Below are 91043 nucleotides of genomic sequence, written 5' to 3' on the forward strand. Positions count from 1 at the left end.
CTGTGAAGCCTAGCCCAGTCATGCAATGTCGCCAGAACTGCCCATGCCCTGTCACACAGCTGCAATAATTCCGTTATCTAATGCGGGCCAAGACACCGTTCCCGGGAGAGGTAATTGAGCATGGTTGGCAGAAACATTCTGATCGTCGACGACGAAGCGCCTATCCGCGAGATGATCGCCGTTGCATTGGAAATGGCTGGCTATGACTGCCTTGAAGCGGAGAACTCGCAACAGGCCCACGCCATCATCGTCGATCGCAAGCCGGACCTGATCCTGCTCGACTGGATGCTGCCGGGCACCTCGGGCATCGAGTTGGCGCGCCGCCTCAAGCGCGATGAGCTGACCGGCGATATCCCGATCATCATGCTCACCGCCAAGGGCGAAGAGGACAACAAGATCCAGGGCCTGGAAGTGGGCGCCGACGACTACATCACCAAGCCGTTCTCGCCCCGCGAGCTGGTGGCCCGCCTCAAAGCCGTGCTGCGCCGCACCGGCCCGAGCGACAGCGAAGCGCCCATCGAGGTGGGCGGCCTGCTGCTCGACCCGATCAGCCACCGCGTGACCATCGACGGCCGGCCGGCCGAGATGGGCCCCACCGAATACCGCCTGCTGCAGTTCTTCATGACCCACCAGGAGCGCGCCTACACCCGCGGCCAGCTGCTCGACCAGGTCTGGGGCGGCAACGTCTACGTCGAAGAGCGCACCGTCGACGTGCACATCCGTCGCCTGCGCAAGGCACTGGGTGAAGCCTACGAAAATCTGGTACAAACCGTCCGCGGCACTGGCTATCGGTTCTCGACCAAGAGCTAAGAACAGCAGCTGCGAGCTTTTAGCCTCACGCTGCAAGAAGAAGCAGGCAGCGGCAGGCAGGAAAATGGACTTAAGGCATTACCGATCCGCTTCTTCTTGCAGCTTGTAGCTTGCGACTTGCAGCTGGATCCGAAGGATCCGTCAATTGAACCAGAACTGGCACGCAACCCTGATACGCCACATGTTGCTGCTGATCACCGTCTGCCTGATCGGCGGGCTGGTCAGCGGTTTCTACGGCTGGAGCCTGGCCATCGGCCTGGCGTTCTACCTGGGCTGGACGCTCAAGCAGCTGCTGCGCCTGCACGACTGGCTGCGCCACCACCAGCCCGATGAAGCACCGCCCGACGGCTATGGCCTGTGGGGCGAGGTGTTCGACAGCATCTATCACCTGCAGCGTCGCGACCAGCGCGTGCGAGGCCGCCTGCAGGCGGTGATCGACCGGGTGCAGGAGTCCACCGCCGCACTGCGTGACGCGGTGATCATGCTCGACAGCGAAGGCAACCTGGAATGGTGGAACCGCGCCGCCGAAACCCTGCTGGGCTTCAAGACCCCGCAGGACGGCGGCCAACCGGTAACCAACCTGGTGCGCCACCCGCGCTTCAAGGAGTACTTCGAAGCGGAAAACTACGCCGAGCCGCTCGAGATCCCCTCACCGATCAACGACCGCCTGCGCGTGCAGCTGCAACTCACCCGCTACGGCAACAACGAGCACCTGATGCTGGTACGCGACGTGACTCGCATCCATCAGCTCGAACAGATGCGCAAGGACTTCGTCGCCAACGTCAGCCACGAACTGCGCACGCCGCTGACGGTGATCACCGGCTACCTGGAAACCCTGCTGGACAACGTCGAAGGCGTGAACCCGCGCTGGGGCCGAGCGTTGCAGCAGATGAGCGCACAAGGCTCACGCATGCAGACCCTGCTCAACGACCTGCTGCTGCTGGCCAAGCTCGAAGCCACCGATTACCCCTCGGACAACCAACCCGTGCTGGTCGATACCCTGCTCACTGCGATCAAGAACGATGCACAGGCGCTGTCCGGCCCGCGAAACCAGCGCATCACCCTGGAGGCCGCACCCGGCATACGCCTGAAGGGCAGCGAGTCTGAACTGCGCAGCGCGTTCTCCAACCTGGTGTTCAACGCGGTCAAGTACACCCAGGATGAGGGCAATATCCGCATTCGCTGGTGGGCCGACGACCAGGGCGCGCACCTGTCGGTGCAGGACTCGGGCGTGGGTATCGAGGCCAAGCACCTGCCACGCCTGACCGAACGCTTCTACCGCGTCGACTCCAGCCGTGCCTCCAACACCGGCGGGACCGGGCTGGGCCTGGCGATCGTCAAGCACGTGCTGATGCGCCATCGCGGGCGCCTGGACATCAGCAGCGTGCCGGGGCATGGCAGCACCTTCACCTGTCATTTTGCGCCGGCACAATTGGCCGTGAACAAGGGCTGAGATTGCCGGGGGCTGCGTTGCAGCCCATTCCGGCCGGTCCGGCGCCCCGGCAAGGCCGCTCCTACAGTGGATCGAGCGCTCCGGTAGGAGCGGCCTTGTGCCGCGAATGGGACGCATAGCGTCCCCACGGCACCCCCTCCCCTTTGCTTTTACGGCCTCAGCCGCTACATTGGATCCCCTGTGCCAGCAAACGCTGGCACTTTTTTTCTTACTTTTCAGCAGACGGACCCCGTAAAACTCCATCATGGACCCTTCCCCTGGTATCAGCCTCACCTCGTTGTTCGCCGATTTCGGCATGATTCTCTTTGCCTTGTTCCTGGTGCTGCTCAACGGCTTCTTCGTTGCCGCCGAGTTCGCCATGGTCAAGCTGCGCGCCACCCGCGTCGAGTCCATCGCCGAGCTGCATGGCTGGCGCGGCAGCATCCTGCGCAAGGTACATAACCAGCTCGATGCCTACCTCTCGGCCTGCCAGTTGGGTATCACGCTGGCCTCGCTGGGCCTGGGCTGGGTCGGCGAGCCGGCGTTCGCCCACCTGCTCGAACCTTTGCTGGCCTACTTCGGCGTCGACTCCCCCGAGCTGATCAAGGGCATCTCGTTCTTCGTCGCGTTCTTCGTCATCTCCTACCTGCACATCGTGGTCGGCGAGCTGGCGCCCAAGTCCTGGGCGATCCGCAAACCCGAGCTGCTGTCGCTGTGGACGGCAGTGCCGCTGTACCTGTTCTACTGGGCGATGTACCCGGCCATCTACCTGCTCAACGCCAGCGCCAACACCATCCTGCGCATCGCCGGGCAAGGTGAGCCCGGCCCGCACCACGAACACCACTACAGCCGCGAAGAGCTCAAGCTGATCCTGCACTCCAGCCGCGGCCAGGACCCGAGCGACCAGGGCATGCGCGTGCTGGCCTCGGCGGTGGAGATGGGCGAGCTGGAAGTGGTCGACTGGGCCAACTCGCGCGAGGACATGGTCAGTATCGACGCCCATGCCCCGCTCAAGGACATCCTCGCGCTGCTGCGCCGGCACAAGTTCAGCCGTTACCCGGTGTACGACGCCGAGCGTGAAGAGTTCACCGGCCTGTTGCACATCAAGGACCTGCTGCTGGAACTGGCCGAACTGGACCACCTGCCGCAGACCATCGACCTTGAAGACCTGGCCCGGCCGCTGGAGCGGGTGTCCCGGCACATGCCGCTGTCCCAGCTGCTGGAGCAGTTCCGCAAGGGCGGCGCGCATTTCGTGCTGGTCGAAGAAGCCGACGGCAAGGTGATCGGCTACCTGACCATGGAAGACGTGCTCGAAGTGCTGGTGGGCGACATCCAGGACGAGCACCGCAAGACCGAACGCGGCATCCTCGCCTACCAGCCCGGCAAGCTGCTGGTACGGGGCGATACGCCGCTGTTCAAGGTGGAGCGCCTGCTGGGTATCGACCTCGATCACATCGAGGCGGAAACCCTCGCCGGGCTGATCTACGAGACGCTCAAGCGCGTGCCCGAGGAAGAGGAAGTGCTGGAGGTCGAAGGCCTGCGCATCATCATCAAGAAGATGAAAGGGCCGAAGATCGTATTGGCCAAGGTGCTCAAGCTGGATTGAGCCCATGGGGCCGCTGCCTTGTTGTAGGAGCGGCCTTGTGCCGCGAAAGGGCCGCATAGCGGCCCCAGGATTTCGGTGTGAAAGCAGAAATCGCTAGGGCTGCCATGCAGCCCTTTCGCGGCACAAGGCCGCTCCTACAGAGAGTGTGCAAACCTCTAGGGTGTGGGCCGCAAAGCGGCCCCAGCAATGTCAGGGGTTCCCCGCCGTGAAGTCCGGCATCCCGCCAATCGGCCGGTCGAACTGATAGGGGATCGACTCCAGCGCCAGCCCCACGTTGCGCTGCACCACGAAGTGCAGGTGCGGCCCACTGCTGTTGCCCGTGCTGCCTGATTTGGCCAGCGCCTGCCCCACCACCACCTGCTGCCCCTCTGCCACCACCACCGAGCCGCGCATCAGGTGCAGGTAGACGCCCATGGTGCCGTCCGGGTGCAGGATGCGCACGAAATTGCCCGCCGGGTTGGTACCGCGCCCGGTCTGGCTGTTCTCGACCCTGACCACCACCCCGCCCCTGGCCGCGATGATCGGCGTGCCCTCGGGCATGGCGATGTCGATGGCGTAGCGCCCCTTCGGGCCAAAGTGGCTGAAACGGCCGTTGGGCCCCTGGCTGATGCGAAACGGCCCGCCCTTCCACGGGAAGGGGTAACGATAACCCTGGGAACGCTGGACCGGGTCGCCCATGGCGTATTCGAACTTGCTGACGTATTTCAGCGGCCCACTCGGCGCGGCCAGTATCACGCTCAGTACCTGGCTTGAACGCGCGGGCACCACACGCCTGACCAGGCGCGGCGCATTGCCGCCGAAGGCATTGACCAGGCCGTTCAGGCGTAGCTCGACTTCCATGGGCACATGCAGCTCGTTACGTGCAACGAAGCGCACACCACCACGGAATGCCTCGGTCTGCAGGCGCACCTGGCCGTCGAGGCGCTCGACCATCGGCTCGTGGACGATCAACGGTTTTGCCCCAGGGCTGGGGTAGTCGGAATAGGAAACCACACCATAATCGTCGGTGGTTTTATACACGGTCATGCCCAGGCTCGACGCCGAGGCCGTGAGCAAGGCACAGAACAGCAGCAGGCGGGCGGGCGGCATGATAGTGGCTTTTTGACAGTTGAGTTCTGTCGAAGCCTAGCAGCAGATACAAAGACAATCTGTTACAGCTGGTCGGATGTTATGGGATCACACCGTCCTGTAGGAGCGGCCTTGTGCCGCGAAAGGGCTGCGCAGCAGCCCCAGGATTTAAACGGCGACGCATGGATTGTTGGGCCGCTATGCGGCCCATTCGCGGCACAAGGCCGCTCCTACAAAGGCCAGGCCTAGGGCCTAGGCCTCAGGCGCCGGGCGTGAAGTGCTTCTGCGCGGTACCACGGGCAATCAGCCGCGACAGGTAGTCGAGCTTCTGCGCATCCTGGTCGACGAACTTGAAGGTCAGTTGCAACCAGTCGCTTTCAGGCTTGGGCTCCAGCGCCGCAACCGCGTGCAGGTAGCCGTTCAGGCGCGCCACTTCGGCGTTATCGCCTTGCTCAAGGTCGAGTACCGCGCCCTCTAGCACCTGCGGCAAGTTGGCGCTGCGGCGCACTACCAGCAATGCCTCCTTCAGGCTCAAGGCCTTGATCACGCAGGGCTGTGGGCCGCTGGCCAGGCGCAGCTGGCCCTGCCCACGGCCGGTCGGAGCAGCGCCGGCAGCCTTCGGCGCAGGAGCGTTGATCAGCGGCTTGGCAGCAGTGGCCGCTGGCGCGGCAGCGGCGGCAACCTTGGCAGCCTCCGGGCGGCCACCGGTCAGGGCGCTGAGCGAATCGTTGGCAAAGGCCGAGTTGACCCGCGCCGGGCCACCCGCCATCAGGCTGTCGAGCTTGCCGATCTTGGTCAGCGATTTCTTCACCTTGGTCAGCAGTTGTTCGTTGGTGAACGGCTTGCCGACAAAATCGGAGACGCCGGCCTGGATGGCCTGGATCACGTTCTCCTTGTCACCACGGCTGGTCACCATGATGAACTGCATGGCCTTCATTTCTTCCTGCTGGCGGCACCAGGTCAGCAGTTCGAGGCCGGACATCTCCGGCATCTCCCAGTCGCACAGGACCAGGTCGAAACGCTCCTTGCTCAGCATGGCCATGGCTTTGCGGCCGTTGACCGCATCTTCGATCACCATGCCCGGAAAGGCATTGCGCAGGCACTTCTTTACCAGGTCGCGGATGAACGGGGCATCGTCCACGACCAGCACATTGACTTTACTCATCGATACTCCTCTTGAATCCCGACTAGCATACTGCCGACTGATGGCCATTTGCCAAAATACGGGTCACGCCGGGACTTCTCTTCACGTTCGCGGCTGCCTGCAGGGTGCTCGACCGCAAACGAAAACGCCCGGCGGGTGCCGGGCGCTGTTGCTCGGGAGCAATTCTATTTATCGTCAGGTTCAGCCGGAACATTAGCGATTTCGCCCTCTTCGAAGGCCTCGCCCTGTACTTCGGCCTTCATGCGCTTGAGGCCCATGTGGCGCACGTCGGTACCGCGTACCAGGTAGATCACCAGCTCCGAGATGTTGCGCGCGTGGTCGCCGATCCGCTCCAGCGAGCGCAGGGCCCAGATCACGCTGAGCACGCGGGTGATCGAACGCGGATCTTCCATCATGTAAGTGACCAGTTCGCGCAACGCGGTCTTGTACTCGCGGTCGATGGTCTTGTCGTACTGGGCCACCGAAAGCGCCAGGTCAGCGTCGAAACGGGCGAAGGCATCCAGTGCGTCGCGCACCATGTTGCGCACCTGGTCGCCAATGTGGCGCACCTCGACATAACCCCGTGGCGACACCCCTTCCTCGCACAGCTGGATGGCGCGCCGGGCGATCTTGGTCGACTCGTCACCGATACGTTCCAGGTCGATCACCGACTTGGAGATGCTGATGATCAGGCGCAGGTCGGAGGCCGCCGGCTGGCGGCGGGCGAGGATGCGCACGCATTCCTCGTCGATGTTGCGCTCCATCTGGTTGATCTGTTCGTCGACTTCACGCACTTGCTGGGCCAGGCCCGAGTCGGCCTCGATCAGCGCGGTAACGGCGTCGTTGACCTGCTTCTCGACCAGCCCGCCCATGGCCAGGAGGTGGCTGCGCACCTCTTCGAGCTCGGCGTTGAACTGCTGGGAGATGTGGTGGGTAAGGCTTTCTTTGTTGATCATCGTTTCGCTCCGCGAAGCAGCTGCACGCTTCAAGTAGTTCGTATCGTTCCCTGGCTTACTGGCATTACCGGGCCTGTGGGAGCGGGCTTGCCCGCGAATCAGGCGCCGCAGTGGATGGCACCGGCTTCGCCGGTGTTCGCGGGCAAGCCCGCTCCCACAGGGGCACTTGCACCCACGCAGCCAGCTGCTAGCCGTAACGACCGGTGATGTAGTCTTCGGTCTGCTTTTTCGCCGGGTTGGTGAACAGGGTGTCGGTATCACCGAATTCGACCAGTTTGCCCATGTACATGAACGCGGTGTAGTCCGAAACACGGGCCGCCTGCTGCATGTTGTGGGTAACGATGACGATGGTGTACTTGGATTTCAGTTCGTAGATCAGCTCTTCGACCTTCAGCGTCGAGATCGGGTCCAGCGCCGAGCACGGCTCGTCGAGCAGCAACACTTCCGGCTCGACGGCGATGGTGCGAGCGATCACCAGACGCTGCTGCTGGCCACCGGACAGGCCCAGCGCCGATTCGTGCAGGCGGTCTTTCACCTCATCCCACAGGGCCGCGCCCTTCAGCGCCCATTCGACGGCTTCGTCGAGGGTGCGCTTCTTGTTGATGCCCTGGATGCGCAGGCCGTAGACCACGTTCTCGTAGATGGTCTTGGGGAACGGGTTGGGCTTCTGGAACACCATGCCCACGCGGCGACGCAGCTCGGCCACGTCCTCGCCCTTGCGGTAGATGTTGTTGCCATACAGGTTGATGGCGCCGTCAACGCGGCAGCCGTCAACCAGGTCGTTCATGCGGTTGAAGGTGCGCAGCAGGGTCGACTTGCCGCAGCCGGACGGGCCGATGAAGGCGGTCACGCGCTGCTTGGGGATATTCATGCTGACGTCGAACAGCGCCTGCTTGTCGCCGTAGAACAGGGACAGACCGGGTACTTCGATGGCCACGGTCTCTTCAGCCAGGCGCAGGCTCTGCTTGTCGCGGCCCAGGGCCGACATGTCGATGCCGTGGGTATGAGCTTCGTGTTGCATGTTCTTACTCCATTTGAAGCTGCAAGCTTCAAGCTGCTAGCTGCAAGTTTGGACAAAGCGGCAATCTGCTTGGAGCTTGCCGCTTGTGGCTTAAAGCTTGGAAATCAGCTGTCGAGGGCCTTGTACTTCTCGCGCAGGTGGTTACGCATCCACACCGCCGACAGGTTGAGGGTGGCGATCACCAGCACCAGCAGCAACGCGGTGGCATACACCAGCGGCCGCGCGGCCTCGACGTTGGGGCTCTGGAAGCCGACGTCGTAGATGTGGAAGCCCAGGTGCATGATCTTCTGGTCCAGGTGCAGGTACGGGTAGTTGCCGTCCACCGGCAGCGATGGCGCCAGCTTCACCACACCCACCAGCATCAGCGGGGCCACTTCGCCGGCGGCGCGGGCCACGGCGAGGATCATGCCGGTCATCATGGCCGGGCTGGCCATCGGCAGGACGATCTTCCACAGGGTCTCGGCCTTGGTCGCACCCAGGGCCAGCGAGCCTTCACGCACGGTGCGTGGAATGCGCGCCAGGCCTTCCTCGGTGGCCACGATCACCACGGGCACCGCCAGCAGCGCCAGGGTCAGCGAAGCCCACAGCAGGCCGGGCGTACCCAGGGTAGGCGCCGGCAGCGACTCGGGGAAGAACAGCCGGTCGATCGAGCCACCCAGCACATACACGAAGAAGCCCAGGCCGAACACGCCGTAGACGATCGCCGGTACACCCGCCAGGTTGTTCACGGCGATGCGGATCAGGCGGGTCACCGGGCCCTGCTTGGCGTATTCGCGCAGGTAGACGGCGGCCAGCACGCCGAACGGGGTGACGATCACGGCCATGATCAGCGTCATCATCACGGTGCCGAAGATGGCCGGGAAGATACCGCCCTCGGTGTTGGCTTCACGCGGGTCGTCGCTGAGGAACTCCCACACCTTGGCAAAGTAGGCGCCCATCTTGGTCAGGCCGGACATGGCGTTCGGCTGGATCGCGTGGACCACTTTGCTGAGGTTGATCTCAACTTCCCGGCCGTTGCCGTCGCGGGCCACCAGGCTGTCGCGGGCGAAGGCCTGGTGCAGGCCGCTCAGGCGCTCTTCGATGGCCTTGTAGCGGTTGTTCAGCTCGGCGCGCTCGGCGTCCATGTCGGCCTGGGCGGCAGCATCGAGCTTGCCGTCCAGTTCCAGCTTGCGGCCATGCAGGCGCAGGCGCTCGAGGCCATGGTTGATGGCGCCGATGTCTTTCTTCTCGAGCTTCACCAGCTGGTCGTTGAGGTCGCTGGCGCGCTTGAGGCGGGCCTGCAGCTCGTTCCAGGCGTCAGGGCCCTGGGCGACCACGCGGCCTTCTTCCTTGACGCTGACCAGGTAGCCGTAGAAGTTGCCCCACTCGCGGCGCTCCAGGGCGATCAGCTCGGCGGGCTTCTGCTGGTCCACCAGCCACTCGCCGACCACCCAGGTGAAGTCGCTGCCGTTGAGGTCGCGGTTACCGATCTTGACCAGCTCGCGGGTCATGAACTCCGGGCCCTGGTCGGGCACCGGCAGGCCGGCACCCTTGAGGCGTTCGCGCGGTACTTCTTCCTTCTGTACCACTTCACCGATGATCACGTGGGCGGCCTGGCCAGGCACCTTGTAGGTGGCCTGGACCAGGTCGGCGGGCCAGAAGTGGCCCAGGCCACGCACGGCGATCACGGCCAGCAGGCCGACGGTCATGATGACCGCCATGGCCACCGCGCCACCGCTGATCCAGACGCCGGGGGCGCCGCTCTTGAACCAGCCTTTGAGGGAATCCTTTTTCACGGATCTCTACCTTTCTATCAAAGCGACGAGTATTTCTTGCGCAGGCGCTGGCGAATCAGCTCGGCCAAGGTGTTCATGATGAACGTGAACAACAGCAGCACGAGGGCGGCGAGGAACAGCACACGGTAGTGGCTGCCACCGACTTCCGATTCCGGCATTTCCACGGCCACGTTGGCGGCCAGGGTGCGCATGCCCTCGAACAGGTTCATTTCCATCACCGGGGTGTTGCCGGTGGCCATGAGCACGATCATGGTCTCGCCCACCGCACGGCCCATGCCGATCATCAGCGCCGAGAAAATACCCGGGCTGGCAGTGAGGATGACCACGCGGGTCAGGGTCTGCCACGGCGTCGCACCCAGGGCCAGCGAGCCCAGGGTGAGGCTGCGCGGCACGCTGAACACGGCGTCTTCGGCGATGGAGTAGATGTTCGGGATGACCGCGAAGCCCATGGCGATACCCACTACCAGGGCGTTGCGCTGGTCGTAGGTGATGCCCAGGTCGTTGCTGATCCACAGGCGCATGTCGCCACCGAAGAACCAGCTTTCCATGAACGGGCTCATGTACAGCGCGAACCAGCCGATCGCCAGGATCACCGGGATCAGGATTGCCGCTTCCCAGCCATCCGGGATGCGCAGGCGGATCGACTCCGGCAGGCGGCTCCAGGCGAAACCTGCGACCAGGATGCCCACCGGCAGGATCAGCAGCAGACTGAACACGCCCGGCAGGTGGCCTTCAAGGTACGGCGCCAGGAACAGGCCGGCGAAGAAACCGAGGATCACCGTCGGCATCGCTTCCATCAGCTCGATCACCGGCTTGACCTTGCGGCGCATGCCCGGGGCCATGAAATAGGCGGTGTAGATGGCGGCGGCGATGGCCAGCGGGGCAGCCAGGATCATCGCGTAGAACGCGGCCTTGAGGGTACCGAAGGTCAGCGGCGACAGGCTCAGCTTGGGTTCGAAGTCGGTGTTCGAGGCGGTCGACTGCCAGACGTATTTAGGCTCGTCGTAGTTCTCGTACCAGACCTTGCCCCACAGCGCACTGAAGGAGATCTCCGGGTGCGGGTTGCGCAGGCTCAGTGGCAGCAGCTTGCCGCCTTCTTCGATGATGATGCGGTTGGCGCGTGGCGACAGGGCCAGGATGCCCGCGCCTTCGGCAACCGGCTCGACCAGCAGGGTACGGTGCGCGGTGCTGTGGAACACACCCAGCTTGCCGGCGCTGTCCAGGGCGATGAAGCCCTTGCGGCGTTCTTCGGCGTCGATCTGCACGATCGGCGCGTTGCCCAGCTGGAAGCTGCGGATCAGTTTCAGGCGCGACTCGCCATCCGGGTCGCGGGCCATGAACCACTGGCTCAGGCCACCCTTGGAATCACCGAAGATCAGCGAGATACCGCCGACCAGCTGGCCACTGGCGGTGATTTCGGCATTGCCGTCCTCGAGCAGCTTGTAGCGGCCGTTGAGGCTCTTCTCGCGCAGGCTGAAGACGTCGGCGGTGGCACGGCCGTTGACCACGTACAGCCACTGCTGGCGCGGGTCGATGAAGATGTTCTTCACCGTCTCGGTCATCTGCGGCAGCTCGATGCGGTTCTGCTCGACGGTGACCTCGTCGGTCATCATGTTCTCGGTGCGCGACAGCTCGATCACCTGCAGGTGGGCCCCGGTGGAGCCGGCCAGCAGCAGGGTATCGCCGTTGACGTTGACGCTTACGTGTTCCAGCGCGCGGCCCTGGTCATCCAGGGTGAACAGGTCTTGACCATAGGGGTAGTCGATGCCCGCCTCGATGGTCTTCTTGTTGTCCGGGTAGGTGATCTTGTAGGTGTGGTGGAACACCAGCGCCTGGCCGTTGGACAGGCCCAGTACCACCAGCGGGCTGCCCGGCTGGTCGGTGCTGATCGAGCTGACCTGGGTGCCGGCTGGCACTGGCAGGTCGACGCGCTTGAGTTCGTTACCGGTCTTGGTATCGAAGAACAGGGCCTGGCCCTTGTCGGAAACGCGCATACCCACGAGGTTCTGTTCCTCGAGGGCGATCATCAGCGGTTTGCCGGCATCCTGCTGCAGCCAGGTCGGCTCCAGCGCTTTCTTGCTGGTCAGCGTGGCGCCCTGGAACAGCGGCAGCACAACATAGGCCAGGTAGAAGAAGATCAACGTAATGGCGGCGAGCACGGCCAGCCCGCCCACCAGGACGTACCAGCGGGTCAGGCGGTCCTTGAGGGCGCGCATGCGGCGCTTGCGTTGCAGCTCGGGCGTATTGAAATCAATGCGCACCGGCGGGGAATTTTGGGTCATGGTGGAGTTGGCCAGATCATTCATGCGCACACCCTAGCGGTCCCGTATGACAAAAACATGACAGTGCAGTGACGCAACAAAGCCCGCCGCGCAGGAGTTCTGGCTTCGGACTGACGAATTCGTGGAGAGGGGCCGGCGCATCAGCTGCCGACCCCTTCCGATTACTGCCTAATTACTTCTTTGCGACGTTACCGGCGTGGGACAGACCCAGGTCAGCCAGGGTCTTGTCGACCACTTTGGCCGGCAGCGGGATGTAGCCATCCTTCACCACGACCTGCTGGCCAGCCTGCGACAGCACCAGCTTGACGAACTCGGCTTCCAGCGGGGCCAGAGGCTTGTTCGGGGCCTTGTTGACGTAGACGTAGAGGAAACGCGACAGCGGGTACGAACCGTTCAGGGCGTTGGCTTCGTTATCTTCGATGAACTCGCCGCCTTCTTTCTTGGCCAGGGCCACGGTCTTCACGCTGGCAGTCTTGTAGCCAATGCCCGAGTAGCCGATGCCGTTCAGCGAGGAGCTGATCGACTGCACGACCGAAGCCGAGCCAGGCTGTTCGTTGACGTTAGGCTTGAAGTCGCCTTTGCACAGGGCTTCTTCCTTGAAGTAGCCGTAGGTGCCCGATACCGAGTTGCGGCCGAACAGCTGGATTGGCTTGTTGGCCAGGTCGCCGGTCACACCGATGTCGCCCCAGGTCTTCACGTCAGCCTTGCCGCCGCACAGGCGGGTGGACGAGAAGATGGCGTCGACCTGAGCCATGGTCAGGCCCTTGATCGGGTTGTCCTTGTGCACGAATACGGCCAGGGCGTCGACGGCAACCGGGATGGCGGTTGGCTTGTAGCCGTACTTCTGCTCGAAGGCCTGCAGCTCGACGTCCTTCATCTTGCGGCTCATCGGGCCCAGGTTGGCGGTGCCTTCGGTCAGCGCGGGTGGCGCGGTCGAAGAACCAGCGGCCTGGATCTGGATGTTTACGTTCGGATATTCCTTCTTGTAGGCCTCGGCCCACAGAGTCATCAGGTTCGCGAGGGTGTCGGAACCAACGCTGGAGAGGTTGCCCGATACACCAGTGGTCTTGGTGTAGGTCGGGATTGCAGGGTCGACAGCGGCGACCGCATTGGCGGCAGCGACGCCAGCGGCGGCAAAGGTCAGGGCCGCCATCAAACGCTTCAGTTTCATGCCTTGCTCCTAGCAGGAATATCGTGGGTTGTGAGATGGAACGGGCCCAAGTATCCGCAGGCCGCATGAACACGATATGACTCGAATGTGACAATTGGATGAAAGGCCATCACCGGTAGCCGGGGATGGCCTTTACAGGATGTTTCAGCAAGGTTCTGTCAGCCCTGGAGCGCTCAGCGGGCGCTGAACATCAGGTAGACCGGGACCATGCCCGACGCGGGCGGGAACACCACGATGTAATCGTCAAAACGAGCCGGCTCGGCAAGCGGTTCCACCAGCGGCACCTTGGGCATGCGAAGGAAGCCGATACCTGGGGGGCGTGAATGATCTTCGACGGCATAGGCCGACCTTCCTTCATGCCACTCGACGGTCACTGCCGCGGGGCCTTCGCAGGTAAACACGAACGACTGGCGCGAAGCATCCCAGACTGCCGGGCGAACCCGCACGGCGCCTGGTACCGCTCTGCCCTGCGTTGAAGTCATGAGCACATGGGCGTAACGGGTAAAGGGTTTGACGCCCGAGGCGGTGCCAGCACCTGCGCCACGCATCGCGCAGTACAGCCGCACCGGCACGTCTACTTCGGCACGCTGCTGGGCCAATGCCGCCAGGTCCAGGTGATCGCTGTCGAACATCTCGGCCAGCGGTATCGTCATGGCATAGCGCGGATCATCGCTCGGCGTGCTCGGCACGAACTCGACGACATCTATGCAGGTGCCCGGGTGCTCGCTTGCCAGCGATGTGGCTTGCCACTGCAACTCCGCCACGGCAGAGCGAAAGGTCTTGATCAAATGATACTGCTGCCCGGCGACCTCACGGCTCAAACCGCGCGCAGTGAGCAACGCCGGGTGCAGGCCTGCCGAATTCGCCGCCGCCCGCAAGGTGAGCGGGCCGTAGCCCGGGCCGGTGGCTGTCACTTCGGCCAGCCGGGCGATACGCGCTTCCAGGCGCTCGATCATCTCCACCCCAAGGCCATATAAGGCAGGGTGACGCGCCTGCGTCGCAGCCAAGGCCGCGCCATGCAACTGGCTAGCGGCCGTGGCCTCCTGCAACACCATGGCCTGGATCGCAGTATCGAGAAACGGGCTGGAGGCATCACGCCTTGCCGCATCGAGGGCGAACTTAACGGCCATGCTCATCTGCTCAAGCTGTTTGACCGTGCGGCTGGCCTGGTGCTGGACGGACTCCAGCTCGCGCAACGCTTCAAGGCTCGCGGCAAGTTGCTCATCTGGGGTGTCGGCCTGCGGGTCCAGTGCCACGCGCTGCTCAAGGTCGGCGAGTTGCCGGGTGACCTGCTGCGCAAGTGCTTGAATGTCCGCCAGCCGATTGCGCACTTGCTGCAGGTTTCGGCTGGAGGACTGCGAGGCCCGCTGCTCACGCGTCAGCGGTTGGCGGACTAGAGGCGGCGTCGGTACCTGCCCCTTGAAGGCGGTCAGCCCGTTTTGCTGGTGCCAGGATTTCAGGGTGGCGACGACGTTCGCTGGCGAGTTGACGATGCCAACAGCCTCGCTGCCTGAGTAGAAAATCAGATCGCTGCCGGCGGGGTGGGTGACGATGCGGTCGAAGTGGGCGATGAGCCGGTCGTGGTCAGGCTGGCTGAGTTCGGCATTCCAGAGGGTCTCAACGAATGAGAAAAACTGGTGCTCTTCGTAGTCTCGCAAACGATTTGCCATTACTGTCATAGGGCCTCCAGGCTCGAAGCATCTTTCATGACTTCAACTTGAGTAAGGCTTTTCATATCTCACCACTCCCCTTTAGACGACTCTCAAGTATTTTGTCCATACCTGTCATCTTTACCGAGAAACTGATGGCTGAGACTCGAAGATTTTTATCGTAACTGAAGCAGACTCTTAGCCCCTCATATCCTAGGGCCGTCAGGTCGAAAATGTCCCACCCACCAATTTCCCCCATTGGCAATGGCATATTGAAAGGCGCCTTGGACTTTATTGGCGACCCGTGAGCCTGCAAGACTGCATCTCGATTCTTGCAATTGCCAAACGGCGCATCCAACTCCCCATGAAAGACCGTGGCTGAGGGCACCCTTTTGGCGAGCGTAAAATGCAGTTGTTCGAAAACCTTGTTCTCCGCCCAGAACTCAAGTTCCACGCCGGCCTCTGCCTCATATCCGACAGTGAACGAACCAGCGTAAATTTCTTCGAGATCCGCCTGAGGCAAGACGTTGCTTGCAACCAATTCATCATGGCTCTTGCCCAAACACCTTAAATAGGTTTCAAGGCTGATAGCATTCATTGGTACATACCTCTTTCCACATGAAATTCGTGCAATTGCTGCCTGGCATGTTCGATTTGGCTCTCGCTAAATCCATATTCAAGTAACCCTGGCTTGAGTGCATCCAGATTGCTGTCCACCGCTGAGCGAAGATCAGAAGCGTCCTGCAACTGCTTCGCCAGAGAGTTCCGCCCACCATAGGTTTCGCTGAATTTTCGATGTACCTCCGCGGGTATCACAATACTTGGGGCTTTTTCCAAAAGTTCTTTTTTCTCCCTAAGGCTCAGCCTCGGCTCACTTTCAGATAAAAATATTTGGTAAGCCCTTCTGGACACAATGTGATCCACATCCATGAGGTCGTTGATACTGCGCCGGCTTAAGTCCTTGTACTCCCCTACCTCCAAAGGCTTGGCGGGTTCGTAGTTGACCAACCCCGGCGACGGCAGATCTACATCCCCACCAGACCCAGGGATTGTGGCCCCAGTCTCGTCCGGGCTCTCCCCTGGATATATTTCAAGATCTGGCACCACCGGGTCTGTAGCCCCACCCGGATAAACACCCGGAAGCGTCGGCCCTTCGGGTAGTACAGTTGACCCGAGCAACTCAATGCCCGGTGGCACCAAGGGCGTCCAGGTACGCGGCGGCTGGCCTTCGACGATCGCGGCATCGAAGCCCAACTCGACACCGCTGGCAAACCAGGGCTTGAAAGGCTCAACAACCGTGAGCACACCCTGCCTGCTGGCCGGCGCATGGATGCGCAGCCGGCCCAGGTCATACAGCCCCGAGCCGACGCCAGCGTCCCCCACATGCCGAAGCTCGAAGGTGCGCCGCTCACCGACCCAGGTGGATCGGGCCGCCACCGGTGCAAAACCATTGAGCAGGCGACGCTGGTTCACTTCGTCGAGCTGCCCCAACAGCCCTTCGTCTGCCGCCATGGCCCGCCAAACGGCGGCCCCGAACACGGGTAACGAGGAAAAGGTGCGGCCACGCAACTGATCGCCGACCTGGGCAGGCACACAAAGCCCTGAATCAGCCGTGCGCGCAGACCACCAATCAGCACCTGCGGTCTGGCCTTTGCCGCCGACCACCCCTGTGCCGGCAGGCGCGACCGCGAACGAAAAGTACTGAGGGGGCTGGCCCGCAATGCAGACGATGCAATCGTCGAAACGAAGATCGGCGCCTGCCAGCACATCACTGACCTGCGGCGCCACCATCAGCAATCGACCATTGGCAGCCGGCTCACCCGCCACAGCGGCATTGCTCAGTACCACTGTCTTGCTGGTGATTGCGTCCGCGTCGACCCGATAGGCACCGGATAACGGGTCGAAAACCGCGTTTTTGACCCTGACCTGTGCGGCGACCCCTGCGCCAGTGGAGGCCACCGCAATCGCCGTTCCACCCGGCAGATGCTCGATCTTGATGCGATGCTCGATGCTCGCCGAACCGCCCGCGTCGGCAATCGCCTGAAGATCCTGCCCCGCAGTGATACCCAACAGGTCCGCCCGAACCCCTAGCCCCTCCAGATGCCGCTGGCGCTGCGCAGCTGTCAGCTCGCCATCCCCCAGGGGCGGCGAGTACAGCATCGCGGTAGCCGTGAGGCTGACCGCCTGCCCCGCCCGAATGGCCGCGATCCTTGCCACCTCTTTCAACGTACCGATGACCGCTTGCTCGATAGCAGTCGCAGCCCCCGCGGCGACTTGCGCACCCGACGAGGTCAGCAAGACGCCACCGGCATGCGCCGCCGCAACCGGCGCGGTGAGGGTGGCTGCCTGCTTCAGCCGCTGCAGGCGCCGGTCTTCATCAGCCTGTTGCTTGAAACGGATCCGTGCTTCGCGCTGCTCGGCATACTGCCGCTGGCGCTCCCACTCGGCCTCCCTGAGCCGCCACACTTCCCGTTGCTGGGCATGCTCCAGCGCCAAACTGGCCGAGCGCTGCGACAGCTGCTCGATGGCCTGCTGCAGCAACAGGGCTTCTTGAGCTGACGCGTAGGCGGCCTCCCAATCACGGTGCAACTGGTGCATTTGCGTATCTGTGGCCAGGCTTGCCAGCCGCGCGACATACGCATCGGCAACCATGGCGGGATCGCCGAAGCGCTGGGCCAACGCTTTACGCTGCGCCAGCTCCGCACGCTTGTTGTCGATCAGCCCGTTGGTTTCGTTGCGTGCCTTAGTGGTCTGGTAAAGCTGCCAACGCTCGCTGTTGTCGTATTCAGGACGCCTGCGCGCCGCCAGCACCTCGGCCTCCAGGGCCTGTGATAGCGCCTCGCCCTTGGCGGCGAAATGCTGATCCAGCTGGGTTCTGCGTACTTCACGTGCCTGTCCGTAGCTGTCGACACGCTGTCGGTGGGCCTTTGCTTGAGCTTGAGCCTCAGCCTGCGCTCTCGCAACCGCTGCACGGCGCGCCTGTTCCTCGGCCTGGGCCTTGGCCAGCGCCGCTGCCCTGGCTTGGGCACGCTTCTTGGCGCGACGTCTGCTGGATCCCCCGAAGCCGCCACCAAAGCCACCGCCGCCACCAATACTGAAGAAGCCCCCATCGCCCCCGCTGGAGCCGGAAGGGCCTGGTCGGATGACGACGTCACCTGACGAGCCATCGTTATATGTGTTTCCAGCCATACAGTTCTCCTTGTCTGCATGGCTCAGGGTCTCGATCAGTAGGTGGGCGGCTGCGTTAGTTATGTCTCGGTGCGGGGCAAGTGCTTACAAGGTGTTTCCGATGGCGGAACAAATAAAAAGGCCATCGCAGGGTTTCCCTGCAACGGCCTTGAGGTCTGGGTCTGGCACCGCCTTCGCCGGTGTTCGCGGCTAAAGCCGCTCCCACAGGGGCCGCGTCAACCTGTCGCCGACTTGCCGGCGACAGGTTGTTCGATCAGCGTTTTCTGGCAAGCAGATAGCAACCCACCAGCAACCCGACTGCACACAGGCACGCCACGTAATACGCCGGTGCCATGGGGCTGAACTTGAGCAGCGCGGTCACCACCATCGGCGTCAAACCGCCAAAAATGGCGTACGCCAGGTTGTAGGAGAAAGACAGCCCACTGAAGCGCACCACCGGCGGGAAGGCCTTGACCATCACGTAGGGCACGGCGCCGACGATACCCACGCACAGCCCGGTCAGGGCGTACAGCGGGAACAGCAGGTCCGGGCGGGTCGGCAGGCTGTGGTAGAAGGCCCAGGACGACGCCAGTAGCGCCAGGCTACCGATAATGAACACGCGCCCGGCGCCGAAGCGGTCGGCCAGGCGGCCGGCAGCGATGCAGCCCAGGCTGAGCAGCACGATGGCCAGGCTGTTGGCCTTGAGCGAATCGGTGGGGCTGACGTGGTAGAGGCTCTGCAACAGCGCCGGGGTCATCAGGATGATCACCACGATACCGGCCGACAGCAGCCAGGTGAGCAGCATCGACAGGATGATCGCGCCGCGGTGGTCGCGCAGCACCGCGCGCAGCGGCAGCTCCTCGGCCAGGGCCTTGCGCGCCTGCATCTCGGCGAACACCGGGGTTTCATGCAGCCAGCGGCGCAGGTAGACCGCGAAGAAGCCGAACACACCACCCAGCAGGAACGGGATGCGCCAGGCGTAGTCCGCCACTTCTTCCGGGGTGTAGAGCGTGTTGATCAGCGTCGCCACCAGCGAGCCAAGCAGGATGCCCGAGGTCAGGCCCGCCGTCAGGGTGCCGCAGGCATAGCCAGTGTTGCGCGCCGGCACGTGCTCGGAGACGAACACCCAGGCGCCCGGCACTTCACCGCCGATGGCCGCGCCCTGGATGACACGCATCAACAGCAGCAGGATCGGCGCCCACAGGCCGATCTGTGCATAAGTCGGCAGCAGGCCCATGATCAGGGTCGGCACCGCCATCATGAAGATGCTCAGGGTGAACATCTTCTTGCGCCCGAGCAGGTCACCGAAGTGGGCCATGACAATGCCGCCCAGCGGCCGTGCCAGGTAGCCGGCGGCGAAGATGCCGAAGGTTTGCATCAGGCGCAACCATTCGGGCATGTCGGCGGGGAAGAACAGCTTGCCCACCACCGTGGCGAAGAACACGAAGATGATGAAGTCGTAGAACTCCAGGGCACCCCCGAGGGCAGACAGAGAGAGGGTCTTGTAGTCGCTACGGGTCAGCGGCCGGGAAGGCTGCTCGATACTGCTCGGCACGGAGGTCATCGCTGCTCGTTCTCTTGTAGGTATGCAGGCCGCTTGGCATGCGGCTTCTGGATTGGGTAGCGGGTGAAGATATCAAATTGCCGAGCAGCGCTCATAGCGGTACAAAATCCGTACAGATATTCATGAATGTGACGTCGTCGCTGGCTGTGCGGGTCTATATACTGCCCGCTCGTAGGAAAAGGTTGATTCTGGTGCGGGACGTTGTGCGAAAACGTCGGTCTCTATTGTCAGACTGTTTCGCAGAGTCTCCCCTTTGGCCGCCCCGAAGCGAAATCAGCGTAGTATGCGACCAGCTGAATCGTTTTTACGGCGTCCTTCACTGCGCCACCCACGAAGCGTCACGGGTCAGAGGCCCCACGGCATGATTGAGCTCGAACAAGAAGATCCTATTCCGCAGGGCGACCTGGCCTTGCAGATCACCGCGCTGCCGCGCGAAACCAACGGTTTTGGCGACATCTTCGGCGGCTGGCTGGTCGCGCAGATGGACCTGGCCGGTACCGCCATGGCCAGCCGCGTTGCCGGTGGCCGCGTGGCCACGGTGGCCATCGACCGCATGGCCTTCCTGGTGCCGGTGGCCGTGGGTGCACAACTTTCCTTCTATACCCAGACCCTGGAAATCGGCCGCAGCTCGATCCAGATGATGGTCGAAGTGTGGAGCGACGATCCGCTGTCCAGTGAATGGCGCAAGGTCACCGAAGCGGTGTTCGTGTTCGTCGCCATCGACGGCAGCGGCCGCACTCGCTCGGTGCCTCGTCGCTAACCTGCGCGAGCGGTAAACTCATTGCAGGTCACCGGGTCCAACGGACCGACAGGCATTCAATGAGACGAGCGCAATGGCTACTTTCAAGGTCGACACCGAGCTACACGGCGAACTCAACTGCTGGCGCATTACCAGCGACCGCGCCGAACTTCTGATCGCCCAGCAGGGCGCGCAGGTCCTCAGCTACCAGCGCATCGGCGAGCCGCCCCTGCTGTGGCTGAGCGACCAGGCCATTTTCCGTCAAGGCAAGTCGGTGCGCGCCGGGGTTCCGGTGTGCTGGCCCTGGTTTGGCAATCTGCAGCGCAATCCGGCATCAGTGCAGGGCATGTTCCAGGGCGAACAGGCACCCGCCCATGGCCTGGCCCGTGGCCGCGACTGGCAGTTGCTCGGTATGGAAGAGTCTGGCGACAGCCTGCGTATCGAATTCACCCTGCCCGACGCCCAGGGCGAGCTGCCGGGCTGGCCCCATGAGGTCGAGCTCAAGCTGCTGGTGGAGCTGGGCGATCAATTGCAACTGACCCTCACCAGCTACAACCTCGGCAATACCAACGTCACCCTCAGCCAGGCCCTGCACAGTTACTTCGCCGTGAGCGATGTGCGCCAGGTACAGGTGGAAGGCGTCGATGGCCTGGGCTATATCGAAACCCTGGCGGACTGGGAGCAGCGCCAGCAGCGGGGCAACCTGGCTTTCACGGGCGAGACCGATCGTATCTACCTGAATGCGCCCCAACAGCTGGCCATCGTCGACCCGCACTGGAACCGGCGCATCACGCTGCAGGCCAGCGGCTCACGCAGCGCGGTGATCTGGAACCCCTGGACCGAACGCGCCCAGGAGCTGCCGGACATGGCCGACGATGGCTGGCAGCGCATGCTGTGCATCGAGACGGCGAATGTGTGGGATGACGTGGTCGAGCTCAAGCCAGGGGCGAGTCATGCGCTGGCGCTCACCATCGGCTGTGAAAAAATCTGAAACTTGCGTTACCTGCACCGGCCTCTTCGCGGGCAAGTCGCAGCGGCGAACCGCCGCTCCCACAGGACCTGCATAGCCCCTGAAAGCTGTTGAGTACCCGCGAAGGGGCCGGTGCAGGCGATCAAAGATCCGCGTCTTCGACCACCCTCACCTTCCCCGCCTCCAACGCATACGCCGCATCCGCCAGGTCATTGCTGACCTTCTCCACCTTCAAGGTGCCGGTCACCCACAGCGGCGTGTAGATATCGTCGATTTTCAACCCTTTCGGATACCGCACCAGCACCAGCTGGTTCGGCGGCGGTGGCGGCACGTGGATGCAGGCGCCGGGGTACGGCACCAGGAAGAACAAGGTGCTGTTGCCCTTGGCATCGCTCTCCAGCGGCACCGGGTAACCGCCCAGGCGGATCTGTTTGCCATTCATGGCGGCCACGGTCTTGGTCGAGTACATCACCGCCGGCAGGCCCTTGCTCTGCTTCAGGCCGCCCTTGGCAGTGAACACGCCCTGGGCTTCGGGGGAGTTGTGGTCGATCTCGGGCATCTGCTCGAGGGCCTTCTGGTCCGACTTGGGCATCAGCTCCAGCCAGTCGGTTTCGGGCAATTCGGCACGGGCCAGGGTGCTGACCAGCAGCAGGGGGATGAGGAATAACGCACGCATGGAAATGCTCGGCAACTCAGGTTTGAATTGCCGAGCATTCTAGCCTGTGTTCAGTTCTTCTTGATGAAGCCGTAGATCACCAGAAGGATGATCGCGCCGACCAGGGCCCCGAAGAAGCCTGCGGCCTGCCCGGCCTGGTAGATGCCCAGGGCTTGCCCGCCATAGGTGGCGGCCAGTGAGCCGGCGATACCGAGGAGGATGGTCATGATCCAGCCCATGCTGTCGTCCCCGGGTTTCAGGAAGCGCGCCAGCAGGCCGACGATCAGGCCGATGAAGATGGTTCCAATGATGCCCATGGCAATCCCTCTGTGGTGAAGTGGAACAAGCCAAAGCCTAGTCAGCGCTTTGGCTTGTCGCCATTTCAGAGGGTCGCTTAGCGCAAGAAGTTCGCTCAGCCGGCGATCAACGCCTCTACTTCGGCGATCTTGGCCTGGAGCGTGGCCATGTCGGCGCAACGCAGGGTGGCGTGGCCAACCTTGCGCCCGACCTTGAAGGCCTTGCCGTAGTGGTGCAGGTGGCAGTCGTCGATGGCGACAACCTTGTCCACCGCCGGCACTTCGCCGATGAAGTTGAGCATGGCGCTCTCACCGACCTTGGCGGTCGAGCCCAGCGGCAGGCCGGCGACGGCGCGCAGGTGGTTCTCGAACTGGCTGCACTCGGCGCCTTCGATGGTCCAGTGCCCGGAGTTGTGCACACGCGGGGCGATTTCGTTGGCCTTCAGGCCACCGTCGACTTCGAAGAACTCGAACGCCATCACGCCGACGTAGTCCAGCTTCTGCAGCACGCGGCCAACGTAGTCTTCGGCCAGGGCCTGCAGCGGGTGCGCAACGCTGGCCACGGACAGGCGCAGGATGCCGCTGTCGTGGGTGTTGTGCACCAGCGGGTAGAAGCGGGTTTCGCCATCACGGGCACGCACGGCCACCAGCGACACTTCGCCGGTGAACGGCACGAAGCCTTCCAGCAGGCACGGAACGCTGCCCAGCTCGGCGAAGGTGTCGATTACGTCTTCCGGTTTGCGCAGGACTTTCTGGCCCTTGCCGTCATAACCCAAGGTACGGGTCTTCAACACGGCCGGCAGGCCGATGCTGGCGACGGCGGCGTCGAGGTCGGCCTGCGAGAGGATGTCGGCGAAGGCTGGGGTCGGGATCCCCAGGTCGCGGAACATGCTCTTCTCGAACAGGCGGTCGCGGGCGATGCGCAGGGCTTCGGCGCTCGGGTACACCGGCACGAACTGCGACAGGAAGGCGACGGTTTCCGCCGGCACGCTTTCGAACTCGAAGGTCACCAGGTCGACTTCGTCGGCCAGCTGGCGCAGGTGGTCCTGGTCGCCGTAGTCGGCACGCAGGTGCTCGCCCAGGGGGGCGGCGCAGGCGTCCGGGGCCGGGTCGAGGAAGGCGAAGTTCATGCCCAGCGGGGTGCCCGCCAGGGCCAGCATGCGGCCCAGCTGGCCGCCACCGATTACACCGATCTTCATATCGTCAGCCTCAAGCCTGGCGCGGGTCTGGATTGTCCAGCACGGTGTCGGTCTGCTCGGTGCGGAACTGCTTGAGCGCCGCGTGGAACTGCGGGTACTTGGCACCGAGGATGCTCGCCGACAGCAGGGCGGCGTTGATTGCGCCGGCCTTGCCGATGGCCAGGGTGGCAACCGGCACGCCGGCCGGCATCTGTACGATCGACAGCAGCGAGTCGACGCCCGAGAGCATCGACGACTGCACCGGCACGCCCAGCACCGGCAGGTGCGTCTTGGCGGCGCACATGCCCGGCAGGTGGGCGGCGCCACCGGCACCGGCGATGATCACCTCGATGCCACGGCCTTCGGCCTCATCGGCATACTGGAACAGCAGATCCGGGGTGCGGTGGGCGGAAACCACCTTCACTTCGTAGGGAATGCCGAGTTTTTCCAGCATATCGGCGGTGTGGCTAAGGGTGGACCAATCGGACTTGGAGCCCATGATCACGCCAACCAGTGCACTCATCGTCGAGCCTCTTCGCTTGTGCGCCCGCAGGCGCGTCAAAAAACAACAAGCCACGCGGGACGACCGGCGTGGCTTGTTTGCTGATCTGGACCGGAGCTATCCGGTCGAAAGGCCGCGCAGTATACCGTAACGCACAGCCGTCACGGCACCCCCGGCGACCAACTGTCGCCCTTATTTTTCGGGGCTTTGGCTGACTTTTGGGTCAACTGAACCGCCTTCGAGCTTGCGCCACAGCAAGCGCACGTTGGCCTTGCGCACCAGGGCGCAGCGATACAGGCGGATTTCCAGCGGCACATGCCACTGGCTGGCGCCACAGACCACCAGCTCGCCGCGCTCAAGCTCGCCGCGCATCGACAGCTTGGGCACCCAGGCGATGCCCATGCCTTCCAATGCCATGCTTTTGAGGCTGTCGGCCATGGCCGTTTCATACACCGTGGTATAGCGCAGGTTGCGCTGGCGCAGCAGCAGGTTGACCGAACGGCCGAGGAAGGCACCGGCGCTGTAGGCCAGCAAGGGCACACTGCCCTCACCTTCCAGGTCGAACAACGGCTTGCCATCGGGCGCAACTGCGCATACCGGGAGCATTTCGGTGTTGCCCATGTGCAAGGAAGGGAAGATTTCGGCATCCATTTGCAGCGCGGCGTCCGGGTCGTAGAACGCCAGCATCAGGTCGCAGCCACCCTCGCGCAATGCATGCACCGCATCTCCCACGTTGGTGGCCACCAGGCGGGTGGCGATGTTCAAACCGTCGTTGCGCAACTGGGCCACCCAACGGGGGAAAAACCCCGAAGCCAGCGAGTGCGCCGCGGCCACCTGGATCACCTCACCCTGCCCGCCCTCAAGATGATGCAAATGGCGCAGAACTTCGCTCAACTGGTCGACAACAGTACGCGCCGTAACCAGAAACAGCTGCCCGGCCTCGGTCAGTTCGATGGGGGTGCGGGAACGGTTCACCAAGGTCAGCCCCAAGGCCGCTTCCAGGCTGCGGATGCGTCGGCTGAACGCCGGCTGGGTGACGAAACGGCGCTCGGCCGCTTGCGAGAAACTGCGGGTTGAGGCCAGGGCACTGAAGTCCTCCAGCCATTTGCTTTCGAGGTTCATCGACTACTCCGCAACGCGTGCACCAAAATGGAACACGCTCGATTGTCAATCGGCGTCACATCAAACCGTATGCCGTTTGTGCATAGGTTAGCGTGCAACAGCATTGGCCGCCAAATCTGCCCAGCCCTAGCATTGGCGGCATTCCGGCAGGTGCCGGGTCAAAATCGAGATGATATCCATCATGTCCTCCGCTGCATCGTTCCGCGTCGAAAAAGATCTGCTTGGTACCCTTGAAGTCCCTGCCGATGCCTACTACGGCATCCAGACTCTGCGCGCTGCCAACAACTTCCACCTCTCCGGTGTTCCGCTGTCGCACTACCCGAAACTGGTAGTCGGCCTGGCGATGGTCAAGCAGGCAGCTGCTGACGCCAACCGTGAGCTGGGGCACCTGAGCGATGCCAAACACGCCGCGATCAGCGCAGCCTGCGCACGACTGATCAAGGGCGACTACCACGAGCAGTTCGTGGTGGACATGATTCAAGGCGGTGCTGGTACTTCCACCAACATGAACGCCAACGAAGTCATCGCCAACATCGCGCTGGAGGCCATGGGCCACCAGAAGGGTGAGTACCAGTACCTGCACCCGAACAACGATGTGAACATGGCGCAGTCGACCAACGACGCCTACCCGACCGCGATCCGTCTGGGTCTGCTGCTGGGCCACGACGCCCTGCTGGCCAGCCTCGACAGCCTGATCCAGGCTTTCGCCGCCAAAGGTAAAGAGTTCGACCACGTTCTGAAGATGGGCCGTACCCAGCTGCAGGACGCCGTACCGATGACCCTGGGCCAGGAATTCCGCGCCTTCGCCACCACCATGACCGAAGACCTGCAGCGCCTGCGCTCGCTGGCTCCGGAACTGCTGACCGAAATCAACCTGGGCGGCACCGCCATCGGTACCGGCATCAACGCCGACCCGGGCTACCAGATGCTGGCCGTTCAGCGCCTGGCGATCATCAGCGGCCAGCCGCTGGTGCCAGCTGCCGACCTGATCGAAGCCACCTCCGACATGGGCGCCTTCGTGCTGTTCTCCGGCATGCTCAAGCGCACCGCGGTCAAGCTGTCGAAGATCTGCAACGACCTGCGCCTGCTGTCCAGCGGCCCACGCACCGGCATCAACGAGATCAACCTGCCGGCGCGCCAGCCAGGCAGCTCGATCATGCCAGGCAAGGTCAACCCGGTTATCCCGGAAGCCGTCAACCAAGTCGCCTTCGCCATCATGGGCAACGACCTGGCCCTGACCGTCGCCGCCGAAGGTGGCCAGCTGCAGCTGAACGTGATGGAGCCGCTGATCGCCTACAAGATCTTCGACTCGATCCGCCTGCTGCAACGCGCCATGGACATGCTGCGCGAGCACTGCATCGTCGGCATCACCGCCAACGAACAGCGCTGCCGTGAACTGGTCGAGCACTCGATCGGCCTGGTCACCGCCCTGAACCCGTACATCGGCTACGAAAACGCCACCCGTATCGCCCGCGTTGCCCTGGAAACCGGCCGCGGCGTACTGGAACTGGTGCGCGAAGAGAAGCTGCTGGACGAAGAGATGCTCAACGACATCCTGCGTCCGGAAAACATGATCGCCCCACGTCTGGTTCCGCTGAAGGCGTAACCCGACCGTAGCAAACAGTCTCACCAGGTCGAGGGACTAGACACCTCTCAACCTTTCAAGGGCCCGAGCGCACGCATCGGGCCCTTTTTTTATGCGCGCTTCCCACAGAGGCCAACACTCCCCGGCACACAACTTGCTCCATAATGCCCCTCAGCCCCACGGGACACCGAGCATGCTGCACAGCCACCTCACCACCCTCAATGCCGTTTCGCTGATCCTCCAGGTGTTCCAGGAACAGGACGTGGACGCGCAGCAACTGCTCGCCGGCAGCGGCATTGGCCTGGCAGACCTTGAGCACCCGGACGCGCGCATCACCACCCAGCAAGAACTGCAGGTGTGCGCCAACGCCCTGGCCCGCCGCGAGGACATCGGCCTGGAGCTGGGCCGGCGGATGCATGTGTCGTGCTACGGCATGCTCGGTTACGCGCTGCTCTCCAGTGCCACTTTGGGTGACGCCCTGCGCCTGGCGCTGACATTTCCGGCACTGCTGGGAACAGTCTTCCAGTTGCGCCTGGTGGACGATGGCCAGCGCGTGTGGCTGTGCGCCAGCGACCACTACGACGCGCCAGGGCTGGCCGCCTTCAATGCCGAATTCTGCCTGGTGTCGCTGAAAGTGATCTGCGACGACCTGCTGGGTCGCCCGTTGCCGCTGCTGGCGGCCCGCTTCGAACACCCCCGGCCCGGTTATCACGCGCTCTACGCCGGTGCATTCGCCTGCCCGCAGGGCTTCGATGCGGGCGACAACGCCTTCGCCTTCGAGCGGCGCTGGCTGGACATGCCGCTGCCGCTGGCCGACCCGGTCACCCACAAAGCAATGAGTGAGCGCTGCCGGCGCCTGAACCTGGAGTTCACCGGCCGCCAGGCCTGGCTGGGGCGGATTCGCCAACTGCTTATTCAGCAACTGGATGCGGCGCCCGGGCTGGAAGGCCTGGCGCGGCAGATGAACTGCTCGTCGCGCACCCTGCGCCGGCATTTGCAGGCGCTGGGCAGCAGTTATCAACAGCTGCTCGACGAGCTGCGCTTCGAGCGGGCCAAGCAGTTGCTGGCCGAGGACCAGATGCCGATCTATCGCATCGCCGAGAGCCTCGGCTTCAGCGAGACTGCGAGCTTCCGGCATGCCTTCCAGCGTTGGAGTGGCGTAGCGCCGAGCCATTTTCGCGGTTGATTGTGCCGGCCTCTTCGCGGGTAAACCCGCTCCCACAGGTATATGTATGACCCTGTGGGAGCGGGCTTGCCCGCGAAGAGGCCAGCACAGGATGACTTGGCCACATCGATCCCCTTTTGGCCATCCGCACCGTTCTCCCCTCACTGGCCCACCCAGCAGAATGACCCCACGCCAGTGATTACCCGGAGAACAACAAATGCTGACGATCTATTCCGATGACCACCGCCTGCATCACGGCCGCTGCGAGCTGATCGACGGCAAGCTGATGCCCTGCTTCGAGATGCCCTCGCGCGCCGATCATGTGCTGGAGCAGGTGAAAAAGCGCAACCTTGGCGACGTCCAGGGCCCGACCGACTTCGGCCGCGCCCCGCTGCAACGCATCCACAGCGCCGACTACCTGAACTTCTTCGAGGGCGCCTGGGCGCGCTGGGCCGCGCTCGGCCACGACGGCGACCTGCTGCCCTTCACCTGGCCGGCACGCACCCTGCGCCAGGTCAAACCCACCGGCCTGCATGGCGAGCTCGGTTACTACAGCTTCGACGCCGGCGCGCCGATCACCGCCGGTACCTGGCAGGCCGCCTACAGCGCCGCGCAAGTCGCGCTCACCGCCCAGGCCGCGATCCAGCAAGGCGCCCACTCGGCCTTCGCCCTGTGCCGCCCGCCAGGGCACCACGCCGCCGCCGAGGTAATGGGGGGTTATTGCTACCTGAACAATGCCGCCATCGCCGCCCAGGCCTTCCTTGACCAGGGCCGGCGCAAAGTGGCCATCCTCGATGTCGACTACCACCACGGCAACGGCACCCAGGACATCTTCTACCAGCGCAACGACGTGTTCTTCGCCTCGATCCACGGCGACCCGCAGGACGAATTCCCGTTCTTCCTCGGTTATGCCGACGAGACCGGCGAAGGCGCGGGCGTTGGCTGCAACATCAACTACCCACTGCCCGCCGGCAGCGACTGGGCAGCCTGGAACGCCGCATTGGAAGCGGCCTGCCAGCGCATCGCCGAGTACGACGCCGACGTGCTGGTGATCTCTCTGGGCGTGGACACCTTCAAGGACGACCCGATCTCGCAGTTCAAGCTGGACAGCCCCGACTACCTGGAAATGGGCAAACGCATCGGCCAACTCGGCAAGCCGACCCTGTTCGTGATGGAAGGTGGCTACGCTGTGGAAGAAATCGGCATCAACGCGGTCAATGTGCTGGAAGGCTTCCAGCACGCCCAGCCAGGAGCCTGAACATGGTCCGACTCAAGCGTCTGCTCGCCCCACTCATCGCCGCCAGCCTGTTCACCGGCGCCCTGCAGGCCCAAGCGGCACCGGGCACTCTGCGGGTATACAACTGGTTCGACTACATCACCCCGCAAACCCTCGTCGACTTCCAGAAGGACAGCGGGGTCAAGCTGATCTACGACATCTTCGACACCAACGAGGCGCTGGAAGCCAAGCTGCTCACCGGCAACTCCGGCTACGACGTGGTGGTGCCGTCCAACGTGTTCCTCGCCAAACAGATCGAGGCCGGGGTATTCCAGCCCCTGGACCGCAGCAAGCTGCCCAACTGGCAGCACCTGGACCCGGCGCTGATGAAGCTGATCGAAGCCAACGACCCGGGCAACAAGTTCGCCGTGCCCTACATGTACGGCACCGTGCTGATCGGCTTCAACCCGGCCAAGGTCAAGGCGGTGCTCGGTGACAACGCCCCGGTGGACAGCTGGGACCTGATCTTCAAGGAAGAGAACATCGCCAAGCTCAAGCAGTGCGGCGTGGCGCTGCTCGACTCACCGTCGGAGATTTTGCCGCTGGCGTTGTCGTACCTGGGCCTGGACCCGAACAGCGGCAAGCCGGCGGATTATCAGAAGGCTCAGGACCTGCTGATGAAGATCCGCCCGCACATCACCTATTTCCACTCGTCCAAGTACATGGCCGACATCGCCAATGGCGACATCTGCGTGGCGGTGGGTTATTCCGGCAGCTTCTCCCAGGCGGCCAACCGCGCGCGCGAAGCCAAGAACGGTGTGGTGGTGGACATGCGCCTGCCGAGGGAAGGCGCACCGATCTGGTTCGACATGCTGGCGATCCCGAAGAACGCGGCCAACCCGGAAGATGCGCATACCTTCATCAACTACCTGCTGCGGCCTGAGGTGATCGCGCCGATCAGTGATTTCGTCGGCTACCCGAACCCGAACAAGGATGCGACCGACAAGGTCAGCCCGGCGATCCGCAACAACCCCAACCTGTACCCCACGGCCGAGGCGATGGCCAAGCTGTATACCCTCAAGCCGCTGCCGCGGGATGCCGAGCGGGCACGGACGCGGGCCTGGACCAAGATCAAGTCGGGCACCTGATGCGCTCCGGCTGCTCGCTGTAGGAGCGGCCTTGCGTCGCGAAAGGGGCGCGAAGCGGCCCCCGCATTTCGGCGTCACCGCAAATATTGCCGGGGCTGCTCCGCAGCCCTTTCGCGGCACAAGGCCGCTCCTACAGAAGACAGTCGTTCCTACCTCCAGGCCTTGCGCAAGCGCATCAGCGCTTCGGCAATCTCCCCCTCCGGTACCGCCGCAAACCCCAGCACCAGCCCCGCCCGCTTATCCACAGGCACTTCGCTGTCTTCCAGCCAATAGCCGCTCAACGGATTGACCTCCACCCCTACCGCCTCGGCCCGGGCAACCAACTCTTGTTCCCGCGCAAAGTTATCCACAGCCACTTTCACATGCAGCCCCGCCGCCACTTCCGGCATTGCCCCAAGCCCTGGCACATCCACCGGCCAGCCCGCCTTCAACACATTCCTGCGCGCCAGCGCTGCCCGGCGCATGCGGCGGATATGGCGCTGGAAATGCCCCTGGGCCATGAACTGCGCCATGACGCACTGGCTGCCCACTTCCGAATGCCGCACCGCCAGCGCCTTGGCCTGGCTGAACGCCTGCACCAGCCGCTTGGGCAGCACCAGGTATCCCAGCCGCAGCGCCGGGAAGGCGATCTTGCCGAAGGTGCCGACGTACAGCACCCGTCCCTGCCGATCCAGTGCAGCCAATGGCGCCAGGGGCGCACCGCTGTAGCGGTACTCGCCGTCGTAGTCATCCTCGATGATCCAGCCATCCTGGCGCTCGGCCCAGGTCAGCAACGCCAGGCGCCGGGCCAGGCTCATGGTGACGCCGGTCGGGTACTGGTGGGCCGGCGTCACATAGGCCAGCCGGCAGTTTGGCAACAGGGCCAGGCGCACACAGTCCATGCCCTCTTCATCCACCGGCACGCCGCTGACCTTCGCCCCCGCCAGGGCGAGGGCGTGCCCGGCGGCGCGATAGCCCGGGTTTTCCACAGCCACGCCGTCACCGGGCTGTAACAGCAGCTGTGCACAAAGGCTGATCGCCTGCTGTGCGCCACTGGTGATCACTATTTGTTCAGCCGTGCAGGAAAGCCCCCGCGAGCGACGCAGATAGGTCGCGATCAACTCACGCAATGGCAACTCTCCCGCCGGGTCGCCATAACCGAGCAGCGCCGGATCGGAATTTCGCCAGAAACCCGCTTGCAGCTTGGCCCAGACCTCGAAAGGAAACAGGTCGAACGCCGGCAGGCCGACCCGGAAAGCCCTTGGCGAGCCGGTTCTGGGTGGCGGCAGATGGTGATTTTTCAGACGCTGCAATGGCTCGCTGCACGCAGTGAAACTGGATAAATCCTCAGTGTCAGATGCCTGAAATGTGGATAACCCTGTTGATAAACCCCGGGATAACCCTGTGGATAGTTGTGTGGATAGTTTTCCCAGCTGGCTCACATAGGTGCCATCGCCAACCCGGCTTTCGATGAAGCCCTCGGCATACAACTGGTCATAGGCGCGTACCACGCTGTTGCGCGACAGCGTCAGAACCGCGGCCAGGTCGCGGGTAGCCGGCAGCCGAGTGCCGCCTTCCAGGCGCCCATCCAGCACGCGGGCGCGCAGGGCCTGGTACAGCTGCTGGCTGAGCCCGCGGCGGCGACGGTCGAGGGCGATGCCGGCCGGGTCGAATGGCAGCGCGTGGGTACGTTCGCTCATGGCATTGGACCTATGAAAACAGTCATGAATGGCTCTTACACAGAGCCAATAGCCTGCCTAGGATGAAGCCACAGCACAAGGATCCCCGGCATGTACAACAGCAAACCGCACCAGGAACACGACCTCGGCCGCCTGCACCAGCACATGCTGCAAACCCGCCTGGCCATGCTGGTCAGCCATGGCGAACGGGGGCTGCTGGCCACCCACCTGCCGGTGCTTGTCGCTGCCGACGAGGGTGAGTTCGGTACGGTCTATGGCCATCTCGCCCGGGCCAACCCTCAGTGGCAGGACCTGGCGCAAGGCGCCGAAGCCTTGCTGGTATTCCCCGGCGCCGACGCCTATGTGAGCCCCGGGTTTTACCCGAGCAAGGCCGAAAACCCCAAGGTGGTGCCCACCTGGAACTACACGGCGGTGCATGCCTGGGGCCCGGTGGCGGTGATTCATGAGCCCGCATCGTTGCTCGATATCGTCAGCCGCCTGACCGACCGCCATGAACAAAGCCGCACAGCGCCCTGGCGCGTGGCCGATGCCCCAGCGGACTACCTCGACGGCATGCTCCGTGCCATCGTTGGCATCCGCCTGCCCATTACCCGCCTGCAGGGCGCGCGCAAACTCAGCCAGAACCGTTCGGCACAAGACATCGCCGGGGTACGCGAAGGCCTGGCCGCCAGCGCCGACCCTGTGGATAACCAACTCGCCGCGCACATGCGCGACCTCTGAAGGAAAAGCCCCATGACCGAGATCACCCTGCGCCCGGTAGGCGCCGCCGACCACGCCGCCTGGCTGCCCCTGTGGCAGGCTTACCTGCGCTTCTATGAAACCGAACTGCCCGAGGCGGTCAGCGTCAGCACCTGGCAACGCCTGCTGGACAGCAACGAGCCGACCCATTCGGCGCTGGCCTGGGTCGATGGCAAGGCGGTGGGAATGGTCAACTTCATCTACCACCGCTCCAACTGGAGCATCGAGCCTTCCTGCTACCTGCAGGACCTCTACGTCGACAGCCAAGTGCGCGGCCTGGGCATCGGCCGGCAATTGATCGAGCATGTCTACGCCACGGCCAAGGCCGACGGCTGCGCCAAGGTGCACTGGCTGACCCACGAAACCAACGCTACCGCCATCAGCCTCTACGAGCAGGTTGCCGAGCGCCCCGGCTTCATCCAATTTCGCAAACCACTGTAGGCCGCCCATGACTGACGCATTGAACTGGAAACCCGCCGGTACGCCCAAGGCCGAACCCCTCGAAGGCCGATTCATTCGCCTGGAGAAGCTCGACCCGGCGCGCCATGGCGACGACCTCTGGGATGTGCTGCAAGGGCCGGGCTCGGACCCGGTGCTGTGGGACTACCTGCCCTATGGCCCGTTCGCCGAACGCGCCAGCTTCGACCGTTGGCTCGACGCCAACGCCGCCAGCCGCGACCCGCTGTTCTACAGCGTGATCGACCGCGCCAGCGGCCAGGTGCAGGGCATCCTCAGCTACATGTCGATCGTGCCGGAACAGGGCCGCTTCGAGATCGGCCATATCGCTTTCGGCGCCGCCATGCAGCGCACGCCCAAGGGCACCGAGGCGGTGTACCTGCTGAGCAGGTTGGGCTTCGCGTTAGGCAACCGCCGGCTGGAGTGGAAGTGCAACAACGCCAACGCCCGCTCCAAGCGGGCGGCGGAGCGGTTCGGCTTTGTGTTTGAAGGGGTGTTCCGCAACCACATGGTGGTCAAGGACCGCAACCGGGATACCGCCTGGTATTCGATTACCGATACCGAGTGGCCGGCCGTGGCGGCAGGGTTCGAGCGGTGGTTGAACGAGGACAACCAGCGCCCCGAGGGCCAGGTGCAAACACTCGAAGCCTGTCGCGGATCTCTGTAGGAGCTGTCTTGCCGGGGTGCCGGACCGGCAAGGCCGTTCCTACAGGCTCAGCCCGCCGCACCTGATACAGAGACCTGGAAAAAAAAGGGGAGCATTCGCTCCCCAGAGGTTAACCGCTTGTAGATGAAGGCTTATCTCAGCCTTCGATCTCGATCAGGATCTCGCCCGGGGTGACCCGGTCGCCCTTGGCCACATGGATGGCCACGACCTTGCCGGCGATCGCCGCCTGCACTTCGGTCTCCATCTTCATGGCTTCGGTAATCAGCACCGCTTGGCCGGCCTTGACCACGTCACCTTCCTTGACCAGCACATCGACGATGTTGCCCGGCATGGTGGTGCTGACGTGGCCCGGTGCGCTGGCCTGCTTGCGCTTGCTGCTGCCACCGCCGACGAACTCGTTGAGTGGCTCGAACACCACTTCTTCCGGCATGCCGTCGATGGACAGGTAGAAGTGACGCTTGCCTTCGGCCTTGACGCCCACCCCGGTGATGTCGACGCGGTAGGTTTCGCCGTGCACGTCGATGACGAACTCGGTCGGCACGCCTTCACCGCCCACCGAGCCCATCGCGCCGGCTTCCGGAATCGGCAGCAGGGCTTCGGGGGTGAGGGTGCCGGCTTCGCGCTCTTCGAGGAACTTGCGCCCGATGTCCGGGAACATGGCGAAGGTCAGCACGTCCTCTTCACTGCGCGCCAGGGCGCCGATGTCACTGCGCAGCTTGGCCATTTCCGGCTTGAGCAGGTCGGCCGGGCGCACGTCGATCACGTCCTCGCTGCCGATGGCCTGGCGGCGCAGCTGCTCGTTGACCACGCCCGGGGCCTTGCCGTAGCCGCCTTGCAGGTACAGCTTCACTTCGTTGGTGATGGTCTTGTAGCGCTCGCCGGCCAGCACGTTGAAAAACGCCTGGGTGCCGACGATCTGCGAGGTCGGGGTGACCAGCGGCGGGAAGCCGAGGTCTTCGCGCACCCGTGGGATTTCTGCCAGCACTTCGCCCATGCGGTTGAGCGCGCCCTGCTCCTTGAGCTGGTTGGCCAGGTTGGAAATCATCCCGCCCGGTACCTGGTTGACCTGCACGCGGGTGTCCACGGCGGTGAACTCGCTCTCGAACTGGTGGTACTTCTTGCGCACGGCGTAGAAGTACAGGCCGATTTCCTGCAGCAGCTCCAGGTCCAGGCCGGTGTCGAACTCGCTGCCCTTGAGCGCGGCGACCATCGACTCGGTGCCTGGGTGGCTGGTGCCCCAGGCGAAGCTGGAGATGGCGGTGTCGATGTGGTCGACGCCGTTTTCAACGGCCTTGAGCTGGCACATCGCGGCCAGGCCGGCGGTGTCATGGGAGTGGATGAACACCGGCAGCGACTGTTCGGCCTTGAGTGCCTTGACCAGCTCGCCGGTGGCGAACGGGGTCAGCAGCCCGGCCATGTCCTTGATCGCCACCGAGTCGCAACCCATGGCTTCCATCTGCTGGGCCTGCTTCACGAAGGCATCGATGGTGTGCACGGGGCTGGTGGTGTAGGCGATGGTGCCCTGGGCGTGCTTGCCGGCGGCCTTCACGGCCTCGATGGCCACGCGCAGGTTACGCACGTCGTTCATGGCGTCGAAGATGCGGAACACATCGATGCCGTTGACCGCGGCCTTGGCGACGAAGGCCTTGACCACGTCGTCGCTGTAATGGCGGTAGCCCAGCAGGTTCTGGCCGCGCAGGAGCATCTGCAGGCGGGTGTTGGGCAGTGCGCTGCGCAGCTTGCGCAGGCGCTCCCACGGGTCTTCCTTGAGGAAGCGCACGCAGGCGTCGAAGGTGGCGCCGCCCCAGACTTCCAGCGACCAGTAGCCGACTTTGTCGAGCTTGTCGCAGATCGGCAGCATGTCTTCGGTGCGCATGCGGGTGGCCAGCAGGGACTGGTGGGCGTCGCGCAGGATCGTGTCGGTAACAAAGATTTTCTTGGACATTATTCGGTTCCTCACAGGCCTGCGTGGGCGGCGATGGCGGCGGCGATGGCCAGGGCCAGCTCTTCGGGTTTGCGCTTGATCGAGTAGTTGGTCAGTTCGGGGTGGCTTTCGACGAAGCTGGTGTTGAACTGGCCGCTACGGAATTCCGGATTGCGCAGGATTTCCTGGTAGTACGCGGCGGTGGTCTTCACCCCCTGCACGCGCATGTCGTCCAGGGCCCGCAGGCCGCGGTCCATGGCTTCTTCCCAGGTCAGCGCCCACACCACCAGCTTCAGGCACATGGAGTCGTAGAACGGTGGAATGGTGTAGCCGGTGTAGATCGCCGTGTCGGTGCGCACGCCCGGGCCGCCGGGGGCGTAGTAGCGGGTGATCTTGCCGAAGCTGGGCAGGAAGTTGTTCTTCGGGTCTTCGGCGTTGATCCGGAACTGCAGGGCGAAGCCGCGGTGCTGGATGTCTTCCTGCTTGATCGACAGGGGCAGGCCCGAGGCGACGCGGATCTGCTCGCGGACGATGTCGATACCGGTGATTTCTTCGGTGATGGTGTGTTCCACCTGCACCCGGGTGTTCATCTCCATGAAGTACACCTCGCCCTCGGCGAGCAGGAACTCCACGGTACCGGCGTTCTCGTAGTTCACCGCCTTGGCCGCACGCACGGCCAGGTCGCCGATGTAGGCGCGCTGCTCGGGGGTGAGCTGCGGGCTGGGGGCGATCTCGATGAGCTTCTGGTTGCGGCGCTGGATCGAGCAGTCGCGCTCGAACAGGTGCACCACGTTGCCGAAGCTGTCACCGAGAATCTGCGCCTCGATGTGCTTGGGGTTGACGATGCATTTTTCCAGGAACACTTCTGCCGAACCGAAGGCCTTGGTGGCTTCGGAAATGACACGGGGGAAGTTCTGTTCCAGCTCCTCACGGCTGTTGCAGCGGCGAATGCCGCGCCCACCGCCGCCGGAAGTGGCCTTGAGCATCACCGGATAACCGATGCGGTCGCCTTCCTGCAGGGCTTCGTGGATGTCGGCAACGTTGCCTTCGGTGCCCGGGGTCACCGGCACACCGGCCTGGATCATGGTGCGGCGCGCTTCGGTCTTGTCGCCCATGCGGCGAATCACGTCAGCGGCCGGGCCGATGAACTTGACCCCGCGTTCGGCGCAGATCTCCGCCAGTTCGGCGTTTTCCGACAGGAAACCATAGCCCGGGTGCAGGGCATCACAGCCGGTTTCCACAGCCAGGTTGACCAGCTTGCGCGGGTTCAGATAACCGGCCAGGGGCTCGGCACCAATGCTGTAGGCCTCGTCGGCGCGCTTGACGTGCAAGGCGTGACGGTCGGCGTCGGAGTAGATCGCCACAGAGCGAATGCCCATCTCGGCGCAAGCGCGCACGATTCGAACTGCGATTTCACCCCGGTTGGCGATCAGGATTTTTTTTATCACTGGAGTCTTCCCAAAGCCGTAGGAACAGACGATCCGGTTTAACCGGTCGGCGCGTGACCAGACGTCGCTGGCCAGTCGCACAATCACCCTAGCGTTGTAGGTCGATAAACAAAAATCAATATTTGTTAGGGTCACCATTAGCAAAGGCTTATAGTTCGGTAACAAGGTTTTGCCGAGGCAGCTGAAAAGATGCGTAAGTCATTGATGCGTATGACATTGCGTCAATTGCAGATCTTCAATGAAGTGTGTGATTTGCGCTCCTACAGCCGGGCGGCCGAGGAAATGGCGCTGACGCAACCCGCCGTAAGTCTACAGATCCGCCAGCTCGAAGAACTGGTGGGCCAGCCGCTGTTCGAGTACGTCGGCAAGAAGCTTTATCTGACCGAGGCCGCCGAAGCCCTGCAACGCGCCAGCCGGGACATCTTCGGGCGCCTGGAGAACCTCGACATGCAGCTGTCGGACATGCAGGGCTCACTGCAGGGTCAGCTGAAACTGGCGATCGAATCCAGCGCCAAGTACTTCGTGCCACACTTGTTCGCCGCCTTCAAGCAGCGCCACCCGGAGGTCAACCTGACCCTGACGGTGGTCAACCGAGCCCAGGCGATCCGGCGCCTGTCGGACAACCGCGACGACCTGATCATCATGTCCATGGTGCCCCAGGACATGGGCCTGGAGTTCCTGCCCTTCCTCAACAACCCGATCGTCGCCGTGGCGCCGCCGGATCATCCGCTGTGCAAGCTGCAAAGCCTGCGCCTGCAGGACCTTGAACCTCATACCCTGCTGGTCCGCGAGCAAGGCTCGGGCACGCGCAAGGCCTGCGAGGAGTTCTTCAAGGACAAGCGCGTGCACTTCACCCAGACCCTGGAAGTGGCCTCCACCGATTCACAGCGTGAATGCGTGGTGGCGGGCCTGGGTATCGCCCTGCTGACCCGCCATGCGGTCAACCTGGAACTGGCCACCGGCGTGCTCAAGGAGCTGCCGGTGGAGGAGCTGCCGTTGTATCGCAGCTGGTGCATCGTGCAGGCCAAAGCCAAGCGCCAGTCGCCGGTGGCCTTGGCCTTCCAGGCGTTCATTCGCAGCGAACGTGCACAGATCAGCGGGCTTGTTGAGCGTTTTTCGGGGAAGTTGCCGCCGATACCTGCCACACCGTGATGTCCTGCAGGTCGGGGTAGTCGGCCAGCGAGCGCAGCAGTTCGCGGCGGTCGCAGTAGCTCTCGATGGCGCGCCGGAACTCCATGCGGCGCTGGTCCTTTTCCTGCTGCTTGCGAGCCTTGGCGTTGGGTTGGTACGAGCCGTCGTGTTCACGTGCCATTGCCTGTCTCCCAGATAGGATGGGGGGGAGTTTCAGGGTGGCGTTGCAGGTTTACCGTTTGGCGGTGGAAGGGTGACAGAATCGTGAATTTTCACCGGCTGTACGGGCCTCATCGCCGGCAAGCCGGCTCCCACACAATGGACTTGCACGCCCCTTGTAGGAGCGGCCTTGTGCCGCGAAAGGGCCGGCGCAGGCAATAGCGATCAGTCGTCTGTAGCCTTGATCGACTTGGGCGACAAACGCAGGCTGCGCAAGCTGCGCTTCACGCTCTTGAGGTGGTTGACCAGGCTCGGGCCACGGGCCATGGCCACGCCCATGGCCAGTACGTCGATCACTACCAGGTGGGCAATGCGCGACGTCAGCGGGGTGTAGATCTCGGTATCTTCGTGCACGTCGATCGCCAGGTTGACGGTCGACAGCTCGGCCAATGGCGTCTGGCTCGGGCACAGGGTGATCAGGTTGGCGCCGCTCTCGCGCACCAGGTTGGCGGTGATCAGCAGGTCCTTGGAGCGCCCCGACTGCGAGATGCACACCGCCACGTCACCCGGCTTCAGCGTAACCGCCGACATCGCCTGCATATGCGGGTCGGAATAGGCAGCAGCAGAGAGCAGCAGGCGGAAGAACTTGTGCTGGGCGTCGGCCGCCACCGCGCCGGACGCGCCAAAACCGTAGAACTCCACGCGCTGCGCTTGGGCCATGGCGCTCACCGCCTGCTGCAGGGCCTGGGGGTCGAGGTGCTCGCGCACTTCCATCAGCGTGTGCAGGGTGGTGTCGAAGATTTTCAGGCTGTAGTCGGCGACCGAGTCGTCTTCATGAATGGCGAACTGGCCAAAACTGGCCCCGGCGGCCAGGCTCTGCGCCAGCTTGAGCTTGAGGTCCTGGAAACCCGAACAACCGATCGCCCGGCAGAATCGCACGATGGTTGGCTCGCTGATGCCCACGTTGTGCGCCAGGTCGGCCATCGAACTGTGCATGACGGCAGCCGGGTCTAGCAGCACGTGGTCGGCCACTTTGAGTTCCGATTTGCGCAACAGGTGGCGCGATTGGGCGATATGTTGCAACAGATTCACGGTCTGGACTCGGTTATGATCGGCTGGCCGGGATGTAGCTTTCTTGTAGTTATACTACATGCTCGCCAACCCGCCCAGTTAAACGAACGTGGAGAGTGGTGGTTTGACTATACCTTGCGACATCCTGGTGTTCGGCGGCACGGGCGATCTGGCCCTGCACAAGCTGCTGCCGGCGCTCTACCACCTGTATCGCGAGGCCCGCCTGCACAATGCCGTGCGGATCATCTCCCTGGCCCGCCGCCCGCTGCCCCGCAACGACTACGTCAAGCTCGCCGAGCGCCACTGCCGCGCGCAGATCGCCCGCCAGGACTTCGACGAGGAGGTCTGGCAGCGCTTCTCGGCACGCCTGGACTACTTCCCCATGGACGCCGCGCAAAGCGCCGATTTCGGCCGCCTGGCGCGCTACCTGGGCGAGCCCGGCGGGCTGACGCGCATCTACTACCTGGCCACCGCGCCCCAGCTGTTCGTGCCCATCGCCAACCACCTGCGCATCGCCGGCCTGGCCGACCACGAGGCGCGCATCGTGCTGGAAAAGCCCATCGGCCATTCACTGGAGTCGGCCACCGCCATCAACGAAGCGATCGGCGAGGTGTTCGACGAGTCGCAGGTGTTCCGCATCGACCACTACCTGGGCAAGGAAACCGTGCAGAACCTCATGGCCCTGCGTTTCGCCAACGCCCTGCTGGAGCCGGTGTGGCGCAACAGCCAGGTGGACCATGTGCAGATCAGCGTCTGTGAAACGCTTGGCGTGGAGAGCCGTGGCGCCTACTACGACCGCGCCGGCGCCACCCGCGACATGCTGCAGAACCACTTGCTGCAGCTGCTGTGCCTGGTGGCCATGGAGCCGCCGGCACAATTCGACGCCGAGGCGGTGCGTGACGAAAAGGTGAAGATCCTGCGCGCCCTCAAGCCCATTACCGGCCAGGACGTACAGGACAAAACCGTGCGCGGCCAATACGGAGCCGGCAAGATCGGCGGCCAGGAAGTGCCCGCCTACTACTTCGAAAAGGACGTGGACAACGACAGTGACACCGAGACCTTCGTTGCCGTCCAGGCGCACATCGACAACTGGCGCTGGGCCGGGGTGCCATTCTACCTGCGTACCGGCAAGCGCATGGCGCGGCGCTCGTCGCAGATCGTCATCCAGTTCAAGCCAGTGCCCCACGAGCTGTTCAGCGGCGGGCAGGTCAACCAGTTGCTGATACAGCTACAACCGGACGAACACATCAGCCTGCGCATGATGACCAAGAGCCCCGGCAAGGGCATGCGCCTGGCGCCGGTCGAGCTCGACCTCAACCTTGCCCAGGCCTTCGCCCAGACCCGCCGCTGGGACGCCTATGAACGTTTGCTGCTGGACGTGATGGAGGGTGACTCGACGCTGTTCATGCGCCGCGACGAGGTCGAGGCCGCCTGGGCCTGGATCGACCCGATCCTGCAGGGCTGGGAGGAACACTTCCAGGCGCCACGCCCCTACCCCGCAGGCAGCAACGGGCCGGAGCAGGCCAACAGCTTGTTGGTACGCCAAGGTAGCCACTGGCATAGCTGAAATGGCTCCATCTGCCAGGGGCACGCCAATCTGCTGATCCTCACAACAGGCGAGGTACTCCACGTCGCCCCAGATGAGGCAACCAACCATGTACATCGAAACCAAGAACTGGACCGCACAGAACGACAAGATGCCAGGCAATGCCCGCTTCCGGGTTTGCGGCACAGTTACCGTCGGTCACCCGGGCTTCAATGCCGAACTGAGTATCCGCGCGAGTCAGGACAAATCCTTCGCCCTGGCACTGGACCTTAACGTCACCAAGGCTGAAGGCTTCTTCACTCAAGTGGTTACAGACAAAGCCGTCAGCTTCGAGCTGCCTGGCGATCATGGCCATATTCCCAAAGTGGATATTTTCCACGATGGCAAGCTGATCACCAGCATCACCGACATCGTCGAAACCCACTGATCAGCATCTTGCAACCACCACTCAGGCTTTCCATTGAGTGCGTGGTTGCTGTAACAAGGCCTCGAACGCCCCAGCGTCCAATGGCCTGCTGATAAGGTAACCCTGGACTTCATCGCAGCCATGCTCACGCAGGAATGCCAGTTGCTCCAGGGTTTCCACGCCTTCGGCCACCACCTTCAATTGCAGACTCTTGGCCATGGCGATGATCGCGCGGGTAATTGCTGCGTCCTGGCTGCCTTCGAGAAGACCACGGATGAACGCCTGGTCGATCTTCACGTAGTCCACCGGAAAGCGCTTCAGGTAGCTGAGCGATGAATAGCCAGTGCCGAAGTCGTCGATCGCCAGTTTTACCCCCAGTTGATGCAGCTGCTCGAAGGTGGCGATGATGTGCTCGACGCTGTCGATCAACTGGCTTTCGGTCAGTTCCAGCTCCAGCAGATGTGGCGCCAGCCCCGACTCCTGCAGAACCTGACGCACCAGGCTGACCAGCTTGCCCTGGCGCAACTGGTACACCGACAAATTCACCGAAACCCGCACTTCCACGCCCTGACGCAGCCACTCGCACGCCTGCCAGCAAGCCTGGCGCAGGACGAACTCGCCCATCGGTGCGATCAGCCCGGTTTCCTCGGCCAGGCCAATGAATTCGCCCGGCGGCACCATGCCCCATTCCGGGTGCTGCCAACGCACCAACGCCTCGGCGGCATGAATCTGCCCGGTGCGCAGGCACAGCTTGGGCTGGTAGTGGACCCGCAACTGCCCTTCGTCGATGGCTTTGCGCAACTGGTTCTCCAGTTGCAGGCGCTCCAGGGTGCTGGCGCGCAGGCTTTCGGTATAGAACTGGAAATTGTCGCCGCCCAGGTGCTTGGCGTGCTGCTTGGCCATGTCGGCCTGGCTGACCAGCGCATTGAGGTCGAAGGTGGCATCCGACAGTACGCTGATGCCCACCGACGCACTGATCACCACTTCATGAGGACCCAAACGCTGCGGCACCCGCAGCTTGTCGAGCAGCCGCGTGGTGACCCGCACCATGCTGGAAAGGTTGGTGTAGCCGTCGAACAGGATGGCGAACTCGTCACCCGACAGGCGCGCCACCGTATCGGCCTCGGGTACTGCGTTGGCGATGCGCTGGGCCATCTTCTTGAGCAACTGGTCGGCCAGCTCATGGCCGAGGCTCTCATTGAGCAGCTTGAAGCGGTCCAGGTCGACGTGCAGCAACGCCAGGCTGCGCCCGTTCAGGCGCATGCGCTGCGCGGCCTCGTGCAGGCGCAGGCGGAACAGCGCACGGTTGGCCAACCCGGTGAGGTCGTCGTAGTGGGCCAGGTAGCGCAGGCGCTCCTCCGACTCGCGGCGGGCCGACAGATCGGTATAGAAGCCGACGATGTTGGCGATGCGGCCGCGCGCATCCCGCACGCTGTTGAGCTGCAGCCATTGCGGGTAGAGCTCGCCGTTCTTGCGCGCCTCCACCAGCTCGCCCTGCCAGCGCCCCTGTTGCTCCAACGCCTGGTCGATGGCCTGGCTGTGCCGCCGCGCATCGCGGCTGCAGGGCAACTCCAGGGCGTTGCGGGCGATCAGCTCGGCGCGGCCATAGCCGGTCACGTCGCAGAACGCCTGATTGACCGCCAGCAACTGGAAGCTTGCGTCGAGGATGGCGATGCCTTCGCTGGCGGCCTCGAATACCGTGGCTGCCAGGCGCTGCTGTTCTTCCTGCTCCTTGTGCGCAGAGATGTCGCGACGGGTGCCGAGCATGCGCACGACCTTGCCATCGACATCGCGCTCGACCGCCCGGCCGCGGTCCTCGATCCAGCACCAGTGGCCGTGCACGTGGCGTACCCGGTACTCGACCCGGTAATCCTCGGTGCGCCCCTTGAGATGTTCGACCAAAGTGCGCCGCAGCACCGGCAGGTCATCGGGGTGCAACCGGGGCTTGAGGTCAGCGCGGACCGAGCGGACCTGTTCGGCATCGAGGCCGAACAGGGCGTGCAACTGGGTGTGATGGACCTCGTCGCTTGCCAGGTTCCAGTCCCACAAGCCCAACTCGCTGGCCTGCAAGGCCAGGGCCAGGCGTTGCTCACTCTTGCTCAGCGCCTGGTTGGCCAGGTCCAGCTCGTGGCTGCGCTGGGCCACGCGCTGCTCAAGGCCGCCATGGGCCAGACGCAACTCGTCCTCGGCTTGGCGGCGTTGGCGAACTTCGGCGCTGAGCTGATGATTGAGGTCTTCGGCGTGGCGCTGGGCGCTCTGCAGGTGCTCGATCAATGCCTGGTTCTGGAAGCGCCGCAGCAGGCCACGCTCGATCAGCCGGTTGACCTGCCAGGCCACCACCATCAGCGCGCCCAGCAGGATCAGCCCCAGCCAGCCCCAGCCACGCTGGTGGCCGGCGTCATAGACGAACAGGAAAAGGGTCGGCGGCAGCAGGCAGGGCAAGGCGAAGCTCAGAAAGGCCGGCAGGCTGACGGCATAGGCAACGCTGGCCGATAACGCAGCCGTGCCCAGCAGGCCGAACACCCAGGCCTGTTGCTCGAAGTTGTCCACAGGCACCAGGGCAATGGCCGCACTGGCCAGCGTCAGCCCGCTGAAGGCGGACCCGGCGAGGAACATGCGTCGCCAGGTTGGCCTGGCCTGGCGCGAAGGGGTCGCTGCCTCGAACGCCGCCACCTGGATCACCCGCAGGGCAACCAAGGCCAGCAGCCAGGCCAGCCACACGCTCACCAGCAGATAGCGCGCAGGGCTCCACAACAGCCAGGCGCAGAGCGTGCCGGTCAGCAACATGAACAGCGTGGGCAACAGGGAGCCCTGGTACAGCAGGCGGGTACGCTCGATAGACAGCTGAGTGGCGAATTGCCTGCGAACGCTCCGTGTCGTCTCTGGCGATGCTCCGATCGCCATGCAATCCTGGGTCATAGTGCTGATGTCTTGTTGTGTTTTTGTTATGGCAGACCACAAATGTGCAGGGAGAATACACAAGCACCGCGCCGGACCAAACTGCTCTGGGTCATGATTTTGAAATTGTCCCGCCCGTCCAAATGCGACCGCTCAACCACGCTGGCTGGCGAGCCATGCCGATGAACGGCAAATCGCCCGCCTGACGATTGGCGTCGGTGGCGTTTGCCCATGCCCCCTGCCCGGCCCTAGAATGGCCGGATGCGCAATGATGACCTCTCCCTCCTGCTGAACTCCCTCAACGACGCTCAACGCCAGGCCGTAGCAGCCCAGGTCGGGCGGCAATTGGTATTGGCCGGCGCCGGCTCGGGCAAGACCCGCGTGCTGGTGCACCGTATCGCCTGGCTGATCCAGGTCGTAGGGGCCTCCTCACATTCGATCCTGTCGGTGACCTTCACCAACAAGGCGGCGGCAGAAATGCGCCAGCGGATCGAGCAACTGCTGGGCATCAACCCGGCCGGCATGTGGGTCGGCACCTTCCACGGCCTGGCCCACCGCCTGTTGCGGGCGCACTGGCAGGAAGCGGGGCTGGTGCAGAACTTCCAGATTCTCGACAGCGACGACCAGCAGCGCCTGATCAAGCGGGTGATCCGCGAGCTCGGTTTCGACGAGCAGAAGTGGCCGGCGCGCCAGGTCCAGTGGTTCATCAACGGCCAGAAGGACGAGGGCTTGCGCCCACGCCACATCCAGGCTGGCGGCGACCTCTACCTGACCACCATGCGCGACATCTACAGCGCTTACGAGCAGGCCTGCGAGCGCGCCGGGGTCATCGACTTCGCCGAGCTGCTGCTGCGCGCCCTCGACCTGTGGCGTGACCAGCCCGGCCTGCTCGAGCACTACCAGCGCCGCTTCCGACACATCCTGGTGGACGAGTTCCAGGACACCAACGCCGTGCAGTACGCCTGGTTGCGCCTGCTCGGCGCCGGTGGCGACAGCCTGATGGCGGTGGGCGACGACGACCAGTCGATCTATGGCTGGCGCGGCGCGAAAATCGAGAACATCCACCAGTACACCAGCGACTTCCCTGACGCCGAGATGATCCGCCTGGAGCAGAACTACCGCTCCACCGGTGGCATCCTCAAGGCCGCCAACGCCTTGATCGCCAACAACAGCGGGCGCCTGGGCAAAGAGCTGTGGACCGACATGGGCGAGGGCGAGCCGATCACCCTCTATGCCGCGTACAACGAGCACGACGAAGCACGCTACGTGGTCGAGACCATCGAAAGCCTGATCAAGCAGGGCAATGCACGCAACGAAATCGCCATCCTGTACCGCTCCAACGCCCAGTCGCGGGTATTGGAAGAGGCCCTGTTGCGCGAACGCATTCCGTACCGCATCTATGGCGGCCAGCGCTTCTTCGAACGTGCCGAGATCAAGAACGCCATGGCTTACCTGCGCCTGCTCGAGGGCCGTGGCAACGACGCCGCCCTGGAACGGGTGATCAACGTGCCGCCGCGCGGCATCGGTGAGAAAACCGTCGAGGCCATCCGTGATCACGCCCGCCACAGCCAGGTGTCGATGTGGGAGGCGATGTGCCAACTGCTCGCCGCCAAGGCGCTCAAAGGCCGCGCTGCCAGCGCCCTGGGTGCGTTCATCGAGCTGATCGAGAACCTCGCCGCCAAGGTGCTGGACATGCCGCTGCACCTGATGACCCAGACCGTCATCGAGCAGTCCGGGCTGATCATCTACCACCAGGAAGAAAAGGGCGAAAAAGGCCAGGCACGGGTAGAAAACCTTGAAGAACTGGTCAGCGCCGCGCGCAACTTCGAGACCAGCGACGAAGATGCCGACCTGACGCCGTTGTCGGCGTTCCTCGGCCACGCTTCGCTCGAGGCCGGCGACACCCAGGCCGAAGAGCACGAAGACAGCATCCAGCTGATGACCCTGCACAGCGCCAAGGGCCTGGAATTCCCCTACGTGTTCCTGGTGGGCATGGAAGAAGGGTTGTTCCCGCACAAGATGAGCCTGGAAGAACCTGGGCGCCTGGAAGAAGAGCGCCGCCTGGCCTATGTCGGCATCACCCGGGCCATGCGCCAGCTGATCATGACCTACGCCGAAACCCGTCGCCTGTACGGCAGCGAAACCTACAACAAGGTGTCGCGTTTCGTGCGTGAAATTCCGGCTGGCCTGGTGCAGGAAGTACGTCTGTCAAACTCCGTCAGCCGCCCGTTCGGCGGTGCCAAGGCACCGGCCAGCAACCTGTTCGCCAACGCCAACATTCCCCAGACCGCCTTCAATCTCGGCCAGCGGGTGCAGCACGCGGTGTTCGGCGAGGGCGTGATCCTCAACTTCGAAGGTTCCGGCGCGCAGGCACGGGTGCAGGTGAACTTCGCCGAAGGCAGCAAGTGGCTGATGCTGGGGTATGCGAAGCTCGAGGCGATCTGACAATCCTTGTTGCCGCGCAACCTTGTGGGAGCGGCTTCAGCCGCGAAGCAGGCGACGCGGTGAATGGCACCGGCCTTGCCGGTGTTCGCGGCTGAAGCCGCTCCTACAGGACGCCATTCATCATTCTGTCAGGCAAAAGCTCGAAACATCTTGTCGCTAGCCATGTCCACAGGATCATGTGCACCATGACGCGCGTGCAATCCACAAAATGGGAACCCCCAACTTATGCAACGTTTTCTTAGCATCGCTCTGGCGCTCTGCGTCGGCTTGACGCTGAGCCTCGACGCCAACGCCAAGCGTTTCGGTGGTGGCAAGAGCTCCGGCGCAGCGCCTATGCACCAGACCCGCCAGGCCGCACCGACTACCCCTGCCGCCGCACCGACCGCTCCAGGCCGTGCGCCGGCCGCCGCCAGTGGCGCTTCGCGCTGGCTGGGCCCACTGGCCGGCCTCGCCGCCGGTGGCCTGCTGGCCTCCATGTTCATGGGCGACGGTTTCCAGGGTATGCAGATCATGGACTTCCTGATCATGGGCCTGATCGCCTTCCTGGTGTTCCGCTTTATCGCCGCGCGTCGTCGCCAGCAGCAGCCGCAACACGCCGCTGCCGGCCATGCCCCGTACCAGCGCGAAGCCCAGCCGCAGGCCGCCCCGCAGTCGATCTTCGGTGGTTCCGCCGCGCCGGTCGCCGCCGCCCCGACCATCAACGCCCCGGCCTGGTTCAACGAAGCCAGCTTCCTGGCCGCCGCCCGTTCGCACTTCCAGTCGCTGCAGCAGCACTGGGACGCCAACGAGATGGACAAGATCGCCGAGTTCGTCACCCCGCAAATGCTCGAGTTCCTCAAGCGTGAGCGCGCTGAGCAGGGTGAAGGCTTCCAGTCCACCTACATCGACGACCTCGATGTGCAGCTGGAAGGCGTCGACGACCGTGCCGACAAGACCATCGCCACCCTGACCTTCCGTGGCGTGTCGAAGACCTCGCGCTTTGATCAGGGCGAAGCCTTCAACGAAAGCTGGCACATGGAACGCGCCCAGGGCGAAAACCAGCCTTGGATGCTCGCCGGTATCCGCCAAAACGGTTAACCCGCGCACGTTGCACAAAAAACCCCGGGCCTGTCCCGGGGTTTTTGCTTTTGCCAGAGTCGACTACTAGGGTATAACGCGCAGCGTTGTCATAAAGGTCAGAGGATGTGAACCGTGGAAGAAGTGATCGAACAACTGCGTGAAGCCAACGAGCCGGTACCGGTGCCGCTGGAGCTGCCCGACGAAGATCAGTTGGTCGAGGTCGAAGAACAGCTGTTCATCAACATTCCGTTCGTGTTCAAGGAGTTCCTGCTGACCGTCAGCGATGTCGTGTACGGATCGCTTGAACCTGTGACCGTCACCGACCCGCAATCCCACACCTACCTGCCGGACGTTGCCTCCAATGCCTGGGACGCCGGCGTACCGCGTGACCTGATCCCACTGTGCCAGGACGGCGACGACTACTACTGCGTCGAGGAAGACGGCACTGTGGTGCTGTGGTCCGCCGAAGAAGAAATCGTCACCGAAGAGAGCTGGGAATCCGTTTGGCACTGGGCACGGGATGTCTGGCTGGAAAGCTGAATGAGAAATACCCGCATAAAGTAATGGCTCATGGCCATTGAATACCCGTAAAATCGCCAGGCTTTCTGCGCCTGGCGACATTGCTACCGCTCCATCCCCTCGGACGACGATGAGATCTCGCGCAGAGAGCGTTTCCCCCTAGTGCGTATGATCGCGGCTGTTCTCCAGCGTCTCCAGCAAAGCGATCTGCATCCGCGTATGCACGCGGATGAACCAGCGCCACAGCAACGCCACGACCCCCGCCGCCACCACCGCAATGATCAACAGCAGCTCGCTGGTTGGCAGAATGCTTGCCGACAGTGCCGACAGCAGCAGGAAGATCACCAGCAGCGACAGCAGCGGAATCACCTCGGCGACCACCCTGCGCACACGTTGCGTGTGCCGCCCGGCCATCTCCGGCTTGACCCCCATCTCCGCCAGCAACATCGACAGCGCCTTGAGCTTGCGGTACGCCGCAATCAGGAACGGCAACGACAGCAGCAGCGCCGCGCCCCAGATCAACGCCTTCTGCTGGCTGACGTCAGTCACCCATTCGTTGAGCCATTCGCCGATGCGGCCGGCGAAGTATCCGCCACTGAAGAAGATCGCGATCACCAGCGCCAGGTTGACCCCCACCTGCAGCAGGATGCGCCGGATCATCGCCGCCAGCATCGCGCCCTCGCCCTGGGGTTGGATGCTGCGCAACCACTCGCCATACAGCGACAGCACCCGCGACAGGCGGCTCGGCATCACCTTGCCCAGCTTGATCGACAGCGGGTCGGCCGCACGGATCAGGTAGGGCGTGAGCAGCGTCGTGATGGCCGACACCGCCACCGCGACCGGGTACAGGAAGTCGCTGGTGACCTGCAGGGTCATGCCCAGCGCAGCGATGATGAACGAGAACTCACCGATCTGCGAAAGGCCCATGCCCACCCGCAGCGAGGTGCGCCCGTCATTGCCGGCGATGAATGCGCCCATGCCGCAGGAGAGCATCTTGCCCAGCACCACTGCCAGGGTGATCACCACGATGGGCCAGGCATACTCGAGCAGAATCGAGGGGTCGATCATCAGGCCGATGGCAACGAAGAAAATGGCGCTGAACAGGTCGCGTACCGGCTCGATCAGCCGCTCGATCTTCAGCAGCTGGCGCGATTCGGCCATGATCGCGCCGATCAGGAAGGCCCCCAGCACCATGCTGTACTCAAGCTTGACCACCAACAGGCAGAAACCGAAGCACAGCCCCAGCACGGTAATCAGCAGCATTTCGTTGCTTTCGAATTTCGCCACATAGGCCAGCAGCCGCGGCACCAGCAGGATGCCGATGACCAGCGCGACGATCATGAACAGCGACAGCTTGCCCACCGTCGAGAACACTTCCCCGGAGCTGACCGTGCCACTGACGGCAATGCCCGACAGCAAGGCGATGATGCCGATGCCGAGGATGTCCTCGACGATCAGCACACCGAAGATCAACTGGGCGAAGCGCTCGTTCTTCATCTTCAGGTCGTTGAGCGCCTTGACGATGATGGTGGTCGAGGAAATGGCCAGGATCGCCCCGAGGAACAGCGAGTCCATGGTGTTCCAGCCGAACCAGCGGCCGATCTCGAAGCCGATCCAGATCATCAGCACGATTTCCAGGAACGCGGCAATGAATGCCGTGGCCCCGACCTTGAACAGCTTGCGCAGGCTGAACTCCAGGCCCAGGCAGAACATCAGGAAGATCACCCCCAGTTCGGCGAGGGTCTTGATGGTGTCTTCGTCGTGGATCAGGCCGAAGGGTGGGGTGTGCGGGCCGATGATGAAGCCGGCGACGATGTAGCCCAGTACGACGGGCTGCTTCAGACGATGGAAGAGGATGGTGACCACCCCGGCGACCAGCATGATCACCGCCAGATCCTGGATGAAGCTGATGGCATGCATGGCGCGAGTACTCCTTGTGTCGATGCACGTGGCGGACCACTCCTCCGTCGGAAACGTCTGACGCAGAAAGCAGGCACATACTGTTGTAATTAGCGGAAAAGCCCACGTTGCATGGGCCCCGTCAGGTTAACATCGCACCTTGCCGCAAAATGCCGATGCAATATGCAGAAACAGATCGGCCGAACCGGCGCCTCTGATGGCAAGATCGGCGTGACGATGGAGCGTCAGCCGACGTCCCGTACCAGGATGGGAAACCTCTATGAGGGGAACAGAAGTGTCAGCAGATACCAGCCCCGCTTCAGCGCAACTTCACCGTGAGCTCACTATGGAACCTGGAAACGCCCAGTTGACTATGACCGTCCTGATGACACCGGACATGGCCAACTTCTCTGGCAACGTACACGGCGGCACCCTGCTCAAGTACCTCGACGAAGTCGCCTACGCCTGCGCCAGCCGTTATGCCGGCACCTACGTGGTCACCTTGTCGGTGGACCAGGTGATTTTCCGCGAGCCGGTGCACGTGGGTGAACTGGTGACCTTCCTGGCGTCGGTCAACTACACCGGCAACACCTCGATGGAAGTGGGCATCAAGGTGGTCACCGAGAACATCCGTGAGCGTTCGGTACGCCATTCCAACAGCTGCTTCTTCACCATGGTCGCGGTGGACGATGATCGCCGCCCGGTGAAGGTGCCGCCGCGCCAGCCGCTGAACAGCGAAGAGAAGCGCCGCTTCCTGCAGGGCCAGCAGCGCCGCCAGATCCGCCAGGAGCTGGAACAGCGCTATCAGGACCTGAAGACCGATTCGATCTAGGGGCCGAGGTAGCGCCTCGTACCCTGCGGGAGCGGCTTGAGCCGCGAAGCAAGCTATGCGGTGGATGGCACCGGCTTCGCCGGTGTTCGCGGCTACGGCCGCTCCCACAGGGTTCGCACGAACCCTATAGGGCCCGAGGAAAAATCAGACTGCGATCCGCTGCGCCTCGAAGCGCACGCGCGGATGGGCAATGCGGTCCTGGGCCCGCACCAGTTGCAGTTCGTAGCTGGCGCAGGCCTGGGTTTCCAGCAGCACCTCATGCACCGCGGCCGCGGCGAACTCGAACGCCTGCACCCAGCTGTCGCCGAGCAGCACCCGGGCCAGGAACAGCCCTGAAGTGAGGTCGCCTACCCCCACCGGCTGGCGCGGGAAGGCCAGCAGCGGGCGACGCAGGTGCCAGCTTTCCTTGGCCGTCACCAACAGCATCTCGAATGCATCCTCCGCACGCCCCGGGTAACTCAGGTGCTTGACCAGCACCACCTGCGGCCCACGCTCCAGCAGCCCGCGGGCCATGCCCACGCAGTCTTCAAGGGACTGCGCCTTGCGCCCACAGAAGCTGTCCAGCTCCAGCTGGTTGGGGCAGAGGATGTCGGCTTGGGCAACAGCCTGCTCGAGCAGGAACTCACTCACCTCGGCGGGCACAATGCAGCCCTTCTCGGCGTGGCCCATGACTGGGTCGCACAGGTACAGCGCCTTGGGGTTGACCGCCTTGATCCGCGCGACTCCGGCCAGGATTGCCCGCCCTTGCTCGGCACTGCCCAGGTACCCCGACAGCACCGCATCGCAATGGCCCAGTTCGCCGATGTTGGAAATGCCTTCCACCAACGCAGGAATTTGCGCTGGAGCAAGCACTTCCCCCGACCACTGTCCATACTGAGTGTGGTTGGAGAACTGCACGGTGTTGAGTGGCCAGACGTTGACCCCGACCCGTTGCATCGGAAACACCGCGGCGCTGTTGCCGGCATGTCCAAAGACCACGTGGGACTGAATGGCGAGCAGATGCGGTGTACGTTTCATGCAGGACTTTTCCGAAACTGTGTGAACAAATGTGCGGCCCGCAGTATGAACCCGAATGCCATCTGTACGACAGGCCAGCGGCGCTTTAAGCTGGCTTGACCTGTCTGGAGCTTACGCAAATGCTGACCCTCGAAAACGTCTTTGTCCTGATGCTGGTGGCGACCGCCGGCGCCTGGCTGTGGCACAACCACGGGCTGCGCGAAAAAGCCCTGGCCCGGGTAAAGCAGCATTGCGAAAAGCTCGACCTGGAGCTGCTGGACGACGCCGTGGCGCTCAAACGCATCGCCTTCGTGCGTGACGCCAATGGCCGCAAGCGCCTGGCACGCATCTACAACTTCGAGTTCACCGTCACCGGCGAGCAACGCCACCCGGGCACCGTCACCCAGTTCGGCGCGCACAGTGTGCAGATCGAGCTGGCGCCCTACCCCTTCGAGATCAAGACCCCACCGCGCACCGACAACGTCATCGAGATGCAGCAGTGGCGCCAGGAGCACAACCGCTGGCGCAACTGATCAGCCACCCAGTCGGCACGCCGCCAGCGCGGCTTGCAACTCGGCCAGGGGCTGGGCCTCGGCGAAGATCAACTCCAGGCGTGAATCCCTGCGCCACTCGCTTGGCAGCCACTCAGGTTCATGACCTTCAAGGCCGTTGAATGACTCCCAGCCCTGCGGGCTGTGGATAACCCCCTTGGCCCGATGCCATGGCCAGGCATGCAGAAAGGCCTTCAACTGCGCAGGATCGAAACGCTGACTGGGGTGCCAGCGCCAGCCCACACTCCAACCCCCTTCACCCTCATGGGCCTGGCAGATCGGCTGGGAAGGATCTGTCCACAGCGCTGACAGCGCCGTAGCGGGGTTGTCCACAGCCAGTTGTCGCAGGGCTGCATCGACGTCGCCGACTGTGGACAAACCAGGCAGGCGGTTCAACGGCAACGCTCCATGATCCGTCCAGACCCCCGGCACACCGGGGAATCGGGCAGTTATCAACAAGCGCTTGGCTTCATCCACAGATGCCGACTTGTTGAAAACCAATAGCGCGGTTGCCGATAAAGCCGCCTGCTGCGCGTCAGGCAGCGGTTCATCCTTGGCCAGCGCCTGGGCATCCAGCACCATCAGCAACGGTTGCACGGCCAGTACACCCTGCCACGGCGCCTGCCCCAGCTGCTGCAGCAATTGCCGCGGATGGCCCAACCCAGAGGGCTCGATGAACAGCCGGTCCGGGCGCGCCTTGCGCAGCAAGCGGCCCAGGCCAACCTGGAACGGCATGCCATTGACGCAGCACAGGCAGCCCCCCGCCACTTCACCGATGGCAATGCCATCGTCATCCCGCGCCAGCAGTGCCGCGTCCAGGCCGATCTGCCCGAACTCGTTGACCAGCACCGCCCAGCGCTCGTTGGCCGGGCGCTGCGCCAGCAGCTGGCGAATCAGGCTGGTCTTGCCGGCGCCCAAAGGACCTGCGATTACATGGGTGGGAATGTTCTGCAACATTGGTAGGTATCGGGCTAGGGGGTGGCCCACTATGCCCCGTCAGGCCAGCCAGTCAAGGCTGAGCAGCAGGCGTCGCTCGCCGGGCGCCGTCAGCGGCGAACGGTGGACAAGGCCTGCACCTTCATTGCCCAGCCACTTCTCGCCCTTGAGCAGCGCCACGTCCCCCGCTGCCAGCTGGCGGATGTTATCCACAGCAGGCTGATCGCGTTGCAACCTTGAACGGTCTATCGCGCCCTCCTCCAGCCATTGGCTGCCGCTACCGGCATAGGTGGTGAGCAGGCGCACCGGCACGTTATCCACATGGAAACGCGGGCACATCGCGCCATCCAGCACCCGAATGCGCAAGCCGATGCGCCGTGCACCCAGCAGGCAGGTGTAGGCCGCCACCAGCCACGCCACATCGGCAACGAAACCTTCGTAGCCATGCAGGTCGGCCGTTTCCCTGAGCAGCCCCGGCAGCTGTGGCGGCTGCTGCTCGTCAACATCGATCACCCGCTCGTCCGCCAGTGACTGGCCAAGGCTCAGCACCAGGGCACAGAAATCCTCGACCTGGGCGGGCAGCTGGCGCTGCCAGACGGCGAGATTCACGCCATCCTTGAGCATGTCCGTCATCACCTTGGGTGACGGCCCGAAGACCTGGCAGATATCCACAGCCCGGGAAGCCAGCATCATGCCGCCTCCTCCTCGAACCACGGGCCGAACGGATCTGCCAGGCGCAACCAGCCCATGGGCCCCAGCGCCATCTCTTCCTCACTCAGCAGGCAAGCGTCCAGCGCTGTGGATAACTGGGCGAAGTCGATGTTCTGCCCGATGAACACCAGTTCCTGACGGCAATCGCCAGTGTCCACCGACCATTGCTTGAGGATCGCCGCCTTATCCGCTTCATCTTGCGGCCATTGCTCACTGGGGACGAAGCGCCACCAGCGCCCGGCCAAACCGTGGCGCATCATGCCGCCCGCCTGTGACCAGCTACCGGCCTCCTGATACTTGCTGGCCAGCCAGAAAAACCCTTTTGAACGCAGCAGCCGTCCATTGCTCCAGGGCGTGTGGATAAAGTCGAAGAAGCGCTGCGGGTGAAACGGCCGGCGGGCCTGCCAGGTGGTCGCGGCGATGCCGTACTCTTCGGTTTCCGGCACGTGTTCACCGCGCAGTTCCTGCAGCCAGCCCGGCGCTTGCGCCGCCTGATCGAAGTCGAACAGGCCTGTATCGAGGATGCGCGACAAGGCAACCTGGCCCATGACCATCGGCACGATCTGCGCCCGGGCATTGAGGCTGCGCAGGATGGCGATCAACTCTTCGCGTTCGTGCTGGCCGATCAGGTCGATCTTGCTCAGCAGCAACACGTCGGCGAACTCGACCTGCTCGATCAGCAGGTCGCTGATCGAACGTTCATCCTCTTCACCCAGGGTCTCGCCGCGGCTGGCCAGGCTGTCGGCAGCCTGGTAATCGCGCAGGAAGTTGAGCCCGTCGACCACGGTGACCATGGTGTCCAGCCGCGCCATGTCCGACAGGCTGCGGCCCTGTTCATCGCGGAAGGTGAAGGTCTCGGCCACCGGCAGCGGCTCGGAGATCCCGGTCGACTCGATCAACAGGTAATCGAAGCGGCCCTCACGCGCCAGGCGCGCAACCTCTTCCAGCAGGTCTTCGCGCAGGGTGCAGCAGATGCAGCCGTTGCTCATCTCCACCAGTTTTTCTTCCGCGCGATTGAGGCTGACGTTGCGCTGTACTTCGCTGGCGTCGATGTTGATTTCGCTCATGTCGTTGACGATCACGGCGACCCGCAGGTTATCGCGGTTACGTAAAACGTGATTGAGCAGCGTGCTCTTGCCGGCGCCGAGGAAGCCGGACAGCACGGTGACAGGAAGACGGTTGGGCATGACGGACCTCATCGGGCGGGCGCATTCGAAACGATGCATTGCGCCATGTTATATTATAACAATACAATTTCGCCAAGCCGTCTCGACCGAAGGGTTGCCTGGAGTGCCTCATTGATGAAATTGCCTCGCGCCAGCGCATTGTTGCTGCTGATTGCCCTGCCGGCCTCTTTGCTGGCCATGCCCCGCACCGACCTGGCGCTGTGTACCCGCAGCGCCACGCTATTGGCCTGCCAGGACAGCAAGGGCAACTACTACAGCGTGCGCAGCGCAGGCAGCACCTTCTACCTGCGCGGTTATGAAGTGCAGGGCAAACGGCTGTGGGCACAAACCAACAGCCGCTACGGCGCGCTCACTTTCTTCACTGGCCTGGCCAGCGATGGCGAAGCCTGGGTCGGTTACAGCCGGCGTATCGGCTGGACCACGCTCAATCGCGTCTCGAGCTCCAGCGGCCAGCGCTTCGACCTGCACTGCAGCCTGCTCGGTGGTTGCCGTTGAGCCCTACTTTTTAGGACAGCACTTATGACCAGTCTCAGCCTCTCCCTGCCCGACATCGCCACGCAAAGCAGCCAACACAGCCTGCCGCTGGACTGGGTGGGCATGTGCGGTATCGCCCTGCCGCTGCAAGTGGAAGGTCGCAGCCTGAGCGCCCACGCCAGCGCAGGCGTCAGCCTGGACGAAGGGGCTACCCGGGGTATTCACATGTCGCGCCTGTACCTGGCGCTGGAAACGCTCGAACACCACCCCTTGAGCCTACCGCTGATTCGCCAGACCCTCGAGCAGTTTCTCTCCAGCCACCAGGGCCTTTCCAGGACCGCGTACCTGCGGCTGGAATTCGATCATCTGCTCAAACGCCCAGCGCTGATCAGCCCGCTGGCCGGATGGAAACGCTATCCGGTGCGGCTCGATGCACAGCTAAAAGATGAAATGTTCCACGTGGAACTATCCGTCGATATTCCCTATTCCTCCACTTGCCCCTGCTCGGCCGCACTGGCCAGGCAGCTCATCCAGGCACAGTTCGACCAGGACTTCGCCAGCCAAACGCTGGATCGGGAAAGCGTGCGCCAATGGCTGGGCAGCAGCAGTGGCATCGTCGCCACACCTCACAGCCAACGGAGCATGGCCAAGCTGCAGGTGCGGCCGGGCGCTGAGGCGTGGCCATTGACCGAACTGATCGACCAGGCCGAGCAAGCCTTGGGGACAGCCGTGCAAACCGCCGTGAAGCGTGCCGACGAACAGGCCTTCGCCCTGGCCAACGGGCAGAACCTGATGTTCTGCGAGGACGCCGCGCGGCGCCTGCACCTGGCCTTGCGCCAGTTGCCGTGGGTGAGCGCGTTCAGCGTGCGCGTGGAACATGCAGAAAGCCTGCATGCCCACGACGCTGTCGCTGTCAGCCGCTGGAAGTGGTGATCAGCTGCGGGGCTTAACAGTGCCGCAGTCATTGCCCAACCATACCGCCCGCGTGTCCATGCTGCCCTGCTGCTGCACGCCCGATGCGTTGAACGTACCGTTGACCTTGGTCAGGAACTCCTTGTCGCTCAGGAAGGTGGCCTGGCCTTGCCCCTGGGCTTTCGGGCAACTGAACTGGAACTTCCAGACATTGCCGGTGCGGTCGGTGATCTTCTGGGTGCAGCCCGACTGAGGGTCTTGCAGCGGGATGTCGTTGGTCTTGACCTGCTCCGGGGTCAGGCACGAGCGCACACCCTTGCCACCCACGCTGATACCTTGCTTGGCCAAGGCACCTTCCATCATCGCCCGCTGCTCCGGCGGCAGATTCTTCAACTGGCCGAGCATGAACTGCATGTCGGGTAACGGCTTGCCATCGACCTGCATGTTGCTGGTGGTCAGCTCCCACAGGCCGGGTTGCAGCATCTGCGCGTGAACCAACGGGCTACCCAGGCCCACGAGCAGGGCGAGCAGTGGCAGACGAATCTTCATGGATGAAAGCTCCTCGAATTACCGGCTCCGGCCGGACTGTGCCGTTAGACGTCATTTTCCCTTGCAGGTTGCAGCCACCCCCACGAACGTGGTCTGTTAAGGGCAGTGCTCACGGCAAGCAGGATGCGTATGGATTACCACAGCCCCTACTTCTTCGGTTACGTGCTCGGCCTGATTCATCTGCTCGGCATGATCGCGGCGCTGCACGCCGTGTTCACGGTACGCACCGCCCAAGGTGCGATCGCCTGGGCCATGCCCCTGTTCTTCATTCCCTACTTTGCGCTCATCCCCTACCTGATCTTCGGGGCCCGCTCGTTCTATGCCTACATCAATGCGCGCCGTCAGGCCAACCAGGAGATGCACGTGGCCATGGCCAATCTCAACTGGCGGCCGTGGGTGGAGGAAGCCCTGACCGCGCGCGAGTCCGACAGCTATGCGGCCCTGCGCGCCATGCCCAAGCTGGGGCGCATGCCGTGCCTGGCCAACAATGAAGTGAAACTGCTGATCGATGGCGAAGCCACCTTCAAGGCGATCTTCGCCTCCATCGACAAGGCCCGTGACACCGTACTGGTGCAGTTCTTCATCATCCACGACGACGGGCTCGGCCGAGAGCTCCAGCAGTTGCTGCTGCGCAAGGCGGCCGAGGGCGTGCGGGTGTTCGTGCTGTACGACCGGGTTGGCAGCCACGCGCTGCCGGCCAGCTACAGCCAGGTGCTACGCGACGGCGGCGTGCAGATACAAGCATTCGCCACCCGCCGCGGCCTGTTCAACCGCTTCCAGGTCAACTTTCGCAACCACCGCAAGATCGTCGTGGTGGATGGTCTGCTGGGCTTTCTCGGTGGGCATAACGTCGGCGACGAGTACCTCGGCGCGCACCCGCGCCTGTCGCCGTGGCGCGATACCCATGTGCAGATCAGCGGCCCGGTGCTGGCCTGCCTGCAGGAGTCGTTCGCCGAGGACTGGTATTGGGCTACGCGCCAGCTGCCGCCACTGATCCTGCCCGACACCTACCCCGAAGACGGCGTGCTGTGCCAGGCCTTGGCCAGCGGCCCGGCCGACCCCCAGGAAACCTGCGCGCTGTTCTTCCTCGAAGCTATCCACTCGGCCACCCGCCGGGTCTGGATCACCAGCCCGTACTTCATCCCTGACGAAGCGATCTTCGCTGCCCTGCGCCTGGCCGTGCTGCGCGGCGTCGATGTGCGCATCCTCATTCCCTCGCGCCCCGACCATCGCATCGTCTATGCCGCCTCCAGCCTGTTCGCCTTCGAGGCGGTGCGCGCAGGCGTGCGGTTGTTCCGCTATCAACCGGGGTTCCTGCATCAGAAAGTGGTGCTGGTGGATGATGAGGTCACGGCCATTGGCAGCGCCAACCTGGATAACCGTTCCTTCCGCCTGAACTTCGAGATCACCCTGCTCACCGTGGACCGCGCCTTCGCCGACCAGGTCGAACAGATGTTGGTGAACGACTTCGAACAGGCCAGGGAGATCACCGCCGAGGACAGCCGCGACACCCATCGCCTGCAGCAGCTGGGGATGCGCATCGCGCGTTTGATTTCGCCGATCCTGTAGCGCCCCGGCGTGCCTCACAGGGGCACGCCGGGCAGCCCGTCAGCGATAGATGTCCTCACGCGTCCATGGCAGGTCGTGATGGCCATCGGCGTAAGGCTTCACGGCGAGGATCTGGTGCAGGTTCATCCAGCCCTTGCTGAAGGCGTAGGCGCAGCCGGCCAGGTACAGGCGCCAGATCCGCAGGGTCTTCTCCGGCACCAGCGCGGCGGCGCGGTGCAACTGGTTCTCGAGGTTCTCGCTCCAGTGGTTGAGGGTCTTGGCGTAGTGCAGGCGCAGGCTCTCCACGTCCACCACCTCAAGCCCTGCCTCGCAGATACGCGCACTGATCATGGAGATGTGCGGCAGCTCGCCGTGGGGGAATACGTAGCGGTCGATGAACGCGCCCGCGCCACGGCCCACCGGCCGCCCGTCCACATGCTTGGCGGTGATGCCGTGATTCATCACCAGCCCGCCTTCGCGCACCGCGCTGAACAGCTTGCGGCAATACAGTTCGAGGTTGGCGTGGCCGACGTGCTCGAACATGCCGACGCTGACCACCTTGTCGAAGCGGCCATCCTCGGGCAGGTCACGGTAGTCGAGGATGTGCAGGTCGACCTTGTCGGCCAGCCCCTCTTCCTTGACCCGCTGCCGGCCCAGTTTCAACTGCTCTTTGCTCAGGGTGATGCCGTACACCCTGGCGCCATACTCGCGGGCGGCAAACCGCGCCAACCCGCCCCAACCGCAACCCACATCGAGCAAGTAGTCACCGGCCTGTAGCCGCAGCTTGCGGCACAGGTGATCGAACTTGTCCTGCTGGGCCTGGGCCAGGGTGTTGTCCGGTTCTTTGAAATAGGCACAGGAATAGACCATGTCCGGGTCCAGCCACAGCTGGTAGAACGCATTGGACAAGTCGTAGTGGTAGGAAATGGCTTCAGCGTCGGTGTTCTTGTCGTGAGAGGTACGCTGCGGCAGCACGTCGTCCTCGTCCTTGAGCAGCGTTTGGCTAAGCTCGTCACACACCCGGATCACTTCACCGATGTCGCCTTCGAGTTCCAGCTTGCCTTCGACGAAGGCCGAACCCAGTGCTTCCAGGTTGGGATGGGTCAACTGGGCGATCAGCTGAGGGTCCTTGACCACGATGGTGACCTGCGGGCTAGGACCCAGATCGAACTGATTACCGTCCCACAGCTTGACGCGCAACGGTATGTCCAGGCTCTGCAAAACGGGTGGAAGTTGCGCAAGCATTCATGACCCTCCCTATCACGGATTCGGAACGCCACGTCTTATCAAGTCGGACGCCACCGCCTGAGGGTAGTTCATTTGTGCGAAGTTTCCGTTAAGCGCGACCATGGTCTAGAACTTTCTGGCACGGCAAACTCAGCGGATTGTATACAATCCATCGCACTCAGACTAACCTTATGCCCCTCTTCGCTTCCTCACCCTTGGAGTAACTAACCCATGAAATCCTATGACGTGGTGATCATCGGCGGCGGCCCGGGCGGCTACAACGCGGCGATCCGGGCTGGCCAGCTGGGCATGAGCGTGGCCTGCGTGGAAGGCCGTTCGACCCTCGGCGGCACCTGCCTGAACGTCGGTTGCATGCCCTCCAAGGCACTGCTGCACGCCTCCGAACTGTTCGAGGCGGCCAGTGGTGACGAGTTCGCGCACCTGGGCATCGAGGTCAAACCGAGCCTGAACCTTGCGCAGATGATGAAACAGAAGGACGAAAGCGTGACCGGCCTGACCAAGGGCATCGAGTACCTGTTCCGCAAGAACAAGGTCGACTGGATCAAGGGCTGGGGCCGCCTGGACGGCGTCGGCAAGGTCATCGTCAAGGCCGAGGACGGCAGCGAAACCACCTTGCAGGCCAAGGACATCGTCATCGCCACCGGCTCCGAACCGACCCCGCTGCCGGGCGTGACCATCGACAACCAGCGCATCATCGACTCCACCGGTGCCCTGTCCCTGCCCCAGGTACCCAAGCACCTGATCGTCATAGGCGCCGGGGTGATCGGCCTGGAGCTGGGTTCGGTGTGGCGCCGCCTGGGTGCCGAGGTGACGGTGATCGAATACCTGGACCGTATCTGCCCGGGCACCGACGAAGAAACCGCCAAGACCCTGCAGAAGGCCCTGGCCAAGCAAGGCATGGCCTTCAAGCTCGGCAGCAAGGTCACCCAGGCCAGCGCTTCGGCCGATGGCGTCAGCCTGACCCTGGAGCCGGCCGCTGGCGGCACCGCCGAAACCCTGCAGGCCGATTACGTGCTGGTGGCCATCGGCCGTCGCCCCTTTACCCAGGGCCTGAACCTGGAAAGCGTGGGGCTGCAGACCGACAAGCGCGGCATGCTGGTCAACGACCACCACCGCAGTGCCGTCCCGGGTATCTGGGTGATCGGCGACGTCACTTCCGGCCCGATGCTGGCGCACAAGGCCGAGGACGAAGCCGTGGCCTGCATCGAGCGCATCCACGGCAAGCCGCACGAGGTCAATTACAACCTGATCCCCGGCGTCATCTATACCCGCCCGGAGCTGGCCAGTGTCGGCAAGACCGAAGAACAGCTCAAGGCCGAAGGCCGCGCCTACAAGGTCGGCAAGTTCCCCTTCACCGCCAACAGCCGCGCCAAGATCAACCATGAGACCGAAGGCTTCGCCAAGGTCCTGGCCGACGCCAACACCGACGAGGTGCTGGGTGTGCACCTGGTCGGCCCGAGCGTCAGCGAGATGATCGGCGAGTTCTGCGTGGCCATGGAGTTCTCGGCCTCGGCCGAAGACATCGCCCTTACCTGCCACCCGCACCCGACCCGTTCCGAGGCCCTGCGTCAGGCGGCGATGAATGTGGATGGGATGGCGATGCAGATCTGATCTACCGGGGCCGCTGCGCGGCCCTTTTCGCGGCACCAGGCCGCTCCTACAGGAGATCGCTTTTCCCTGTAGGAGCGGCCTTGTACCGCGAAGGCTGCGCAGCAGCCCTGGCGTCATTCAGCCGTGCGCGACTTTTTTATCCACACCCTCTTCGAACCGCGAAGCCAGAAACGGTGTGATATCCAGCGGCAACGCCTCGTTGTGGACAACCTTGTCCAGCAGCACCCCGGTAATCGCCGACGTCAGGATCCCGGTGCGGAAGTGTCCACAGGCATTGAAATACCCCTCGACATTATCCACAGGCCCCAGGATCGGCAGCTCATCCGGCGACCCCGGGCGTAGCCCGGCCCAGGTGCGCTTGAGGTTCACCTGCGCCAGCTCCGGCACGCAACGGATCGCCCCCTGCACCAGCCCGCTGATCTCCGGGAAGGTGTTGCTGACATCGAAGCCTTTCTCTTCAGTGGTGCTGCCGATCAGGATCTCGCCGTTGTCCTTCTGCGCCATGTAGCAATCGCTGGTGGTGATGCAGCCGTCCAGCAGCTTGGGCAGGCGCTCGGTGAGCACGATCTGGCCCTTTACCGGCTTGACCGGAATGCTCAGGCCCGTCGCCCACTCGCTCAGCTCGGCAGCCCAGGCACCCGCGGCGTTGATCAGTGTGTGGCAGTGGAACTCGCCGGCCTCGGCGGTGCGCACGCCCTTGATCCGCGCGCCTTCATGCAGCACCCCGGTGACATTCACGTTGGGGTACAGGTCGACACCGTTCTGCCGCGCCGCCTCCAGGAAAGCGTCACCCAGCCGGAACGGGCTGACCTGGTGATCGCAGAGGAACTCCAGCGCGCCATTGGCCTGCCGCGTTACCGCCGGCTCCGAGGCCCGCAAGGCATCGCGGTCGAGCCAGCGCACCTGCTCGGCCAGGTGCGGGATCTGCTTGACGATGTGCTCGGCGTACAGCTGGTCCTCGTCATCCTGGATGATGTACTTGAGCCCGGTGCGCTCGAACTTGAAGTCCATGCCGTGGCGCTCGATCAGCTCGCGGTGCAGCTGTGGATAAATCGCGTTGGACTGCAGGGCGAAGTCGAAGAAGCACGGCGGCAGGATATGCGGGGTGCTGGAGTCGACCACCACCGCCGCGCCATTGGCCTCGCGCTTGCTGCGCGAGGACATCATGCGAAAGAAGATCACCCCACAGCCCAGCCCCACCGATTCGCCGATGGCCCACAGGCCACCCGCCGATGCGCGCGTGGCGTTGCCCGGGCGCTTGCTGTCGATCAGGGCGATTTTCAGGTTGCTGCGCTTGGACAGCTGGTAGGCGCAGGACGCGCCGATCACGCCGCCGCCGGCGATGATGATGTCGTAATGCTTGGCCATGTTCAGGCCTCCGTGCCGAGGTGTGCGAATGCGGAAAACGGGATCGGGTCCACCGGGAAGCGCGGGCGCAGCCAGCCGACATCCTGGCGCCCGGTGGCGCCGCGCAGGCGGTCGCTGCAGTAACCGACGCACATGCGCCCCTGGCAGTCGCCCATGCTCACCCGGGTGCGCATCTTCAGGCTGGCCATGTCCTGCACACCCTGTTCAAGCGCCAGGTCGATCTGATCGCGGGTGACGTGTTCACAACGGCAGATCACCGTGTCGGCCTGGGGCAGTTCGACCTGCGCCGCACCGCGCGCGGTGTAACGTTCCACGCCCGCGCGGAAGCGTTTGATCGCGGCGAGCTTGCCCAGGTACAGCTCGCGTCGTTCGATGGCTTGTTCGGCATCGAGCTTGCCCATTTGCAGGAGCATCGACACGGCCGCGATACGCCCGGTCAGCATCGCCGCCTCGCCGCCACGGATACCGGCCATGTCACCCGCCAGGTGAGTGTTCGGGCGGCTGCTCTGCTGCCACACGTTGCACACCGCGCGCAGGTAGCCGTCTTCGCTGAAACCGTGTTCCAGGCCCAGTTGCTGGCTGAGCTGGGTGCGTGGAATGAAGCCGTAGCCCACCGCCAGCGTTTGCACCGTCTCGCGCTGGACGCGGGTCATGTCCGGCTTCCAGTCCTGGGTGTAGGGCGCAACGCTGACTTCGCGCAGCTCATCCTCGCCCGTGGCGCCTACCACGCCCCAACCGTAGTGCATGGGGATGCCGTTGAGCTTCATGTAGGCGAGCATGCTCAGGCCATCGAGGAACAGCTGCGGCTTGTTCATCAGCGCCAGGCTTTCCTTGGCGATGCGGTTGAACGCGCAGGCTTCATAGACCCCGCTGACCTTGGCCCCGGCGGCGTGCAGCTGGCACGCAACCAAAGGCAGCAACGGCCCGGTGCCGGCGATCAAGGTGCTGCCCAGCGGCTTGACCACGCCGCTCTTGATCTGCAGTTGCAGCCCGCCCAGCAGGATCACCCCCGGCAAGGTCCAGCCGGGGAACGGCACATTGCGCTCATGGCAGCCGGCGGCCAGCAGCAGGTGGGAATAGTCGATCTCGTGCAGCTGCTCGTCAGCATCGAGCACCATCAGGCGCTGGTCATCGCCGCCCACCACGCGGTGGTTGAGGCGCAGGTCGATATGGCTGGCGCTGGCGGCAAAATCCTCGTGCAGGGTGTTCAGGGCCTTGGTGTAGCGCGGGCCGAGGTACCCGAGGTCGATGCCGGCACGTAACGGGCCGCGGTAAACCACGCCGCCCGGGCGCGACGCTTCATCGAACAGCAGGCTGTCGACGCCATGCTCGGCCAGCTCGATCGCTGCGCCCATGCCAGCCGAGCCGGCACCGACGATCACTGGGCGAAGGCTCATGAGCGGGCCTCCCCATGCATGCGGTTCACTTCAGTTTCGATCTGCATGCCCGGCTTGACCACCGTCTGGCATGCCCGGCGCTTGGGGCGGCCATCGATCTGCACCAGGCAGCAATGGCACACACCCATGCCGCAAAAGGCGCCGCTGAGCTGGTCGTGGTCATTGCGCGCCAGCTGGCGCAGGCCGATGGCGTTGAGCACGCTGAGGACGGTCTCCCCCGCGCTGGCCACAGCGGGCAGGCCATTGACCAGCAGGGTCATTTCAGCGCCTTCCAATGGCTGGATATCGTGCTTTCGTTGCAACGTCTGCATTTCCTGTCGTCCTTGATGACTGGTGGGTCGAGGGACGTTAGGGCAAACATCGCGGCAAAACATTGATCCATGCCTGCTTGGTGCGACTGCGGGCGCCTGCAACGACAGGCGTGCAATGGACGTCTCAAAACAGAACGGTCAGGCCGTGCAATTGAGCTAGTCGGGATACATCAACTTCGTTGCGGTTCGTTCTGAAACGAAAAAGCCCCTGGCGAACCAGGGGCGATTTTGAACAGCAAAGTGGATTTAGAGAATTAAAACTGTCGCAAAGAGGCCCAGTTTCCGTGGCCTTCAGCCCGATTCGGAGTAAACGCAAAACTGTCGCGAGCCCCCAAAACCGTTGACTCGGACAAATGCGCCAGAGAATAAAAACTGTCTAGCCCAGTAATGACGGGCCTTACAGCCACCTCTGAGATTTCAGGAGTGGATGTCCTGCCCGCTATTCGGGTTGAACCCAGCAGCCCGGGCTCTCACTGTCGAAGAAATCGACGTCAACTGGCCCCAGGTCATCCTGAATGATTTGGTAAGCCATGTTGCAATAAGGCTGATATCCCCGAAAGACTGAGACGGCTACGCGCTCAATGCCCGTCCCCTTCATTCGCTTGAGCAAATGCCTGTCGTGCTCCCCCAAGCCCCAACCGAACAGTGTCAGTGTCTTCCGGGGCGCCGTAAGCACCTCTCGATAGACAGTCGACAGGTAGTAGCTATTTTGAATCGAAGCTACCTTCTGACGCATGGTTCCTTCACTGACAAACAGCGGTACCACACGCTCGTTTTTCCACTCCTGAAGAATGGCTTCCAGCAAGCCGCCGCCCAATGCGCGGATCTTGAACTCTTCCTCTATGTTGTTGCGGCATAAAGCTAAGCTGCCATGGGGGTAGAACACCAACGTATTCACTCGCTCCTTGTACAGCTTCCGGAATCGACGCCAGTCGTCATCGAATACCCCGCCATCGACGAAGCAGTCTTTGAACATATGGCCGTCCGGGATGTTGAGACCATAGGCCACCGTCCAGTAAACCAGCAGGTCATAGTTTAGCGACAAGACCGTGTCGAACTCCTTCAGATACCGGTACATGTTCGGCAGATGATCGGTGATCTGGTGATATTCAGGGTGAACATCCCGCACTGCCTGGATCAGGCAATCCCGGACGCGCACGTAGGCTTCGTGGGTACGCTGATCTGGGATCTCCAACGATTTGTTGACGTTGGATGCTTGCCAGACGACCCGCAGAATTAGCTCAAAATCTTCTGTCTCAAAAAACTCGAACAGACGCGCCACGTCGTTCTGGAGCAGCTCATTTTCCCTGACATGTTCTAGCAGTGAGCGGTACGCAAAACTCTGCGACACAGCGATACTCGCGCCGTTGCCCAACAAGATGGTACCGCGCTGATAATGCTGAGCTATTTCTGCCCATGGCTTTACGGGGTATGGCATAGAGGCCACCTTCGAGTTGTGATCGCAGGATCATATCTCTGATGGTTCCATCGAGTCTTCTAGGCCGCCGACGTGTCTTCGCAACACGCTAGCTCAGATTCAAGCCCTGGTGACGAAACGCTCAGCGGCCGCTCAAATGGACCCTTCAAAATGGACCTCATGTTCTAACGCGGCATCGGGATTTGGGATAAGAAGCTTGTAGGAGCCTCAGGCCGACAACCCTCGCCACCGAAATCAAACCGCCAATATCCCACGTCATGCCACGCACCGAGTTTGAACCCGACCTGCGAAAACGTACCGATGTGCTGAAAGCCGAGTCGCTCATGGAGACCCACGCTTCCTTCGTTCGGTAAAGAAATACCCGCGTATGCAGAACGATATCCTAGCTGCTTCAGAACCGGCAGGAGAACGTCATAAAGCTGCCGGCCAATCCCACTCCGACGCTGCCCCTCTGCAACGTAGACGGTCACATCTACCGCCCACCGATATGCCGCTCGCGCTCGATGCTGGCTAGCATAGGCATAACCGACCACCCGACCTTGCTGCACAGCCACAAAATATGGATAGGTATGAAGCGTCGTCTCGATACGCTGGCGCATTTCTTCCGCGCTCGGCGCTACCTCTTCAAACGAGATGGCAGTGTGGAGCACAATCGGAGCGTAGATAGCCTGTATGGCTGCAGCGTCTTCTGGACCAGCAATACGAATCTCGATTCCGCTATGCATCCGGCTGCTCCAAGCTGTTCAGGTATTCCACTACTTCGTTTACGGTGCTGCGCGCGGTACGGGTGACGCCGATCAGCGTCGCCGAGGCCAGGGCGGTCCAGTCGCCATATCCGACCAGCCAGAGGCGCGGCTCGCGAATAGAGCGCGACCCGTCAACCTCGACCTTACCGCTGTCATCCAGCACGTCCAAGTCCCGCAAGTGATCCAGAGCCGGCCGGAAACCGGTACACCAGATCACCGCATCGACCTGGGTTTTCTCACCATTGGGCCAGACGACCCCGTCAGGCGTGAATGAGACAAAAGGCCTTACAGACCGTAGGGCTCCTCGCTCGCGGGCCCGGACCACCGGGGGCACCATGACTATATCGCCAAGCCCGCCGACCGGTACGTTGATAACACGGCCCTCCTGTTGAGCCTTGAGGCGCTCGGTAGCCCGCTCGAACAGCACCCGGCCATCGACATCATCAGGCAGAAACGCCGGCTCCTCCGTGGTTACCCACGTTGCGTCGGCGACCTCGGACAGCTCCGCATAGATTTGCGCCCCCGAGTTGCCACCACCAACGACCAGCACGCGCTTTCCTTGGAAAGCCTCTGGTGACTGATAATGGGCGGAGTGAATTTGCTGCCCCCCGTACAGCTCTATCCCCGGATAAACCGGAACATAGGGTTTGCTCCAAGTCCCCGTTGCGCTGATGACGGCACGGGCTTCCCAGTCGCGGTCCTTCGAGCGAACACGAAGGCCACGCCCGGTTCGCTCCACCGCCGTAACGCTGACGGGGCGAACGATAGGAAACCCGTAGCGCGCCTCGTACTGCTCCAGATAGCTGACCACGTGATCCCTATCGGGATTACCTTCGGTGACTAGCGGCATCGGCCAGCCCGCGATCGAGCTCCATGCTGAGGGTGAGAATAGCGTCAGCGAGTCCCAGCCATGGCGCCACGCCCCGCCCGCAGCCTCTTCGGCGTCGAGCAGCAGAAACGACAACTTGGCCCGCTTGAGAAAATAGGCCACCGTAAGCGCGGACTGCCCGCCGCCAATCACGATGACATCGAGTAGTTCGCCGTCGGTGGCCATGGTCTCTCCTGTCTGGCTGGAGCGCTCAGTCTTCGCCGAATTGGTTGATGTAGTTGATGTGCGCAGGCTTCTGAATCGCCCGTGGGCGAAGCTCCTGCACCCAAGCGATCGCCTCGCGACGCGGCATTCCGGATTCGATCAGCAGACGGGCAGCGAACAGCCCGGTGCGACCGGAGCCGCCCTTGCAGTGGATGGCCAGGGCCTTGTTGGAAGCGAGCAAATCGTCTAACTGGTGGCGAATCTCCCCCAACCGAGCCTCGAAGGTTTGATCAGGAGCCTGATCATCCTCGATCGGCAACTGGTACCACTCCAACCCATACTGCCTGGCCGCGACGCCAAGCTCACCAACGCCGTTTTCCTGAAGCTCTGTATCCGACATCAGGGTAACCAGCGCCACGGCGCCAGCCTGCTTCAGCGTCTTCAGGCTTTCAGCAAGATCGCTGGCCTGGGTGCCCGGGCAGGGTGTGAAAATTAGCGCTCCTGGGGCATGGGGCAGCGATTTCATCGAGTAGGGATGTGACATGCTCATGACCTCAAATGGACCGCAGATTGACTCGCTTGGACAGCTCTTCCGCCGACTCCTTGCGCTCGGAGTAGCGATCCACCAGGTAATCCTGGCGGTCGCGCAATAGCAGCGTGAACTTGGTCAGTTCTTCCATCACATCAACCAGCCGGTCATAGAAGGAAGAAGGTTTCATGCGCCCGGCATCATCGAACTCCAGGAAGGCTTTTGGAACCGACGACTGGTTAGGGATAGTGAACATGCGCATCCAACGGCCCAGCACGCGCAATTGGTTCACCACGTTGAACGACTGCGAGCCACCACAAACCTGCATCACCGCTAATGTCTTGCCCTGGGTCGGACGTACGGCGCCCATGGCCAAAGGTACCCAGTCGATCTGCGCCTTAAAGACTGCGCTCATAGAACCGTGACGCTCGGGCGAGCACCACACCTGGCCCTCGGACCATTGCATCAGCTCGCGGAGTTCCAGCACCTTCTCGTGGGAGTCCGGAGCGTCATCCGGGAGCGGCAGGCCGGAAGGGTCGAAGATACGGGTTTCGGCGCCGAACTCTTCCAGCAGGCGCGCAGCTTCCTGGACCATCAAGCGGCTGAATGAGCGTTCGCGGGTCGATCCGTACAGCAGCAGGATGCGTGGTTTATGCGTGGAGGGATCCTTCGGCTCCAGACGCTCCAGCGACGGCAGATCGATCAGTTCTGGCTGGATATTTGGCAGGTGGTCGTTCATTTCAGTCTCCATTGATCCAGGGCCTACAGCGCGCCGATGCGAGCAAGTTCGGCTTTCAGTTCGTCCTGGCTCAGTTGCGAGAAGGGCAGCGCAATGAAAGCGCGCACGCGCTCATCGATCTTCGCAAGTGTGGTCTGGAAGGCTTGTTCGATTTCCGCCTCACTGCCGGTAACCGCCGAAGGGTCGGCCAGGCCCCAGTGGGCTTTGAGCGATGGACCGAAGAAGATCGGGCAGGCTTCGCCGGCAGCTCGATCGCACACGGTGACGACTATGTCGGGAGGAGAGCTCTCGAAGACATCCGAGGCCTTGCTTGAAAGACCAGCGGTGGGGATACCGGCGGCTTCCAAGGTCTTCAGCGCCCGCTCATTGACCTTGCCGCTTGGGAAGCTACCCGAGCTCACAGCTTCCATACCCTCGGGGGCCAGATGATTGAACAGCGCCTCGGACAGGATGCTGCGGCAGCTGTTGTGGGTGCACATGAACAAGACTTTCATCAGATATCTCCGGTTCAAAAGCTCAGGCGTATGGCCAATGCGGCCAAGGTGGCAAGCAGGATCGGCAGCGTCAGGACGATACCGGTGCGGAAGTAGTAACCCCAGGTGATAACGATGTTTTTGCGGGCCAGCACGTGCAGCCACAGCAAGGTGGCCAGGCTGCCGATTGGGGTGATTTTCGGACCGAGGTCACAGCCGATGACGTTGGCGTAGATCATGGCCTCACGCACGATGCCAGTGGCCTCGGCGGAATGGATCGACAAAGCTCCTACCAGTACAGTGGGCATGTTGTTCATGACCGACGACAGGCCAGCGGCGAGCAGCCCCGTCCCGAGGGATGCGCCCCAGACCCCGTAGCCGGTGAAGACATTGAGGATCTGCGTCAGGTAGTCGGTGAGGCCGGCATTACGCAGGCCATAGACCACCAGGTACATGCCAAGCGAGAACACCACGACCTGCCAAGGCGCGTCCTTGAGCACCTTGCGGGTTGAGATCACGTGCCCATGCGCAGCGATCAGGTAGAGGATCAGCGCACAGGCAGCAGCGATGGCGCTGATCGGAACGCCCAGCGGCTCGATGGCGAAGAAGCCGACCAGCAACAGCGCAAGCACCCACCAGCCGGCAACGAACGTCGCCTTGTCGCGGATAGCGGCTTCGGGAGCCTTCAGTTGGTCGAGTTCATAGGTTCGCGGCAGGTCCTTGCGGAAGAACCACAGCAGCATTCCCAGCGTGGCGGCGATACTGACCAGGTTCACCGGCACCATGATCGAGGCGTACTCGCTGAAACCGATGCCAAAGTAGTCGGCGGAAACGATGTTCACCAGGTTGGACACCACCAGCGGCAGGCTCGCGGTATCGGCGATAAAACCTGCTGCCATGACAAATGCCAACGTCGCCGCCGGGGAAAAACGCAGGGCAAGCAGCATGGCGATAACGATCGGCGTCAGGATCAGCGCTGCGCCATCATTGGCGAATAACGCCGACACTGCTGCTCCCAGGAGAATGATGAAAGCGAACAGCTTGCGGGTACTGCCGTTGCCCCAGCGGGCCACATGCAACGCTGCCCATTCGAAGAAACCCGCCTCATCCAGCAAAAGGCTGATGATGATGACAGCGATAAACGTTGCGGTGGCGTTCCATACTATCTGCCACACCACTGGGATATCAGACAGATTCACTACGCCCGCCAGTAGCGCCACGACCGCCCCTAGACCAGCGCTCCAGCCCACCCCCAGACCCTTTGGCTGCCAGATCACCAGAACGATCGTTGCGAGAAAAATCAAAAATGCGATGAACATGGCTCAACTCAGTCAGCGAAGTGAAAATCAAGCACAAGCAGCAGGGCTTTGTGGACGCTCGCCCATTTCAGCAAGGCGCACAGCATCGGCGCTTAGCCACTGGGCGTTTGCATCGACAACACTCTTGAGCATCATCTGCACCCATTCTGGCAAGGACGGATTGAGGCGGTAATACACCCATTGTCCCTGCCGCCGGTCCATGAGGATTCCGGCTTCTCGCAATTGAGCAAGATGCCGAGAAATCTTCGGCTGGCTGAGGTCGAGTGCGCAGGTCAACTCACATACGCATAGCTCGCCTTCACTGGCGATCAGCAAGGTCATCCGGGCTCGTGTTTCGTCAGCGAGACATTTAAAAACGATGGGGGGGGTTAGGGTTTCCCGCATTTGACCTCCTGGGGAACGCAGCACGGGCGGCTCATATCTGGAGGCTCGAATATATGACCATTCAGATATACGGTAAAGCAGATATTAATTCACTGACCAGATGACCGAGTCACAGTAGGAGGCAAAATCCAGGGTTCGCGCCCTTATCCGGATATTGATTCCCTTCCCATCGAGTCCACGATGAACCACCCTGAGATGTCTCTCCGATTGCTTGGTGCCGATCAGATCCAGGGGTTGGATGAGTATCTTTCCGCAGCCGGCTTGCCTACCCCGGACCTTCTGCAGCACGACCGCATGTTCTATTCCTTTCACCGTGGAGAAACGGAACTGGGATATGGGGCATCGAAGGATGGCCAGGCTCGTCTAATTCGTTCGCTGGTTGTGGATCCTGGGAAAGAGGATCCGGGGTCGGTACCTTGCTGCTTAGAGCACTTGAACGCATAGCCGAAGCCGACGGGGCTTAAAGCCTCTGCGGACCACAATTGCGCCCGATTTATTCGAGGCTCGGGGATATGAGCGCAGAGAGCGATCCCTAGCCCCTAGGGTGATTTCCAACTCCGCAGAGTTTGAAAAGCTCTGTCCCGTGTCGGCTTTACCTTAGGCACCCGCAAACTGTCTATGAGGGAATAGCGCTGTCAACCCAGCACAGCCTTACAAAGATGTAATGCCTGGATCACATGGATGACAGCTACCGGGCCTTAGGCTGCAGTCATGTTTTCATGGAGTAATTGAAATGATCAAAGCCAAATGCATCGCCGGCCTACTTCTCTTAATCGCCTCCTCATCCGCTTTTTCCGAAGGAGGTTCTGATCGTTTGCACGGAAAAATGATTCAGGCGAATGAGCAGGCTATGCGTGCATACGCAGCGGCCAATGGAAAAAAGCCACCTGAGGTGATCCATTATCGCTATGGAATGAAGCTGGACGTGGCGAGAGTCATCAGCAGGACTTCGACCAACGGCAGCTGCGACGTGATGCCGGCACAGATGAATTACGAGGACTCAACAGGAGAGCTGAAAATCCTTGAATATCGCACTGCCGGAATTAACTGCAGGGGTCAAAACTGACCGAAGCACAGGTTAATTCTTGAAGTCAGCTGATCACCAGTAGCGCCAGCTGATCGGCCGCCAGGGGGCTTGTGATCGACCGACCGAGGTCTTCCCTAAGTACTTTGCAAAAGAACGACGGTCGGTCGAAATTAATTAGGCAGCCATTGCTTCGCAGGATTGTGCGCAGGCCAAACAGGCTTGTGCGCAATGCTGACAGTGGTCTGCCGTGTGCTTACTGCACTCCTCCCCGCAGGCGCGGCAAATCCTGGCGCACAACGCACAAAATTCCTTGGCGAGCATGCTTTCTCGTGCCATCAAGGTAGCCGCCAGCCTGCACATATCTGCGCAATCCCTGTCCAACTTGATGCAGTCAGCCATCATTTTTACGTCCTGCTCTTGCAGGCAGGCTGACGCGCAGCCTTCACAGGCCAGCGCACAGCGCAGGCATTCCGAGATGCATTCATCAAAGCTACTGTTCATGATCATATCTCCGGTATCGGGTCGATGTGATGCCAGTGCACCGTCTCATGACGGTATGTAGCGTTCGACCTGAGGGGTTCCTGAAGATTGATTACATTTCTGTAAGCTTGTCCGAATCATCTCAGTATGAAGGCGTGCCCGATCATTCAAGGCTTTTCAATCACTGCTTCTGGATGCTCACGATTTTCGCGGAGCTTCCCTCCATGCGGAACCCAAATTTCACCTTGTCGCCTACGTTCAAGCCCTTCAGCTGTGCAGGCTCAGATTGGAAGCCCATGGTCATCGCCGGCCATTTGAGCTCTGCTACCGGGCCGTGCGCTAAGGTGATTTTCCCGCTTTGAAGATCCAGCGCCTTTATTGTCCCCTCAGCATGCGCAGTGGGAGCCGCCTGGCTCCCTTGGCCCCCCTCGGCGGAGGCTGGCATTTTCTTCATGTCCATACCATCCATGTCCTGGGCATGCACACTGGTGGCAAAAGCGGTGACCAGGCCTGCGATGACAATTAGCTTTTTCATTGGATTTCTCCTGAGAGGTTGGGGGTAGTTACAGCAAGTTCGCGGCGACGGATCAGCCAGTACGCCGCAGGGATTACAAAAAGGGAAAGCAAGGGGGCGGTGAGCATGCCGCCCACCATGGGAACCGCGATGCGGCTCATGACCTCGCTGCCGGTACCGCTGCTCCAGAGGATGGGCAGCAAGCCTGCAACGATGACCGCCACAGTCATTGCCTTGGGCCTGATGCGTTGCACCGCGCCCTCACGGATCGCGTCGAGCAGCGCTGTTCGTGTGGTTTCGCCTTTGGCTTGACGCTCAGCCCAAGCGTTATTCAGGTAGATGAGCATGATCACTCCGAACTCCGCCGCTACGCCGGCCAGGGCAATGAAACCAACGCCTGTGGCCACCGACAGGTTGTAGCCCAGCAGGTACAGCAGCCAAACGCCTCCGGTCAGCGCGAACGGTAGTGTGCCCATGATGAGCAACGCCTCACCGAGGCGCCCAAAGGTCAGGTAGAGCAGCACGAAGATGATGGCCAGCGTCGCCGGCACCACCCAGGCCAGACGGGCATTCGCCCGCTCCAGGTATTCGAACTGGCCGGAGTAGCTCAAGCTCATGCCTGGATCGAGCTTCACCTCGCTGTTGATCGCCTGACGAAGGTCTGCCACAACAGACGATAGATCCCGGCCGCGCACATCGATGTACACCCAACCCGAGGGGCGAGCATTCTCGCTCTTAAGCATGGGCGGGCCATCAGCGATACGTATGCGGGCCACGCTGCCGAGCGTCAGCTGACCGCCCTGCGAGGTGTAGATCGGCAGCTGACGCAACGCCTCCACGGAATCACGCCATTCGCGTGGATAGCGCACGCTGATGGGATAGCGGGCCAAGCCTTCAACCGTTTCTCCAATGGTTTCGCCACCAATGGCGCCAGCCACGAGGGCCTGTACGTCGGTGATGTTCAGACCGTAACGGGCAGCGGCATGGCGATCGATATCCAGATCAATGTAGCGGCCACCAGTCAAACGCTCCGCCAGCGCCGAAGTCACTCCAGGAACCTTTTTCGCTGCCCGCTCCACAGCGAGGGTAGCCCGGTCTATCTGGTCTAGGTCGCTGCCGGCCACCTTGACGCCTATTGGGCTCTTGATACCGGTGGCCAGCATATCGATGCGGTTGCGGATGGGCGGGATCCAGATGTTGGTCAGCCCAGGCACACGCACAGTGCGATCAAGCTCCTCGATGAGCTTCTCCGTGGTCATTCCTGGACGCCACTCACTCTTGGGCTTGAGCCGAACGATGGTCTCGAACATCTCCAGCGGTGCCGGGTCGGTAGCGGACTCGGCGCGGCCGGCTTTACCAAAGACACTGGCCACCTCGGGAACAGTTCGAATCAGACGATCCGTTCGCTGCAACAGCTCTGAAGCTTTCTGCGCCGAGAGTCCAGGCAAGGCTGAAGGCATGTAAAGCAGATCACCTTCATCGAGCGGAGGAAGGAACTCGCCCCCAAGATGATTCAAGGGCCACAGACTGCTGAGCAGGATGAGCAATGCTCCAGCGAGGGTAACCAGAGGCCGGCGCAGGACGACCTCTAATGCCGGACGGTACAGCCGGATGAGGCCCCGGTTGAGCGGGTTGCGCTGTTCCGCAGGCAGTGGCCCTCTGATCCAGTACCCCATCAGCACCGGAATCAGGGTCACCGATAGCGCAGCCGCCGCTGCCATTGCGTAGGTCTTGGTAAAGGCCAGGGGTGCGAAGAGACGCCCTTCCTGGGCTTGCAGCGTGAACACCGGGATGAACGATAGCGTGATGATCATCAGGCTGAAGAATAGTGCCGGTCCTACCTCGACGGCCGCCTCTGTCATTACCCTCCAATGCGCTTCGCCTCGCAAGGGTTGACCAGGATGCCGGGCATGCCAAGCCTCAACACGTTTGTGGGCGTTCTCGATCATGACCACGGCAGCGTCCACCATTGCACCGATGGCAATAGCGATTCCGCCAAGGGACATGATGTTGGCATTGATACCCTGATGACGCATGACAATCAGCGCAATCAAGATTCCCACGGGAAGCGACACGATAGCCACCAACGACGAGCGCAGGTGCCAGAGAAACGCTGCGCATACCAACGCCACTACTACGAATTCCTCGATCAGCTTGTGACTGAGGTTCTCCACGGCACGGTCGATCAACTGGCTGCGGTCGTAGACGGTGACAAGCTCCACCCCGGCTGGCAGGCCTTTCTTCAGGGTTTCTAGCTTGGCCTTGACGTGCCCGATGGCCTCACGAGCATTCTTCCCGCTGCGCAGGATCACCACCCCTCCTACGGCTTCGCCGAGGCCGTCCAGTTCGCCTATGCCTCTGCGGGCTTCCGGACCTATCTGCACCGTAGCGACGTCGCCTAATGTCACCGGCACGCCCTTGGTAGCCAGTCGCAGCGGTATCGCTCTGAAATCATCCAGCGATCGCAGGTAGCCGGCCGCACGTACCATGAACTCCGCTTCGCCCTGCTCCAGTACACCGCCACCGGTCTCCTGGTTGGCCTTGCCTATAGCCTCAACCACCTCAGCCTGGGTGATACCGAGGCTGGCCATGCGCAGCGGATCGAGGACGACTTGGTACTGCTTGACCATACCGCCGATGGTGGCTACCTCAGCGACATCCGGCAGGGTCTTGAGCTCATAGCGCAGGAACCAGTCCTGCAGGCTGCGCAGTTGCGACAGGTCATGGCCGCCGTTGCGATCGACCAACGCATACTGATAAATCCAGCCCACTCCGGTGGCATCCGGGCCCAGTACCGGCTTGGCTGCCTCAGGTAATCGCGATTGCGCCTGGCTCAGGTACTCAAGCACCCGTGAGCGCGCCCAATACAGATCGGTGCCGTCCTCGAACAGCACGTAGACGAAGCTGTCACCGAAGGCGGAGAAACCGCGTACCGTTTTGGCCCCCGGAACCGAGAGCATGGTTGTGGTCAGCGGATAGGTCACCTGATTCTCAACGATTTGGGGAGCCTGGCCTGGGTAGGACGTGCGGATGATCACCTGCACGTCCGACAGGTCGGGCAAGGCGTCGATTGGCAGGCTACGCACCGAGACGAAGCCCCATGCCACCAGAAACAGCGTGGCGAGGAGCACCAGCACACGGTTGCCTACCGACCAGCGGATCAGTTTGGCAATCATGGTTGGCCCTCCACCACGTTGATCTGCTCAACTACCATGCCCTCGTCGCGTTCGCGTATGCCAAAGCGAATCTGCGCACCGACCTTGAGGCCATCAAGGAGAGACTGATCAACCACAGGAAAGGTCATGGTCATCCCTGGCATGCCCAGGGTGATGAAAGGACCGTGGGCAACGGTGAGCTGGGTGCCGTCTATCTGCACGACACGGCCATCCGCTTCATGCAGGGCTGGCCCCGCATTAGGCTGACTATCCTGCGCCGTCGCCGCCTCGATGCCTTTCAAATTAGCGTCGGAGTCCAACAGGAATTGCCCGGACGCGACGATGCGCTGTCCTGGCTGAAGGCCCTGCAACACCGCAACTTTCCCTCTGCTCTCCTGGCCCAACACGACTTCCACCGGCCGGAAGCGACCACCGTCTTCAGCCAGCATCAACAGGTCTCGCTTGCCGGTGCGGATGACCGCCTCGGCAGGCACCAAGAGGCTTTGCTCGGAAGACTCGCCGGGATGGAGAGCCACTTGAGCGGTCATCCCAGGACGAAGCCGTCCATCCGGGTTGGGCAACTCGATACGCAGGCGCAACGTGCGGCTCTGCAAATCGGCATCGGCGAGCAACGCGGTCAACTTGCCCGGTATGGGATCGCCTGGGAACGCTGGCAATTGCGCCCGCACAGGCTGGCCTTCGCGAAGACCTTGAGCCTGGGCTTCCGGCACAGCCGCTTCCAGCCAGACGTTGGCCACTCCATTGATCCTCGCCAAGGTAGCCCCCGGCGTCAACGTCATTCCGGGTCGCAAATCGAGAACCTGGATGACTCCGGCCGTGGGTGCGGAGAGTGTGACCGAGAGCTGCACCTTCCCAGTGCTCGCGACCCGGTTGATCAGGTCGGCCGGCATGCCGGCGAGCACAAGCCGCTGTCGTGCCGCCGCCGTCAGCTGCGTGTCGCCGGAATGCCGCAGCGCCAGGTATTCCTCCTGCAAACCAGCCCACTCCGGGGTTAGCACATCGGCTAGAGGAGCCCCTTTGGCAACGATGTCGCCCGTCGCTCGACCATAGACGCGCTCGACGTAGCCGCCAGTCCGGGCCTGCAATACGCTGAAGTCGCGTTCGTCGAACGTTAGAACGCCGCTCACACTCAGGGTCCGTTCTAGCCGGCCAGCCGTCACCGTCGCCAATCGAATCCCAAGGTTTTGCTGGAGCCCAGCCGAGACCTGAACCGCAGGCTGCTCCTCGCCAGCCGTGTCATCCGAATACTTGGGCACGAGCGGCATGTCCATGAACGGCGATTTTCCGGGCGCCGGGAAGTGCTGCTGGGGATACATCGGGTCATACCAGTACAGCGCTTTTTTTTCCTCACCTACTGGCTGGGATGAGGAATACGCACCTCTTCCACCTAGCCAGAAGCCCGCGCCTATCCCAATAGCAAGGGCAGCAGCCACGAGCAAACCAATCGACCTATTCCTCATGCCCGCACCTCTCCATAAACGAAATGCAGACGCGCTGCTGTTGCCGCCAACTGTCCTTGCAGGTCCACATCCTGTAGCAGCGCTTCCACACGCTGCCGGCGTGCCGACAGCACTTCACTCAACGGCGAATTACCGGCGCGGTAGTCCGCCAGAGCGAGGCGTACCCGGTCCTCGGCCAGGGGCAAAAGTGTTTCGCGACTGCGCCGTACAGCCCGTTGCAAGCGTTGGTACTCGGCAAGGTCTGTTTCAAGCTGAGCTTGATGCTCGCGCAGGGCAGCGTCCTGCTCATTTTCCAATTGGCGAACTTGTGCGCGTCGTGCCGCAATCATTGGGTCTTGCCGGGAGCTGGTGAACAACGGCAACTGGAAGCTGACTTGCAGGCTGACCATGTTGCTGAAGTCCGGACCACGGCGCTGATAATCCACCCCCCAGGACCAATCCGATTTCTTTTCCGCCTGAGCCTGGTGTACCTGGGCTTGAGCCTCGCGTGTCATGGCGTTGTAGGTATTGAGCTCCGGATGGGCATGGACGGAGTGCAAGTATTCAGCTGCATCTACAGGCCAGACAGGGAACGTCGGCGCGCCCACTTCGGCGTCCTGCCCAATCCAGCGCTTCAGCGCGGCTCGCGCCTGAGCTGACTGACTCAACAGAACGTCTTTCTGCTCGTCCAACTGTGCCAATTCCTGTTTGGGAGCCAACGTATCGGCCGTTGAGCCTGCGCCTCCGGCCAGGCTGGCCCGCACCGTGGAAGCCAGCAGCTGGTTTTCTTTGTAGAAGGCGTCGAACTGTTCAAGCTTTCGCTGCACGGTGTATGCAGCCACCCAAGCCTGTGCGGTTGCCGCCCGAACTTTCAGCCGTTCGAACAGCGCCTCGGCATCGGCTCGCTCGACCGTGGCCTGCGCTGTCTCTATGCGAGCTTTGCGTTTGTCCCGGTTCGGTACTTCTTGGGACAGGCCAACCACCTGCATGGTCATGAAGTCTCTGTTCATGCTCCAGCGGTCGGTGCCTTCAATCGGCAGGTTCTGTACCCCGAGATTCAGGCGCGGATCGGGTAGTTCGCCCGCTGGAATGACTGCGCTGCGCGCAGCTGATGCCTGCTCCTGGCGGGCCTGTAGAGAGGGAGCGTTGCGTTCAGCCAGTTGCAGCGCCTCATCCAGCGACAGCGTTGCAGCCTGTGCCGAGACAGCCGGCAGCAGTATGAACAGGACGGCCGTGGTTATCCGTCCCTGAAAACGTTGGGGAGTCATGAAAATGATTCCTCGAAAGATCAGCGCCCAGGCGCGTGCCATCGCCCCGCTGCTAGGCGGAACGACGGTGTGAAATTAAGAGGGAATCAGACGCGGGGAGGCCGCCATGGATCGGGGGGAGAGCCTGTCGCTATGCCTACCGCGTAGGTATCGGCAGGTCGTGGCTTGGCAAAGGTCAGCCCAGGCGTCAGGAAGCTGAGCTGCACTGTGCTAGCAGTCCTGCACTCCTGGCCGACCTTGCAGGATTTGGCGTGATCGCCGGCCTTGCCCAGGTCTTGGTCCTGGCAGCAGTCATGATCCATACCCGCCATCATTTCCATGCCCATGGTCTGCATTGGGCAAGGTTCAGTCGCCGAATCGATGCCCGCCATCCCGTTAAGCGGAAGCGCCACGATAAGCATCAGGATGGTGAGCAGTCGAATGAACCGATTCATGATGGGCGAGTATAGATTACCGGGATGAGTTCAGCATTAAGGGGTTGGGGCTGCACTAACCCACCGCTTAGAGGCTGGGAGACTGATGAAGAAGGTTGTGACACCCTCCGCTGAAGTACACCAGATTCGTCCGCTATGAGCCTCGATGATAGAGCGGGTTATCGACAGACCCAGGCCTGCATTGCTTGGGCCGCCTTCGCGCCTGGCTGGATCGGCTCGATAGAATCGGTCGAAGATCTTGCCAATGTGCTGGGAATCGATGATTACCCCGCTGTTACGCACGGAAAGCGTCACGCTTTCAGGCGTCTGCTCGATTCGCACTGATATCTCGTTACCTTCCGGGGTGTAGCGCAACGCGTTGGATAGAAGGTTGGAAAGCGCTCGGTCAATCATCAGGCGATCGCCACGAACCTTACCCTGCCCGTGTAGGGTCAGCTGGATGCCTTGATCCTCAGCCAGGAACTGGTAGTACTCGAACAGCTTGGAAACGAGGTCGGAGAGCTCCACATCAATCTGCTCAGGGACGATCAGACCGTTATCCGCCTTGGCGAGGAACAGCATGTCGTCGATCATGCGCGACATACGCTTGAGGTCTTCCAGGTTCGAATAGAGGTTCTCCTCATAGGCATCCAGGTCACGCTTCTTGGTGAGCACCACTTCAGTATGGGTCAGAAGGTTGCTGACTGGCGTTCTCAACTCGTGAGCGATATCGGCAGAGAAGTTGGACAACCGAACGAATGCATCCTCCAACCGTCCCAGCATCCCGTTGAAAGACAGGATGAGCTCCTGAAGCTCTAGCGGCACGGGCTCCAGGGGAATGCGCTCGCGGAGCGATCTTGCCGACATCCCGGTGGCCACTTTGGTGATTTGCCCAACAGGCCGAAGCCCACTCTTGGCCACGACCCAACCCAAGCCTGCGCTTACAATCGCGCTGATCACCAGGCCAATTCCGAACCACCATTGCAGGGTGACAAAGAAATGGGCGTGAGTGGTGACATCGAGCATCAGCACGGCCGTCACCGGTTCCGGCTCGCCTGCAATGGTCAGCTGGGCGGTAATGCCGCGAAAGTTCTGCGATTCATCCTGCCATTCCCAGACCGCACCCCGGTGCGCCTGCTCGAACCGCTGGGGAATTTGGGAGGCTTTGGGGTCTGAAAACAGGACCGTACCGTCAGCCTTGGTGATTTTCGCCGACAAATCCTGATGTGCGCCGAGCAATGCCCGCAGCTGCTGCTCCTGATCGTGGAGCCCGCCTCGCGCTGCTGAGATGGACAGGATATGACGCGTTGACTCCAGCTTTTCGGAAAGCGCCTGCTCATCCAGCATCCGGAAATGGTGCTGGCTGAGCCCGTAGAAAGCCACCCCGGCAACCACCAGGACAGCAGTCACTGCGAACATGAACATCAGGGTCAGTCGCTTGACGAGCGATGATTGCGGGCGCATCACTCGGGCACATCCATCATGTAGCCCATGCCTCGGGCGGTATGGATGAGCTTTGGCGCGAAGTCGTCATCTATTTTGGCCCGCAGTCGGCGAATCGCTACCTCAATCACGTTGGTGTCACTGTCGAAGTTCATGTCCCAGACCTGAGAAGCGATCAGCGACTTGGGGAGCACCTCGCCGCGTCGGCGCATGAGCAGCTCCAGCAGGGAAAACTCCTTTGCGGTAAGGTCGATCCGCTTGCCGTTTCGCGTAGCTCGACGCTTGAGCAGGTCTACCTCAAGGTCTGCCATCTTCATGGTGGTTTGAGCAGCACCACCGTTGCCTCTGCGCAACAACGTGCGAACCCGAGCCAGCAGCTCCGAGAACGCAAAGGGCTTCACCAGGTAGTCATCAGCGCCCAGTTCCAAACCTTTCACGCGGTCGTCTACGCCGTCTCGGGCCGTCAAGAAAAGAACCGGCACATCCTGACCCGCCGCACGGATCTTGCGCAGGACATCCCAGCCATCGAGCCCCGGCATCATCACGTCGAGTATCAGCAAGTCATACGCTTCGCTCTGTGCCTGTTGCAGGGCGTCAGTGCCTGTCATCACCCGGTCAACGGTGAAGCCAGCTTCTGTCAGACCTTGCTGGAGGTAGACACCGGTTTTTGGCTCATCTTCGGCTACGAGTAATTTCATCTGCTCTCATCCACGCGGGGTGCATCTCCAGTTTGCAGGAAAAAAGACGCCCAACCAGAAGCTGACGGAAAAGTAATGTCGAGATCAGTTTTCTGACAGCACCGCGAAGCTAACTTGACCCTGTACCTGACGCCATGAGGCGCAGAACCCACTGAGGATCTCCAGATGAACATGGTCAAAGCAATTGTGATGGTCGTTACCTTCGGCATGGCAGGCATCGCCCTGGCAGAGGGCGGCGCGGACCGGACCTTTGCGCGGATGGAAGCGGCTCGCCAAAGCTCCATGCAGGCATTCCAAGTTGCGCAGGAGAAGAAAGAGCAGGCGCCAGTTGCCGCCCAGTCCAGCAAGCATGCCGGCCACGAAAGCTGCTGATCCCAGCTTACAGAAATGTAATCACCCCGGAATCTGAACTATGGCAGTTTCAGACTACGGCCTCTCATCAGCCTCGCGCAGTGACGAAAGTCTACGAGACTGGTGAGAGCTCCAATGAACCCAAGGGCTGCCCCATCGAGCAGCCTGGATATCAGCGATCTACCTGACTGGACGCAACGGCATGCAAAGCAAAACCACGAGACGATCTTTCGTCAAAGGCCTGGCCGCTACCGGACTTCTGGGTGGGCTCGGCATGTGGCGCGCGCCGGTCTGGGCCGTGACCAGCCCTGGCCAACCGAACGTGCTGAGCGGCACGGACTTCGATCTGTATATCGGCGAACTCCCCGTCAATATCACGGGTGCAGCTCGCACGGCCATGGCCATCAACGGTTCGGTGCCAGGGCCGATCCTGCGATGGCGCGAAGGCGACACCGTGACACTGCGCGTACGCAACCGGCTGAAACAAGACACCTCCATTCACTGGCACGGCATCATCCTGCCCGCCAACATGGACGGTGTGCCGGGCTTGAGCTTCCACGGCATCGCTCCCGATGGCATGTACGAATACAAGTTCAAGGTCCACCAGAACGGCACCTACTGGTATCACAGCCACTCAGGCTTCCAGGAACAGTCCGGGGTCTATGGGGCGTTGGTGATCGATGCCAAGGATCCGGAGCCGTTTGTGTACGACCGTGATTACGTCGTCATGCTCAGCGATTGGACGGATGAAGACCCGGCGCGGGTGCTCTCCAAACTCAAGAAGCAATCTGACTACTACAACTTCCACAAGCGCACTGTTAGCGACTTCGTTGACGATGTGAGCGAGAAAGGCTGGTCGGCCGCTGTAGCGGATCGGAAGATGTGGGCTGAAATGAAGATGAGCCCCACCGACCTCGCTGACGTGAGCGGGTATACCTACACCTACCTCATGAACGGCCAGGCTCCGAACGGCAACTGGACGGGTATCTTCAAGCCCGGCGAGAAGATCCGCCTGCGCTTTATCAACGGCTCGGCCATGACCTATTTCGATGTCCGGATTCCTGGGCTCAAGATGACGGTTGTGGCTGCCGACGGCCAGTACGTCAAACCCGTATCGGTCGATGAGTTCCGGATCGCCGTTGCCGAAACCTACGATGTCATCGTCGAACCTGAAAACGAGCAGGCCTATACAATCTTCGCGCAATCCATGGACCGTACCGGGTACTCCCGAGGCACCCTGGCAGTTCGTGAAGGCTTGCAAGCGCCCGTGCCGGAGGTAGATCCACGCCCGATCATCGCCATGAGCGATATGGGCATGGACCACGGCAGCATGGGCGGAATGGATCACGGCGGCATGGCTGGCATGGACCAGGGGAACATGGCCGGGATGGATCACAGCAAGATGGCTGGGATGGACCATGGCAGCATGGCCGGCATGGACCACAGCAAGATGGCTGGAATGGACCATAGCAGCATGGCCGGCATGGACCACAGCAAGATGGCTGGAATGGACCATAGCAACATGGCCGGCATGGATCACAGCACGATGGCTGGGATGAGTCATGAGGGCATGGCCGGCATGAGCGGTGCAATGCAGAGCCATCCGGCTTCCGAGACAAACAACCCGTTGGTCGATATGCAGACCATGTCGCCGACCCCGAAGCTGAACGATCCGGGAATTGGCCTGCGCAACAACGGGCGCCGAGTGCTGACCTACGCCGATTTGCGGAGCACCTTCATCGATCCCGATGGTCGAGAGCCTGGACGCACAATCGAACTGCACCTTACCGGCCACATGGAGAAGTTCGCGTGGTCGTTCGACGGTATCAAATTCTCTGATGCTGAACCGCTGCGGTTGAAATATGGCGAGCGTCTTCGCATCACCTTGGTCAACGACACCATGATGACTCACCCCATCCATCTCCACGGTATGTGGAGTGATCTGGAGGACGAGAACGGCAACTTCATGGTTCGCAAGCACACCATCGACATGCCACCTGGCTCAAAACGAAGCTATCGCGTCACCGCAGATGCCTTGGGACGTTGGGCCTATCACTGTCACCTACTGTTCCACATGGAAATGGGCATGTTCCGAGAAGTCCGTGTGGACGAATGAGCTGGAGATTTGAGATGAGCAAACCAATGAAACGAAGCGCCTTTTTCCTCTCTGCTGCGATGGTCGGCATGTTGGCTGTTTATGCCCCGTCGTCGTGGTCCAGCGACAACCATGATCAGCATTCCCAGAAATCTACCGAGGCCGGTAAAGCCAAAGGTTCGCAGGACAAGCAGGGTCAGGGGATGAACCATGAAGGCATGGACCATGGGTCCATGGAAAGTATGGACCACGGCTCGATGAAGGGGATGGACCATGGCTCGATGGAAGGCATGGACCACGACAAAATGATGGAATCGCATGGCAGCGACAAAGCTAAGGCAGGGAAAGATGGTCAATAGCCTTGGGCGGCCTTCGCTGCTGGCCCTGACTGTTTCAATCGGCATGCTGGGCGTAACGCCCAGCTTCGCCGCTGAAGAAATGGATCACTCGGGCATGGATCATTCGAAAATGGGGCACGGTTCCATGCAAATGGATGCTGTTCCGTCCGAATCGATGCCGGCGATGGATCACAGCAAGATGGGGGTGAGCAAACAGCAGAAACAGCCTGCCCCTGTTGATCACAGCCAGATGGAGCATGCTCAAAGCCAGAGCAAATCCAGCCCGGTGGACCATAGCAAGATGGACCACAGCAAAATGGGCCATGGAAACATGAAGGGCATGGATCACGGTTCGATGAAGGGCATGGACCATTCCCAGATGAATCATGGTTCAGCGATTTCTCCGACCACAACGAGTCGCACGCCGATTCCAGTGCTCACTGATGCCGACCGCGAGGCAGCCTTTCCGCCTTTGGGTGGCCACCAGGTGCACGACAGCGGAATCAACAGCTTCTTCCTGTTGGACCAGCTCGAATACCAAGACGCCGATGAGGGCAGCACCCTGGCCTGGGACGCATCAGGCTGGGTAGGCGGCGACATCAATCGACTCTGGGTTCGCTCGGAAGGCGAGCGCACCAATGGGGTAACCGAAGACGCTGAGCTGCAACTGCTATACGGGCGCTCGGTCAGTCCTTGGTGGGACGTGGTCGCCGGAGTCCGTCAGGATTTCAAACCGGAATCACCGCAGACCTGGGCAGCCTTTGGTATTCAGGGCATGGCCTTGTATGACTTCGAGGCCGAAGCTACGGCGTTCATCGGCGAGAACGGCCAGACTGCTGCGCGTCTTGAAGGCGAATACGACATCCTGCTGACCAATCGCTTGATTTTGCAGCCCACGGCCGAGGCGAACTTCTATGGCAAGAACGATCCTGAGCGCGGTGTTGGATCGGGTCTGGCCAATACCGAAGTCGGGCTGCGTCTACGGTATGAAATCGTCCGCCAGTTTGCCCCGTACATAGGCGTTACCTGGAGCCGCTCCTACGGCAACACCGCTGACTTCATCCGAGACGAGGGTGGAGATGTTGATGAGGCACGCTTCGTTGCCGGTATCAGGATGTGGTTCTGAGAATTCCAACATGAAAAGAACAATTACAACGCTGCTTGTGGCCGGTGCTGTCGGAAGTGCTGCGGTATTGGGCACCGCGTATTTCGGCTTGGTGAATGTCGGCGCCGATGATCCTCACTTCCCGGCTGTCCATTCGTTTCTCGCCATGGCTCGCGACCGGTCGATTGAGGTTCGAGCGCGAGACATTGAAGTGCCTGACCTGAAGAACGCTGCGTTGATCAAGGCAGGCGCAGGCAACTACAACGCCATGTGCATTGGGTGCCACCTCGCCCCTGGCGTTGGAAAGACAGAACTTAGCCAAGCGCTATACCCGTCGCCACCTGACCTCACCAAGGTGGGTGTCGGAGGCGAACCGGCTGCCGCATTCTGGACGATCAAGCACGGCATCAAAGCCACCGGCATGCCCGCTTGGGGCAAGAGCATGGGTGATGAGTACATCTGGGGAATAGTCGCGTTCCTGGATCAACTTCCCGAAATGAATCCCGAGCAGTACAAGGCTTTGGTGGCCACGAGCGGTGGCCATCAGCACGGCGGCGGCGAAAGCGATATGCATAACCATGAGGGCCAGCACGGCGGGAGCGGGCATGCCGAGCATGGCGATCACGACGAAGCGGCAGACAACGATCATGCCCAGGCAGCTCACGACCATGGAGCTCCACCCGCAGGCGCCACCCAAGCGGCAGATCATCACGGTGACCACAATGCGGCCGAAGCCCATTCGGACGCCCACCCGAAATCGTCGACAAAGACGCATGTTCACAAAGACGGTAAGGAGCACACTCATGCCAACTAACCGGATACTCGTTCGTCTAGCCGCTATCGCTGGGCTGCTGGTGACCTCAGCGGCCTACGCTGCCGAGCCTTTGTCCATCGACGTTCACCGAGACGCGAACTGCGGTTGCTGCAAGAAATGGATCGCGCACTTGGAAGCCAATAGTTTCAAAGTGACCGACCATATTGAGACGGACATGAGCGCAGTGAAACAGAAGCTGGGCGTAGCGCCACGGTTAGCGTCCTGCCACACAGCCGTGATTGATGGAAAGTTTGTTGAAGGTCACGTGCCAGCTGAGCAGATTCGAGAACTCAAGGAGCGGAACGATCTGGTCGGGATCGCCGTGCCAGGAATGCCAGCTGGATCCCCAGGCATGGAGGTTGATGGCGTAAGCCATGCCTACCAAGTCATTGGGTTAACCAAAAGCGGCGCGGACCTAGTAGTCGCCAACTATCCAGCCAAATAACGCACCGACCAGAAGGACGGCAGTAGGCTGACTGCCGTCCCATGTATCCCCGCTAGAAAGCTTCATCAGCTCAACACGACGACACAGAGGGCCTGCAACGCGTAGCTAATCAGATTCGCGGCGCTCGCGGACTGGCTTGAGTACGATATCGCCGTTGATGAGCTCTATGGAGAGTCTGTCGCCCGTCGTGACCCCGAGCTCGCGCAGAATGTCGTCAGGTAATTCCACAATCACATCGCCGGAGCCGTCGCCGGGATCCAGGCACTTTACCGTGGTGCGCGCTGATTCAGTCATTGGGCTCTCCTGCCAGAGCTACCAGTCCCCATCATACTCCAGCAGCCATGCAAGCGGTGATTTGCTCAAGCAGCTTTGCAAATGCCATTTTGTTGGAGTGTTCAGTACGCCGGAAGCCCCTTGCGACTGAGCTAGATCCCATCGACGAACATCGAAAGGGGCCGCAACCCCAAACGGTGCGTAGCTCGTCCGCTTCAATCGGACGGCAAGTTCGTGCCGAAGCTGCGTTCAATCTTTCTGCGGTGCAGCCCGGTTAGGCAATCCCTAGCAGCAGCTATGCCTGAATTGCTCGCTCTTGGTGATGACGCTCAGTGGCAGCCGCACATGGATGAGGTTTGTCGGGACAGGGCGATATCATATGGCCAGTTTACGCTCTGGTCGCTACAGTATCAGCAGTACAATAAGGACGTGCCTGTATGAGAAGGAAAGCTCGCATACTAATCCTATGCAAAACATACCCGTCACCCAGCGCTGCCTATACAGAGACTTCGTGCGTTGCGGGGATGGACGAGGCAGGCAATCTGATCCGTCTTTACCCTGTACCGTTCCGCCTGGTCACTGATGATCAACGATTTTCAAAGTGGCAGTGGATCGAAGCCTCCATCGAAAAAAGCTCCAACGATCACCGACCTGAAAGCCATAAGATTGGCGTGGATACGATTCAGCCCCAAGACATTATTCCAACCTCGAAAGCGTGGATTCGAAGGAGGGAAATGCTTAGCAAGCTGCCCATCTACGACAGTTTTGAGGCTCTGGAGCAGGCTCGACAGAATTCCAATGTCACGCTCGGCTTGATCAAGCCTGAGCGAATTATTGGATTAGAGATCCGTAAAGCCGCGTCAGAAAGCTGGACTGATGAGGAGCTTGAAAAACTGGAGAGACTGCAGCGCCAGCCCGGTTTATTCGATCAGGACGATGTCAAAGCCAGCATCAAGCGCCTAGAGAAGGTGCCCTTCGATTTCTACTACAGCTATGAGTCAGTACTTGATGGTGAGGTAAAGATTTATAAGCACAAGATCGTAGACTGGGAGGCAAGCCAGCTGTACAGAAACATGCGCCGAGCTCATGGGCCTAACGGCTGGGAAGCGCCGTTTCGACAGAAGCTGGAGGTCGAGTTACCAGGAAAAGATCTTATGCTTCTAATGGGAACGATTCATCGATTTCCGCAACAGTGGCTTATCATCAGTCTCATCTATCCACCTAAGCAACCGCCCGAAGCAAATCAGCAAATTTCTCTATTTTGAGAGGCAGATGCCGCGTATCCAGGGATGAATCCAATTCACTCGCAGCCTCGGCGATAAGGCTGCGGTGACAAAAATTCGCGTCAGCTTCGTAGCAAACCATACAAATGCGCTGGCTTGAGGCATCAGCTGTCAGGTTCTCCAGAAGGTCCATCCGGGTACGGATGTAAGCCCTGAAGTCGCGCGCATAGACCCCCCAATCGCCATCGACCTTATAGCGGTTTCGAATCGGTTTTGGGCAACCCAAGGGAGGGGAATGCTCGTAGGCAATTCCTGCATCCGCCAAGCACTGGGCGAAAGCCTTCTTGGAGAAACCAGGCTTTCTGGACAGAGGGTACTCGCGAACGTCCAGAACCTTGTCGATCTGAGCTTGCTTAAGACGAGCGATGAAGGCGTCGATAGACAACCCTTCATAGCCTGCGGTGTAGATCGCCATGTGAAATCTCCCAGCGGCTTCCTGCGGCTGTTCTGCAAATAAATGAGAGACTATACCATTCTAGCCATGCTGTACCCCATGGGCATTGGATGGATGGCCATCTCCAAGAGGTAGCGACGAGCGGATGGTAGGGGCCAGAAATCATCTCGGTCCGCGTTAGGTGGAAGCGCCTTCGCCGAGAGGCTATTGAGGTTTAGGACTTCGAATAGAGCATCGCAGCAGCCAAACCAGTGCATTCCTCAAGAAGCGCCGCTATCACGGATCGGAGCTTACTCGCGTCATACACACCTGATTCAACATCCTCCTGAGTGGTTTCATAAAACGCCTTTGCGTAGCTATCTTTGAAATCGAGGGCGCCCTGATAAATACCTAACGACTCCTTGTAATTCGTCCAGGTCACCTGCGCTGGGGGTCGCCCCTTAAGATTGAGATCGAGATAGCACTCGATAGCGGCCGCGCAGCCGTTGATGTCAGCGTTGGCAACACCACACGGGCCTTTCGCCGGAAACTCGCGCAGCTCGTCCAAGTCAGGAAGAACCATAGCTTTCATGTTCACTGGGAATTGAAAGCGTTTGAGTAGATTTTTATAGGTATCCACTCCTTCGGCGTCGTTATCGAACAGGAAGACCACGCGATTGTGAACATCAATTTTGACCAGTCCCTCGGCGAACTTGGACAGATTACCTGTACCGGAAAATGGGTGACGCTCCTCGATGTCAATGAATCGAAAAAAATCCTCGATGTCCGGGCGGAGCAGCGCCAGACCCCGCTTCAGAATGTGGGTATCAGAAGTGCCTTCAGTCGCTATCAAATAGGTCTGGGTCCGACGTGCGTTCCCAATGAAATCCTCATTTTTAGCCCATCCTGCATCCACAAAATTGCCGTAATCCCAGACGACATCTTCACCTAGATTAGCGGGGTTTTCGGCAAGGATTCGCAGAGTTGCATATGGGCTCAGAAATCCTAACATTGAGCCGAAATGGCTGCGCTCGGAGTAGCCTCCGATGTCTCGATCAAACACTCCCGTCGGGAGTAGAGATGCCGCTGGATCAGCCGCAAAGCGGCCCCGGCCCTGTGCATGATCGGAATCGTAGCTGGCGACATAGTCGCTTTTTAGGTCTCGCAATGCGTACGCTTTGATGAAGTCGATAAATTGATCGAAAGTCAAACGGTCGGATCGACGCTCACCTGGCAGGTATTCCTCGAACTGGTCTCTGTCGAGCACGACCTGATTTTCGTATTCCGACCTCACCGCCGCCAATGTGTATCCGAGCAGCTCCAACCGTGACACCATCGAACCAAGTGTCCGGCAAAAACACAGCTCCATTTGCTCCAGACTTTCAGGGCTATGAGCGTAGTCGTAGTCGATGCCCTCGTGCCGACGGTACTGGCGGTCGGACTCTTGATAGAGCATCCCGTGATCCATGCCCATATAGCCAGTGTTGTATGTGAGATCGAGGCTACCCACAGACAGCGTAATTGGTGTGCTCATAAGATCTTTGTACCTGGAGTTAACTGTCTAACGCCAATGCATGACGCGAATCTGGACATGCTTGTACTGGCACGTGATAGCACATTTCAGCGGCGTCGGAGATGCATCCGAGCTCAGGTGCTCTATCCTGGTGTACCTGCCCCTCGCTAACTCAGGCGTGTAAACCTGTTTTTTTCACTGTAAACCACTCTGGTTAACAGTGAAAAAAATAGGTTTACACGCCAGCAATCATAGGGCCCGCGAACGGAATTCTTCGCCACACCATCACTTGGGTTTGGGGTCCTTGTCTGTTGCCGCTGACCGAAAACTGACCCAGTAGAGGCTGTTCTGCCGACTGAAAACTGACCCAGGTGTTCAACTGCTTCTGCTCAATTTTTGAGCAGGAGAACACAGGGTGATCAGTATGGAAATGATG

Annotated in this window: 83 protein-coding genes; 32 read left to right on the top strand and 51 right to left on the bottom strand. The window is 61.9% G+C overall.

Annotated features, from left to right (window positions below; genetic code table 11):
• The first annotated feature begins 120 nt into the window (after nt 1-120).
• From phoB to L6D77_RS11365, 3 genes are all read left to right on the top strand, one after another.
• The gene (gene phoB, locus L6D77_RS11355; protein WP_011536427.1) at nt 121-810 is read left to right on the top strand and encodes a phosphate regulon transcriptional regulator PhoB; all 690 of its coding nucleotides are present in this window, start codon (nt 121-123) and stop codon (nt 808-810) included.
• 181 nt (nt 811-991) lie between these two features.
• On the top strand, nt 992-2263 hold the full coding sequence (phoR, locus tag L6D77_RS11360) for a phosphate regulon sensor histidine kinase PhoR (RefSeq protein ID WP_232883495.1): 1272 nt from the start codon (nt 992-994) through the stop codon (nt 2261-2263).
• Nucleotides 2264-2507: 244 nt separating this feature from the next.
• Entirely contained in the window at nt 2508-3848 is a 1341-nt protein-coding gene (locus L6D77_RS11365; RefSeq protein ID WP_232883445.1) for a hemolysin family protein, read from the top strand.
• Between the two features lie 189 nt (nt 3849-4037).
• On the opposite strand, the gene L6D77_RS11370 is transcribed toward L6D77_RS11365, so the two are convergent.
• The 11 genes from L6D77_RS11370 to L6D77_RS11420 form a co-directional block, all read right to left on the bottom strand.
• A complete protein-coding gene (locus L6D77_RS11370) occupies nt 4038-4937 on the bottom strand; it encodes a peptidoglycan DD-metalloendopeptidase family protein (RefSeq protein ID WP_232883446.1) in 900 nt (299 codons plus the stop codon).
• Between the two features lie 238 nt (nt 4938-5175).
• On the bottom strand, nt 5176-6081 hold the full coding sequence (locus tag L6D77_RS11375; RefSeq protein ID WP_232883447.1) for a response regulator: 906 nt from the start codon (nt 6079-6081) through the stop codon (nt 5176-5178).
• 164 nt (nt 6082-6245) lie between these two features.
• Nucleotides 6246-7016: a phosphate signaling complex protein PhoU gene (gene phoU / locus L6D77_RS11380; protein ID WP_110991969.1), complete on the bottom strand. Its 771-nt coding sequence runs from the start codon at nt 7014-7016 to the stop codon at nt 6246-6248.
• A gap of 187 nt (nt 7017-7203) precedes the next feature.
• Entirely contained in the window at nt 7204-8037 is an 834-nt protein-coding gene (pstB, locus tag L6D77_RS11385; protein WP_232883448.1) for a phosphate ABC transporter ATP-binding protein PstB, read from the bottom strand.
• A gap of 104 nt (nt 8038-8141) precedes the next feature.
• Nucleotides 8142-9812 (bottom strand): phosphate ABC transporter permease PstA, encoded by a 1671-nt coding sequence (gene pstA, locus L6D77_RS11390; protein WP_232883449.1) that lies wholly within the window; start codon nt 9810-9812, stop codon nt 8142-8144.
• A gap of 17 nt (nt 9813-9829) precedes the next feature.
• The gene (locus tag L6D77_RS11395) at nt 9830-12118 is read right to left on the bottom strand and encodes an ABC transporter permease subunit (protein ID WP_232883450.1); all 2289 of its coding nucleotides are present in this window, start codon (nt 12116-12118) and stop codon (nt 9830-9832) included.
• 148 nt (nt 12119-12266) lie between these two features.
• On the bottom strand, nt 12267-13265 hold the full coding sequence (locus tag L6D77_RS11400; RefSeq protein WP_232883451.1) for a phosphate ABC transporter substrate-binding protein PstS: 999 nt from the start codon (nt 13263-13265) through the stop codon (nt 12267-12269).
• A 173-nt stretch (nt 13266-13438) separates the two neighbouring features.
• Nucleotides 13439-14935, bottom strand: a complete 1497-nt coding sequence (locus L6D77_RS11405; protein ID WP_236170047.1) for an S-type pyocin domain-containing protein — start codon at nt 14933-14935, stop codon at nt 13439-13441.
• Nucleotides 14936-14996: 61 nt separating this feature from the next.
• The gene (locus tag L6D77_RS11410) at nt 14997-15512 is read right to left on the bottom strand and encodes a DUF6392 family protein (protein ID WP_232883453.1); all 516 of its coding nucleotides are present in this window, start codon (nt 15510-15512) and stop codon (nt 14997-14999) included.
• Nucleotides 15509-18103: an S-type pyocin domain-containing protein gene (locus tag L6D77_RS11415; RefSeq protein WP_232883454.1), complete on the bottom strand. Its 2595-nt coding sequence runs from the start codon at nt 18101-18103 to the stop codon at nt 15509-15511. Before L6D77_RS11415 ends, L6D77_RS11410 begins: the two co-directional genes overlap by 4 nt.
• A gap of 253 nt (nt 18104-18356) precedes the next feature.
• Nucleotides 18357-19646: an MFS transporter gene (locus L6D77_RS11420; RefSeq protein WP_232883455.1), complete on the bottom strand. Its 1290-nt coding sequence runs from the start codon at nt 19644-19646 to the stop codon at nt 18357-18359.
• 361 nt (nt 19647-20007) lie between these two features.
• On the opposite strand from L6D77_RS11420, the gene L6D77_RS11425 reads away from it, so the two are divergent.
• Together L6D77_RS11425 and L6D77_RS11430 are read left to right on the top strand one after the other, a co-directional pair.
• Complete coding sequence (locus tag L6D77_RS11425) at nt 20008-20406, top strand: acyl-CoA thioesterase (protein ID WP_003253317.1); 399 nt, start codon at nt 20008-20010, stop codon at nt 20404-20406.
• Between the two features lie 73 nt (nt 20407-20479).
• Nucleotides 20480-21376, top strand: a complete 897-nt coding sequence (locus L6D77_RS11430; RefSeq protein WP_232883456.1) for a D-hexose-6-phosphate mutarotase — start codon at nt 20480-20482, stop codon at nt 21374-21376.
• A 121-nt stretch (nt 21377-21497) separates the two neighbouring features.
• Here L6D77_RS11430 and L6D77_RS11435 read toward each other — a convergent pair whose 3' ends face one another.
• The 5 genes from L6D77_RS11435 to L6D77_RS11455 form a co-directional block, all read right to left on the bottom strand.
• Nucleotides 21498-22031 (bottom strand): DUF3299 domain-containing protein, encoded by a 534-nt coding sequence (locus tag L6D77_RS11435; RefSeq protein WP_232883457.1) that lies wholly within the window; start codon nt 22029-22031, stop codon nt 21498-21500.
• 50 nt (nt 22032-22081) lie between these two features.
• On the bottom strand, nt 22082-22327 hold the full coding sequence (locus L6D77_RS11440; protein ID WP_050707557.1) for a GlsB/YeaQ/YmgE family stress response membrane protein: 246 nt from the start codon (nt 22325-22327) through the stop codon (nt 22082-22084).
• A 95-nt stretch (nt 22328-22422) separates the two neighbouring features.
• Nucleotides 22423-23505 (bottom strand): 5-(carboxyamino)imidazole ribonucleotide synthase, encoded by a 1083-nt coding sequence (locus L6D77_RS11445; protein WP_232883458.1) that lies wholly within the window; start codon nt 23503-23505, stop codon nt 22423-22425.
• Nucleotides 23506-23515: 10 nt separating this feature from the next.
• Nucleotides 23516-24007: a 5-(carboxyamino)imidazole ribonucleotide mutase gene (purE, locus tag L6D77_RS11450; protein WP_232883459.1), complete on the bottom strand. Its 492-nt coding sequence runs from the start codon at nt 24005-24007 to the stop codon at nt 23516-23518.
• Nucleotides 24008-24178: 171 nt separating this feature from the next.
• Nucleotides 24179-25108 (bottom strand): LysR substrate-binding domain-containing protein, encoded by a 930-nt coding sequence (locus L6D77_RS11455; protein WP_232883460.1) that lies wholly within the window; start codon nt 25106-25108, stop codon nt 24179-24181.
• 181 nt (nt 25109-25289) lie between these two features.
• On the opposite strand from L6D77_RS11455, the gene aspA reads away from it, so the two are divergent.
• The 4 genes from aspA to L6D77_RS11475 all read left to right on the top strand — a co-directional run bounded on the left by aspA (nt 25290) and on the right by L6D77_RS11475 (nt 30222).
• The gene (aspA, locus tag L6D77_RS11460; RefSeq protein WP_031314847.1) at nt 25290-26714 is read left to right on the top strand and encodes an aspartate ammonia-lyase; all 1425 of its coding nucleotides are present in this window, start codon (nt 25290-25292) and stop codon (nt 26712-26714) included.
• 172 nt (nt 26715-26886) lie between these two features.
• Nucleotides 26887-27879: an AraC family transcriptional regulator gene (locus L6D77_RS11465; protein ID WP_232883461.1), complete on the top strand. Its 993-nt coding sequence runs from the start codon at nt 26887-26889 to the stop codon at nt 27877-27879.
• A gap of 196 nt (nt 27880-28075) precedes the next feature.
• Nucleotides 28076-29116 carry a histone deacetylase family protein gene (locus L6D77_RS11470; RefSeq protein WP_232883462.1) on the top strand — a complete coding sequence of 347 codons (1041 nt, stop codon included), beginning with the start codon at nt 28076-28078 and terminating at the stop codon, nt 29114-29116.
• A 2-nt stretch (nt 29117-29118) separates the two neighbouring features.
• Nucleotides 29119-30222, top strand: a complete 1104-nt coding sequence (locus L6D77_RS11475) for a polyamine ABC transporter substrate-binding protein (protein ID WP_232883463.1) — start codon at nt 29119-29121, stop codon at nt 30220-30222.
• 149 nt (nt 30223-30371) lie between these two features.
• On the opposite strand, the gene pdxR is transcribed toward L6D77_RS11475, so the two are convergent.
• Nucleotides 30372-31901 (bottom strand): MocR-like pyridoxine biosynthesis transcription factor PdxR, encoded by a 1530-nt coding sequence (pdxR, locus tag L6D77_RS11480; protein WP_232883464.1) that lies wholly within the window; start codon nt 31899-31901, stop codon nt 30372-30374.
• 90 nt (nt 31902-31991) lie between these two features.
• On the opposite strand from pdxR, the gene L6D77_RS11485 reads away from it, so the two are divergent.
• The 3 genes from L6D77_RS11485 to L6D77_RS11495 are packed head-to-tail and all read left to right on the top strand — an operon-like array spanning nt 31992 to nt 33762.
• Nucleotides 31992-32621: an FMN-binding negative transcriptional regulator gene (locus L6D77_RS11485; protein ID WP_232883465.1), complete on the top strand. Its 630-nt coding sequence runs from the start codon at nt 31992-31994 to the stop codon at nt 32619-32621.
• Nucleotides 32622-32633: 12 nt separating this feature from the next.
• Nucleotides 32634-33080: a GNAT family N-acetyltransferase gene (locus tag L6D77_RS11490; protein WP_232883466.1), complete on the top strand. Its 447-nt coding sequence runs from the start codon at nt 32634-32636 to the stop codon at nt 33078-33080.
• 7 nt (nt 33081-33087) lie between these two features.
• Nucleotides 33088-33762 carry a GNAT family N-acetyltransferase gene (locus L6D77_RS11495; RefSeq protein WP_232883467.1) on the top strand — a complete coding sequence of 225 codons (675 nt, stop codon included), beginning with the start codon at nt 33088-33090 and terminating at the stop codon, nt 33760-33762.
• Nucleotides 33763-33898: 136 nt separating this feature from the next.
• Here the strand turns inward: L6D77_RS11495 and oadA are convergent, their stop codons facing one another.
• Nucleotides 33899-35707: a sodium-extruding oxaloacetate decarboxylase subunit alpha gene (gene oadA / locus L6D77_RS11500; RefSeq protein WP_232883468.1), complete on the bottom strand. Its 1809-nt coding sequence runs from the start codon at nt 35705-35707 to the stop codon at nt 33899-33901.
• An 11-nt stretch (nt 35708-35718) separates the two neighbouring features.
• Entirely contained in the window at nt 35719-37134 is a 1416-nt protein-coding gene (locus tag L6D77_RS11505; protein ID WP_232883469.1) for an acetyl-CoA carboxylase biotin carboxylase subunit, read from the bottom strand.
• A gap of 204 nt (nt 37135-37338) precedes the next feature.
• Between L6D77_RS11505 and L6D77_RS11510 the strand changes: the two genes are divergently transcribed.
• Nucleotides 37339-38286, top strand: coding sequence for a LysR family transcriptional regulator (locus L6D77_RS11510; RefSeq protein ID WP_232883496.1), 948 nt, complete (start codon nt 37339-37341; stop codon nt 38284-38286).
• Here L6D77_RS11510 and L6D77_RS11515 read toward each other — a convergent pair.
• Together L6D77_RS11515 and hexR are read right to left on the bottom strand one after the other, a co-directional pair.
• A complete protein-coding gene (locus L6D77_RS11515) occupies nt 38228-38446 on the bottom strand; it encodes a PA3496 family putative envelope integrity protein (protein ID WP_232883470.1) in 219 nt (72 codons plus the stop codon). The two genes, L6D77_RS11510 and L6D77_RS11515, sit on opposite strands and share 59 nt — an antisense overlap.
• 203 nt (nt 38447-38649) lie before the next feature.
• Complete coding sequence (gene hexR / locus L6D77_RS11520; RefSeq protein ID WP_039582397.1) at nt 38650-39516, bottom strand: transcriptional regulator HexR; 867 nt, start codon at nt 39514-39516, stop codon at nt 38650-38652.
• Nucleotides 39517-39619: 103 nt separating this feature from the next.
• On the opposite strand from hexR, the gene zwf reads away from it, so the two are divergent.
• Together zwf and L6D77_RS11530 are read left to right on the top strand one after the other, a co-directional pair.
• Complete coding sequence (zwf, locus tag L6D77_RS11525) at nt 39620-41062, top strand: glucose-6-phosphate dehydrogenase (RefSeq protein ID WP_232883471.1); 1443 nt, start codon at nt 39620-39622, stop codon at nt 41060-41062.
• A gap of 88 nt (nt 41063-41150) precedes the next feature.
• Entirely contained in the window at nt 41151-41468 is a 318-nt protein-coding gene (locus L6D77_RS11530; protein ID WP_232883472.1) for a hypothetical protein, read from the top strand.
• A 21-nt stretch (nt 41469-41489) separates the two neighbouring features.
• Here L6D77_RS11530 and L6D77_RS11535 read toward each other — a convergent pair whose 3' ends face one another.
• Complete coding sequence (locus tag L6D77_RS11535; protein WP_232883473.1) at nt 41490-44351, bottom strand: putative bifunctional diguanylate cyclase/phosphodiesterase; 2862 nt, start codon at nt 44349-44351, stop codon at nt 41490-41492.
• A gap of 255 nt (nt 44352-44606) precedes the next feature.
• On the opposite strand from L6D77_RS11535, the gene uvrD reads away from it, so the two are divergent.
• The 3 genes from uvrD to L6D77_RS11550 all read left to right on the top strand — a co-directional run bounded on the left by uvrD (nt 44607) and on the right by L6D77_RS11550 (nt 48389).
• Nucleotides 44607-46790 (top strand): DNA helicase II, encoded by a 2184-nt coding sequence (uvrD, locus tag L6D77_RS11540; RefSeq protein ID WP_232883474.1) that lies wholly within the window; start codon nt 44607-44609, stop codon nt 46788-46790.
• A gap of 225 nt (nt 46791-47015) precedes the next feature.
• Nucleotides 47016-47867, top strand: a complete 852-nt coding sequence (locus L6D77_RS11545) for a Tim44 domain-containing protein (RefSeq protein ID WP_232883475.1) — start codon at nt 47016-47018, stop codon at nt 47865-47867.
• 114 nt (nt 47868-47981) lie between these two features.
• Nucleotides 47982-48389 carry an SMI1/KNR4 family protein gene (locus L6D77_RS11550; RefSeq protein WP_232883476.1) on the top strand — a complete coding sequence of 136 codons (408 nt, stop codon included), beginning with the start codon at nt 47982-47984 and terminating at the stop codon, nt 48387-48389.
• Between the two features lie 138 nt (nt 48390-48527).
• On the opposite strand, the gene L6D77_RS11555 is transcribed toward L6D77_RS11550, so the two are convergent.
• The gene (locus L6D77_RS11555; RefSeq protein WP_232883477.1) at nt 48528-50288 is read right to left on the bottom strand and encodes a cation:proton antiporter; all 1761 of its coding nucleotides are present in this window, start codon (nt 50286-50288) and stop codon (nt 48528-48530) included.
• A gap of 325 nt (nt 50289-50613) precedes the next feature.
• Between L6D77_RS11555 and L6D77_RS11560 the strand changes: the two genes are divergently transcribed.
• A complete protein-coding gene (locus tag L6D77_RS11560) occupies nt 50614-51099 on the top strand; it encodes an acyl-CoA thioesterase (protein ID WP_232883478.1) in 486 nt (161 codons plus the stop codon).
• A gap of 144 nt (nt 51100-51243) precedes the next feature.
• Here L6D77_RS11560 and pdxY read toward each other — a convergent pair whose 3' ends face one another.
• Nucleotides 51244-52116, bottom strand: a complete 873-nt coding sequence (pdxY, locus tag L6D77_RS11565) for a pyridoxal kinase PdxY (protein WP_232883479.1) — start codon at nt 52114-52116, stop codon at nt 51244-51246.
• A gap of 119 nt (nt 52117-52235) precedes the next feature.
• Between pdxY and L6D77_RS11570 the strand changes: the two genes are divergently transcribed.
• Nucleotides 52236-52628 carry a DUF3301 domain-containing protein gene (locus L6D77_RS11570; RefSeq protein ID WP_232883480.1) on the top strand — a complete coding sequence of 131 codons (393 nt, stop codon included), beginning with the start codon at nt 52236-52238 and terminating at the stop codon, nt 52626-52628.
• Here the strand turns inward: L6D77_RS11570 and L6D77_RS11575 are convergent, their stop codons facing one another.
• The 3 genes from L6D77_RS11575 to zigA are packed head-to-tail and all read right to left on the bottom strand — an operon-like array spanning nt 52629 to nt 55480.
• Complete coding sequence (locus L6D77_RS11575; RefSeq protein ID WP_232883481.1) at nt 52629-53603, bottom strand: CobW family GTP-binding protein; 975 nt, start codon at nt 53601-53603, stop codon at nt 52629-52631. It abuts the gene before it with no gap.
• Nucleotides 53604-53642: 39 nt separating this feature from the next.
• Complete coding sequence (locus L6D77_RS11580) at nt 53643-54275, bottom strand: DUF1826 domain-containing protein (protein WP_232883482.1); 633 nt, start codon at nt 54273-54275, stop codon at nt 53643-53645.
• Entirely contained in the window at nt 54272-55480 is a 1209-nt protein-coding gene (zigA, locus tag L6D77_RS11585) for a zinc metallochaperone GTPase ZigA (RefSeq protein ID WP_232883483.1), read from the bottom strand. The genes L6D77_RS11580 and zigA overlap by 4 nt, the downstream gene beginning before the upstream one ends.
• 114 nt (nt 55481-55594) lie before the next feature.
• Here zigA and L6D77_RS11590 point away from each other — a divergent pair, with 114 nt between their 5' ends.
• Together L6D77_RS11590 and folE2 are read left to right on the top strand one after the other, a co-directional pair.
• The gene (locus tag L6D77_RS11590; protein WP_232883484.1) at nt 55595-55975 is read left to right on the top strand and encodes a glutamine synthetase; all 381 of its coding nucleotides are present in this window, start codon (nt 55595-55597) and stop codon (nt 55973-55975) included.
• Between the two features lie 24 nt (nt 55976-55999).
• On the top strand, nt 56000-56887 hold the full coding sequence (gene folE2, locus L6D77_RS11595) for a GTP cyclohydrolase FolE2 (RefSeq protein WP_232883485.1): 888 nt from the start codon (nt 56000-56002) through the stop codon (nt 56885-56887).
• Here the strand turns inward: folE2 and L6D77_RS11600 are convergent, their stop codons facing one another.
• On the bottom strand, nt 56888-57415 hold the full coding sequence (locus L6D77_RS11600) for a DUF3617 domain-containing protein (protein WP_232883486.1): 528 nt from the start codon (nt 57413-57415) through the stop codon (nt 56888-56890).
• Nucleotides 57416-57544: 129 nt separating this feature from the next.
• On the opposite strand from L6D77_RS11600, the gene cls reads away from it, so the two are divergent.
• Complete coding sequence (gene cls, locus L6D77_RS11605; RefSeq protein WP_232883487.1) at nt 57545-58984, top strand: cardiolipin synthase; 1440 nt, start codon at nt 57545-57547, stop codon at nt 58982-58984.
• 39 nt (nt 58985-59023) lie between these two features.
• Here cls and cfaB read toward each other — a convergent pair whose 3' ends face one another.
• Nucleotides 59024-60208: a C17 cyclopropane fatty acid synthase CfaB gene (cfaB, locus tag L6D77_RS11610; protein ID WP_232883488.1), complete on the bottom strand. Its 1185-nt coding sequence runs from the start codon at nt 60206-60208 to the stop codon at nt 59024-59026.
• 213 nt (nt 60209-60421) lie between these two features.
• Between cfaB and lpdA the strand changes: the two genes are divergently transcribed.
• A complete protein-coding gene (gene lpdA, locus L6D77_RS11615) occupies nt 60422-61822 on the top strand; it encodes a dihydrolipoyl dehydrogenase (protein ID WP_232883489.1) in 1401 nt (466 codons plus the stop codon).
• A gap of 117 nt (nt 61823-61939) precedes the next feature.
• Here lpdA and hcnC read toward each other — a convergent pair whose 3' ends face one another.
• The 11 genes from hcnC to L6D77_RS11670 form a co-directional block, all read right to left on the bottom strand.
• Nucleotides 61940-63190 carry a cyanide-forming glycine dehydrogenase subunit HcnC gene (gene hcnC / locus L6D77_RS11620; RefSeq protein ID WP_232883490.1) on the bottom strand — a complete coding sequence of 417 codons (1251 nt, stop codon included), beginning with the start codon at nt 63188-63190 and terminating at the stop codon, nt 61940-61942.
• Nucleotides 63191-63192: 2 nt separating this feature from the next.
• Nucleotides 63193-64587, bottom strand: a complete 1395-nt coding sequence (gene hcnB / locus L6D77_RS11625) for a cyanide-forming glycine dehydrogenase subunit HcnB (protein ID WP_232883491.1) — start codon at nt 64585-64587, stop codon at nt 63193-63195.
• Entirely contained in the window at nt 64584-64898 is a 315-nt protein-coding gene (gene hcnA / locus L6D77_RS11630; protein ID WP_125466121.1) for a cyanide-forming glycine dehydrogenase subunit HcnA, read from the bottom strand. Before hcnA ends, hcnB begins: the two co-directional genes overlap by 4 nt.
• A gap of 439 nt (nt 64899-65337) precedes the next feature.
• Nucleotides 65338-66336 carry a DUF4917 family protein gene (locus L6D77_RS11635; RefSeq protein ID WP_060519736.1) on the bottom strand — a complete coding sequence of 333 codons (999 nt, stop codon included), beginning with the start codon at nt 66334-66336 and terminating at the stop codon, nt 65338-65340.
• Between the two features lie 164 nt (nt 66337-66500).
• Nucleotides 66501-67061, bottom strand: coding sequence for an arsinothricin resistance N-acetyltransferase ArsN1 family B (locus tag L6D77_RS11640; protein WP_060519738.1), 561 nt, complete (start codon nt 67059-67061; stop codon nt 66501-66503).
• Nucleotides 67054-68136, bottom strand: coding sequence for an ArsO family NAD(P)H-dependent flavin-containing monooxygenase (locus L6D77_RS11645; protein ID WP_101195987.1), 1083 nt, complete (start codon nt 68134-68136; stop codon nt 67054-67056). Before L6D77_RS11645 ends, L6D77_RS11640 begins: the two co-directional genes overlap by 8 nt.
• A 25-nt stretch (nt 68137-68161) precedes the next feature.
• The gene (locus L6D77_RS11650) at nt 68162-68665 is read right to left on the bottom strand and encodes a cyclin-dependent kinase inhibitor 3 family protein (RefSeq protein WP_082422063.1); all 504 of its coding nucleotides are present in this window, start codon (nt 68663-68665) and stop codon (nt 68162-68164) included.
• Between the two features lie 4 nt (nt 68666-68669).
• Entirely contained in the window at nt 68670-69383 is a 714-nt protein-coding gene (arsH, locus tag L6D77_RS11655; protein WP_060519744.1) for an arsenical resistance protein ArsH, read from the bottom strand.
• A 23-nt stretch (nt 69384-69406) separates the two neighbouring features.
• A complete protein-coding gene (locus L6D77_RS11660; protein ID WP_031314387.1) occupies nt 69407-69877 on the bottom strand; it encodes an arsenate reductase ArsC in 471 nt (156 codons plus the stop codon).
• A 14-nt stretch (nt 69878-69891) separates the two neighbouring features.
• Nucleotides 69892-71175, bottom strand: coding sequence for an arsenic transporter (locus L6D77_RS11665; RefSeq protein WP_060519746.1), 1284 nt, complete (start codon nt 71173-71175; stop codon nt 69892-69894).
• Nucleotides 71176-71202: 27 nt separating this feature from the next.
• Nucleotides 71203-71559 carry a metalloregulator ArsR/SmtB family transcription factor gene (locus L6D77_RS11670; protein WP_060519748.1) on the bottom strand — a complete coding sequence of 119 codons (357 nt, stop codon included), beginning with the start codon at nt 71557-71559 and terminating at the stop codon, nt 71203-71205.
• A gap of 733 nt (nt 71560-72292) precedes the next feature.
• Here L6D77_RS11670 and L6D77_RS11675 point away from each other — a divergent pair.
• The gene (locus L6D77_RS11675; protein ID WP_039614978.1) at nt 72293-72625 is read left to right on the top strand and encodes a DUF2790 domain-containing protein; all 333 of its coding nucleotides are present in this window, start codon (nt 72293-72295) and stop codon (nt 72623-72625) included.
• Between the two features lie 135 nt (nt 72626-72760).
• Here the strand turns inward: L6D77_RS11675 and L6D77_RS11680 are convergent, their stop codons facing one another.
• The 7 genes from L6D77_RS11680 to L6D77_RS11715 form a co-directional block, all read right to left on the bottom strand.
• Entirely contained in the window at nt 72761-73087 is a 327-nt protein-coding gene (locus L6D77_RS11680; protein WP_101195988.1) for a four-helix bundle copper-binding protein, read from the bottom strand.
• A 160-nt stretch (nt 73088-73247) separates the two neighbouring features.
• Nucleotides 73248-73601: a copper-binding protein gene (locus L6D77_RS11685; RefSeq protein ID WP_060519755.1), complete on the bottom strand. Its 354-nt coding sequence runs from the start codon at nt 73599-73601 to the stop codon at nt 73248-73250.
• Nucleotides 73598-76756: an efflux RND transporter permease subunit gene (locus tag L6D77_RS11690; protein ID WP_060519757.1), complete on the bottom strand. Its 3159-nt coding sequence runs from the start codon at nt 76754-76756 to the stop codon at nt 73598-73600. The genes L6D77_RS11685 and L6D77_RS11690 overlap by 4 nt, the downstream gene beginning before the upstream one ends.
• Nucleotides 76753-78216: an efflux RND transporter periplasmic adaptor subunit gene (locus L6D77_RS11695; protein ID WP_101195989.1), complete on the bottom strand. Its 1464-nt coding sequence runs from the start codon at nt 78214-78216 to the stop codon at nt 76753-76755. Before L6D77_RS11695 ends, L6D77_RS11690 begins: the two co-directional genes overlap by 4 nt.
• Nucleotides 78213-79463: a TolC family protein gene (locus tag L6D77_RS11700; protein ID WP_060519761.1), complete on the bottom strand. Its 1251-nt coding sequence runs from the start codon at nt 79461-79463 to the stop codon at nt 78213-78215. Before L6D77_RS11700 ends, L6D77_RS11695 begins: the two co-directional genes overlap by 4 nt.
• Nucleotides 79464-79933: 470 nt before the next feature.
• Nucleotides 79934-81340, bottom strand: coding sequence for a heavy metal sensor histidine kinase (locus tag L6D77_RS11710; protein WP_060519764.1), 1407 nt, complete (start codon nt 81338-81340; stop codon nt 79934-79936).
• Nucleotides 81340-82017 (bottom strand): heavy metal response regulator transcription factor, encoded by a 678-nt coding sequence (locus L6D77_RS11715; RefSeq protein ID WP_060519766.1) that lies wholly within the window; start codon nt 82015-82017, stop codon nt 81340-81342. The genes L6D77_RS11710 and L6D77_RS11715 overlap by 1 nt, the downstream gene beginning before the upstream one ends.
• A 165-nt stretch (nt 82018-82182) precedes the next feature.
• On the opposite strand from L6D77_RS11715, the gene L6D77_RS11720 reads away from it, so the two are divergent.
• The 6 genes from L6D77_RS11720 to L6D77_RS11745 all read left to right on the top strand — a co-directional run bounded on the left by L6D77_RS11720 (nt 82183) and on the right by L6D77_RS11745 (nt 87165).
• Nucleotides 82183-82389, top strand: coding sequence for a co-regulatory protein PtrA N-terminal domain-containing protein (locus L6D77_RS11720; protein WP_060519770.1), 207 nt, complete (start codon nt 82183-82185; stop codon nt 82387-82389).
• Between the two features lie 181 nt (nt 82390-82570).
• A complete protein-coding gene (locus L6D77_RS11725) occupies nt 82571-84484 on the top strand; it encodes a copper resistance system multicopper oxidase (RefSeq protein WP_060519772.1) in 1914 nt (637 codons plus the stop codon).
• Between the two features lie 14 nt (nt 84485-84498).
• A complete protein-coding gene (locus tag L6D77_RS11730; RefSeq protein WP_019470286.1) occupies nt 84499-84822 on the top strand; it encodes a hypothetical protein in 324 nt (107 codons plus the stop codon).
• Nucleotides 84812-85927 (top strand): copper resistance protein B, encoded by a 1116-nt coding sequence (locus tag L6D77_RS11735; RefSeq protein WP_060519774.1) that lies wholly within the window; start codon nt 84812-84814, stop codon nt 85925-85927. The genes L6D77_RS11730 and L6D77_RS11735 overlap by 11 nt, the downstream gene beginning before the upstream one ends.
• 10 nt (nt 85928-85937) lie before the next feature.
• On the top strand, nt 85938-86720 hold the full coding sequence (locus L6D77_RS11740) for a c-type cytochrome (protein ID WP_060519775.1): 783 nt from the start codon (nt 85938-85940) through the stop codon (nt 86718-86720).
• Complete coding sequence (locus L6D77_RS11745; protein WP_060519778.1) at nt 86710-87165, top strand: DUF411 domain-containing protein; 456 nt, start codon at nt 86710-86712, stop codon at nt 87163-87165. The genes L6D77_RS11740 and L6D77_RS11745 overlap by 11 nt, the downstream gene beginning before the upstream one ends.
• Nucleotides 87166-87270: 105 nt before the next feature.
• Here L6D77_RS11745 and L6D77_RS11750 read toward each other — a convergent pair whose 3' ends face one another.
• Nucleotides 87271-87459, bottom strand: coding sequence for an AbrB/MazE/SpoVT family DNA-binding domain-containing protein (locus tag L6D77_RS11750; RefSeq protein ID WP_060519780.1), 189 nt, complete (start codon nt 87457-87459; stop codon nt 87271-87273).
• Between the two features lie 503 nt (nt 87460-87962).
• Between L6D77_RS11750 and L6D77_RS11755 the strand changes: the two genes are divergently transcribed.
• Entirely contained in the window at nt 87963-88703 is a 741-nt protein-coding gene (locus L6D77_RS11755; RefSeq protein WP_197864294.1) for a hypothetical protein, read from the top strand.
• Here L6D77_RS11755 and L6D77_RS11760 read toward each other — a convergent pair.
• From L6D77_RS11760 to L6D77_RS11770, 3 genes are all read right to left on the bottom strand, one after another.
• Nucleotides 88660-89136 carry a DUF488 domain-containing protein gene (locus L6D77_RS11760; protein WP_060519784.1) on the bottom strand — a complete coding sequence of 159 codons (477 nt, stop codon included), beginning with the start codon at nt 89134-89136 and terminating at the stop codon, nt 88660-88662. The two genes, L6D77_RS11755 and L6D77_RS11760, sit on opposite strands and share 44 nt — an antisense overlap.
• Before the next feature lie 193 nt (nt 89137-89329).
• Nucleotides 89330-90628, bottom strand: a complete 1299-nt coding sequence (locus tag L6D77_RS11765; protein ID WP_060519785.1) for a HEPN/Toprim-associated domain-containing protein — start codon at nt 90626-90628, stop codon at nt 89330-89332.
• Nucleotides 90629-90842: 214 nt separating this feature from the next.
• The coding region (locus tag L6D77_RS11770; RefSeq protein ID WP_236170048.1) for a hypothetical protein at nt 90843-91043 on the bottom strand (201 nt) is incomplete at its 5' end.

The sequence above is a fragment of the Pseudomonas parasichuanensis genome, assembly GCF_021601385.1.
Lineage (GTDB): Bacteria > Pseudomonadota > Gammaproteobacteria > Pseudomonadales > Pseudomonadaceae > Aquipseudomonas > Aquipseudomonas parasichuanensis.

Coding starts and splice junctions, on each gene's coding strand:
- phoB (WP_011536427.1), top strand. CDS start 121: ATGGTTGGCAGAAACATTCTGATCGTCGACGACGAAGCGCCTATCCGC.
- phoR (WP_232883495.1), top strand. CDS start 992: ATGTTGCTGCTGATCACCGTCTGCCTGATCGGCGGGCTGGTCAGCGGT.
- L6D77_RS11365 (WP_232883445.1), top strand. CDS start 2,508: ATGGACCCTTCCCCTGGTATCAGCCTCACCTCGTTGTTCGCCGATTTC.
- L6D77_RS11370 (WP_232883446.1), bottom strand. CDS start 4,937: ATGCCGCCCGCCCGCCTGCTGCTGTTCTGTGCCTTGCTCACGGCCTCG.
- L6D77_RS11375 (WP_232883447.1), bottom strand. CDS start 6,081: ATGAGTAAAGTCAATGTGCTGGTCGTGGACGATGCCCCGTTCATCCGC.
- phoU (WP_110991969.1), bottom strand. CDS start 7,016: ATGATCAACAAAGAAAGCCTTACCCACCACATCTCCCAGCAGTTCAAC.
- pstB (WP_232883448.1), bottom strand. CDS start 8,037: ATGCAACACGAAGCTCATACCCACGGCATCGACATGTCGGCCCTGGGC.
- L6D77_RS11395 (WP_232883450.1), bottom strand. CDS start 12,118: ATGAATGATCTGGCCAACTCCACCATGACCCAAAATTCCCCGCCGGTG.
- L6D77_RS11400 (WP_232883451.1), bottom strand. CDS start 13,265: ATGAAACTGAAGCGTTTGATGGCGGCCCTGACCTTTGCCGCCGCTGGC.
- L6D77_RS11405 (WP_236170047.1), bottom strand. CDS start 14,935: ATGGCAAATCGTTTGCGAGACTACGAAGAGCACCAGTTTTTCTCATTC.
- L6D77_RS11410 (WP_232883453.1), bottom strand. CDS start 15,512: ATGAATGCTATCAGCCTTGAAACCTATTTAAGGTGTTTGGGCAAGAGC.
- L6D77_RS11415 (WP_232883454.1), bottom strand. CDS start 18,103: ATGGCTGGAAACACATATAACGATGGCTCGTCAGGTGACGTCGTCATC.
- L6D77_RS11420 (WP_232883455.1), bottom strand. CDS start 19,646: ATGACCTCCGTGCCGAGCAGTATCGAGCAGCCTTCCCGGCCGCTGACC.
- L6D77_RS11425 (WP_003253317.1), top strand. CDS start 20,008: ATGATTGAGCTCGAACAAGAAGATCCTATTCCGCAGGGCGACCTGGCC.
- L6D77_RS11430 (WP_232883456.1), top strand. CDS start 20,480: ATGGCTACTTTCAAGGTCGACACCGAGCTACACGGCGAACTCAACTGC.
- L6D77_RS11435 (WP_232883457.1), bottom strand. CDS start 22,031: ATGCGTGCGTTATTCCTCATCCCCCTGCTGCTGGTCAGCACCCTGGCC.
- L6D77_RS11440 (WP_050707557.1), bottom strand. CDS start 22,327: ATGGGCATCATTGGAACCATCTTCATCGGCCTGATCGTCGGCCTGCTG.
- L6D77_RS11445 (WP_232883458.1), bottom strand. CDS start 23,505: ATGAAGATCGGTGTAATCGGTGGCGGCCAGCTGGGCCGCATGCTGGCC.
- purE (WP_232883459.1), bottom strand. CDS start 24,007: ATGAGTGCACTGGTTGGCGTGATCATGGGCTCCAAGTCCGATTGGTCC.
- L6D77_RS11455 (WP_232883460.1), bottom strand. CDS start 25,108: ATGAACCTCGAAAGCAAATGGCTGGAGGACTTCAGTGCCCTGGCCTCA.
- aspA (WP_031314847.1), top strand. CDS start 25,290: ATGTCCTCCGCTGCATCGTTCCGCGTCGAAAAAGATCTGCTTGGTACC.
- L6D77_RS11465 (WP_232883461.1), top strand. CDS start 26,887: ATGCTGCACAGCCACCTCACCACCCTCAATGCCGTTTCGCTGATCCTC.
- L6D77_RS11470 (WP_232883462.1), top strand. CDS start 28,076: ATGCTGACGATCTATTCCGATGACCACCGCCTGCATCACGGCCGCTGC.
- L6D77_RS11475 (WP_232883463.1), top strand. CDS start 29,119: ATGGTCCGACTCAAGCGTCTGCTCGCCCCACTCATCGCCGCCAGCCTG.
- pdxR (WP_232883464.1), bottom strand. CDS start 31,901: ATGAGCGAACGTACCCACGCGCTGCCATTCGACCCGGCCGGCATCGCC.
- L6D77_RS11485 (WP_232883465.1), top strand. CDS start 31,992: ATGTACAACAGCAAACCGCACCAGGAACACGACCTCGGCCGCCTGCAC.
- L6D77_RS11490 (WP_232883466.1), top strand. CDS start 32,634: ATGACCGAGATCACCCTGCGCCCGGTAGGCGCCGCCGACCACGCCGCC.
- L6D77_RS11495 (WP_232883467.1), top strand. CDS start 33,088: ATGACTGACGCATTGAACTGGAAACCCGCCGGTACGCCCAAGGCCGAA.
- oadA (WP_232883468.1), bottom strand. CDS start 35,707: ATGTCCAAGAAAATCTTTGTTACCGACACGATCCTGCGCGACGCCCAC.
- L6D77_RS11510 (WP_232883496.1), top strand. CDS start 37,339: ATGCGTATGACATTGCGTCAATTGCAGATCTTCAATGAAGTGTGTGAT.
- L6D77_RS11515 (WP_232883470.1), bottom strand. CDS start 38,446: ATGGCACGTGAACACGACGGCTCGTACCAACCCAACGCCAAGGCTCGC.
- L6D77_RS11530 (WP_232883472.1), top strand. CDS start 41,151: ATGTACATCGAAACCAAGAACTGGACCGCACAGAACGACAAGATGCCA.
- L6D77_RS11535 (WP_232883473.1), bottom strand. CDS start 44,351: ATGGCGATCGGAGCATCGCCAGAGACGACACGGAGCGTTCGCAGGCAA.
- uvrD (WP_232883474.1), top strand. CDS start 44,607: ATGCGCAATGATGACCTCTCCCTCCTGCTGAACTCCCTCAACGACGCT.
- L6D77_RS11545 (WP_232883475.1), top strand. CDS start 47,016: ATGCAACGTTTTCTTAGCATCGCTCTGGCGCTCTGCGTCGGCTTGACG.
- L6D77_RS11555 (WP_232883477.1), bottom strand. CDS start 50,288: ATGCATGCCATCAGCTTCATCCAGGATCTGGCGGTGATCATGCTGGTC.
- L6D77_RS11560 (WP_232883478.1), top strand. CDS start 50,614: ATGGAACCTGGAAACGCCCAGTTGACTATGACCGTCCTGATGACACCG.
- pdxY (WP_232883479.1), bottom strand. CDS start 52,116: ATGAAACGTACACCGCATCTGCTCGCCATTCAGTCCCACGTGGTCTTT.
- L6D77_RS11570 (WP_232883480.1), top strand. CDS start 52,236: ATGCTGACCCTCGAAAACGTCTTTGTCCTGATGCTGGTGGCGACCGCC.
- L6D77_RS11575 (WP_232883481.1), bottom strand. CDS start 53,603: ATGTTGCAGAACATTCCCACCCATGTAATCGCAGGTCCTTTGGGCGCC.
- L6D77_RS11580 (WP_232883482.1), bottom strand. CDS start 54,275: ATGATGCTGGCTTCCCGGGCTGTGGATATCTGCCAGGTCTTCGGGCCG.
- zigA (WP_232883483.1), bottom strand. CDS start 55,480: ATGCCCAACCGTCTTCCTGTCACCGTGCTGTCCGGCTTCCTCGGCGCC.
- L6D77_RS11590 (WP_232883484.1), top strand. CDS start 55,595: ATGAAATTGCCTCGCGCCAGCGCATTGTTGCTGCTGATTGCCCTGCCG.
- folE2 (WP_232883485.1), top strand. CDS start 56,000: ATGACCAGTCTCAGCCTCTCCCTGCCCGACATCGCCACGCAAAGCAGC.
- L6D77_RS11600 (WP_232883486.1), bottom strand. CDS start 57,415: ATGAAGATTCGTCTGCCACTGCTCGCCCTGCTCGTGGGCCTGGGTAGC.
- cls (WP_232883487.1), top strand. CDS start 57,545: ATGGATTACCACAGCCCCTACTTCTTCGGTTACGTGCTCGGCCTGATT.
- cfaB (WP_232883488.1), bottom strand. CDS start 60,208: ATGCTTGCGCAACTTCCACCCGTTTTGCAGAGCCTGGACATACCGTTG.
- lpdA (WP_232883489.1), top strand. CDS start 60,422: ATGAAATCCTATGACGTGGTGATCATCGGCGGCGGCCCGGGCGGCTAC.
- hcnC (WP_232883490.1), bottom strand. CDS start 63,190: ATGGCCAAGCATTACGACATCATCATCGCCGGCGGCGGCGTGATCGGC.
- hcnB (WP_232883491.1), bottom strand. CDS start 64,587: ATGAGCCTTCGCCCAGTGATCGTCGGTGCCGGCTCGGCTGGCATGGGC.
- hcnA (WP_125466121.1), bottom strand. CDS start 64,898: ATGCAGACGTTGCAACGAAAGCACGATATCCAGCCATTGGAAGGCGCT.
- L6D77_RS11635 (WP_060519736.1), bottom strand. CDS start 66,336: ATGCCATACCCCGTAAAGCCATGGGCAGAAATAGCTCAGCATTATCAG.
- L6D77_RS11640 (WP_060519738.1), bottom strand. CDS start 67,061: ATGCATAGCGGAATCGAGATTCGTATTGCTGGTCCAGAAGACGCTGCA.
- L6D77_RS11645 (WP_101195987.1), bottom strand. CDS start 68,136: ATGGCCACCGACGGCGAACTACTCGATGTCATCGTGATTGGCGGCGGG.
- L6D77_RS11650 (WP_082422063.1), bottom strand. CDS start 68,665: ATGAGCATGTCACATCCCTACTCGATGAAATCGCTGCCCCATGCCCCA.
- arsH (WP_060519744.1), bottom strand. CDS start 69,383: ATGAACGACCACCTGCCAAATATCCAGCCAGAACTGATCGATCTGCCG.
- L6D77_RS11660 (WP_031314387.1), bottom strand. CDS start 69,877: ATGAAAGTCTTGTTCATGTGCACCCACAACAGCTGCCGCAGCATCCTG.
- L6D77_RS11665 (WP_060519746.1), bottom strand. CDS start 71,175: ATGTTCATCGCATTTTTGATTTTTCTCGCAACGATCGTTCTGGTGATC.
- L6D77_RS11670 (WP_060519748.1), bottom strand. CDS start 71,559: ATGCGGGAAACCCTAACCCCCCCCATCGTTTTTAAATGTCTCGCTGAC.
- L6D77_RS11675 (WP_039614978.1), top strand. CDS start 72,293: ATGATCAAAGCCAAATGCATCGCCGGCCTACTTCTCTTAATCGCCTCC.
- L6D77_RS11680 (WP_101195988.1), bottom strand. CDS start 73,087: ATGAACAGTAGCTTTGATGAATGCATCTCGGAATGCCTGCGCTGTGCG.
- L6D77_RS11685 (WP_060519755.1), bottom strand. CDS start 73,601: ATGAAAAAGCTAATTGTCATCGCAGGCCTGGTCACCGCTTTTGCCACC.
- L6D77_RS11690 (WP_060519757.1), bottom strand. CDS start 76,756: ATGATTGCCAAACTGATCCGCTGGTCGGTAGGCAACCGTGTGCTGGTG.
- L6D77_RS11695 (WP_101195989.1), bottom strand. CDS start 78,216: ATGAGGAATAGGTCGATTGGTTTGCTCGTGGCTGCTGCCCTTGCTATT.
- L6D77_RS11700 (WP_060519761.1), bottom strand. CDS start 79,463: ATGACTCCCCAACGTTTTCAGGGACGGATAACCACGGCCGTCCTGTTC.
- L6D77_RS11710 (WP_060519764.1), bottom strand. CDS start 81,340: ATGCGCCCGCAATCATCGCTCGTCAAGCGACTGACCCTGATGTTCATG.
- L6D77_RS11715 (WP_060519766.1), bottom strand. CDS start 82,017: ATGAAATTACTCGTAGCCGAAGATGAGCCAAAAACCGGTGTCTACCTC.
- L6D77_RS11720 (WP_060519770.1), top strand. CDS start 82,183: ATGAACATGGTCAAAGCAATTGTGATGGTCGTTACCTTCGGCATGGCA.
- L6D77_RS11725 (WP_060519772.1), top strand. CDS start 82,571: ATGCAAAGCAAAACCACGAGACGATCTTTCGTCAAAGGCCTGGCCGCT.
- L6D77_RS11730 (WP_019470286.1), top strand. CDS start 84,499: ATGAGCAAACCAATGAAACGAAGCGCCTTTTTCCTCTCTGCTGCGATG.
- L6D77_RS11735 (WP_060519774.1), top strand. CDS start 84,812: ATGGTCAATAGCCTTGGGCGGCCTTCGCTGCTGGCCCTGACTGTTTCA.
- L6D77_RS11740 (WP_060519775.1), top strand. CDS start 85,938: ATGAAAAGAACAATTACAACGCTGCTTGTGGCCGGTGCTGTCGGAAGT.
- L6D77_RS11745 (WP_060519778.1), top strand. CDS start 86,710: ATGCCAACTAACCGGATACTCGTTCGTCTAGCCGCTATCGCTGGGCTG.
- L6D77_RS11750 (WP_060519780.1), bottom strand. CDS start 87,459: ATGACTGAATCAGCGCGCACCACGGTAAAGTGCCTGGATCCCGGCGAC.
- L6D77_RS11755 (WP_197864294.1), top strand. CDS start 87,963: ATGGACGAGGCAGGCAATCTGATCCGTCTTTACCCTGTACCGTTCCGC.
- L6D77_RS11760 (WP_060519784.1), bottom strand. CDS start 89,136: ATGGCGATCTACACCGCAGGCTATGAAGGGTTGTCTATCGACGCCTTC.
- L6D77_RS11765 (WP_060519785.1), bottom strand. CDS start 90,628: ATGAGCACACCAATTACGCTGTCTGTGGGTAGCCTCGATCTCACATAC.